General features: G+C 64.2%; 106 protein-coding genes and 2 pseudogenes (2 of these 108 only partly in view). 67 read left to right on the top strand and 41 right to left on the bottom strand.

Going from position 1 to position 115,010, the window contains the following annotated elements:
• Positions 1–916, bottom strand: partial view of a sensor protein FixL gene (gene fixL, locus QA649_RS33055; protein ID WP_283020881.1) — the 5' portion only. Its footprint begins 602 nt before the window's first position; only the first 916 of its 1,518 coding nucleotides appear in the window; its start codon is at positions 914–916; its stop codon lies off the left edge, out of view.
• 207 nt (positions 917–1,123) lie between these two features.
• Between fixL and QA649_RS33050 the strand changes: the two genes are divergently transcribed.
• The 10 genes from QA649_RS33050 (at position 1,124) to ccoS (ending at position 10,760) form a co-directional block, all read left to right on the top strand.
• The gene (locus QA649_RS33050; RefSeq protein ID WP_283020880.1) at positions 1,124–1,957 is read left to right on the top strand and encodes a universal stress protein; all 834 of its coding nucleotides are present in this window, start codon (positions 1,124–1,126) and stop codon (positions 1,955–1,957) included.
• Positions 1,958–1,994: 37 nt separating this feature from the next.
• Positions 1,995–2,420: a CBS domain-containing protein gene (locus QA649_RS33045; RefSeq protein ID WP_283020879.1), complete on the top strand. Its 426-nt coding sequence runs from the start codon at positions 1,995–1,997 to the stop codon at positions 2,418–2,420.
• 348 nt (positions 2,421–2,768) lie between these two features.
• Positions 2,769–4,418 (top strand): cytochrome-c oxidase, cbb3-type subunit I, encoded by a 1,650-nt coding sequence (ccoN, locus tag QA649_RS33040; RefSeq protein ID WP_283020878.1) that lies wholly within the window; start codon positions 2,769–2,771, stop codon positions 4,416–4,418.
• Between the two features lie 12 nt (positions 4,419–4,430).
• Positions 4,431–5,165 carry a cytochrome-c oxidase, cbb3-type subunit II gene (gene ccoO, locus QA649_RS33035; RefSeq protein ID WP_283020877.1) on the top strand — a complete coding sequence of 245 codons (735 nt, stop codon included), beginning with the start codon at positions 4,431–4,433 and terminating at the stop codon, positions 5,163–5,165.
• Between the two features lie 13 nt (positions 5,166–5,178).
• Positions 5,179–5,343: a cbb3-type cytochrome c oxidase subunit 3 gene (locus tag QA649_RS33030; protein ID WP_018646866.1), complete on the top strand. Its 165-nt coding sequence runs from the start codon at positions 5,179–5,181 to the stop codon at positions 5,341–5,343.
• Between the two features lie 6 nt (positions 5,344–5,349).
• The gene (gene ccoP / locus QA649_RS33025; protein WP_283020876.1) at positions 5,350–6,222 is read left to right on the top strand and encodes a cytochrome-c oxidase, cbb3-type subunit III; all 873 of its coding nucleotides are present in this window, start codon (positions 5,350–5,352) and stop codon (positions 6,220–6,222) included.
• 201 nt (positions 6,223–6,423) lie between these two features.
• Entirely contained in the window at positions 6,424–7,890 is a 1,467-nt protein-coding gene (ccoG, locus tag QA649_RS33020) for a cytochrome c oxidase accessory protein CcoG (RefSeq protein ID WP_283020875.1), read from the top strand.
• Between the two features lie 13 nt (positions 7,891–7,903).
• A complete protein-coding gene (locus QA649_RS33015) occupies positions 7,904–8,389 on the top strand; it encodes a FixH family protein (RefSeq protein ID WP_283020874.1) in 486 nt (161 codons plus the stop codon).
• Positions 8,390–8,400: 11 nt separating this feature from the next.
• A complete protein-coding gene (locus tag QA649_RS33010) occupies positions 8,401–10,593 on the top strand; it encodes a cation-translocating P-type ATPase (RefSeq protein ID WP_283020873.1) in 2,193 nt (730 codons plus the stop codon).
• Positions 10,593–10,760, top strand: a complete 168-nt coding sequence (gene ccoS, locus QA649_RS33005) for a cbb3-type cytochrome oxidase assembly protein CcoS (protein WP_014497059.1) — start codon at positions 10,593–10,595, stop codon at positions 10,758–10,760. The genes QA649_RS33010 and ccoS overlap by 1 nt, the downstream gene beginning before the upstream one ends.
• On the opposite strand, the gene QA649_RS33000 is transcribed toward ccoS, so the two are convergent.
• Together QA649_RS33000 and QA649_RS32995 are read right to left on the bottom strand one after the other, a co-directional pair.
• Positions 10,750–11,958 carry an MFS transporter gene (locus QA649_RS33000; protein WP_283020872.1) on the bottom strand — a complete coding sequence of 403 codons (1,209 nt, stop codon included), beginning with the start codon at positions 11,956–11,958 and terminating at the stop codon, positions 10,750–10,752. The two genes, ccoS and QA649_RS33000, sit on opposite strands and share 11 nt — an antisense overlap.
• A gap of 111 nt (positions 11,959–12,069) precedes the next feature.
• Complete coding sequence (locus QA649_RS32995; protein WP_283020871.1) at positions 12,070–12,552, bottom strand: cupin domain-containing protein; 483 nt, start codon at positions 12,550–12,552, stop codon at positions 12,070–12,072.
• A gap of 237 nt (positions 12,553–12,789) precedes the next feature.
• On the opposite strand from QA649_RS32995, the gene QA649_RS32990 reads away from it, so the two are divergent.
• The 3 genes and pseudogenes from QA649_RS32990 (at position 12,790) to QA649_RS32980 (ending at position 15,053) form a co-directional block, all read left to right on the top strand.
• On the top strand, positions 12,790–13,074 hold the full coding sequence (locus QA649_RS32990; RefSeq protein ID WP_283020870.1) for a hypothetical protein: 285 nt from the start codon (positions 12,790–12,792) through the stop codon (positions 13,072–13,074).
• Positions 13,075–13,155: 81 nt separating this feature from the next.
• Entirely contained in the window at positions 13,156–13,872 is a 717-nt protein-coding gene (locus QA649_RS32985; RefSeq protein ID WP_283020869.1) for a peroxiredoxin-like family protein, read from the top strand.
• A gap of 214 nt (positions 13,873–14,086) precedes the next feature.
• Positions 14,087–15,053, top strand: a pseudogene (locus QA649_RS32980) (IS5 family transposase).
• Positions 15,054–15,200: 147 nt separating this feature from the next.
• On the opposite strand, the gene QA649_RS32975 reads toward QA649_RS32980, so the two are convergent.
• On the bottom strand, positions 15,201–16,088 hold the full coding sequence (locus tag QA649_RS32975) for a LysR family transcriptional regulator (protein ID WP_283020868.1): 888 nt from the start codon (positions 16,086–16,088) through the stop codon (positions 15,201–15,203).
• 198 nt (positions 16,089–16,286) lie between these two features.
• On the opposite strand from QA649_RS32975, the gene QA649_RS32970 reads away from it, so the two are divergent.
• A complete protein-coding gene (locus QA649_RS32970) occupies positions 16,287–17,435 on the top strand; it encodes a patatin-like phospholipase family protein (RefSeq protein WP_283020867.1) in 1,149 nt (382 codons plus the stop codon).
• A gap of 93 nt (positions 17,436–17,528) precedes the next feature.
• On the top strand, positions 17,529–18,509 hold the full coding sequence (locus QA649_RS32965) for an oxygenase MpaB family protein (protein ID WP_283020866.1): 981 nt from the start codon (positions 17,529–17,531) through the stop codon (positions 18,507–18,509).
• A gap of 257 nt (positions 18,510–18,766) precedes the next feature.
• Here the strand turns inward: QA649_RS32965 and glgA are convergent, their stop codons facing one another.
• Entirely contained in the window at positions 18,767–20,182 is a 1,416-nt protein-coding gene (gene glgA / locus QA649_RS32960) for a glycogen synthase GlgA (protein WP_283020865.1), read from the bottom strand.
• Between the two features lie 194 nt (positions 20,183–20,376).
• On the opposite strand from glgA, the gene QA649_RS32955 reads away from it, so the two are divergent.
• From QA649_RS32955 to QA649_RS32915, 9 genes are all read left to right on the top strand, one after another.
• A complete protein-coding gene (locus tag QA649_RS32955; protein WP_283020864.1) occupies positions 20,377–21,573 on the top strand; it encodes a CoA transferase in 1,197 nt (398 codons plus the stop codon).
• A 134-nt stretch (positions 21,574–21,707) separates the two neighbouring features.
• Positions 21,708–23,243 carry an ABC transporter substrate-binding protein gene (locus QA649_RS32950; protein ID WP_283020863.1) on the top strand — a complete coding sequence of 512 codons (1,536 nt, stop codon included), beginning with the start codon at positions 21,708–21,710 and terminating at the stop codon, positions 23,241–23,243.
• A 7-nt stretch (positions 23,244–23,250) separates the two neighbouring features.
• Entirely contained in the window at positions 23,251–24,201 is a 951-nt protein-coding gene (locus QA649_RS32945) for an ABC transporter permease (protein WP_283020862.1), read from the top strand.
• Positions 24,188–25,060 carry an ABC transporter permease gene (locus tag QA649_RS32940; protein ID WP_232954736.1) on the top strand — a complete coding sequence of 291 codons (873 nt, stop codon included), beginning with the start codon at positions 24,188–24,190 and terminating at the stop codon, positions 25,058–25,060. The genes QA649_RS32945 and QA649_RS32940 overlap by 14 nt, the downstream gene beginning before the upstream one ends.
• Positions 25,057–26,049 (top strand): ABC transporter ATP-binding protein, encoded by a 993-nt coding sequence (locus tag QA649_RS32935; protein WP_283020861.1) that lies wholly within the window; start codon positions 25,057–25,059, stop codon positions 26,047–26,049. Before QA649_RS32940 ends, QA649_RS32935 begins: the two co-directional genes overlap by 4 nt.
• Entirely contained in the window at positions 26,046–27,017 is a 972-nt protein-coding gene (locus QA649_RS32930) for an oligopeptide/dipeptide ABC transporter ATP-binding protein (protein WP_283020860.1), read from the top strand. Before QA649_RS32935 ends, QA649_RS32930 begins: the two co-directional genes overlap by 4 nt.
• A 77-nt stretch (positions 27,018–27,094) precedes the next feature.
• On the top strand, positions 27,095–28,162 hold the full coding sequence (locus QA649_RS32925; protein ID WP_283020859.1) for an alcohol dehydrogenase: 1,068 nt from the start codon (positions 27,095–27,097) through the stop codon (positions 28,160–28,162).
• Between the two features lie 132 nt (positions 28,163–28,294).
• Complete coding sequence (locus QA649_RS32920) at positions 28,295–29,374, top strand: isocitrate/isopropylmalate dehydrogenase family protein (protein WP_283020858.1); 1,080 nt, start codon at positions 28,295–28,297, stop codon at positions 29,372–29,374.
• 10 nt (positions 29,375–29,384) lie between these two features.
• The gene (locus QA649_RS32915; RefSeq protein ID WP_283020857.1) at positions 29,385–29,801 is read left to right on the top strand and encodes an ASCH domain-containing protein; all 417 of its coding nucleotides are present in this window, start codon (positions 29,385–29,387) and stop codon (positions 29,799–29,801) included.
• 126 nt (positions 29,802–29,927) lie between these two features.
• Here the strand turns inward: QA649_RS32915 and QA649_RS32910 are convergent, their stop codons facing one another.
• The 5 genes from QA649_RS32910 to QA649_RS32890 form a co-directional block, all read right to left on the bottom strand.
• Complete coding sequence (locus QA649_RS32910; RefSeq protein ID WP_283020856.1) at positions 29,928–30,209, bottom strand: hypothetical protein; 282 nt, start codon at positions 30,207–30,209, stop codon at positions 29,928–29,930.
• Positions 30,210–30,384: 175 nt separating this feature from the next.
• On the bottom strand, positions 30,385–31,200 hold the full coding sequence (locus tag QA649_RS32905; RefSeq protein WP_283020855.1) for an enoyl-CoA hydratase: 816 nt from the start codon (positions 31,198–31,200) through the stop codon (positions 30,385–30,387).
• A gap of 120 nt (positions 31,201–31,320) precedes the next feature.
• Positions 31,321–32,670, bottom strand: coding sequence for a L,D-transpeptidase family protein (locus QA649_RS32900; RefSeq protein WP_283020854.1), 1,350 nt, complete (start codon positions 32,668–32,670; stop codon positions 31,321–31,323).
• Positions 32,671–33,072: 402 nt separating this feature from the next.
• On the bottom strand, positions 33,073–33,444 hold the full coding sequence (locus QA649_RS32895) for a helix-turn-helix transcriptional regulator (protein ID WP_020608151.1): 372 nt from the start codon (positions 33,442–33,444) through the stop codon (positions 33,073–33,075).
• 30 nt (positions 33,445–33,474) lie between these two features.
• The gene (locus QA649_RS32890) at positions 33,475–34,521 is read right to left on the bottom strand and encodes a LysR family transcriptional regulator (RefSeq protein ID WP_283020853.1); all 1,047 of its coding nucleotides are present in this window, start codon (positions 34,519–34,521) and stop codon (positions 33,475–33,477) included.
• Positions 34,522–35,005: 484 nt separating this feature from the next.
• On the opposite strand from QA649_RS32890, the gene QA649_RS32885 reads away from it, so the two are divergent.
• Together QA649_RS32885 and QA649_RS32880 are read left to right on the top strand one after the other, a co-directional pair.
• Positions 35,006–35,272, top strand: a complete 267-nt coding sequence (locus tag QA649_RS32885) for a hypothetical protein (protein ID WP_018648227.1) — start codon at positions 35,006–35,008, stop codon at positions 35,270–35,272.
• Positions 35,273–35,475: 203 nt separating this feature from the next.
• A complete protein-coding gene (locus tag QA649_RS32880; protein ID WP_283020852.1) occupies positions 35,476–36,207 on the top strand; it encodes a cytochrome c biogenesis protein CcdA in 732 nt (243 codons plus the stop codon).
• Positions 36,208–36,253: 46 nt separating this feature from the next.
• On the opposite strand, the gene QA649_RS32875 is transcribed toward QA649_RS32880, so the two are convergent.
• From QA649_RS32875 to QA649_RS32850, 6 genes are all read right to left on the bottom strand, one after another.
• Positions 36,254–36,910, bottom strand: a complete 657-nt coding sequence (locus tag QA649_RS32875) for an HAD family hydrolase (protein WP_283020851.1) — start codon at positions 36,908–36,910, stop codon at positions 36,254–36,256.
• A gap of 228 nt (positions 36,911–37,138) precedes the next feature.
• Positions 37,139–38,056, bottom strand: a complete 918-nt coding sequence (locus QA649_RS32870) for an MBL fold metallo-hydrolase (protein WP_283026156.1) — start codon at positions 38,054–38,056, stop codon at positions 37,139–37,141.
• A gap of 90 nt (positions 38,057–38,146) precedes the next feature.
• Positions 38,147–39,352, bottom strand: coding sequence for an NAD(P)/FAD-dependent oxidoreductase (locus tag QA649_RS32865; protein WP_283020850.1), 1,206 nt, complete (start codon positions 39,350–39,352; stop codon positions 38,147–38,149).
• 499 nt (positions 39,353–39,851) lie between these two features.
• Positions 39,852–40,811 carry an AraC family transcriptional regulator gene (locus tag QA649_RS32860; RefSeq protein ID WP_283020849.1) on the bottom strand — a complete coding sequence of 320 codons (960 nt, stop codon included), beginning with the start codon at positions 40,809–40,811 and terminating at the stop codon, positions 39,852–39,854.
• A 303-nt stretch (positions 40,812–41,114) separates the two neighbouring features.
• Entirely contained in the window at positions 41,115–42,572 is a 1,458-nt protein-coding gene (locus QA649_RS32855; protein ID WP_283026155.1) for a sensor histidine kinase, read from the bottom strand.
• Between the two features lie 347 nt (positions 42,573–42,919).
• Positions 42,920–43,261 carry a DUF1236 domain-containing protein gene (locus QA649_RS32850; RefSeq protein WP_018648219.1) on the bottom strand — a complete coding sequence of 114 codons (342 nt, stop codon included), beginning with the start codon at positions 43,259–43,261 and terminating at the stop codon, positions 42,920–42,922.
• 138 nt (positions 43,262–43,399) lie between these two features.
• Here QA649_RS32850 and QA649_RS32845 point away from each other — a divergent pair, with 138 nt between their 5' ends.
• The 4 genes from QA649_RS32845 to QA649_RS32830 all read left to right on the top strand — a co-directional run bounded on the left by QA649_RS32845 (position 43,400) and on the right by QA649_RS32830 (position 46,923).
• Positions 43,400–43,633, top strand: a complete 234-nt coding sequence (locus tag QA649_RS32845; protein WP_283020848.1) for a hypothetical protein — start codon at positions 43,400–43,402, stop codon at positions 43,631–43,633.
• A gap of 375 nt (positions 43,634–44,008) precedes the next feature.
• On the top strand, positions 44,009–45,007 hold the full coding sequence (locus QA649_RS32840; protein ID WP_283020847.1) for a TRAP transporter substrate-binding protein: 999 nt from the start codon (positions 44,009–44,011) through the stop codon (positions 45,005–45,007).
• A gap of 84 nt (positions 45,008–45,091) precedes the next feature.
• On the top strand, positions 45,092–45,607 hold the full coding sequence (locus QA649_RS32835) for a TRAP transporter small permease (RefSeq protein WP_018648216.1): 516 nt from the start codon (positions 45,092–45,094) through the stop codon (positions 45,605–45,607).
• Complete coding sequence (locus QA649_RS32830; RefSeq protein ID WP_283020846.1) at positions 45,604–46,923, top strand: TRAP transporter large permease; 1,320 nt, start codon at positions 45,604–45,606, stop codon at positions 46,921–46,923. Before QA649_RS32835 ends, QA649_RS32830 begins: the two co-directional genes overlap by 4 nt.
• A 52-nt stretch (positions 46,924–46,975) precedes the next feature.
• Here the strand turns inward: QA649_RS32830 and QA649_RS32825 are convergent, their stop codons facing one another.
• On the bottom strand, positions 46,976–48,250 hold the full coding sequence (locus QA649_RS32825) for a serine hydrolase domain-containing protein (RefSeq protein ID WP_283020845.1): 1,275 nt from the start codon (positions 48,248–48,250) through the stop codon (positions 46,976–46,978).
• 162 nt (positions 48,251–48,412) lie between these two features.
• Here QA649_RS32825 and QA649_RS32820 point away from each other — a divergent pair, with 162 nt between their 5' ends.
• A complete protein-coding gene (locus tag QA649_RS32820; protein ID WP_283020844.1) occupies positions 48,413–49,330 on the top strand; it encodes a dioxygenase in 918 nt (305 codons plus the stop codon).
• A 15-nt stretch (positions 49,331–49,345) separates the two neighbouring features.
• On the opposite strand, the gene QA649_RS32815 is transcribed toward QA649_RS32820, so the two are convergent.
• Entirely contained in the window at positions 49,346–51,082 is a 1,737-nt protein-coding gene (locus tag QA649_RS32815) for a bifunctional protein-serine/threonine kinase/phosphatase (RefSeq protein ID WP_283026154.1), read from the bottom strand.
• A 60-nt stretch (positions 51,083–51,142) separates the two neighbouring features.
• Positions 51,143–51,982 (bottom strand): formate/nitrite transporter family protein, encoded by an 840-nt coding sequence (locus QA649_RS32810; protein ID WP_283020843.1) that lies wholly within the window; start codon positions 51,980–51,982, stop codon positions 51,143–51,145.
• 678 nt (positions 51,983–52,660) lie between these two features.
• On the opposite strand from QA649_RS32810, the gene QA649_RS32805 reads away from it, so the two are divergent.
• The 11 genes from QA649_RS32805 to QA649_RS32755 all read left to right on the top strand — a co-directional run bounded on the left by QA649_RS32805 (position 52,661) and on the right by QA649_RS32755 (position 66,484).
• Positions 52,661–53,980 (top strand): CmpA/NrtA family ABC transporter substrate-binding protein, encoded by a 1,320-nt coding sequence (locus QA649_RS32805; protein WP_283020842.1) that lies wholly within the window; start codon positions 52,661–52,663, stop codon positions 53,978–53,980.
• A gap of 61 nt (positions 53,981–54,041) precedes the next feature.
• Entirely contained in the window at positions 54,042–54,938 is an 897-nt protein-coding gene (gene ntrB, locus QA649_RS32800; RefSeq protein ID WP_283020841.1) for a nitrate ABC transporter permease, read from the top strand.
• A 13-nt stretch (positions 54,939–54,951) separates the two neighbouring features.
• Positions 54,952–55,746, top strand: a complete 795-nt coding sequence (locus QA649_RS32795; RefSeq protein WP_283020840.1) for an ABC transporter ATP-binding protein — start codon at positions 54,952–54,954, stop codon at positions 55,744–55,746.
• Positions 55,747–56,085: 339 nt separating this feature from the next.
• Positions 56,086–57,465 (top strand): MFS transporter, encoded by a 1,380-nt coding sequence (locus tag QA649_RS32790; protein ID WP_283020839.1) that lies wholly within the window; start codon positions 56,086–56,088, stop codon positions 57,463–57,465.
• Between the two features lie 121 nt (positions 57,466–57,586).
• Positions 57,587–58,015: a globin family protein gene (locus QA649_RS32785; RefSeq protein ID WP_026312849.1), complete on the top strand. Its 429-nt coding sequence runs from the start codon at positions 57,587–57,589 to the stop codon at positions 58,013–58,015.
• A 10-nt stretch (positions 58,016–58,025) separates the two neighbouring features.
• Positions 58,026–59,243 (top strand): FAD-dependent oxidoreductase, encoded by a 1,218-nt coding sequence (locus tag QA649_RS32780; protein WP_283020838.1) that lies wholly within the window; start codon positions 58,026–58,028, stop codon positions 59,241–59,243.
• 1 nt (position 59,244) lies between these two features.
• Positions 59,245–61,950, top strand: coding sequence for a nitrate reductase (locus tag QA649_RS32775; RefSeq protein ID WP_283020837.1), 2,706 nt, complete (start codon positions 59,245–59,247; stop codon positions 61,948–61,950).
• A gap of 363 nt (positions 61,951–62,313) precedes the next feature.
• Positions 62,314–63,210, top strand: coding sequence for an SMP-30/gluconolactonase/LRE family protein (locus tag QA649_RS32770; protein WP_283026153.1), 897 nt, complete (start codon positions 62,314–62,316; stop codon positions 63,208–63,210).
• A 164-nt stretch (positions 63,211–63,374) separates the two neighbouring features.
• A complete protein-coding gene (locus QA649_RS32765; protein ID WP_283020836.1) occupies positions 63,375–64,214 on the top strand; it encodes an aldo/keto reductase in 840 nt (279 codons plus the stop codon).
• A gap of 188 nt (positions 64,215–64,402) precedes the next feature.
• Positions 64,403–65,344 carry a DMT family transporter gene (locus QA649_RS32760; protein WP_260424310.1) on the top strand — a complete coding sequence of 314 codons (942 nt, stop codon included), beginning with the start codon at positions 64,403–64,405 and terminating at the stop codon, positions 65,342–65,344.
• Between the two features lie 60 nt (positions 65,345–65,404).
• Positions 65,405–66,484, top strand: coding sequence for a zinc-binding dehydrogenase (locus tag QA649_RS32755; RefSeq protein ID WP_283020835.1), 1,080 nt, complete (start codon positions 65,405–65,407; stop codon positions 66,482–66,484).
• A gap of 155 nt (positions 66,485–66,639) precedes the next feature.
• Here the strand turns inward: QA649_RS32755 and ppk2 are convergent, their stop codons facing one another.
• Together ppk2 and QA649_RS32745 are read right to left on the bottom strand one after the other, a co-directional pair.
• Positions 66,640–67,554 carry a polyphosphate kinase 2 gene (gene ppk2, locus QA649_RS32750; protein WP_283020834.1) on the bottom strand — a complete coding sequence of 305 codons (915 nt, stop codon included), beginning with the start codon at positions 67,552–67,554 and terminating at the stop codon, positions 66,640–66,642.
• 87 nt (positions 67,555–67,641) lie between these two features.
• The gene (locus QA649_RS32745; protein ID WP_283020833.1) at positions 67,642–68,103 is read right to left on the bottom strand and encodes an Lrp/AsnC family transcriptional regulator; all 462 of its coding nucleotides are present in this window, start codon (positions 68,101–68,103) and stop codon (positions 67,642–67,644) included.
• Between the two features lie 136 nt (positions 68,104–68,239).
• Here QA649_RS32745 and QA649_RS32740 point away from each other — a divergent pair, with 136 nt between their 5' ends.
• Both QA649_RS32740 and QA649_RS32735 read left to right on the top strand, forming a co-directional pair.
• Complete coding sequence (locus tag QA649_RS32740; RefSeq protein WP_283020832.1) at positions 68,240–70,603, top strand: transketolase; 2,364 nt, start codon at positions 68,240–68,242, stop codon at positions 70,601–70,603.
• 196 nt (positions 70,604–70,799) lie between these two features.
• Entirely contained in the window at positions 70,800–72,230 is a 1,431-nt protein-coding gene (locus QA649_RS32735; RefSeq protein WP_283020831.1) for an aldehyde dehydrogenase family protein, read from the top strand.
• A gap of 353 nt (positions 72,231–72,583) precedes the next feature.
• Here the strand turns inward: QA649_RS32735 and QA649_RS32730 are convergent, their stop codons facing one another.
• A complete protein-coding gene (locus QA649_RS32730) occupies positions 72,584–73,561 on the bottom strand; it encodes an SMP-30/gluconolactonase/LRE family protein (RefSeq protein ID WP_283020830.1) in 978 nt (325 codons plus the stop codon).
• Positions 73,562–73,650: 89 nt separating this feature from the next.
• Between QA649_RS32730 and QA649_RS32725 the strand changes: the two genes are divergently transcribed.
• The 5 genes from QA649_RS32725 to QA649_RS32705 all read left to right on the top strand — a co-directional run bounded on the left by QA649_RS32725 (position 73,651) and on the right by QA649_RS32705 (position 76,720).
• Positions 73,651–74,475: an NAD(P)-dependent oxidoreductase gene (locus QA649_RS32725; RefSeq protein WP_283020829.1), complete on the top strand. Its 825-nt coding sequence runs from the start codon at positions 73,651–73,653 to the stop codon at positions 74,473–74,475.
• A gap of 244 nt (positions 74,476–74,719) precedes the next feature.
• On the top strand, positions 74,720–75,016 hold the full coding sequence (locus QA649_RS32720) for a hypothetical protein (protein ID WP_283020828.1): 297 nt from the start codon (positions 74,720–74,722) through the stop codon (positions 75,014–75,016).
• 194 nt (positions 75,017–75,210) lie between these two features.
• Entirely contained in the window at positions 75,211–75,828 is a 618-nt protein-coding gene (locus QA649_RS32715) for a hypothetical protein (RefSeq protein ID WP_283020827.1), read from the top strand.
• Positions 75,829–76,020: 192 nt separating this feature from the next.
• On the top strand, positions 76,021–76,284 hold the full coding sequence (locus QA649_RS32710) for a GlsB/YeaQ/YmgE family stress response membrane protein (protein WP_283020826.1): 264 nt from the start codon (positions 76,021–76,023) through the stop codon (positions 76,282–76,284).
• Positions 76,285–76,306: 22 nt separating this feature from the next.
• Positions 76,307–76,720 (top strand): hypothetical protein, encoded by a 414-nt coding sequence (locus tag QA649_RS32705; RefSeq protein WP_283020825.1) that lies wholly within the window; start codon positions 76,307–76,309, stop codon positions 76,718–76,720.
• Between the two features lie 17 nt (positions 76,721–76,737).
• On the opposite strand, the gene QA649_RS32700 is transcribed toward QA649_RS32705, so the two are convergent.
• The 4 genes from QA649_RS32700 to QA649_RS32685 all read right to left on the bottom strand — a co-directional run bounded on the left by QA649_RS32700 (position 76,738) and on the right by QA649_RS32685 (position 80,467).
• Complete coding sequence (locus QA649_RS32700) at positions 76,738–77,670, bottom strand: hypothetical protein (RefSeq protein WP_283026152.1); 933 nt, start codon at positions 77,668–77,670, stop codon at positions 76,738–76,740.
• Positions 77,671–77,834: 164 nt separating this feature from the next.
• Positions 77,835–78,398: a hypothetical protein gene (locus QA649_RS32695; RefSeq protein WP_283020824.1), complete on the bottom strand. Its 564-nt coding sequence runs from the start codon at positions 78,396–78,398 to the stop codon at positions 77,835–77,837.
• Between the two features lie 36 nt (positions 78,399–78,434).
• The gene (locus QA649_RS32690) at positions 78,435–79,610 is read right to left on the bottom strand and encodes a TAXI family TRAP transporter solute-binding subunit (protein WP_283020823.1); all 1,176 of its coding nucleotides are present in this window, start codon (positions 79,608–79,610) and stop codon (positions 78,435–78,437) included.
• A gap of 173 nt (positions 79,611–79,783) precedes the next feature.
• Positions 79,784–80,467: a GntR family transcriptional regulator gene (locus QA649_RS32685; protein WP_283020822.1), complete on the bottom strand. Its 684-nt coding sequence runs from the start codon at positions 80,465–80,467 to the stop codon at positions 79,784–79,786.
• Positions 80,468–80,641: 174 nt separating this feature from the next.
• Here QA649_RS32685 and QA649_RS32680 point away from each other — a divergent pair, with 174 nt between their 5' ends.
• The 4 genes from QA649_RS32680 to QA649_RS32665 all read left to right on the top strand — a co-directional run bounded on the left by QA649_RS32680 (position 80,642) and on the right by QA649_RS32665 (position 85,531).
• On the top strand, positions 80,642–82,357 hold the full coding sequence (locus QA649_RS32680) for an IlvD/Edd family dehydratase (protein ID WP_283020821.1): 1,716 nt from the start codon (positions 80,642–80,644) through the stop codon (positions 82,355–82,357).
• Positions 82,358–82,412: 55 nt separating this feature from the next.
• Positions 82,413–83,408 (top strand): TRAP transporter substrate-binding protein, encoded by a 996-nt coding sequence (locus tag QA649_RS32675; protein ID WP_283020820.1) that lies wholly within the window; start codon positions 82,413–82,415, stop codon positions 83,406–83,408.
• A gap of 207 nt (positions 83,409–83,615) precedes the next feature.
• Positions 83,616–84,194, top strand: a complete 579-nt coding sequence (locus QA649_RS32670) for a TRAP transporter small permease (protein ID WP_260385246.1) — start codon at positions 83,616–83,618, stop codon at positions 84,192–84,194.
• Entirely contained in the window at positions 84,191–85,531 is a 1,341-nt protein-coding gene (locus tag QA649_RS32665) for a TRAP transporter large permease (protein ID WP_283020819.1), read from the top strand. Before QA649_RS32670 ends, QA649_RS32665 begins: the two co-directional genes overlap by 4 nt.
• On the opposite strand, the gene QA649_RS32660 is transcribed toward QA649_RS32665, so the two are convergent.
• On the bottom strand, positions 85,491–86,096 hold the full coding sequence (locus QA649_RS32660) for a histidine phosphatase family protein (protein ID WP_283020818.1): 606 nt from the start codon (positions 86,094–86,096) through the stop codon (positions 85,491–85,493). The genes QA649_RS32665 and QA649_RS32660 overlap by 41 nt on opposite strands.
• A complete protein-coding gene (locus QA649_RS32655; RefSeq protein WP_283020817.1) occupies positions 86,093–86,887 on the bottom strand; it encodes an enoyl-CoA hydratase-related protein in 795 nt (264 codons plus the stop codon). Before QA649_RS32655 ends, QA649_RS32660 begins: the two co-directional genes overlap by 4 nt.
• 259 nt (positions 86,888–87,146) lie before the next feature.
• Here QA649_RS32655 and QA649_RS32650 point away from each other — a divergent pair, with 259 nt between their 5' ends.
• Positions 87,147–88,367, top strand: a complete 1,221-nt coding sequence (locus QA649_RS32650; RefSeq protein ID WP_283020816.1) for an FAD-dependent oxidoreductase — start codon at positions 87,147–87,149, stop codon at positions 88,365–88,367.
• On the opposite strand, the gene QA649_RS32645 is transcribed toward QA649_RS32650, so the two are convergent.
• Both QA649_RS32645 and QA649_RS32640 read right to left on the bottom strand, forming a co-directional pair.
• Positions 88,364–89,296: a ribokinase gene (locus QA649_RS32645; RefSeq protein WP_283020815.1), complete on the bottom strand. Its 933-nt coding sequence runs from the start codon at positions 89,294–89,296 to the stop codon at positions 88,364–88,366. The genes QA649_RS32650 and QA649_RS32645 overlap by 4 nt on opposite strands.
• 20 nt (positions 89,297–89,316) lie before the next feature.
• On the bottom strand, positions 89,317–90,210 hold the full coding sequence (locus QA649_RS32640; protein ID WP_283020814.1) for a sugar kinase: 894 nt from the start codon (positions 90,208–90,210) through the stop codon (positions 89,317–89,319).
• Positions 90,211–90,416: 206 nt separating this feature from the next.
• Here QA649_RS32640 and QA649_RS32635 point away from each other — a divergent pair, with 206 nt between their 5' ends.
• The 9 genes from QA649_RS32635 to QA649_RS32595 all read left to right on the top strand — a co-directional run bounded on the left by QA649_RS32635 (position 90,417) and on the right by QA649_RS32595 (position 100,031).
• On the top strand, positions 90,417–91,265 hold the full coding sequence (locus tag QA649_RS32635) for a VOC family protein (RefSeq protein ID WP_283020813.1): 849 nt from the start codon (positions 90,417–90,419) through the stop codon (positions 91,263–91,265).
• Between the two features lie 149 nt (positions 91,266–91,414).
• A complete protein-coding gene (locus QA649_RS32630) occupies positions 91,415–92,122 on the top strand; it encodes a TetR/AcrR family transcriptional regulator (RefSeq protein WP_283020812.1) in 708 nt (235 codons plus the stop codon).
• 359 nt (positions 92,123–92,481) lie between these two features.
• On the top strand, positions 92,482–93,291 hold the full coding sequence (locus QA649_RS32625; RefSeq protein ID WP_283020811.1) for an ABC transporter permease: 810 nt from the start codon (positions 92,482–92,484) through the stop codon (positions 93,289–93,291).
• Between the two features lie 53 nt (positions 93,292–93,344).
• Positions 93,345–94,337: an ABC transporter substrate-binding protein gene (locus QA649_RS32620; protein WP_283020810.1), complete on the top strand. Its 993-nt coding sequence runs from the start codon at positions 93,345–93,347 to the stop codon at positions 94,335–94,337.
• 115 nt (positions 94,338–94,452) lie between these two features.
• Complete coding sequence (locus QA649_RS32615) at positions 94,453–95,298, top strand: ABC transporter ATP-binding protein (protein WP_283020809.1); 846 nt, start codon at positions 94,453–94,455, stop codon at positions 95,296–95,298.
• A gap of 4 nt (positions 95,299–95,302) precedes the next feature.
• The gene (locus QA649_RS32610; protein WP_283020808.1) at positions 95,303–96,700 is read left to right on the top strand and encodes a hypothetical protein; all 1,398 of its coding nucleotides are present in this window, start codon (positions 95,303–95,305) and stop codon (positions 96,698–96,700) included.
• Positions 96,697–97,848 (top strand): Gfo/Idh/MocA family oxidoreductase, encoded by a 1,152-nt coding sequence (locus tag QA649_RS32605; protein WP_283020807.1) that lies wholly within the window; start codon positions 96,697–96,699, stop codon positions 97,846–97,848. The genes QA649_RS32610 and QA649_RS32605 overlap by 4 nt, the downstream gene beginning before the upstream one ends.
• A 129-nt stretch (positions 97,849–97,977) precedes the next feature.
• Positions 97,978–99,168, top strand: coding sequence for a dihydrodipicolinate synthase family protein (locus QA649_RS32600; protein ID WP_283020806.1), 1,191 nt, complete (start codon positions 97,978–97,980; stop codon positions 99,166–99,168).
• Positions 99,168–100,031 (top strand): sugar phosphate isomerase/epimerase family protein, encoded by an 864-nt coding sequence (locus QA649_RS32595; RefSeq protein ID WP_283020805.1) that lies wholly within the window; start codon positions 99,168–99,170, stop codon positions 100,029–100,031. Before QA649_RS32600 ends, QA649_RS32595 begins: the two co-directional genes overlap by 1 nt.
• Before the next feature lie 11 nt (positions 100,032–100,042).
• Here QA649_RS32595 and QA649_RS32590 read toward each other — a convergent pair whose 3' ends face one another.
• The 3 genes from QA649_RS32590 to QA649_RS32580 form a co-directional block, all read right to left on the bottom strand.
• Positions 100,043–101,548, bottom strand: a complete 1,506-nt coding sequence (locus tag QA649_RS32590) for an adenylate/guanylate cyclase domain-containing protein (protein WP_283020804.1) — start codon at positions 101,546–101,548, stop codon at positions 100,043–100,045.
• A 55-nt stretch (positions 101,549–101,603) separates the two neighbouring features.
• Positions 101,604–102,359, bottom strand: a complete 756-nt coding sequence (locus QA649_RS32585; RefSeq protein ID WP_283020803.1) for a hypothetical protein — start codon at positions 102,357–102,359, stop codon at positions 101,604–101,606.
• A 703-nt stretch (positions 102,360–103,062) separates the two neighbouring features.
• The gene (locus QA649_RS32580) at positions 103,063–104,154 is read right to left on the bottom strand and encodes a transporter (RefSeq protein ID WP_283020802.1); all 1,092 of its coding nucleotides are present in this window, start codon (positions 104,152–104,154) and stop codon (positions 103,063–103,065) included.
• 463 nt (positions 104,155–104,617) lie between these two features.
• Between QA649_RS32580 and QA649_RS32575 the strand changes: the two genes are divergently transcribed.
• The 3 genes from QA649_RS32575 to QA649_RS32565 all read left to right on the top strand — a co-directional run bounded on the left by QA649_RS32575 (position 104,618) and on the right by QA649_RS32565 (position 107,747).
• Positions 104,618–105,547, top strand: a complete 930-nt coding sequence (locus tag QA649_RS32575; protein ID WP_283026151.1) for a formylglycine-generating enzyme family protein — start codon at positions 104,618–104,620, stop codon at positions 105,545–105,547.
• A gap of 25 nt (positions 105,548–105,572) precedes the next feature.
• Complete coding sequence (locus QA649_RS32570; protein ID WP_283020801.1) at positions 105,573–107,213, top strand: arylsulfatase; 1,641 nt, start codon at positions 105,573–105,575, stop codon at positions 107,211–107,213.
• Positions 107,214–107,513: 300 nt separating this feature from the next.
• A complete protein-coding gene (locus QA649_RS32565) occupies positions 107,514–107,747 on the top strand; it encodes a hypothetical protein (protein ID WP_283020800.1) in 234 nt (77 codons plus the stop codon).
• Between the two features lie 44 nt (positions 107,748–107,791).
• Here the strand turns inward: QA649_RS32565 and QA649_RS32560 are convergent.
• From QA649_RS32560 to QA649_RS32545, 4 genes and pseudogenes are all read right to left on the bottom strand, one after another.
• A pseudogene (locus QA649_RS32560) lies at positions 107,792–108,004 on the bottom strand (hypothetical protein); the annotation flags it as partial.
• Positions 108,005–108,078: 74 nt separating this feature from the next.
• Positions 108,079–108,300 (bottom strand): hypothetical protein, encoded by a 222-nt coding sequence (locus QA649_RS32555; protein WP_283020799.1) that lies wholly within the window; start codon positions 108,298–108,300, stop codon positions 108,079–108,081.
• 143 nt (positions 108,301–108,443) lie between these two features.
• On the bottom strand, positions 108,444–108,716 hold the full coding sequence (locus QA649_RS32550; RefSeq protein WP_283020798.1) for a hypothetical protein: 273 nt from the start codon (positions 108,714–108,716) through the stop codon (positions 108,444–108,446).
• 40 nt (positions 108,717–108,756) lie between these two features.
• Positions 108,757–110,244 (bottom strand): Spy/CpxP family protein refolding chaperone, encoded by a 1,488-nt coding sequence (locus QA649_RS32545; protein WP_283020797.1) that lies wholly within the window; start codon positions 110,242–110,244, stop codon positions 108,757–108,759.
• Between the two features lie 80 nt (positions 110,245–110,324).
• Here QA649_RS32545 and QA649_RS32540 point away from each other — a divergent pair, with 80 nt between their 5' ends.
• Positions 110,325–110,564: a hypothetical protein gene (locus tag QA649_RS32540; protein WP_283020796.1), complete on the top strand. Its 240-nt coding sequence runs from the start codon at positions 110,325–110,327 to the stop codon at positions 110,562–110,564.
• Positions 110,565–110,824: 260 nt separating this feature from the next.
• On the opposite strand, the gene QA649_RS32535 is transcribed toward QA649_RS32540, so the two are convergent.
• The 4 genes from QA649_RS32535 to QA649_RS32520 all read right to left on the bottom strand — a co-directional run.
• Positions 110,825–112,012 (bottom strand): 6-phosphofructokinase, encoded by a 1,188-nt coding sequence (locus QA649_RS32535; protein ID WP_283020795.1) that lies wholly within the window; start codon positions 112,010–112,012, stop codon positions 110,825–110,827.
• Positions 112,013–112,102: 90 nt separating this feature from the next.
• Positions 112,103–113,248, bottom strand: a complete 1,146-nt coding sequence (locus tag QA649_RS32530) for a fructose-1,6-bisphosphatase (protein WP_283020794.1) — start codon at positions 113,246–113,248, stop codon at positions 112,103–112,105.
• A gap of 262 nt (positions 113,249–113,510) precedes the next feature.
• Positions 113,511–114,725 carry an ornithine--oxo-acid transaminase gene (gene rocD, locus QA649_RS32525; RefSeq protein WP_283020793.1) on the bottom strand — a complete coding sequence of 405 codons (1,215 nt, stop codon included), beginning with the start codon at positions 114,723–114,725 and terminating at the stop codon, positions 113,511–113,513.
• Between the two features lie 227 nt (positions 114,726–114,952).
• On the bottom strand, positions 114,953–115,010 hold the end of the coding sequence (locus QA649_RS32520) for a cytochrome P450 (protein ID WP_283020792.1). Its footprint extends 1,163 nt past the window's final position; only the last 58 of its 1,221 coding nucleotides appear in the window; its start codon lies off the right edge, out of view; its stop codon occupies positions 114,953–114,955.

Below are 115,010 nucleotides of genomic sequence, written 5' to 3'. Positions count from 1 at the left end.
CCTTCATATAGTTGCTGATCGCTGCCAGCGGCTGGTTGAGCTCGTGCGCGAGCGCGGACGCCATCTCGCCCATGGCGCTCAGCCTGGAGACGTGGACCAGCTCGGATTGCAGCTCCTGGAGCCGCGCCTGGGTCTGCTGGTGCTCGGTCAGATCGCGGACGAAGCCGGTGAAATAAGGCTCGCCGCCGGACTGCATCTCGCCGATCGACAGGTGCATCGGGAAGGTGGTGCCGTCGCGGCGCTTGCCGGTCACGATGCGGCCGATGCCGATGATGTGCGGATCGCTGGTAGTGCGGTAGCGCGCAATGTAGCTGTCATGCCGGGAGCGGTCGGGCTCCGGCATCAGGATGCTGACATTCTGGCCGATCGCCTCATGCTCGGACCAGCCGAACAGGCGCTCGGCCGCCGTGCTGAACAGCTGGATGATGCCGTGGCCGTCGATGACGATCATGGCGTCGGGGATGGTGTGGAGGATGGAGCGAAGGTGGGTCTCGCGGGTCCGCAGCGCACTCTCGACCTGCTTCTCCTGGTCGATATCGAGGAAGATGCCGCTGAGATGGCGGGCCAAGCCGGCTTCGTCCCGAATGACGCCGGCGCGGGCGCGAATCCACTGTCCTCCGTTGGAGGCGCCTGCGACCTTGAAGGACACGTCGAAGCCCCCGCCGCGTTCGCTGATGTGCTCGATCGCGCTTTCCACGCGGTCGCGATCCCGGGGCTCGAGCCGCGACAGGAAGAGGTCGTAGCTCGGCGGCTGGTCCTGCGCGATACCAAGCAGGGTCCTGGCGGTGTCCGACCAGTCCAGTTCCCGCGTTGCGAGGTCGAGATCCCAGGTGCCGACGCCGAATCCCTCGATCCGGACCCGGAAATGCTCGCCGCGACCATCGTCCGGCGGATGCGTTACGCGGGTCGGCGACAATCGATGGCTCCCATTCTGGTGCGGCGGGCAGGTGCCGCGAGACATGAGGGCAATTTCGCCCATGGGCCGGCCGGAGGCAAGTTCGGATGTCTGATTCCATTGCGGGATTTCCCGCAAGCTGGCACCCGGCAATTTGATCTACCTCATACTGCCTTGCAGCGGCGAGGCTAGATTTCGCGCCAGTTCACAGCCGTGCGGAGAATCCCGATGACATACGCGACCGTGATGGTCAGCCTGGCGCTCGATCAATCCAACGAGGCGCGTCTTCAGGTTGCGGGCGAGCTCGCCGAGCGATTCGAATCGGCCATCGTGGGGGTTGCCGCGGCGCAGTTTGCGCCGCCGCTCTATTTCACCGACGGCGCCGAGGCCCAGGGGCTGATCGAGGAGGGCGAAGCTTCCGTCAAGCGCCGCCTGGCCGGTCTCGAGGCGCAATTCCGCGCCGCGACGAAGAATCGTGGCCGGCCTGCGGAGTGGCGCAGCGCCCTGGATTTTCCGGCGCGCTTCGTGCCGGCGCAGGCGCGCTGCGCCGACATCGTCGTCAGCGGTGGGCAGAGCCGGGCCTTCTCGGACGCCTTCGCGCTGGCAAGCCCCACGGATCTCGTGATGCAGGCCGGACGTCCGCTTCTCGTCGTGCCCGACCGGGTCAACTGGCTCGATCTGCGCAGCGTGCTGGTGGCGTGGAAGGATACGCCGGAGGCGCGGCGGGCGGTGGCCGACGCGCTGCCGATGCTGCGCAAGGCGAGGGACGTCATCATCGTCGAAATTCCGGAGCAGGGCGACGACCGTTCGCGCGTGATGGCCGGCGTCACCGACGTCGCCGCCTGGCTCGCCCGTCACGGTGTCACCGCGGCCGCGCGCGCCTCGGAGGCCGCGCGGAACGAACCCGCCGCCGTGCAATTGGAGAAGGTCGCCGGCGACGTCGGAGCCGGCCTGATCGTGGCGGGCGCCTACGGGCATTCGAGGTTCCGTGAGCTGGTCCTGGGCGGCGTCACCCGGTATCTGGTCACGCAATCCACGCGTTGCGTGCTGCTGTCGCACTGACGGCCGGTCGGCCATAGCGAGTTGAGGAGGACGCGCCGTGTACAGATTTCTCGAGCAGACCGCCAGTGGCTACATGACGCGCAACGTCAAGACGGTGCAGCGCGACCGCAACATGCTCGAGCTCAGCGAGATGTTCGAGCGCGACGATTTCAACTCCTATCCGGTCGAGGACGACGGACAGGTGGTCGGCATCGTCACCAAGTTCGACATCCTGAAGTGCTTCGCCTTCACCCCAAACCAGATGCTGCCGCGCTATCATGACCTGATGAGCCGCAAGATCGGCGACGTCATGACGCCGGAGTTCATCTATGTCAGCCCCGACACGCGTCTGACGCGCGTGCTCCAGATCATGGTCGAGCACCGCATCCGGAGCATCATCGTGCTCGACAGTGCGCAGAAGCTGGTCGGTATCATCGCCCGCGAGGACGTCATCAAGGCGCTCAAGGCCACGGCGGGGGATTGACGCGACCAAATCGGAATCGGATCCGTGATTTCACGGAGGTTGTCTATTTTTCTTCCCTTCTCCCCTTGCGGGAGAAGGTGGCGCGAAGCGCCGGATGAGGGGTCTGTCTCCCCACAGGCATTGTTCAATGCCGAACCAACCCCTCACCCGAGCGAGCCTGCCGCGCCATCTCGCCGCCCTCTCCCGCAAGGGGAGAGGGCACATCAACGGGCGCTCCGCAGAAATACGGGATCAATCCCCAAAATGCTTGCCCAGAACGCAGAACTCAAACGCCTGTCTTGATTTCAATCAATTCCCCGCGAGGGTGAATGTGGTTTCTGGCTCCGTGTTCTTTCAGAGAGAATCCGCATGAGCCAGCCCTCCATCTCCAAATCCATGACCATCGGTGAAAGCGGCCTGGCTGTCGTGTTCGCAGCCACCGCCTTCCTCTGCGTGATCGCCTCGGCCAAGGCGCTCGACGCGCCCTTCGCCTTCCATGCCGCGCTCAGCGCGGCGGCGAGCCTGGCCGCGGTGTTCGTCATCATCAACCGCTACTTCGAACGCCCGGCGGCGCTGCCGCCGGCGGAGATCAACGGCCGCCCCAACTACAACATGGGGCCGATCAAGTTCAGCTCCTTCATGGCGATGTTCTGGGGCATCGCCGGCTTCCTCGTCGGTCTCATCATCGCCTCGCAACTGGCATGGCCCGCGCTGAACTTCGATCTGCCCTGGATCCAGTTCGGCCGGTTGCGGCCGCTGCACACCTCGGCCGTGATCTTTGCCTTCGGCGGCAACGTGCTGATCGCGACGTCCCTCTACGTCGTGCAGAAGTCCTGCCGCGTTCGTCTCGCCGGCGACCTCGCGCCCTGGTTCGTCGTGATCGGCTACAACTTCTTCATCCTGGTCGCGGGCACGGGCTACCTGCTCGGCGTCACCCAGTCGAAGGAATACGCCGAGCCGGAATGGTACGCGGACCTATGGCTGACCATCGTATGGGTGGTCTATCTGCTCGTCTTCCTCGCGACCATCATCAAGCGCAAGGAGCCGCACATCTTCGTCGCGAACTGGTTCTACCTCGCCTTCATCGTGACGATCGCGGTGCTGCATCTCGGCAACAACCCGGCGCTTCCCGTCTCGGCGTTCGGCTCGAAGTCCTACGTCGCCTGGGGCGGCATCCAGGATGCGATGTTCCAGTGGTGGTACGGCCATAACGCGGTCGGCTTCTTCCTGACCGCCGGCTTCCTCGCCATCATGTACTACTTCATTCCGAAGCGCGCCGACCGGCCGATCTATTCCTATCGCCTGTCGATCATCCACTTCTGGGCGCTGATCTTCCTCTACATCTGGGCAGGTCCCCACCATCTGCACTACACGGCGCTGCCGGACTGGACGCAGACGCTCGGCATGACCTTCTCGATCATGCTGTGGATGCCCTCCTGGGGCGGCATGATCAACGGCCTGATGACGCTGTCGGGCGCCTGGGACAAGCTCCGCACCGACCCCGTGCTGCGCATGCTGGTGGTCTCCGTCGCCTTCTACGGCATGTCGACCTTCGAAGGCCCGATGATGTCGATCAAGGTGGTCAACTCACTCAGCCACTACACCGACTGGACCATCGGCCACGTCCACTCGGGCGCGCTCGGCTGGGTCGGCTTCGTCTCCTTCGGCGCACTGTACTGCCTGGTGCCGTGGGCCTGGAATCGCAAGGGCCTCTACAGCCTGAAGCTCGTCAACTGGCACTTCTGGGTCGCGACCCTCGGCATCGTTCTCTACATCTCGGCGATGTGGGTGTCCGGCATCCTCCAGGGCCTGATGTGGCGCGCCTACACCTCGCTCGGCTTCCTCGAATATTCCTTCATCGAAACCGTCGAAGCGATGCATCCCTTCTACATCATCCGCGCCGCAGGCGGCGGCCTGTTCCTGATCGGCTCGCTGATCATGGCCTACAATCTCTGGATGACGGTTCGCGTCGGCGAACGGGAAGTCCAGATGCCCGTCGCTCTTCAGCCGGCGGAATGAGGAGCTCAAGCAATGTCGTTCTGGACACGCCACCAAATCTTCGAAAAGAACTCGATCATCCTGATCGTCGGCATCCTCCTGGTGATCTCGATCGGCGGTCTCGTCGAGATCACTCCGCTGTTCTACCTCAAGAGCACGATCGAGAAGGTCGACGGCGTGCGGCCCTATACGCCGCTGGAGCTGGCGGGACGCAACGTCTACGTCCGCGAGGGCTGCTATCTCTGCCATTCGCAGATGATCCGTCCCCTGCGTGACGAGGTCGAGCGCTACGGCCACTTCTCGCTCGCCGCTGAGAGCATGTTCGATCACCCGTTCCAGTGGGGCTCGAAGCGCACCGGTCCGGACCTTGCCCGCGTCGGCGCCAAATATTCCGACGACTGGCACGTCACCCACCTGATCAACCCGCGCGCGATCGTGCCGCAGTCGGTGATGCCGGGCTATCCGTTCCTCAGCCAGAACGAGGTGGATCCGGACACGATCGCAGACCACATGCGCACGTTGCGGGCCGTCGGCGTGCCCTACACCGACGAGCAGATCGCGAGCGCGGGCGCCGATCTGAAGGCCCAGGCCGACCCGGACAATGCCGGCTCCGACGCCTTCAGCAAGCGCTACGCCAAGGCCGTGGTGCGCAACTTCGACGGCAAGACCGGCACGCCGACCGAGATGGACGCACTGATCGCGTACCTGCAGATGCTCGGCACGCTGGTCGACTTCAAGATCTACAACGAGAAAGCCAATCTTCGCTGAGAAGGCATCAACGATGAAAGCCATCCTGACAGCCCACAATCTTGCGTCCGAGCTGGTGACGACGATCTGGACGCCGGTGTTCGTCGCGATCTTTCTCGCGATCATCGCCTACGCATTTTGGCCCCGTAACAAGGCCGCGTTCGACGAAGCGGCACGCCTGCCGTTGCGGGAGGAGTGAGAGACCATGACCGATCATAGCGAAGTCGATACCGTCACCGGCAAGTCCACGACCGGACATGAATGGGACGGCATCAAGGAGCTCAACACGCCGCTGCCGCGCTGGTGGGTGATCAGCTTCTACCTCACCATCATCTGGTCGATCGGCTACTGGATCGTCTATCCGGCCTGGCCGCTGATCTCGAGCCATACGACTGGGCTGCTCGGCTACTCGACGCGCGCCAGCCTCGCGGTGGAGCTCGCCAATCTCGAGGCGTTGCGCGGCGAGAAGATGGCGGCGTTGGCGGCGGCGCCGCTCGCCGACATCGAGAAGGACCCGGCCTTGCTGGCGCTCGCCCGCGCCAAGGGCAGGACCGTGTTCGGCGACAATTGCGCGCCGTGCCACGGCTCCGGCGGCGCCGGCGCCAAGGGCTACCCGAACCTGAACGACGACGACTGGCTGTGGGGCGGCACGCTCGACCAGATCATGCAGACCATCCAGTTCGGCGCGCGTTCCGGCCATGCCAAGACGCATGAGGGCCAGATGCTCGCCTTCGGCAAGGACGGCGTGCTGAAGGCCGACGAGATCGTCACGGTTGCCAATTACGTGCGCTCGCTGTCGGGCCTTCCGACCCGCAAAGGCTTTGACGCGGCCAAGGGCGAGAAGATCTTCACTGAAAACTGCGTCGCCTGCCACGGCGACGGCGGCAAGGGCAACCAGGAGCTCGGCGCGCCTGATCTGACCGACAAGATCTGGCTCTATGGCTCGGACGAGGCCGCCCTGATCGAGACCATCAGCCAGGGCCGCGCCGGCGTGATGCCGGCCTGGGAAGGGCGGCTCGATCCCGCCACCATCAAGGCTATGGCGGTTTACGTGCATTCGCTGGGCGGCGGAAAGTAGAACTCGAATGGAGCTCGGCCAACAGCGGGGCTCTCTCCGTTCCCTCCCCCGCAAGGGGGGAGGGAACGCCCCTTCGTTGGCGCGCCCGTCGAGTCTCAAGCCCGACCAGGGCGAACAAAAATGCCCCCGTTTGAGCTGGATCAACTGATGCGGCGGTGTCGCGTCTAGGTTCAATCGCACCTTTTCGAGAAGCTCCAGGCGATGAACAAGACCGTGAATCCGAAAGACCTCACATCGGAAGATGACTATGGGCCGCTCTACGCAGCCCGCAAGAAGGTCTACCCCCAGAGCGTCTCCGGCACGTTTCGCCGGATCAAATGGGGCCTGATGGCGTTCTGCCTCGGCGTCTACTACTTCCTGCCCTTCGTGCGCTGGAATCGGGGCGTCGGCGCGCCCAGCCAGGCGGTGCTGATCGATCTTCCCAACAGCCGCTTCTATTTCTTCTTCATCGAGCTGTGGCCGCAGGAGGTCTACTACTTCACCGGTCTGTTGATCGTCGCCGCGGTGGCGCTGTTCCTGATAAACTCCATCGGCGGCCGCATCTGGTGCGGCTATCTCTGTCAGCAGACGGTCTGGACCGACCTGTTCTATGCCGTCGAGCGCCTGATCGAGGGCGACCGGCGCGAGCGGATGAAGAAGGACGCGTCGAGCGACCCGATGAAGCTCGAGCGCATCTCCGAGATCGTGCTCAAGCATTCGATCTGGCTGCTGATCGCCTGGTGGACCGGCGGCGCCTGGGTGCTCTACTTCAACGACGCGCCGACCCTGGTGAAGGAGCTCGTCACCTTCCAGGGGCCGATGATCGCCTATGTCTGGATCGGCATCCTCACCGCAACGACCTATCTGCTCGCCGGCTACATGCGCGAGCAGGTCTGCACCTATATGTGCCCGTGGCCGCGCATCCAGGCCGCGCTCACCGACGAATGGGCGCTCAACGTCACCTACCGCTACGATCGCGGCGAGAAGCGCACTTCGGTGAAGAAGGCGGCCGAGCTGCGCGCGCTCGGCCAGCAGGTCGGCGACTGTGTCGATTGCTACCAGTGCGTCGCGGTCTGCCCGACCGGCATCGACATCCGCAACGGACCGCAGATGGAATGCATCCAGTGCGGCCTCTGCATCGACGCCTGCGACAACGTGATGGCCAAGATCGGCCGGCCGAAGCGGCTGATCGGCTACGACAACGACATCAACATCCATCGCCGCCAGGAAGGCAAGGCGCCGGTCTACCGCATCGTGCGGCCCCGCACGATCGTCTACAGCGCGATCATCGCCGCGGTCGGCGGCATCATGATCTATACGCTGGCGACGCGCAGCCTGCTCGACGTCAACGTGCTGCACGACCGCAATCCGGTCGCGGTCAAGCTCAGCGACGGCTCGATCCGCAACGCCTATACCGTGCGGCTGTTGAACAAGAGCGGCTACGATCGCGTCATCGCGATCGACGCGGACGGCCCGGCCAATTTGACCGTCCATGTCGTCGGCGTGGATTCCGTGACGCCCGACCGGCCGATGGTCGTGATCCCCCGCGATTCCACCAGCGAGCTCCGGCTGCTCGTCACGGCGCCGGCGGAAAGCAATCCGGAGAAGTCGGTCCCGGTCCGCTTCCACGTCACCGATGTCGGCCTCGGCGAGGTCGCGTCCGCCACCGACAATTTCGTCGCGCCGTAGGAAGGAGACTGCCATGGCATTCAAGCCGCTGACTGGAACCAAGGTGTTCCTGATGCTGGTCGCCTTCTTCGGCCTCGTGATCGGCGTCAACGTCACCATGATGAAGCTCGCCATCGCGACGCTGCCGGGCACGGACGTCGACAGTCCCTATGCAGCGGGCCTGACCTATGACCGCGAGATCTCGGCCGCACAGGACCAGGCCGCGCGAAAATGGCAGGTCAGCGCCCATATCGAGCGCCGCACCGACGGTGGTGCCGCGATCCAGGTCGAGGCGCGTGATGCGAGCGGCCAGCCGCTCGCCGGATTGAAGTTCGGCGGACGCCTGGAGCGGCCGACCGACAAGCGCGCCGATCTCCAGGTCGAGCTCGCGGAAGCCGGCATCGGCGTCTATCGCGGCAATGCCGCGTCCGTCGCGCCGGGGCAGTGGGATCTGGTGATCGAGGGTGAGGCGCGAGGGGCGCGTGTGTTCCTCTCGCGCAACCGCGTGATCCTGAACTGAAGGATCTCGTCATGCAGGTCACGCGCGATTTCTCTCACTATGTTCGCGACGCCGGCGCGGGCCTTCGGCATATCGACCTCGCGGTCGAGGGCGTTCACTGCGCCGGCTGCATGGCCAAGATCGAGCGCGGGCTTTCGGCCATTCCTGACGTCACGCTGGCGCGCGTGAACCTGACCGACCGCCGTGTCGCACTGGAATGGAAGGCGGGCACGCTCGATCCCGGCCGCTTCATCGACCGGCTCGAAGAGCTCGGCTACAAGGCCTATCCGTTCGAGACCGAGAGCGCGGAAGCCGCCGAGGTCGCCGAATCCGGCTTCCTGCTGCGCTGCCTCGGGGTCGCAGCATTCGCCACCATGAACGTGATGATGCTGTCGATCCCGGTATGGTCCGGCAACGTCTCGGACATGCTGCCGGAGCAGCGCGACTTCTTCCACTGGCTGTCGGCCCTGATCGCGCTGCCGGCGGCGGCCTATGCCGGCCAGCCGTTCTTCCGATCGGCCTGGCGCGCGCTGTCGGCGAAGACGACCAACATGGACGTGCCGATCTCGATCGGCGTGATCCTGGCGCTCGGCATGTCCGTGGTCGAGACCATCCACCACGCCGAGCATGCCTATTTCGATGCGGCGATCATGCTGCTGACCTTCCTGCTGGTCGGCCGCTTCCTCGACCAGAACATGCGGCGGCGGACCCGCGCGGTGGCTGGCAATCTCGCCGCGCTGAAGGCGGAGACCGCGGCCAAGTTCGTCGGGCCCGACGAGATCTCGCAGGTGCCGGTGGCCGCGATCCATCCCGGCGACATCGTGCTGCTGCGGCCCGGCGAGCGCTGCGCGGTCGACGGCACCGTGATCGAGGGCCGTTCCGAGATCGACCAGAGCCTGATCACCGGCGAGACGCTCTATGTCACGGCGGAGCAGGGCACGCCGGTCTATGCGGGATCGATGAACATCTCCGGCACGCTGCGGGTGCGGGTCTCGGCGGCCTCCGAGGCGACGCTGCTCGCCGAGATCACGCGGCTGCTCGACAATGCGCTCCAGGCGCGCTCGCGCTACATGCGGCTCGCCGACCGCGCCTCGCGGCTCTACGCGCCGGTGGTGCATGCGACCGCGCTGCTGACCATTCTCGGCTGGGTCCTCGCGGGTGCCTCCTGGCATGATGCGATCGTGACCGGCGTCGCCGTGCTGATCATCACCTGTCCCTGCGCGCTGGGGCTCGCGATCCCGACCGTGCAGACGGTGGCCTCGGGCGCGATGTTCAGGGCGGGTGTGCTGCTCAACGCGGGCGATGCGATCGAGCGGCTGGCGGAAGCCGACCACGTCATCTTCGACAAGACCGGCACGCTGACGCTGCCCGATCTCGAAGTGATGAACGCGGCCGATATCCCCGCCGACATCTTCGAGCTCGCCGGACGCCTGGCGCTGTCGAGCCATCACCCTGTGGCCGCCGCGGTGGCGCAGGCGGCCGGTGCCAGATCGCCCATCATTGGCGCGGTCGAGGAAGCCGGGCAGGGCGTGCGTGCGGTGATCGACGGTGTCGAGATCCGTCTTGGGCGGCCGTCCTTTTGCGGTGCCGAGGGCCTCGTCGGCCTGACCGACGATCTCGATCCCGAAGCCTCCATCGTGGCGTTCAGCAAGGGGACCGCAAAATTCATCCTCTCGGTGCGCCAGGGCCTGCGTCCGGACGCGCAGGCCGTGATCGCGGCGCTGAAGGCGCGTGGCATCGGCATGGAGATCCTCTCTGGCGATCGCGAGCCGGCCGTGACGGCGGCGGCGCATGCCCTGTCCATTCCCGAATGGCGCGCCGGCGTCACGCCGGCCGACAAGATCGCGCGGATCGAGGAACTGAAGCGGCGCGGAGTAAAGGTGCTGATGGTCGGCGACGGCATGAACGATGCGCCCTCGCTGGCGGCAGCCCATGTCTCGATGTCGCCGATCTCGGCCGCGCATCTCAGCCAGGCCACCGCCGATCTCGTCTTCCTCGGCCGGCCGCTGGCCCCCGTGGTCGCCGCCATCGACGCCTCGCGCAAGGCGCTGCATCTGATGCGGCAGAACCTCTGGCTTGCGATCGGCTATAATGTGCTCGCGGTGCCGGTCGCGATCAGCGGCGTCGTGACGCCCCTGATTGCGGCGGCCGCCATGAGCGGGTCGTCGATCCTGGTGATGCTGAACTCGCTGCGCGCGCGCAGCGCCTCGCGGGAGATCGTGTGATGGAGATCCTGGTCATCCTGGTGCCGCTGGCCTTGATGCTCGGTGGCGCCGGTCTCGTCGCCTTCCTCTGGTCGCTGCGCAGCGGCCAGTACGACGATCTCGACGGCGCTGCCTGGCGCGCCATCGCCGACGACGAGCCGCCGCAGGACGCGCCGGTCAAGCGTTAGGCTTCAGGGCGACGGTGAGCACGGCTGCGAGCGCAAGGGCCGCGCCGATGCCCGCGACGCAGGCGTGCCAGCCGAAACTGTCGAACAGCCGTCCCAGCACGGCCGTGCCGACCAGCCCGCCGCCGAAGTAGCACGCAAGATAGGTCCCGCTGGCGATGCCGCGGTTGTCGGTTGCCGCCTGTCCGACGAAGCCGGTCGCGGCGGCCTGCGCGAAGAACGTGCCGACGCCGACCAGAACCATGCCGGCGAGCACTTCGCCCAGATGCGGCGCCAGCATCAAGGGCAGGCCGAGCCCGGCAACGGCGAGCGATAGCCAGATCGTGGCGCGCGTTCCGAACCGCGCGGCAACCTTGCCGGCCAGAAGCGTCGTGACGACCGAGGGCAGGAAGACGAAATAGACGAGGCCCAGATCCATCATGCCGAGCGACAGCGGCGGTCGCACCAGCACGAAATTGACGAATGTGAAGGTGCCGATGAAGGCGAACAGGATGCAGAAGCCGATGCCGAAGGCCGCGCGCAGGTGCGGATTGCGCCAATGCGCGATGGTGGCGGCGAGCGGCGAAGCCGCCGGCATCATCGCATGCATCGGCTTCACGCGTCGAATCGTGAAATACACCAGCACCGCGCCGGCCAGATTGAGCGCCGCAAAGAAGTAGAAATTCCAGGCGAGGCCGAGGCCGTCGGCGACCGCCGCCGAGATCAGCCGGCCGACAAGGTTGCTGGCAACATTGCCGGTGATGTAGGCGGCAAACGCACTGCCGGCGTCCGTGGCGCTGCATTGCTCGCCGAGATAAGCGAGGGTGAGCGCGAAGGCGGAGGCCATGCAAAGCCCCTGCGCGACCCGCAAGGCGGTGAAGACGGCAAGATTGGGCGCCGACGCCAGCAGGCTGGTTGGGATCGCCAGCAGCGTCAGGCTGAGCAGGATGCCGGTGCGCCGGTTGATGTGCGGGCTGAAGAGGCCGACGACGAGGCTGGCTGTCGCCATGCCGAAGGTGCTGGCGTTGACGGCAAAGCCCATTGCTGCGGGAGTGACGCCGTAGTGCCGCGTCAGCGAGGGCAGGATCGCCTGCGTGGCGAAGAGGTCGACGACGGTCAGGAATGCAGTGAGCCCGATCACGAGCGAGCGCAGCACGAGACCAGGCGAGTGCGCCTCCATCGTCATCTCGCCTTGCTTGAAGGGAGCGGAAAGATCGGTCATGGCGTGATTGTCCGTAGGTCTGTCATTCCGGGCTGGTGCGTCAGCACCAGACCCGGAATCTCGAGATTCCGGGTTCGCTTCGCGCCCCGGAATGACGGGGTACCAAAGTCGTTACATGTGATGGTCGTTGGGATCCTTGCGGACGTCGCCGACATAGAGAATGACGGTTTCGTTGCCGAGGTTCTTCCACCAGTGCGAGGTGCCGTAGACTTCGGGGCGGATGTCGCCGGCCTTGTGCACGATCGGATCGACACAGTTGGAGGCGTACTCGACGATCTCGCCCTGCTGCACGAAGATCAGCGCGGGGCGATCGTCATGGCTGTGCCAGGGCACGATGCCGCCAGGCGCGATGGTCAGCTTGCGGAAGCGCAGCTCCCGTCCCTCGATATGGGCCGGCTGCTTGCCGAGATCGATCGCGCCGAGAGTGACGTCGGTGACGCCGACGGGCTTATAGTCGACCATCTGCTGTGCGTTCGGCTTGATCTTGCCGGCGGGACATTCGCCCGCGAGCGCCGGCTGCGCCGCAAATGCCAGTGCACCGAGAACGGCTGCGCCCGACCAGACCAGGCGCGATAACATGTGCTGCTTGAACATGGGAAGTCTCCTCTGTTGGCCGCAACCTCGCTGGTCGCCGGCTATGGAAGGAGCTTCGTCGAGACGGCGTCGATGTTGAAATGCCGGCTTGCTTTCGATGCGATAGCCCTGCGCTATCTTGATGCGCGGCGGCTATCGAACCGATTGGGCAACGGCATTTCCGCTTCCGGGGGATCTGGCGTCCGATGACAGGGCGCCCGATTGGCGGGCGTTCACGTCAATCCGGAGGAGCATCTCATGACGAAAGTGTCAAAAACCCTGATCTTTTCCGCCGCCTTCGCGGTGATCGCCACATCGGCCTTCTCGGAAGCGGCCTGGGATTTGAAGGCCGGCATGGCCTATGTCTATGGCGGGCCTGGCAAGATGTCGGCGATGGCCATGGCCCCGGCCGAGAAGAACCACGAGTCCATGATGAAGAACGCCAAGAAGGTGCCCGCCGACACCGTCTTCTTCATGGACAACGGCACGCTGTATTCCACCTCGGGACGGCTCGATCCCACCGGCAATTTCTACGTGAACTGAACTGGCCCTCGCGCAACGGCCGCCCCTTGCGGGCGGCCGGACCTGGAACCTAAGATCGCCCTTCTAACGCCGGAGTGGAAGATGACGTCTCTCTCACCAGCCGACGCCGATCGACTGAGGCTCGCCTTCCAGCGCTGCCGCGACATGGAGGGGACGCTGAACGAGCAGCTTCGGGCCTATGCGGATGCGAGCCGTAAGGTGTTTCCGGCCTATGGCGAGGCGGCCGACCGGCTGGTGGCGAGACTGAACGGCAACGGCGGCGGCGAGACCGCGCCGCTCCCTGGCGATGCGATGCCGCCATTCATGCTGCCGGATGAAAGTGGAAGTCTGGTCGCGCTGCCTGCTCTCCTGGAGCAAGGCCCCGTCGCGGTGATGTTCTTCCGCGGACACTGGTGCCCATATTGCCGGCTCAATGTCCGCGCCGTGGTGCAGGCGCAGGAGCGCATCAAGGCGATGGGCGCACAGGTCGTCGCGATCATGCCGGAGACGCAAGAATACACGAGGCAGGTCAAGGCCGACTCCGGCGCGCCGTTTCCGATCCTGACCGACCTCGACAACGGCTATGCGCTGTCGCTCAATCTCGCGATCTGGCTCGGCGCCGAGATCCAGAGCCTGCTGTCCTATCAGGATATGGCGAAATTCCACGGCAATGACGGCTGGATGCTGCCGATCCCCGCCGTGTTCGTCGTCGGCCGCGACGGACTGGTGAAGGCTCGCTTCGTCGATCCGGATTTCCGCAAGCGCATGGAGATCGATGACCTGATCGAAGCGCTGGAGCGTGCGAGCCAGGAGAATTGAAGCTGCGCGCAGTGTTCTTTCCCTCTCCCCTTGTGGGAGAGGGTGGCTCGCCGCGTAGCGGCGAGACGGGTGAGGGGTCTCTCTCCACGAGCGAATCCTTTGCGTCGAGTGCGCGGATAGAACCCCTCATCCGGCGCTTCGCGCCACCTTCTCCCACAAGGGGCCTGTTGCGTAATTCGCCAGTTGTGATTCCCTAGGGCAAAGCCTTGAGGGGATGACGATGGCGGTTAAGCGGACGGGACAGCCGAGCTTTGTGGAAGCACTGATGCCGAAGGGGGCCGGCGCCAATGCAGCGCTGGATCGGCTGGCTGGCCTGGTCAAGTGGTACCGGTTCGAGAAGCTGATCGGCCATCTGCGGGATGAAGGGAGCCCCGGTCGTCCAGGCTATCCGGTGCTGGTGCTGTTTCGTGCCGTGCTGTTGCAGTCGCTCTATGGTCTTTCGGAATGCGAACTCGAGGAAGCGTTGGGCGACCGGTTGTCGTTCAAGCGCTTCGTCGGTTTGAGCCTCGAAGCATGCGACGCCCGACCACACGGTTCTGAACCGCTTCCGGAACCAGCTCGTCGAACAAGGGCTGTTGGAGAAGCTGTTTGGCGAGCTGGATCGCCAGCTCGAGAATGCCGGGGTCATCCTCAAGCGCGGCACGATGCTGGATGCGACCTTGATCCAGGCGGTGTCAGCCCCTCCGAAGCAGGATCGTCCCTCAAACGACCCAGATGCCCGGTTTACCAAGCGGCAGGGCAAGGGTGGTTCGACCTTCGGCTACAAGGCTCACATGGGTGTCGACGAGGGATCCGGCCTGATCCGCGCAGTCCTGACCACGCCCGCCAATGTCAACGACACAACGCCGGCCGACGAACTGATCCGTGGCGATGAAGCCGTGGTGTGGGCCGATGCAGCCTACGACACCCATGCCCGACGGGCTCGGCTGAAAGCGGAAGGCAAGAAGCCCCGCATCGCCCGTCGTCCCAACCGACATCACCCGGAGCTACCGCCTCGGCTCAAACGCTACAACCTCCTCATCGCGCGCCGACGAGCCCAGGTCGAGACCACCTTCGCCACTCTCAAACGCCGCATGCGGCTGACCTGCATCCGCTATGTCGGTCTCATGAAGGCAAGCGGGCAGGTCCTGCTTGCCTCCATCGCGTTCAACATGAGGCGCTGGGCCGCGATCGCCGCCTGAGACGCCCGCCAAGGGCACCAAGTACAGATCTCGGCCTGACAATCGGCGTCAACACAGCCCTCTCTCCCTACGTCTCCTGCCTCAAAAGGCAGTAGCGCAACAGGCCCACAAGGGGAGAAGGAAGAGGCGCGGCGATCATCTGCTCTACTACCCCGCGATCTCCCGCCAGTCCGCGCCGCGTAGCATCCGCATCACCGCATTGGCGACGGCCGTTCGCTGCCGGCCGGCGACGCCGTAGAGGCTGACGGTGCGGCGTGCGTCGAGCCCGGCGACTGCCGCGCGTTTGACGCTCTCCGGCACCGGCGAGGTGTGGGGCATCATGGCGATGCCGATATCGGCCTCGACCAGCTCGATCAAATCGCGCTCGCTCGAAATCTCGTGGCCGTGATCGACGTCGATGCCGTGCTCGCGCAGGCTCGCAGAGATACGCCTGGAATGCTCGCAGTAATTCCGGCCGAGCAATTGCTCCGCGCGCAAATCATCCGGCTCGATCGTGTCGTGTCCGGCAAGACGGTGCTTCCTGCTGACGACGAGGTCGAAGTCTTCCGTGAACAGCGGCCAGACGTCGAGCCGGTCCCAGGCTTCGTCGATCTCGGCGGCGATGCCGAGCTCGGCTTCGCCCTTCTTCAGGAATTCGCCGACTTCGCGGCTGGTCCCGCGCAGGAAGCGGAATTCCAGCCGGTTGAACTGCCGCCTGATTTCGTTGAGATGCGGAATAAGTAGCGCCAGGTCGATCGAATGCGTCAGCGCGATGCGCAGCGCGCCGATCTCGCCGCTTCTGAACGATGAGGCGAGCGAGCGCGCGCCGGTGGCGGCGTCATAGCACTGCTTCAAGAGCGGATGCATGCGCTGGCCGAGCTCGGTCAGTTGCGCGGCCGGCCGTTCGCGGCGGAACAGGTCGCCCCCGAGCTCGGCCTCGAGCTGCTTGATCGCGCGCGTCAGCGAGGGTTGCGTCACGTTGCATTCCTCGGCGGCGCGCGTAAAATTCAACAGCTGCGCCACCGCGAGGAAATAGCGGACCTGGTGCATTTCCATGGATCGGCTCCCCAGCTGGATCGGCCGGAATCTAGCCGATCCGGACAGGGAATGACATCCCGGGCTCGATAGCGCCTGCGTATGGTTATGGAAGCCAGCCGGCATTTCCAAAAGGCCCGACAATCGCCGAGAACGGCAGGACGTAACAATGGCCCTACGCCCGACGAATGATAACCATAGGCTCGACAGGAGCGAGACATGAACGGCATGCAGGACAAGGTACAGCGCAAGAGCATGGACCTGCCGGGGCAGGTCGTTCTCGTGCTCCAGGGCGGCGGCGCGCTCGGCTCGTACCAGGCCGGGGTCTATCAGGCCTTGCACGAAGCCGGCATCGAGCCGGACTGGATCATCGGTACCTCGATCGGCGCGATCAATGCGAGCCTCATTGCGGGTAACTCGCCCGAGCACCGGCTCGCGCGCCTGCGGGAGTTCTGGAAGCGGATGGAGCAGCAGCCGGTCTGGGACTGGCGCGCCGCGTTTCCCGGCTTCAACGAGAAGCTGGCCTATTGGTCGACCGTGACCCATGGCATTCCCGGTTTCTTCCGGCCCAATCCGCTGGCGCATGCCGGCGATTCCTATCCGCTGGGCGCCGATCACGCCGGCTTCTATTCGACGACTCCGCTGGAGAAGACGCTGAGCGAGCTGGTCGATTTCGATCTGGCCAATCGCTGCGCGCCGCGCCTGACGGTCGGTGCGGCCCATGTCGGCACCAGCGAGATGCGCTATTTCGACAGCCGTGACGGCGAGCTGACGGTGAAGCATGTGATGGCGTCGGGCGCGCTGCCGCCGGCTTTCCCGGCCGTGCGCATCGACGGCGAGCTCTATTGGGACGGCGGTATCCTCTCGAACACGCCGACGGAGGCGGTGTTCGACGACAATCCACGCCGGGATTCGCTGATCTTCTCGGTGCATCTGTGGAATCCCGTCGGGCCGGAGCCGACCACGATGGCGGAGGTGCTGAACCGGCACAAGGACGTGCAATATTCCAGCCGCATCGCGAGCCAGATCGTGCGGCAGCAGCAGGCTCATCGCCTGCGCCATGTCATCAACCAGCTCGCGGCGCGGCTGCCCGAGAGCGAGCGCAGCGATCCCGCGGTGATGGAGCTGACGAGCTACGGTTGTCCAACCCGCATGCATGTGGTGCGGCTGCTGGCGCCGCAGCTCGAGCACGAGACCCACACCAAGGATATCGACTTCAGTCCGTCGGGGATCACGCGGCGCTGGCATGCCGGCTACGCTCACACGCGATCGGTGCTGGCGCGCAGGCCCTGGATCGGCGAGTTCGATCCGCTCGCCGGCGTGGTGCTGCACGAGCACACGGACGAGATGCCGATTGCGGCGGAGTGAGGGCCCTGTCCGTCATTTGTTTCGGGCCGTGACGATGTCAAGAGCGTGCGGTCTGGGCTATGATCGCGGCGTCTTCGTCGCGAGACTCGCAAAGTGGTCGTTGAGAAAGATCTGGAAGCGGCACTCGATCAGGTCCGCGCTGACGCGGCGGGCCCGGTTGCCGGCGTGTTTGGTCCTGACACGGTGACCTGGCAGATCGACCGGGAAGCCCTGAACTTCCTCGGCGCCGGCCGCGCGCTGCTGCTGCAACTCGCCCATCCCTGGGTCGCCGCCGCGATCGCTGAGCATTCCACAACCTTTGCCGATCCGATCGGTCGCTTCCATCGCACCTTCGACATCGTCTTCGCCATGGTGTTCGGCTCGCTCGACCGTGCCATGCTGTCGTCCCGGCAATTGCACCGGCGCCACGGCATGATCGTCGGCGAGATGCCGGAGACGGTCGGTCCCTTTGCGGCGGGCTCGCGCTATTGCGCCAACGACATTCCATCGCTGCGCTGGGTTCATGCCACACTGGTCGAGACAGCGCTGATGGCGCATGATCTCGTTCTGCCACCGCTCTCGGCGGAGGAGCGCGAGCGTTACTGGGCCGAGAGCCGGACGTTCGGTGCTCTGTTCGGGCTGACGGCGGATGACCTGCCGGCGGATTGGTCCGGCTTCGCCGCTTATACCGCGGCGATGGCGCAATCGGACACGCTGACGGTCAGCACCGCGGCACGCGAGATCGCAACGCAGATCTTCACGGGTGCGCGTCCGTGGTTGCGTCCGCCGCGCTGGTATCGCGCGGTCACGGCGGGGATGTTGCCGGAGCGCTTGCGCGCCGGTTTTGGGTTTGAGCTCGACGAGCGCGACGCCAGATCTGCCGACAATGCGCTGCGATGGATCAGGCGCGTCTATCCGAAACTGCCGCACAGGCTGCGCTACGTCGGCCCGTATCAGGAAGCACAGGCGCGGCTGCGGGGCGAGCTCCAGCCGGACTGGATGACCCGCTGTCTCAACCGCGCCTGGATCGGCCGGCCGCAGATGGACGTGCGCGGCGGGAGGTCGGGTGGTCCATCGTCAGCCCCGTCATCCTGAGGTGCGAGTGGCGCGATGCGAAAGCATCGCGCCGGGAGCCTCGAAGGATGCACGGCCCCGCTGCTGCAGCTGGGCCGTCGCCCTTCGAGGCTCGCCGAAGGGGCGAGCACCTCAGGGTGACGGGGATGGATGGGTGCGCGCTGCTCTCCTCATCGTCATTGCGAGCGCAGCGAAGCAATCCAGAATCCTGCCCGCCGAAAGATTCTGGATTGCTTCGCTTCGCTCGCAATGACGGAGAACGGAGAAGCGCCTCGGCCTCACACCGACGCCAGCTTCCGATACAGCGCGCTGTAGCTGCCGGCCGAGATGCTCCAGGAGAACGATCGTCCCATGGCGCTGCGGCGCATGGTGTCGAGCTGGTCCTGCGCCATGAAGGCCGAGAAGGCGCGGCGGACGCCGCCGAGGAAGGATTCGTGCGAGGGCTTCGAGAACAGGAAGCCGGTCTCGCCGTCGCTGATGGTCTCGGCGAGGCCGCCGGTCTGGTGACCGATCGGCAATGAGCCGAAGCGCTGGGCGTACATCTGGCTGAGGCCGCAGGGCTCGAACCGTGACGGCATCAAGGTGAAGTCGCTGCCGGCAAAGATGCGCCGCGCCTGGGCGTCGTTGAAGCCGATCGCGACCCCGATGGCGTCGGGACGGCGGCGATGGGCGTTGATCAGCGCCTGCTCGAGCGCGGGCTCGCCGGAGCCGGTGACCACGATCTGCCCGCCGGCATCGATGATCTCGTCGGCCGCCGCCAGCACGAGGTCGATGCCCTTCTGGTGCACCAGGCGGGCGACGATGCCGAACATCGGTCCGCGCGACACCGCAAGCCCGAACTGCTTGCGCACGTAATCCGCATTGGCCTTCTTGCCGACCCAGTCGCCGGCGCCGAACTGCTGGGCGAGCTGCGCGCAATAGCGCGGGTCCCAGCTCTCGTCGATGCCGTTGAGGATGCCGGTGAGCTCGGCCGCATCCGAGCGCAGGCGGAGCAGGCCTTCCAGGCCGCAGCCGAATTCGGCCGTGGTGATCTCCCGCGCATAGGTGCCGCTGACGGTGGTGAGGTGCGAAGCGTAGACCAGGCCCGCCTTGAGGAAGGAGACCTGGTCGTAGAACTCGACGCCGTCGATGTGGAAGGAGCTTTCCGGTGCGCCGATCCGTCGCAGCGCCTCCTTCGGGAAGAGGCCCTGATAGGCGAGGTTGTGGATGGTCAGGATCGACGGCAGCCTGGCGCCGCGCCAGGCGAGATAGGCCGGCACCAGGGAAGCCTGCCAATCGTTGGCATGGATCAGGTCCGCTGCCCAATTCTTGTCCAGCTTGCCCATGGCCAGCTCAGCGGCTGCCGAGGCGAAGCGCGCGAAGCGGATGTCGTTGTCGGGCCAGTCGTGCCCGGACTCATCGCCATAGGGATTGCCGGGCCGGTCATAGAGCTGCGAGCACAACAGCACATAGACCGGCAGGCCGTCCTTGGTCGCGGCACGGCCGAGCGAGCAGGCCGGCAGCTCCGCGAACGGCGGGCAGCGGCCGACAATCTGGATATGCGTGAGTTGCTCGATGATGTCGCGATAGCCGGGCAACATGATCCGGATATCGGCGAAGGGGCGTAGCGCTCGGGGCAGGGCGGCGGAAACGGCTCCGAGTCCGCCGACGCGGACGAGGTCGTCCATCTCTGTCGTAACGAACAAGACCCTCAAGAACTGCTGCCCTCATCCGATCCCGTTTGCTGCTATGCAAGAACGGGTCCAGTTGTCCCGGAAATTCTCAAGCCGCGCAAGACGCGCCTGCTCGGTAAAGACTTTCCTACTTAGCCGCCGCCCTCTAGGGTCGCCGCACCAACAAGAGAGAACATCCATGGTTCCCAAGGGAGCCCCAGGGAGACGCGGCACGCATGCAGCTACCAGACAAGCATGAGGGGACGACGACAAAGGCTTTCGCGGGCCTGCGGGTCCTGGATTTTTCGACCACGATCGCCGGTCCCCACTGCGCGCGCATGCTAGCCGACATGGGCGCCGAGGTCATCAAGATCGAGACCGACGGCGGGGAGACGATGCGGACCCGGCCGCCGCTGCGCAAGGGGTGCAGCACCGCGTTCGGCCAGCTCAATGTCGGCAAGAAGAGCCTGGTGCTCGACCTCAAGTCCGACGACGGCAGGGACGCGGTCTACCGGCTGGCCGCGACCGCCGACATCCTGGTCGAGAACTTCCGCCCCGGCGTGATGCACCGGCTGCGGCTCGACTATGACAGGCTGCGTGGGGTCAACGAGAGGCTGATCTACTGCTCGATCTCCGGCTATGGCCAGACCGGCCCCTCGGCCGAGCTGCCGGCCTATGCGCCGGTGATCCATGCCGCCTCCGGGTACGACATGGCGCATCTCGCCTACCAGCCCGGCCGTAACAGGCCCGACTATTGCGGCATCTATCACGCCGACGTCGTCACCGGCACCTACGGTTTTGGTGCGATCGCCTCGGCGCTTTATCAGCGCACCGTGACCGGGCTCGGCCAGCACATCGACGTCTCCATGCTGGAATCGATGCTGACCTTGACCCTGACCGAGTTGCAGAGCACGCAGTTCGCGGTGGCGCCGCCGCCGCGCCCGATGTTCGGACCGACCGAGACGGCCAGCGGCTACGTCATGATCACGGTCGCCAGCGAGAAGACATTCCAGGCCCTGATGGCGGTGATCGGCCGTCCCGAATGGGTCTCCGATCCACGCTTCGCCACCTACGCCCCGCGCCGCGAGAACTGGGCAGCGTTGATGGACGGCGTCGAGGTCTGGTCGCGGCAGCTCTCGACCGATGCATGCCTGCTCGCGCTTGGCGCTGCCGGCGTGCCGGCCTCGGCCTATCGCACCGTGTCAGAGGCGCTGGCCGATCCGCAGCTTGCGCATCGCGGGGCGCTCTCCGAGGTGCGGGACGAGGGCGGCTCGTTTAGGGTGCTCAACCTGCCGTTCCGGATGTCGGGGGCCGACACCACGCCGGCCAAGACGGTGTCCGTGCTCGGCGCGCACACGGACGCATTGCGCGACGAGATCGGCCTTGCCGACAAGGCGCCAATTCCGTCAGGCAAAACGGCCGCGACATCCTGAGCAACGTGACGCCGTGCGCATGCGGCGTTTGATCTCTCGTGTGTTCCTCTTGCCGTGGCGAGCATTTGTCGCCAAGCTCGCTTTCCGAGTCATCAACGATCCGAAACATCGGACGAGGGATCCCGGGAGGAACCATGACGAAGATTGCTGCCGCGGCGCGCAAGCACGTGCCGATTTTCCTTGTTGCGGCATTTGCGCTTGTCTCGCCTGCGCAGGCGCAAAAATCGGGCGGCAGCATCACCGTCGGCCAGGAGCTCGACATTCCCGGGTTCGATCCGCTCAAGGTCGGCGTCTACGACACCTCGACCAACACCGCCGCGGCCGCGATCTTCGACACGCTCACAACACTTGATGAAAAAGGCGAGGTCGCGCCGAAGCTCGCGGTGTCATGGACCCATTCCGACGACTACATGATCTGGACCTTCAAGCTGCGCGAGGGCGTGAAATTCCACGACGGCACGCCGTTCAACGCGCAAGCCTTCAAGGAGAATTTCGACCGGCAGAAGGACCCCGCCAACAAGTGCCGCTGCGCCTTCTACATCACCAACGTCAAGGAGGTGCTGGCGCCGGACGAATACACCGTCGTCTATAAGCTGACCGATCCTTCCGTGAATCTGCCGGCGGTGATCACCATCCAGAGCCAGAACAACGTCATTCACTCGCCGACCGCCTGGAAGACCAAGGGCGACGACTACAATCGCAATCCCGTTGGCACCGGCCCCTACATCCTGAAATCATGGACCGCCGGCGACCGCATGGTGCTGGAGAAGAATCCCAGCTACTGGGACAAGAGCCGTCCCTATCTCGATCGCATCATCCTGAAGCCGCTGCCCGACGCGCAGTCGCGCTTCGCCTCGCTGCAATCGGGTGAGGCCGACATCATCTGGGACGACGAGAACGACGCCGACAACATCATGAAGGCGCAGAAGGACTCCAAGCTGACCGTACACACCTACAAGGGCTCGGGCGCGCAGGTCTACGCCTTCAACACCAAGCTGGCGCCGTTCGACGACGTCCGCGTGCGCCAGGCGCTGGTGATGGCGATCGACCGCCCGAAGATGTCGCAGGCGATCAGCAACGGCCTGAGCCGGCCCGCGACCAATCCTTACGGCGAGGGCTCCTGGGTCAAGTGCAAGGACGACGGCGCGCTGCCGTTCGACGTCGAGAAGGCCAAGGCGTTGCTCAAGGATTACGGCAAGCCGGTCGAGTTCAAGATGCTGGTGAGCGCAACGCCGCGCGGCCGCATGATCGGCCAGGTGCTGCAGCAGTTCTGGAAGCGCGCCGGCGCCAACATGGAGATCGAGCAGGTCGACCAGGCCACGATTCCGTCGCGCGCCTTCACCCGCCAGTTCCAACTGACGCCGTGGCGTATCGTCGACCTCGCCGATCCCGATCCGCAGATGTACGCGAATTTCCGCAGCGGCAGCCCGCTGGCGCTCTCCAGCTTCTCAAATCCCGAGCTCGACAAGCTGCTGGACCACGCGCGCGTCACCGCCGATCTCGGCCAGCGCACGGAAGACTATTGCGCCATCAGCCGCCTGATCAACAAGGAGGCGATCTGGTTCTGGACCTTCCAGAACACGTACTACGCTCTATCGAGCGCGAAGCTGAAAGGCTTTCCGAAGATCTACAACGGCGTGATCGACGTCTCGACCACCTGGCTGGAATGAATGTGCGATGCTGAACTTCGTCGTTCGGCGGCTGCTTGCCATCCTGCCGGTGCTGCTCGCCGTCTCGCTGCTCACCTTCCTGATCGCCTCGCTGCTCCCCGGCGATCTTGCCTTCGTCATCCTCGGCGACCAGGCGACGCCGGAGAATGTCGCGGCGCTGCGCCGTGACATGGGGCTCGACCAGCCGTTGTGGTGGCGCTACCTGAGCTGGCTCGGCCACGTGCTGCAGGGTGATCTCGGCCGCTCGTTCCGCACCGGTCAGACCGTGCTGCAGGCGGTCGCCGAGCGCATTCCGGTCTCGCTTCAGCTGATGCTGATGGCCGAGTTCATCGGGCTGCTGATCGGCGTTCCCGTCGCGATCGCCTGCGCCGCGCGCGCCGGCGGCGCCTTCGACCGCTTCATGACCGGCAGTGCCTTCGCGATGCTGTCGATGCCGTCCTTTCTGATGGCGATCCTCTTGATCTACCTGTTCGCGGTCGAGCTGCACTGGCTGCCGGCGACCGGCTATGTGCCGTTCACCGAGGAGCCGCTGTCCAATTTGCGCTTCTTCGTGCTGCCGGCGCTGACGCTGGCGCTGGCGGAATGGCCTGGAATCATGCGCGTGCTGCGCTCCGACATGATCGCGACCTTGCAGGAGGACTATATCGCGCTTGCCAAGGCCAAGGGGCTCAAGCCATCGCGCATCCTGTTCGTGCATGCGCTCAAGCCTTCGTCGCTGACGCTGGTGACGGTGACCGGCATCAATATCGGCCGCCTGCTCGGGGGCACGCTGATCGTGGAATCGATCTTCGCGCTGCCCGGCATCGGCCGGCTGCTGGTCGGGGCGATCTACACCCGTGACCTCGTCATCCTCCAGGGCGTGGTGCTGCTGGTGGCCTGCGGCTTCGTCATCGTCAATTTCATCGTCGACATGCTCTACGCCGTGCTCGATCCGAGGATCCGCCATGGCCACGCTTGAGCTGTCAATCCAGGACGAGGCCGTATCTGCGCCGGTGCGACGCGGGCGCAAGCTCGGGCTGCTGTTCTGGCTCGCGAGCGGCTGGCTCGCCATCATCCTGACATTGGCGATCCTGGCGCCGGTGCTGCCGCTGCAGAACCCTGTAGACATGGACATGCTGGAGCGCCGCGCCGCGTTTTCGACCGAGCACTGGCTCGGCACCGACGGGCTCGGCCGCGACGAGCTCGCCCGCCTGATTTTTGGCGCGCGCGTTTCGCTGACGGTCGGGCTGATTGCGCCGATGATCGGTCTCGTGTTCGGCGGCGCGCTCGGCCTGCTCGCGGGCTATTTTCGCGGGAGGTTCGAGACGCTGGTGGTCGGCAGCATGGACGTGCTGCTGGCGTTTCCGCCGCTGATCTTCGCGCTCGCCGTGACCGCCTATCTCGGCCAGTCCATTCCCAATCTCACATTGATCCTCGGCGTGCTCGGCATCCCCGCCTTCATGCGCGTGGCGCGCGCGGCGACGCTGACGCTGGCGCGGCGCGAATTCGTGATCGCGGCGGAAGCGCTGGGTGCGAGCCATGCGCGCATCCTCCTGCGCGAGCTGCTACCGAACGTGATCCTGCCGCTGCTGGCCTTCTTCCTGCTCGGCGTCGCCGTCACCATCGTGGTCGAAGGCGCGCTGTCCTTTCTCGGGCTCGGCGTGCCGCCGCCGATGGCAAGCTGGGGCAGCATGATCGGCGAGGGGCGCGAAAGTCTCGATGTCGCGCCACGGCTCGCCTTCCTGCCGGCAGCGGGCCTGTTCCTAACCGTGCTGGCCTTCAACCTCGTCGGCGACACCTTGCGGGCGCTGACGGACCCGCGTCAGGGGGCGCTGTGAGCATGCCGCTCCTGACCATCGAGGACGTCGCGGTCGAGCTGCCGACCCCCCGCGGCAACTTGCGCGCTGTCGATCACGTAGATCTGTCACTGGAGGGTGGGCGCACGCTCGGCATCGTCGGTGAATCCGGCTGCGGCAAGACCATGCTGTCGCGCGCGGTGCTTCAACTGCTGCCGAAGAAGGCCAAGCTGACGGGCCGCGTGATGTTCGACGGCCAAGACCTGGTGCGGCTCGATCGCGAGAGCCTGCGACAATTGCGCGGACGCGACCTCGCGGTGGTGTTCCAGGATCCCATGACCTCGCTCAACCCGGTGCTCACCATCGGCACGCAACTGATGGAGACGATCCAGGAGCATATCGAGCTCGATGCGCCCGCGGCGAAGGCGCGCAGCATCGAGCTGCTGGCCGCCGTTGGCATTCCCGCGCCGGAGCAGCGCCTCGCGCAATATCCGCATCAATGCTCCGGCGGCATGCGCCAGCGCATCGCGATCGCGATCGCTCTGTCCTGCGAGCCGAAGCTCCTGATCGCGGACGAGCCGACCACGGCGCTCGACGTCACCATCCAGGCGCAGATCCTCGACCTGCTCGCGCGCGAGCAGCAGCGCCGTCACATGGCGATGATCATCATCACCCACGATCTCGGCGTCGTCGCCGGCCGCGCCGACGAGGTCGCGGTGATGTATGCGGGCCGGGTGGTGGAGCGCGCGCCGACGCAGGCGCTGTTCAAGCGCATGCACATGCCCTACACCGAGGCGCTGCTGGCGGCGATCCCGAAGCTGGAGACCGCGCCGCACACGCCGCTGCCTGCGATATCCGGCCGTCCGCCCGATCCGACCCGGCCGCTGCAGGGCTGCTCTTTCGCGCCGCGCTGCCGCTATGCCACCGGCCATTGTCGCGAAACCAAGCCCGGGCTGAAGGGCGCGGAGATGCCTGATCATCTCTACGCCTGCTTCCATCCGATCCGGATGGCTGAGGGGATCGGCGCATGATGCAGCTGGCCGTGCGCAACGAGGCGCTTCTCAACGTCGACAATCTCGTCGTCGAGTATGGCCTCGGCAACAAGACGGTTCATGCCGTCTCCGGCGTCAGCCTTCAGGTCGCGCGCGGCGAGACGCTGGGGCTGGTCGGCGAATCCGGCTGCGGCAAGTCGACGCTCGGGCGTGCGGTGCTGCAATTGCGCCGTGCCAAATCCGGCCGTGTGCTGTTCGACGGCGAAGACCTCACGGCAATGGAAGGCGAGGCGCTACGAAAAATGCGCCGGCGGGTGCAGCTGATCTTCCAGGATCCGATCGCCTCGCTCAATCCGCGCCGGCGCATCGGCGACATCGTCGCCGAGCCGCTGATCATCGCCGGCGTCAAGAATGCTGCGGAGCGCAAGCGTAGGGTGCACGAGGTGCTCGCTGCGGTCGGGCTCGATCCTGATCTCGTCGTGGGCCGCCTGCCGCACGAATTTTCCGGCGGCCAGTGCCAGCGCATCTGCATCGCGCGGTCGCTGGTGCTCAACCCCGAGTTCATCGTCTGCGACGAGCCGGTTTCGGCGCTCGACGTCTCCATCCGAGCACAGATCCTCAACCTGCTGGAGGAGATGAAGGCGCGCTTCGGCCTGACGCTGCTGTTCATCGCGCATGACCTTGCGGTGGTCAAAGCCGTCAGCGACCGCGTCGCGGTGATGTATCTCGGCCGGCTCTGCGAGGTCGGCCCCTCCGAGCAATTGTTCGCACGGCCCGCGCATCCCTACACCAGCCTGCTGCTGCAGGCGATCCCGGTGCCCGATCCGGATGTGCGTCCCGCCGAGAGTGTGGCGACCGGCGAGCCGCCATCGCCGATTGCACCGCCGTCCGGCTGCCGCTTCCGCACCCGCTGCCCACGCGCCGATCAGCGATGCAGCGCGGAGATACCGGAGTTGCGCGAGGTCGCCCCCGGCCAGTTCGCCGCTTGCCACCATCCGCTGGCCTGAACTAAGACCGGTTTGTCTCGCCCCGCCCGCCATGGCATGGTGAGGCCGAGAACGACAAGCATGCCGGGAGGATTCCAATGAAGAGTTTCAAGGTTGCCGACTTCAAGGCGCCGCTGCAGGAGTTCGACGAGGCGACGCCGCAGCCCTCGGGCACGCAGGTGCTGATCAAGGTGAAGGCCGCCGGCGTCTGCCACAGCGACCTCCACATCTGGGAAGGCGGCTACGATCTCGGCCACGGCCGCAAGCCGCTGTCGCTGAAGGACCGCGGCATCAACCTGCCGCTGACCATGGGGCACGAGACCGTCGGCGAAGTCCTGGCGTTCGGACCGGACGTGAAGCCGGGCGACCAGGGTGACCTCAAGCTTGGCGACATCGGCCTGGTCTATCCCTGGATCGGCTGCGGCAAATGCGCGACGTGCCTTGGCGGGGACGAGAACATGTGCCTGACGCCGCGCTCGCTCGGCGTCTATTGCGACGGCGGCTATTCCGATCACATGCTGGTGCCGCATCCGCGCTATCTGCTCAATCTGAAAGGCCTCGATCCCGCGTCGGCCGCGCCTTACGCCTGCTCGGGCGTCACCACCTACAGCGCGCTGAAGAAGGTCGAGCAGCACTTCGACACGCCGATCGTGATGTTCGGCGCCGGCGGCCTCGGCCTGATGGCGCTGTCGCTGCTCAAGGCGATGGGCGGCAAGGGCGCGATCATGGTCGACATCGACGCCAGGAAGCGCGAAGCGGCCGAGAAGGCCGGCGCGCTCTCAACCGTCGATCCCAAGGCGCCGGATGCGCTGGAGCAGCTTGCGAAGAAGGCGGGTGGGCCGATCCGCGCCGTGATCGACCTCGTCGGCAACTCCGCCACGACGCAGCTCGGCTTCGACTGTCTGACCAAGGGCGGCAAGCTCATCATCGTCGGCCTGTTCGGTGGCGGCGCGACCTGGGCGCTGCCGCTGATCCCGATCAAGGCGGTGACGATCCAGGGCAGCTATGTCGGAAACCTGCGCGAAACGCAGGAGCTGCTCGATCTCGTCCGCACCAAGAAGGTGCCGCCGATCCCGGTGACGACGGCGCCGCTCGCCAAAGCCAACGACGCGCTGGTGCAATTGCAGCAGGGCGCGGTGGTCGGCCGCACCGTGCTGACGCCGTAATAACTCTCTCCACCGTCATTGCGAGCGCAGCGAAGCAATCCAGAAATCCCGCCGTGGAAACAGTCTGGATTGCTTCGTCGCAAGAGCTCCTCGCAATGACGGGGCCACACCTTTCTTCACGCAGGAACCCCTATGTCCGCAAACAACGCCTTCCACATTGCCGTGCTCGCCGGTGACGGCATCGGTCCCGAAGTCATGGCGCCGGCGCTCGAAGTGCTGCGCAAGGTCGGCGACAAATCCGGCCTCAACTTCCGCTTCACCGAGGCGCCGGCCGGTGCCAACAATTATCTCGCCACCGGCAAGTCGATGCCGGACAGCACGATCAAGCTGTGCGAGGAGGCGGATGCGATCCTGCTCGGCGCCTGCGGCCTGCCGTCGGTGCGCTACCCCGACAATACCGAGATCGCGCCGCAGATCGAGCTGCGCTTCATCTTCGATCTCTATGCCGGCGTGCGGCCGGCGCGCCTCATTCCCGGCGTGCCGAGCCCGATCGTCGGCGCGGACAAGCGCGGCATCGATCTCGTCGTCATCCGCGAGTCGACCGAAGGCCTGTTCGCCTCGATGGGCAAGGGCGTGGTCACCCACGAGGACGCGCGCGAGACCATGGTGATCACGCGCCGGACGTCCGAGCGCCTGTTCGACTTCTCGTTTCGCCTCGCCGAGCGGCGCAAGGCGCGCGGCAAGCCGGGCGCGCTGACCTGCGTCGACAAGGCGAACGTGTTCAAGGCCTTTGCATTCTTCCGCGGCATCTTCGACGAGATCGAGAAGAAGCATCCCGGCGTGAAGACCGACCGGCTCTATGTCGATGCCTGCTCGGCGATGCTGGTCAAGCGTCCCTGGGATTTCGACGTGATGGTGATGGAGAACATGTTCGGCGACATCGTTTCCGACATCACCGCGAGCCTGATCGGCGGTCTCGGGATGGCGCCGTCCGCCGACATTGGCGACAAATATGCGGTGTTCCAGCCCTGCCATGGCACCGCCCCTGACATCATGGGGCAGGGCAAGGCCAACCCCACCGGCATGATCCTGTCGGCCGCGATGATGCTGGACTGGCTCGCCGAGAAGCATGGCGTCGAGAGTGCGGCCGAGGCGGGCGAGCAAATCGAGCGCGCGGTGGACCGGGTCTATGCCGGCGGCATCAAGCCGATGGAGTTCGGCGGCAGCAACGGCACCGCCGACATCACGAAGGCGGTGATTGCCGCACTCTGAAAGGAAGCGGATGAGCGGGCAGGTCCCCGAACGCTATCGACACCTCCGGACGTTTGCTTTCGGCGACAGTCCCGGGCTCGCGGACGAATTGCTCGATCTCGTCGTCAGGGGCATCAAGACCGCAACCTGCAGCACGGAAGACGAGCCGAACACATCTACGCCCGGAGAGCGCTGGGTCGTGCTCGATGGACGGGGAGAGCCGCGCTGTGTCATCGAAAGCACCGAGATCACATATCGGCGCTTCCATGAAGTCGACGCCGCCTTTGCCTATGACGAGGGCGAAGGCGATCGAAGCCTGGCCTATTGGCGCAGCGCTCATCGCACCTATTTCGGCCGGCTCGGACGATTCGGCGAAGACATGATGCTCATGTGCGAGCGCTTTCGCCTGATCGAGGTGTTTGGGGAGCTGCCGCCCGCGGAACGATAGCTGACTTTAGCTCGGCGATGATCGCCTTCCTCGTTTCCAGACGCGCGTGTTGGCTATCCGGATCGAGCGCTGGCTTCGGCTGATCAAACGCCTCCGACGAAAAGGGGCCTTGCGGCCCCCTTCAATCTACCAGCGGTGCCAGTGGCGGTGGCCCCAGCCCCACGGGCGCGGCCCGTAAAACCGGCGCGGGCCGCCGTAATAGCCATAGGCGCCATAGTAGTTCGGGCGCCAGAAGCAGCGGCCCCAGGGGTTACAGACCCAACGCACCTGATCGACGTCGGCAGCCGGGCCTTTTGCAATCTGGTCCGCCTGCGGAATGCCGTTCGGCATTGCCGCAAGGGCCGGTCCCGAAGCGAGCGCCATACCGCCCACGGCAGCCAGGCCAAGAACAGCAAGTTTGAGTTTCATCGCAGTCTCCCTCGTTGGTTCCGGGAGAACTAGCGACAGATCAATTGGTTGCTACCGCAACGCAGGCGGGAGAGGAATTTAATCTTCCTGAACGTTGGTTCACCTCGCTCTGCTTCGTCGCAAGAGCTCCTCGCAATGACGGCGGTGAGAGAGGCGTGTTTGCAACGACAGCCGTTCACTTCCCTTGAAACTTCGGCTTGCGCTTCTCCATGAAGGCCTGCCGGCCCTCGCGGAAATCCGCCGAGTCCATGCATGCGGTGCCGATCGCCTTGATCGCGTCCATGTCGCGTGCGCTCTCGTCCTTCAAGACCTGCGCGATGGTGATCTTGGCGGCCTTGATCGCGAGCGGGGCGTTCTGCGAGATCGTCTCGGCAATCGCCATGGTCTCACCCCAGAGCTGGTCCTCCGGGAACACGCGCTCGACGAGGCCGATGCGCAGCGCCTCGGCGGAATCGATGCGCATGCCCGTGTACATCAGAAGCCGCGCCCAGGACGGGCCGACCAGCGACACCAGGTGCTTCAAGCCGTCATAGCCATAGGCGATGCCGAGCCGGGCCGCGGGGATGCCGAACTGGCTGTCCCGCGAGGCGATGCGGATGTCGGCGAGCATCGCGACCTGCATGCCGCCGCCGAGGCAAAAGCCCTGGATGCAGGCGATGGTCGGCTTCGGATAGTCGGCGAGCAGCGCGCGCTGGGCGACGCTGCGCCTGGCATATTCCTCGGACGCCGCGGCGTTGTGACGGGTTTTTTCGAACTGGCTGATGTCGGCCCCCGAGACGAACGCCTTGCCGCCGGAACCGCGCAGGATCACGACCCGCACGGTATCGTCATCGCGCAAGGCCGTCAGCGCTTCGCCAAAGCCCTCCCACATCTCCAGCGACATCGCGTTGCGCTTGTCGGGATTGTTGAACGTGATCACGCCGACGCCGTCGCCGGCGTGCTGGAGGATCTTGCCGTCGGCGTAGGATTTTTCGTTGGAGATGTCAGGCATCGCGCGCTCGCGTGTTGTTGGCGAGGCGCAATGTGCGGCCGGGCCGAGGCCGGGGTCAACCGCGGCAGGGGACGCGGCTTTGCATCGGCCCGTGCCGCGATTGCATGGCGCGAGAAGCGCCTATTGCGTCACATGCATGTGCGCGGTCAGCGGATGGCCGGCGGCCTTGCCGAAGAACGCCGCCTCTTCGGCCGTCGCCTCCAGCAGCTGCTCGTCCTGGCTATAGACGTCGTTGCGGAACTGGATGGTCTGGTCCTTGGTCATCCACGCCGTGAGATAGATCCAGGCCACCGGCACCTTCTTCGCCATGGCGACCTCGAGATGCTGACCGCTGGCGATCTCCGCGTCGATCGCGGCGCGGCTCCATTTCGGCTGGTCCTTGAGCAGCCAGGCGGCGAGATCGCGCACATTGTCGACGCGCGAGCAGCCGTGGGAATCGAAGCGGTAGTCGTCGCTGAACAAGTTGCGCTGGTTGGTGTCGTGCATGTAGACCGAATAGGAATTCGGCATGTCGATCTTGACCGCGCCGAGCGCGTTGAAGGTGCCGTTGCGCTGGCGCACCGTGAAGTTCGGCGTGCGCGTGCCCGACCAGTCGACCGAATGCGGATCGATCGGATTGTCGTGGGCGTCGAGCACTTCCATGTGCATGCGCGACAGATAAGTCGGGTCCTTGCGCATATGCGCCGAGATCTCGGTCTTGGCGATCGAGGCCGGCACCGTCCAGGTCGGATTGAGGACGACGCTGGTGATCTGGGCCGTCAGCGTCGGCGAGGGCTTTTCGGTCTTGCCGACGATGACGCGATAGCGCCGCACCACGACGTCGTTCTCGACCGCTTCGGCAAAGGCGGCGGGAATGTTGACCACGACATAGCGCTGGCCGAAGCTGAAATTCATGTTCTCGAGCCGCTCGAGCGAGGCCTCGAGCTGGCGGATGCGCTTCTGCACGGAGACGTTCATCGCCGCGAGCGTGCGCGGCGTCACCGTGCCGGTCGGCGCGAGGCCGTGACGTGCCTGGAAGCGCTTCACCGCGTCGGCGAGATCCTGGTCGAAGGCGCCGCTGGTCTTGTCGGCGGAAAGATCGCCGGAGAGGATCAGCCGCTTGCGCAGGAGATCGTCGCTCGCGCCCTGGACGCCAAGCGCGAATTTGGCATCCGCGGGGATCGTCGGCCAGCCGCCGCGTACGGCGAGTGCGGAATAGCTGAACGCGGCCTCCTTGATGCGCTGGGCGGAGCCTTCGTCATAGGTCGGCTCGTGCGTCAGCGCGAGCGCCTCGGCCGAGCGGCTTTCGGGCGTCGAGGCGGGCGTCGTTGCGGTTTTCGGCGCAGCTGCGTGGGCCGGATTGGCCGCAGCCGGCACAGTCCCGGCCGTTGCAGGCTTGGGCGTGGCCTGTCCGACGGTCTCGGTTTGTGCCAGCGCAGAGGCGCTGGCGAGCACGCCGACGGCAACGATCATCGCATGGCGTTTCGACATGTGTCCCATCTTCCCCAAGAGAGCGAGGCCCGGACGGGCGCTCGCATTGGCAATGTTCGGCCGCCGCGCTGCGTACGCCGATTCGCGAAATCGGCGGAAAATTAGGGCGCCGGTGTTGAGGTCCCATTAAGCGCGGCAGTCGAAAGCTCCACGCGTCCGCTCGCGGAGTCTCTCGATTGGGTCGCGGCAAGTGCGGAATGGGTTCGCCAAAACCGCGATGAGGGAGGGAAAAGGGCAAGAAAAAGGGCGGTCAGGCCGCCCCGAAATACGAAGGCCGCGCGCGGATGGCGCACGCCAGATCTGGTTCAGAAGATCTGATCCAGCCGATCTCGTCCAATCCGGCCGCGCCCCCGCGACGCGGCGGATTGAACGTTGGCCGTCAAGGCCAGACCGTCGATCGGCTCAGCTTTCGTTGGCCGCGATCGATTCCATCAGCGAGACGAGCTGACGCTGCACCGTCTGGTCCTTGATCTTGCTGTAGGCGCGCAGCAGGCGGAGGCTGAAAGCCGAATCGAGGAAGAGCAGGCTTTCGACTTCGCGCGCCTTGTTGTCGCCGTCATAGAAGAAGGTCACGGGCACGTCGAGGGCGGATGCGATCTGCTGCAGGCGGGCTGCGCCGACGCGATTGACGCCCTTCTCGTACTTCTGGACCTGCTGGAAGCTCACGCCGAGCTTTTCGCCAAGCTCGGCCTGCGAGATCTTCATCTCGACGCGCCGCAGACGGATCCGCTTGCCAAGCTCAATGTCCGGCTTGCCGGCACTGCGCTGCTTCATTCTTTTCGCCGCTGTTTTCATAGTCGTTTCTCACCGTTCTTCGGTTGAAAATCCCCCGAAGAGCTGGGTCAGGGGTTCGCCCATATACGAGTCCTTGAATTCATGCGGGTGCACGAACTCTTCCTTAAACCACGGGAAGCGAGCTGGATTGAAAGCCTCGATCAGCCAGTCAATCATGTGCCGAACGCGCGGGATGCGGCCGCTACCGGGATGGTAGGACAACCAGATATCCAGCGGTCGGTTCAATTCGACCTCCAGTGGAATCAACTTCCCGCCAAGCGCAATGGCGTAACTCGGGAATACGCCGATTCCGGCGCCATTCGCGACTGCCCAGTAATTGGCGCTTGAGACGTTCGTCTTCATGACCAGAAGGTCACGTTCCTGAACGCCCGGGAAGAAGCTCTCAAAAGTCTCCTTGGCGGCGAGCTGGTCGGCGAACTGCAGCACCAGGCGGTGCTTGATCAATTCATGGGCCGAGCGCGGCGTGCCGTGTTTCTCGAGGTATTTCTCCGAAGCCCAGAACATCAGATGCATGCGGCCGAGCCGCACCAGCTTGACGTCGAGCGCAGAAGGCCGGGACAGGTGGATGGCGACGTCGGCCTCGTGTCGCGAGACGTCGGCCGAGCGCATGGCGCAATGCAGGTCGACCAGGATCTTCGGATAGGTCTGCTGGAATTCGACCAGGCGCGGGGCGAGCCAGAACGTGCCGAGCCCCTCGGTGACTGCGACGCGGACCTCGCCGGACAGAGCATTGCCGGTCGAATCACTGGTGCGCAACACGTCGAACGCGGCTGCTTCCATCCGCTCGACGGCGGAGACGACGAGCGCGCCCTCGTCCGTCAGATGCGTGCCATGGACGTCGCGCGTGAACAGAGTGGTGCCGGTCTGGCGCTCGAAATCGTCAATGCGGCGGCGGACAGCGTTGATCGACAACGACAGCCGTTCGGCTGCCGAGCGAAAACTTCCGCAACGGACGACTTCCAGGAAGATGCGCGCCGCATCCCAATCGGAGAGGCCGCTGAGATTTGCTTTTAGGCGTTCCTCTGGAGGAACGCCCCTTTCCGCCAAGGAGTGCATACAAGTCCCTTCAGGCGGCTAAACTGGCAGAATCTGGCGCAAACCACAACCACGGCGGGTTGCGGGGTGACGAGTTTTGAACGTCATCCTTACTGCCTCGCGGCTGGTATCATGGTGCGGCCACGGGCTGGGAATCGGGCAGACGATCGCCTGAATTGAGGGGTGTCGCGTGAGTTCCGTTGCGAGCCTTCAGATGGCTGCGGGATTGTCGGCGCTGTCCGCAATGGACATCCTTGCGCAAGTGGCGCTTTCAACCCCCTGCATGGATCAATCACAACGCAACAGGCGTTCTCTCCCCGGCTGCCTCGACGATGGCCGACGTTGCGGCGGGCCGATGTTCGTCGGAACCGCGAAATCAACGCAGAAACACATTGAAATCATGTTCAGAGGCGTCGCGGCCTCGTGTTATCCTTGGTCTCCCATGGGGGCCAAAGGGGTCGTCGCAAATACGTCTCGCAGGCCGAATTAACGGAAAGAACGCCCGGTGTCGCATTCAGACGAACAGTTGCAGTCGGTGCTGGAGACGCTCGAGGAGTGCCGCAGGGCGCTCAACGAGATGAATAGTCGCGAGTCGGCCGAGCTGCTGTCGATTGTCATCCTCGACGTGCGGATGAAACTCAAAGGAATTGACAGCGCCGATCTCAAGGCGCTGTGCGACGAAATGCTGCGGAACGCCGGAAGCGAACCGCCGCCCTCTTCCAAGCAGACGCAGGACCAGCCCCGGCGTCCGCTGCTCCGCGTGGTGAAGTAGCCGCGCCGCCTGGTCTCGCTTTTTGGCGAGGTTTGTGCGCGTCCCGATGCCGCATCTGTGATCACGGACGGCATCGGGAGGAGCCTTGGTTTTGTGCGCCTCTGTTGCGCATTCTCCGGCATCGGCTACACCAGAGCCGGTGCTCCGGGCCGCGCGCGTTTCCCGCGTGCCGCACCGGCGCCTGAGATGGCTCCGACTGCATCATGCAAAATGTTTCGATCCCGGCGGCGCTGATTGCCGGCCTCGTCAGCTTCCTCTCCCCTTGCGTCCTGCCGCTGGTTCCGCCCTACCTGATCTATCTCACGGGCGCGACGATCGAGCATGTCGAGAGCGAGGAGCCGGCCTCGACCTCCAAGCGCGCGATCATGATGTCGGCACTGCTGTTCGTGCTCGGCTTCTCCACTGTGTTTGTGGCGCTCGGCGCCAGCGCCTCGCTGATCGGCGGGCTGATCCGGGCCTGGTCGGCCGAGCTGTCGATCCTCGCCGGCATCGTCATCATCATCATGGGCCTGCACTTCCTCGGCCTGACGCGCATCGGCCTGTTGATGCGCGAGGGCCGGCTGCCGATCCCGAAACCCGTCGGACTCTGGGGCGCCTACATCATGGGCCTCGCCTTCGCCTTCGGCTGGACGCCCTGCATCGGGCCGATTCTGGCTGCGATCCTCTCGATCGCCGCGGCCGAAGCCACGGTGGCGAAGGGCGCGGGGCTGCTCGCGGTCTATTCGGCGGGCCTCGGCATTCCGTTCCTGATCGCCGCGCTGATGATCGAGCAGTTCTCCACGCTGTTCGCGCGCATGAAGGGCCAGCTCGTCAATGTCGAGCGCGCCATGGGCGTGTTGATGGTGATCACCGGCATCGGCTTCCTCACCGGCGCGGTCTCCAATGTGAGCATCTGGCTGCTCGAGACGTTCCCGGCGCTGCAGACGATCGGGTAGGGCTGTGCCATGGCGGCCTCCGAGAGGAGGCTTGGGAGTGCTGCGATCATTCCATGCGCAGCAAAGCCGGAAGGTCGCTCATTCGATGACAGAGGTCGTCACAGACCTCCGCTAGCTCTCGCTCAGCTCCCGAATCTCCTCCGGTAAAGCCGAGGACTCTCATTCCTGCGGTCTTTGCCGCGCGGACTCCGGACAACGAGTCCTCAACAACGACGCAACGTGAGGGGGGAACGCCCAACGTACGTGCGGCATGCAGGAACAGGCCGGGGTCCGGCTTCCACGAACCAACCTCATACGCACTGAAGATGCGGCCTTCGAAGTGCTCCAGCAGTTTGGTCAATCCGAGTGCATGTGTCAGCTTCGACATGGGGCCGTTGGATGCTACGCAAACCGGAACGTCGATTTCGGCCAATGCCGCATGGATTCCTTCGATGGGCTTCAGTTCGGCATCAAACGCCAGCGCGGTCGCCCGTCGAACGTCGTCGATGAAACTGTCTCGGACGCGGCGGCCTAGCCGCTGCTCGATTTGGCGCACGCATTCGGCCATCTTGACCCCGCGGAAAGAACGTATGGCGTCTTCGACGCTGATCGATATGCCTTCCTCGGATGCCGTTTGAACCAGCACGGTCAGTGCAATGATCTCGCTATCGACCAGGACGCCGTCCGAATCGAAAATGACAAGTTCGGGACTTGCAGAGGTCATTCTTGCGAGGCTCCAAGCACATCGTTCACCGGAATGTCTCGCTATATCCGGGACGATGGACGGAGGCCATACTGGCTGTCTGGAATCGTCGCAGGGCAGGGTCCGTGAGGATCCGAGGCAGGTCCTTGGATGTGTCGCGGATGCCGAGCGCCTCAGTGATTTGAATCAGGGCGCGCACTCACGAAGGTCATGAGCACGCGCCCCGGTTTGGCCTCGCCTGACCAGCCGTCAGTAATCCCAGAACACCGGCACCCAGCGGAAGGCGTCGCCATCAACCGCCACGCGGCCCACCGACGGGAACGGCAAATGCGTGGCCACCAGCATCTCGCCGGTCTCGGCAAGCTCGCGCAGCAGACGGACACGAACGCGCGCCGCCTCCTCGGGGTCGTGCTCGAAGCCGTTGTGCCAGTCGGGTTGTTCGAACCCGACCGCGAACACGGCATCGCCCGCGAAGGTCAATGCGTCGCCGCCGGACGCTACGCGAACCACGCTGTGTCCGGGGGTGTGACCGCCGGTCCGACGCGCGATGACGCCGGGCGCGATCTCCTGCGTTTCATCGAATGTCCGCAGCTGACTGCCGTACTCCTTCACGAACCGCTTGGCGGTGGCCCGAAGCGCGTCCGGGAAGCCTTGCGGCATGTTGGTATGGGAGAAATCGGGTGCCTCCCAGAACTTGACCTCGGCGGCCGCGACGTGGATGCGCAGGTCCTTGCGCAGCCGCTGCTTCACGCCGTCGACGAGCAGCCCGCCGATATGGTCCATGTGCAAATGGGTCAGCACCAGATCGGTCACGGCCGAAAGATCGATGCCGGCGGCCTCCAGTCGCTTGATCAACTGCCCGGCTCGCGGCAGGTGCAAGTTCGGGTCGGAGCCGAGGCCGGCGTCGATCAGGATGGTCTTGTCGCCGCTGCGCACCATGACCGCATTCAGCGCCCAGTCGAACGCGTCCTGCGGCAGGAACATGTCGTGCAGCCAGGCCGCCCGCTCGGCCGGGCTAGCGTTGTGCGCCAGCATCGTGGTCGGCAACGGCAGCACGCCGTCGCTGACCACCAGCACGTCGATCTCGCCGACCTTCAGCGCGTAGCGTGACGGAACGAGCTCTTCGGGGCCCGATGCCTGGGGATATGAGGTGTTGTGCAGGTTCATGTTCGTCTCCTGTTTCATGGAAGGCTTCTGGCTGGTCCTGGTTGAGCGGGCCGCGCAGCCAGGACGCGCGGCCGCCGTCACTTCGTGCGTCTAGAGAGCAGTCACACGCTCCGGATCGGCCGAAGCGAGCGCGGCGGCACGCTCGGCTTTCGGCGGATAGATCCAGACGGTGTTGATCTCGTGCTTGGTCTTCTTGGCGACGTCGCCGACCATCTCGACCTTGCGCTCCCAGCCGCGCGTGAACAGCGCGCCGGCTTCGCCGAGGTCGAGGCAGGTGACGTAGGCCTTCTGGTGGTACGGCCTCGTCGGAACGCCGAGCAGCTCGGCGGCGGCATTGTTGCCGGCAAAGGCGCCCATGCGCGTGGCATGCTGGCACGACATCAGCGCGTAATTGCCCTCGTCGTCGCAGGCGGCGCGGGCGGCATCGCCGGTGGCGAAGACGCCGGCAACACCAGGCACGCGCAGATCGCGATCCACCAGAAGCCGGCCAAAATTGTCGCGCTCGGCCGGAATCTGTGCCGTCAATGGAGCGGCGCGGATGCCGGCGGCCCAGACCACCGTCTCGGTCTCGATATGCTCGCCGGTCGAGAGCGTCACACCGGATTTGTCGAGCGAGGCGACGCAGGCCCCGAGCCGGGTCTCAACGCCGAGCTTGCGCAGGGCGTCCGCGATGAGCGGACGGGGGCCTTCACCCATATCCGGAGCGATCGCGCCGTTGCGCTCGACGATGATCACGCGTGTCTTCGAATCCTTGCCGAGGATCTTGCGCAGGCGCGCGGGCAGCTCGGTTGCGGCTTCGATGCCCGTAAAGCCGCCGCCGGCGACGACGACCGTGTCGCGCCCGTTCACGGCCGGCCGGTCGGCAAGCCCGTGCAGATGCTTGTCCAGCGCGATGGCGTCATCGAGCGAATCGACGCTGAACCCGTGCTCGGCGAGGCCGGGAATGTCGGGCCGGAACAGGCGGCTGCCGGTCGCGATCACCAGACGGTCGTAGGACAGGGTCCTGCGCGGACCCTTGGGAGACGTGATCTGCACCGTCCGCGCTTCGGTGTTCACGGTCTCGGCGCTGCCCTGGATGTAGTTGACGTCGATCGCCTGGAGGACGTCGAGCAGCGGCGCCGTCAGCGTTTCCGGCTTCGGCTCGTAGAGCCGCGGGCGGACCACCAGCGTCGGCTCGGGTGCGATCAGCGCGATCTCGAGATCGCCGGGGGATGCGCCCTGGATGTCGCGCAGACGGGCGGCGGAGAGGGCGGCATACATGCCGGCAAAGCCGGCGCCGATGATGAGCAGTCGCATGTGGTTCACTCCTGAGTTCGGTGGTCGGGACAGACGTGCGTCGTCGCTGCCGCCCAAGGTCGGCGGAGCCTGCTGCGATCGGCGATGACGCGAAGAGGTGAAGCGGAGGCCGGTTGCCCGTTACGGCGCGGTACAAGCTGGCAGGGACGACAGCAGCGCGGGGCTTCCACAGGCCGCCTGGCAGCTTCTCGGGCTCGATGGCCAGCCGCGCAGGGCGGCCGGCACCGCTGGTTTCCTCGGCCAATCATGATTGATCAGGATTGACGCCAGGGGACTGGCGCTCTGTGCCGGCGCCTCCTCGGCTGTCGGCGAGGTGAGACGCACGGTCAGCGAGAGCCCGTACAGGAGCGCCGTTGCGGTGGCTTTGCGGCGCGGTGCAATTGCAAGGCGTTTCCAGTCCATTGTTCGTCTCCGTCCGCGTGGTCCGTTCCTGAGATATCTAGCGAACCAGATACTCGACCGCCCCAGAGCGATTGCCGTCGCTGTCGCGGGATTGCTGCTAACGCGTCCGTCTGCGCCAATCGCTCGGCGTTTCACCCGTCAGCTTCTTGAATGCGGCGGCGAAGGCGGTCTGCGTGGAATAGCCGAGCGCTGCGGCGATCGAGACGACCGGTTCGTCGGTCTCCCGCAGCATGTTCATGGCCTGCTCGAGCCGGTGCTGGCGCAGCCAGGCATGCGGCGAGAGTCCGGTGCTCTCCTTGAAGGAGCGGCAGAAATGGAAACGCGACAGACCGGCGTCGGAGGCCAGCGCCGAGAGCGACACATCCGCATCGCTGTCCGAGCGAAGGCGCTCGATGGACCGACGCAGGACCGTTGGCGAGAGGCCGCCGATGATCGGCTGCGGCGCGGCCGGCACGCCGGCATGGGCCGCGAGCACGCGCGTGGCGAGGAGATCGGTCAGCTGCTGCCTGAACAGCGTGTCGAGCGTGGCGCTGCCTTCGAGCGAGTCGGCTGCGCTCAGCAGCAGGCGGGACGTGATGGCGTCGGGATGCCCGGTTCTTTCCAGGAGGTCGCCGGGGCTCGCCGTGCCGGCTTCATCGGCGATACGCAGCAGCGTTCGCTGCGGAAGATAGAGCTGAACGACATGCATCGAACGGTGAATGTCCCATCGCGAGGTCGATCCGGCCGGAATGATCGTGACGACGCCGGGTCGCGCCGTGCTGATCGCAGCCGATTTTCCGCTGCGCCGCTCCAGTGCCTGTGAGCCGGCGGGATAGGTCATGATGACGTGATCGGCCATGGGTTCGACTACGTCGTGCAGCGGCTCGTGCTTCCAATAGGCAATCGTGCCGCTCTGGGAATCGGAGGCCATGCGAAGTGGCTTCGTCTTGAGCACGCGCGCCATCTCCGCATCGGCAGCGCGCAGCTGGGACGTCTCGCCATCGTCAGGCTGTGTGCCGGGTGGGGGTGGCAAGCCCTTGGGCGAGGGATTGCGCATGAGTGCGGTGCTCCCAATCATTGTGCGGCTCCTCCTGATCGTCTCAGGCTGCACATCAGCCGTCCGTATTTGTACGGGTCGGTGCGCGTTCTATGCGGGTGACGGAACAGCGTCTTTCCTGAAGCGGTCGTGCTTTGTCCGATCCTGCTCAGGGCAGGCGCGCGTTTTCGCAAACGCACGCCGGGCGGCGTCGAGCTGTCGCGGTGTTGAACGGAGATCGCGCGAGAGACGGTTAGATGCCGTCGAAATGGCTTGTGAAAGAGCGGCAAGCCGTCAAAGGGCGAGCTAACGAGCAGGTCGGCACCGCTGCTCGATGGTCCCTGTTCAGCGCGTCTCGTCCAGCATGCAAGTCACCGTGCAGACGACGCCGCGCGGAAGGAAGTCGACGGTTGCCTCGCCGCCGAGCTGGTCGCGGGCGCTGCGCTCGATCAGGCGCGAGCCGAAGCCGCGCCGCACCGGCGCGGTCACCGGCGGTCCGCCGATCTCGGTCCAGATCAGGCGCAGCCGCGGCTTCGGTGTATCGGCGATGACCTCCCAGTCGAGCGTCACCCGGCCGGTCTCGTTCGACAGCGCGCCGTATTTCGCCGCATTGGTGGCGATCTCGTGCACGATCATCGACAGCACCACCGCAAGCCGCGGCGACAGCGGCACCGTAGGGCCGGCCATCCGGATGCGGTCGGCGTTGCTCAGCAGGAACGGTTGAAGCGCACGGGCGATCACCTCCCTCAGCTCCGAGCCCACCCATTTCTCCTGGCTGAGCAGATTATGCGCCTGGGCGAGCGCGCCGAGCCGTCCCTCGAACTTGGCCCGCTCGTCACGACTGGCACTGCGGAAGGTCTGCACCGCGATCGCCTGCATCAAGGCCAGCGTGTTCTTGACGCGGTGGTTGAGCTCCTCGATCAGGAGATTGTGCAGCATCTCGCCGCGCGCGATCGTGGTTGCCATCCGCACCGCGAAGGTGAGGCCGATCAGCAGCAAGATGCCGCCGATCAGGCCGGTGATCGCAATGTTGCGCCAGAGCGGGGCGATCAACGAGCTTTCGGGGACGCCCGCGGCCACCGTCCATCCGGTGAGCCGAGATCGGGTGTAGGCGGAGGCGAGCGCGACGCCGTCGAGCGAGACCGACGACAGCGTTGCCTCGGGAGCGCGAAACATTTCCTCGTACAGCGAAGGCGATGCGCGCTTGCCGAAGTTTTCAGCGGGATTAGGCACGCGGGCGAATACCGTGCCTGTGGTGTCGAGCAGGGACACTGTCCACTTCTGGTCGGGCCGCTGCTTCTCGACCAGCTCCTGGAAGATGCCGATCGGCGGGCTGAAGCAGAGGTCATAGATCACCTCGCCGTTCCGGAACACCGGCACCTCGACGGTCAACACCTGACGCCCATTGATCGCGCCGGTGAACAGGTCGGAATATTGCGGCGTTCTGGTCGCGAACACGTTCTCGACGATGGCGAGATTGCCACGCAGCGGCAGGCTCGCGGTGTCCTCCGTCGTCGAGGAGAACAGCAATCGGCCCTTGCGGTCGGAGATCAGCAACAGGCCGCCCTTGCCGTACTGGTCGAGGAAGCCGAGCGCGATGCGGCGAAAGTTCTGGAAGTCGTCGTTGCGCAGCGAGTTCGTCAGCGCCAGCACCTGCAAGCTGCCGGTCATCCGCTGCACCTCGGAATCCAGCACGAGGCGCATGCTGCGGACGTTCTCCAGCACGCGGCGGGTCGCGTCGCTGCGGTCCTGCTTGTAATGGTAGAAGGCGATGCCGACCGCGAAGACGATCATCGGCAACATCGTTCCCGCGACCAGGAGAGCGAGCCGGACCGGCAGGGTGAGCTTTGACAAACGCGCTTGTCCCGCTTCCGGCGCGGCGGCGCCGGCTTATGATTTTGGCGAGAACCATACGGGCAGGACTGGCAGGGCGCTACGATTTTCGCTTGTGACGAGCGGTCCGGAAGGATTTTGCAGCGCAGTGCGGGGAGCCCTGCGCCTCAGCTCATGCTGATCGCGGTCAGCAGCAGACACACGACGTAGATGGCCGCCAGACTGAGCCCGGCGATCCGCGCCTCTCGATGCGGTTTCATGCGGTCAACTCCGGCTGGCGGCCGCCTTCGCGGCGGCCGCTCGTCCGTCAGTCCTGATCAATCGATTTCCTGAACGACGGTCCGCGTGCCCGGATCCACCAGCATCACGCGTTCGCCGGAATAGACGTAGCGATATTTGGTGAGGGACGGGCCCCAATCGGCCGGAACCGCTTCGAGCTCGACCTCGCTCGGCACCGTTGCGCCGACGATGATCTTCTCCTTCGTCGTAACCGGACGCACCCGGTGCTCGGTGACGTAGGATTTGATCTTGGTGCGGTATTGCGGCTCGATCTGAACGACCGCGGCGTGACCGGTTCCGGTCGTGGTCACGGTGGATTGCGCGAATGCGCCGGTCGAAATCAGAACGGCCGCGGCGGATAACAGGAACAGCTTCTTCATCTTGTCCTCCTCACAAGCATAAGCGCCGCAACAACCTTTCGCCGCGCGCGACGTTCCCCGAGGATAGGAACAAAATACCATTTTTTCCCGTTTCTGAATCGACCGGACCGAAATCCGGCAATTGGAGGAGGAGACAAGATGATGCTGAAGATGGCGACTGCAGCACTGATGGTTGCTGCGTTTTCCCTGCCGGCGTTCGCGGCCGACGAGTTCTACGTGGTCCAGGACGTCAAGACCAAGAAGTGCACCATCGTCGACAAGAAGCCGACCGACGCGTCCATGACCGTCGTCAGCCCGTCGGGCATGGTCTACAAGACGCGCACAGAGGCTGAGAGCGGCATGAAGACCGTCAAGGTCTGCACATCCAATTAAGGAGCATGTGATGCCAGTATTCATTCTCTGGGCCGTGCCGGCGATCATTGTGATCGGCGGCGGCATCTATCTGATTGGTCATATGCACTAGGTCGGCCGTGGAAGACGCGCGGGTCTGTGCGTGCAGCGCACAGGTCCGCCGTCTTGTTTCCGCCGGGAGCGGGGAGGCCGCTCACGCGGCGTGCCGCCGACAGGAACGCGAGTTGCAGTGCAGCAGGTCGCGCAGGCGCAAGTCCTGCGACGAAGAGTACCTCCAGCGCGCGCGAAATGACTTCCGTCCCGCCGGGGTTTTTCATACGCTTCCCCTCGCAAGCCGCATACCGGCTGCACGCACGGCCCGGCGACAGGGCCGGAGCATCAAAGGGAGGGGAGACGATGAAGCGACGATCATTTCTCGGTGGTATCGGTGCAACCACTGCGGCAGCCGCGATCGGCATGCCGTCGATCCTCAGGGCGCAGGCGCCGATCGCGCTGAACGGTGCGGTGCAGTTCAACGACGACCATGCCTTCAACCGGGCATTGATCCGGTTCGAGGAGCTGGTGAAGAAATACTACGGCAAGCCCGTCAATTTCACCTTGCACAAGAACTCCTCGCTCGGCCTCGAGAAGCAGTATTTCGAGTACATGTCGCAGGGCAAGGCGGTCGATTACGGCATCGTCTCGCCGGCTCACATGTCGACCTTCGCCAAGGCGGCTCCGTTCATCGATGCGCCCTTCGTGTTCAAGGGCATCGAGCACATGAACAAGGTCGTCGAAGCCAATATCCTGGCACCGATCGCCGACGAGGTCGCGGCGAAAGCCGAGGTCGTTCTGATCGGTTATTCAGGCGGCGGCATCCGCAACATCTTCGCCAACAAGCCGCTCAAGAATCTCGCCGATCTCAAGGGTCTCAAGGTTCGCGTGCAGGGCGCACCGATCTGGTCGAAGACCTTTGCGGCTGTCGGCATGAGCCCGACCGTGATCGCCTATAACGAAATCTACAATGCGATCCAGAACGGCGTGATATCGGCCGGCGAGAACGAGGCGGCGGGCGTCGAGGCGATGAAGTTCTACGAGGTGGCCCCGCATCTCAGCCTCACCCAGCATGCCGTCTCGATCCGGCCGATCTGCTTCTCGGTGAAGACGCTGAAGACGTTGCCGAAGGATTTGCAGGACGCGATCATGAAGGCCGGCAAGGAGGCCGGCGACTACGGCCGTCAGCTCGAGTCGAGCGAGGAGGTCGTCAAGCTCGACACGCTCGAGAAGGCCGGCAAGCTCAAGCGCGTTCCCTTCGAGGAGCGGGAGGCCATGAAGAAGCTCGCCGATCCCGTGATGGCCACCTACGCCAAGGAGATTGGCGCGGAGGGCATTTTCGAGAAGATCAACGTCGCCTGAGCTCGTTGCATCCGCCGACGGCACCTCCGGGCAAGCCCCGCTTCTTGCCCGGCCGTGGCGGATGCGCTGCCGCTGGGAGTCCCAATGTCTGACATGCCCGTCCCGTCCACACCGTCGCTGTGGCGCCGCGTCACGGCGGCCTATGCGAAACTATTGGAAATCCTGCTCGCGGCCTGCGTCGGCATTCTCGTCGTCCCCGTGACGCTGCAGATCATCTCGCGCTACACGCCCTTCATTCCGTCCTACATCTGGACGGAGGAAATGGCGCGCTTCCTGTTCGTCTGGACGATCATGATCGGCGCCATGGTCGGTGTGCGGGAAGCGCAGCATTTCGAGGTCGACGTGTGGCCGGACCTGTCGCGCCGGTCGGAGGCTGCGGTGCGGATCCTCGCGCGGCTCGGGGTGCTGGCGCTGGCGCTGGTGTTCGTGTTCGCCGGCCTGGAGTTCACCCGCTTTGCCTGGAACAGAACGTCCGAGCTGGCCGATCTGCCGCTCTGGCTGATTCACGTCGCCTGGCCGGTGACCGGCGCGACGTGGATCGTCTTTGCCGGCGAACAGATCGTCGATGAAATGCGCATTCTGGTCGGGGCACGGCGATGAGCGGCAATGTACTCTCTGCCGGACAGGCTGCGATGGTGCTGTTCGGGGTTTTCATTGGCCTGCTCATCGTGCGCGTGCCGGTCGCCTTCGCACTCGGTCTTGCCTGCGTGCCGATCCTGCTGATCGAGCCGCGTCTGTCGCTGATGACGCTCGCGCAGGAAACCTTCAATGCGTACAATTCATTCATCCTGCTGGCGGTACCGTTCTTCCTGCTGACGGCGAACCTGATGAGCATCGGCGGCATCACCGATCGCCTGGTGGCGCTGTCGCGCTCAATGGTCGGGCACTGGCCGGGATCGCTGGCGCAGATCAATGTCGTGCTGTCGGTGTTCTTTGCCGGCATCTCGGGCTCGTCGACCGCCGACGCGGCGAGCCAGTCAAAGATCTTCATCGATGCGCAGACCAAGGAGGGCTACGACCTCTCGTTTTCCATCGCCATCACGGCGGTGTCGGCGGTTCTGGCGGTGATCATCCCGCCGTCGATCCTCATGATCGTGTGGGGCGGGCTGATCTCGACCTCGATTGCGGCGATGTATCTGGCCGGCATCGTGCCGGGTCTGCTGATCGCGGGCGCGCAGATGGCGACGGTGCACATCTATGCGGTGCGCCGCGGCTACCCGACCTATCCGAAGGCGACCTGGGTCGAGATGCGATGCGCCATCTGGCGGTCGATACCGGCCATGATGACGCCGTTCATCATCGTCGGCGGCATTCTGCTCGGCTGGTTCACCGCAACCGAGTCCGCCTGCGTCGCGGTGCTCTATTCCGTGGCGCTCTCGGCGTTCTTCTACCGCGAGACGGGTCCGCGCGAATTGTACAAGGCCTTTCTCGACACCGGGCGTCTTGCCGGCGTCGCGCTGTTCTGTGTCGGCACCGCAAGCGCGTTCGGCTGGCTGCTCGCCTATTACAGGATCCCGCAGGAGCTGCTGGCCAACGTCTCGGCATGGGGCATGGGCCCCGTCGCGGCCGGCTTCTTCATCTGCTTCTGCTTTCTGGTGGTGGGCTGCTTCCTCGACGCCATCCCGGCCATCATCATCGTCGGCACCGTGCTGGAGCCGCTGGCGAAGTCGGTCGACCTGCATCCGGTCCAGTTCGCGATCATATCGATCGTCTCGCTGGCCTTCGGACTGGTGACGCCCCCTTACGGTCTATGCCTGATGATCGCCTGCTCGGTCGCCGGCGTGCGGCTGCGCTATGCGCTGAAGGACACCGCGATCATGCTGGTTCCGATGCTGCTCGTGCTGGCGGCACTTATCGTCTGGCCGAGCGTGTCGCTGTTCCTGCCGCGCCTGATCGTGCCGGAGATGCTGAAATGAGCGTCCGATCGTGCGATCCCGCGGCTGCCGGCCGCGGGATCAGTTCAATGGGTTACAGATTGCTCTCGGTGATCGCGGCGTAGACCATGCTGCGCAGCTCGCGGCGGAGCGGATAGGCGCTCGACGGCAGAACCTGCGTCATGAAGATCGTGATCAGCTCCTCGGCCGGATCGATCCAGAACGAGGTCGTGGCCGCGCCGCCCCAATTGTATTCGCCGGGGCTGCCGGCGATCAGCGTCTCGGCCGGGCGCATGGTCACGGCGAAGCCGAGGCCGAAGCCGATGCCGTTATAGGTGGCTTCCGAGAACAGCGAACGCGACACTTCCGGTAGCGCGCGGCCGCCCGGAATGTGGTTGGTCGTCATCAGCGCCAGCGTCTTCGGCCCGATCAGCCTGACGCCGCCGAGCTCGCCGCCGTTGAGCAGCGCGCGGCAGAAGGTGAGATAGTCGGCGGCCGTCGAGCACAATCCGCCGCCGCCGGAGATGAAGGAGGGCGGTGACAGAAACGAGCTCGTCGTCGGATCGTCCTGAAGCGTCAACCCCTCGCGGCGCTGGCCGGCATGGAAGGTCATGCCGCCGCCCGGGTCCGCCGAATAGCAGGCCGCGAAGCGGTGCGCCTTGGAGGCCGGCACGTGGAAATCGGTGTCGGTCATGCCGAGCGGATCGAGAATGCGTGTCTTGAGGAACTGCTCGAACGGCACGCCTGAGATCTTGCCGATGAGGTAGCCGATCACGTCGGTCGCGACCGAATAGTTCCAGGATTCGCCCGGCGAGAACTCCAGCGGGATCTTTGCGAGGCTATCGATCATGGTCTGCAGCGTGCCTGACTTCTCGACCTCGCCGAGTTTCTCGGCGCGATAGGCGGCATCGACATTGGAACGCTGCTGGAAGCCGTAGGTGAGGCCGGAGGTGTGGCGCAAGAGGTCGACGATCAGCATCGGCCGGGACGGCGGCCGGGTCAGGAAGGAAGGCGCGGTGCCGGCGACGAACACGCCGAGATCCTTCCACTCCGGAATGTACTTGGCGACGGGCTCGTCGATCGCGACGAGGCCTTCCTCGACCAGCATCATGAAGGCGACGCTGGTGAGGGGCTTGGTCATGGAATAGATGCGGTAGATGGTGTCGTCTTTCACCGGCACCTTGCGCTCGACATCGGCAAGGCCCTGCACCGAGCTGTGGGCGATCTTGCCGCGGCGATAGACCAGGAGCTGCGTGCCCGGGAAACGGCCGGCATCGATGTACCGCTTCTTCAGATGCGCATCGACGCGGTCGAGCGCGGCCTTGGACATGCCGACGGATTCGGGCGAGGCGGGGGTGGGGGCGAGCATCAGTTCCTCCGGGCAGTTTCTCAAGAAGGTGATAGCCAAATGGCGGCCCCATTCCAAGCCAGTCGCGCTTAACGCGGGGCCGCCGACTGGTGTAGAGTCCAGCCTGGAACACCTCCAGGGAGCCCGCCCGGGCCAACGAAAAAACGCGAGGGCAAACGCACCATGACCCAGTTCAACGAGACCGAACTCACCGAAGCCGTCGTCAGAAGCTTCGACCAGACGCCTGATACGCGGGCAAAATTCCTGCTCCAGGAATTGGTGAAGTCGCTGCACGATTACGTGAGCAAGACCGGTCTCACCTTCGAGGAATGGGAATACGCCATCGGTTTCCTGACCCGAACCGGGCAGAAATGCACCGACACCCGCCAGGAATTCATCCTGCTGTCCGACGTGCTCGGCGTCTCCATGCTGGTCGACGCCGTCAACCACAGGGACCGCGAGGGCGCCACCCAAACGACGGTGCTCGGGCCGTTCTATGTCGGCGAGCACAAGGTGACCGCGCATGGCACCGACATCTCGCCGAACAATCTCACGGGCGAGCGGATGTTCGTGCAGAGCCGCGTCACCGATCTCAAGGGCAAGCCGCTCGCAGGCGTTCCCGTCGATGTCTGGCATGCCGACGACGACGGCTTCTACGATTCACAGAAGGCGAACTATGACGAGGTCGGCGCCTCCGCGCGGGCGCGCTTCATCACCGATCATGACGGCCGCTTCTTCTTCCGCACCATTTTGCCGTGCAGCTATCCGATCCCGACCGATGGCCCTGTCGGCGAGATGATCGTGCAGACCAAGCGCCATCCGATGCGGCCGGCGCATGTGCACTTCCTGGTCAACGCCAAGGGCCACGAGCCGCTGATCACCCACGTCTTCATGGATGGCGACAAATATCTGGATTCCGACGTGGTGTTCGGTGTCAAGGACGACCTCGTCGCCAAGGTCGAGCCGCGCAACGATCCCACGATGCCCGACGGCACCAGGGCGAACGGGAAGTGGCATCTGATGAGCTACGAATTCCACCTCAAGCCCGGCGGCGGCATGGCGCCGAAGCCGCTGGGGACGAAGGCGGCGGAGCCGGCGTGATCCGACCTTGTCCCGCTATCGCAGCCGGAGCACTGCGAGCAACGCGATGACGGCGCAGGCCAGGATCGCCGTGGTCAGCTTCCAGAACAGCAGCGGATTGCGCTCCAGAAGTGGCGTGGTCCGCGTCGCGAGATAGGCCGGATTGGGATTTCTAAGCTCGAAGACGAACTCGGAGAGGTCTTCGTGGCGCTTGTAGGGATCGGGATGCAGCGCCTTCCTGAGCGCGCCGTCGATCCAGCCGGGGATGCCGCGCTCGGCATCGACCGCAGGGCGGTATCGCAGTTTCCATGCGTCCGATCGTCCGCGGATCTTGGCAAGCTGAGCACCATAGGGCAGATGTCCGGTGAGCATCTGGTAGCAGATGGCGGCCAGCGAGAACATGTCGGACCGGGGCGAGCCGCCCTCGCCGAGGAAATATTCCGGCGCCGTGTATTGGACCGTGCCGAGAATTTCCGCGTCGGCCGATCTCGGCGCAGCTTCAGCGACGCCCGCGACCCTGACCGATCCGAAGTCGATGATCTTTGCGGTGCCGGTCTTGTCGATCAGGACATTATCGGGCCTGAGATCCTGGTGCAGCATCTCCATGCGATGGAAGGCGCGAAGCCCGGTGGCGATCTGCTCGATGATCCTGCGCACGGTCTCCAGATCGGGACGGGGGTTGTCGAGCATCCACTGCCGCAGCGTCTGGCCCTCGACGAACTCGGTCGCGACGTAAAGATAGTTGCGCCGCGTCGATCTCGATCGCGGCTTGAGCACGTACGGACTGTCGATCCGCCGCGCGATCCATTCCTCCATCAGGAAACGTTTCAGATAGGCCTGGTTGTCGCGCAGGTCGATCGACGGAATCTTGAGCGCGACCGTTTCCTCGGTCTCCGCATCGACGGCGAGATAGATGTGGCTGCGGCTGCTGCCGTGGATCTCCCGGATGATCCGGTAGCCATCGAACATCGCCCGCGGCTCCAGCAGAGGCGGCAGCGGTAGCGCCGTGGTCTGGTCGAAGACGCCGGATTCCTCCTCCGGCACCGCATCGATGCGCAGGATCTGGACGGTGATGTTGTCGTCGCTGCCGCGGCGATAGGCCTCCTCGACGATCGCTTTTGCAGCGCCGTCGAGCTCGGCCGCATGCTCGTTGATCGCGCTCGTGACGAAACGCGGCTCGACGAATTCGTACGCACCGTCCGTTGCCAGCAGGAAGGTGTCGCCCGCCTGGACCTCGACCGTCTGGTAGTCGATCTCGAGCTGCGGATTGATGCCGAGCGCGCGGCCGAGATAGGTCTGCTCCGACGACACGATGATGCGATGATCGTCGGTCAGCTGCTCCAGCGCCTTGCCGGCGACGCGGTAGATACGGCAGTCGCCGACATGGAAGATGTGCGCGGTGGCCGCCTTGATGACCATGGCGCTGAGGGTGCAGACATAGCCCTTGTCGCGGTCATAGGCATATTGGCTCTTGCGCGTCTGCGCATGCAGCCAGGAATTGGTCGCTTCCAGCATGCGGCGGGCGGAGGTCTTCACCGTCCAGGATTCCGACGTGCAGTAGTAATCCATCAGGAAGCTCTTGACCGCCGACTCGCTGGCGATCTGGCTCACGCTGCTGCTGGAGATGCCGTCGGCGAGAACCGCCGCGATGCCCTTCAGGCTGAGCAGCGGCTCTTCCGGAATCAGGACGCCGTGGAAATCCTGGTTGACGGGCTTGCGACCCCTGTCGGAGTGCTGGCCGATCGAAATCAGGAGTCCGCGGGTCATCGTCATCACCGGCAAGGGGGAGCCTCACCCTGATCGGGCGAGGCTCCCCTGTCGAGACGTATTCGATCAGGCCGCGACGCGGGGCTTCGCAGTCTTGTCGGCCTGGCGCTTCGGCAGGGTCATGACGTGCGTGGCGTAGAGGGTCATGCCGGTGAAGGCGAGGCCGCCGACGAGGTTGCCGAGCACGGTCGGGATCTCGTTCCAGATCAGATAGTCCATGATCGAGAACTTCGCGTGCAGCATCAGGCCCGACGGGAACAGGAACATGTTCACGACGGAATGCTCGAACACCATGTAGAAGAAGACCAGGATCGGCATCCACATCGCGATGACCTTGCCGGGGACCGAGGTCGAGATCATGGCGCCGACGACGCCGGTCGAGACCATCCAGTTGCAGAGCATGCCGCGCATGAACAGCGTCGCCATGCCGGCCGCGCCGTGCGCGGCGTAGCCCAGCGTTCGGCCCTCGCCGATGTTGCCGATCGCCGCCCCGACCTTGTCAGGGGCCTGGGTGAAGCCGAAGGTCGTGACGAAGGCCATCATGAAGGCCACGGTGAACGCGCCGGCGAAGTTGCCGACGAAGACGAGGCCCCAGTTGCGCAGCACGCCCCCAAGGGTGACGCCCGGGCGCTTGTCGATCAAGGCGAGCGGCGAGAGCACGAACACGCCGGTGAGCAGGTCGAAGCCCAGCAGATAGAGCATGACGAAGCCGACCGGAAACAGCAGCGCGCCAACCAGGGGCTGGCCCGTGTTCACGTTGATGGTGACGGCGAACCAGGCGGCGAGGGCAAGGATGGCGCCGGCCATATAGGCCCGGATGATGGTATCCCGGGTGGACATGAAGATCTTGGACTCGCCTGCATCCACCATCTTGGTGACGAATTCCGAAGGCGCGAGATACGACATCAATGGTTCCTTTTGCTTCGTAAGTGAGATCGACACGCCCCACTCAGAGGACGCGGCTGAACGTCTTGGCCGTGCGGACGGTTCTGCCGCGCACGAGGGCTGTGGAATGTCTGGAAGCTTTGGGAATCGCGTCACGAGGACTGAGCCGGAAGGGCCGCGAAGCAGACGAGCTTCCAAATGCAGCCGCCAGAGGCTGCAACAATGCGGCAAGCCGCAGTCTTCGTTGACGTCCATAAAGAAGCAAGTTGCGTGCCGCCGAGAGGCGCAAGAAAAGTAGCGTTATATCAAGCTGATACGTCACTCGCCGAATTTGGCCCGAGGTGCTTGGCAGCCTCCCGCTTAAGCGACTGCACAAGCTTTGTGCGCCGCACAAGAATTGAGCAGTGCGCAAATTTCGCAAGCGGGGTCAGCCTGCGACAGTCTGGCGCGGACCATATAACTTACTAAAACTATTGGTGTTTTGGCGGTGCCGAGCTTGGCATGAAGCTTGAATAGTTCCATGCCGACGCCATTGAAGCCGTCCCGCGAGACTTCTCATCCGATTTGCTGACGCCACCAGACGGGGGTCTCCCCCGTCGTGCGTTCGCATGCGCCAAAGACGGCGCCGCCGGACGGACGGGCTGCTCGTGTGCACTGACGCCATCAAATTCTGCAACGATGCAAAGGACGACACTACACATGACCAAGCGCATTCGCCGGCCCTTCGAGACTGGCCTCAGCCGCCGTCAATTGTTGAAAGCCGCCGGCTCCACTGCTGCCCTTCTCGCCGCCGCCAAACTCAATTTCCCCGCCGGCGCCTTCGCGCAGGATTCAGGCCCCGAGGTCAAGGGTGCCAAGCTCGGCTTCATCGCACTGAGCGACGCCGGCCCGCTCTTTGTCGCCAAGGACAAGGGCCTGTTCGCCAAATACGGCATGCCCGACACCGACGTGCAGAAGCAGGCGTCCTGGGGCACCACGCGCGACAATCTCGTGCTCGGCTCCGAAGGCAACGGCATCGACGGCGCGCACATCCTCACCCCGATGCCGTACCTGATCTCGGCGGGCAAGGTAACGCAGAACAACCAGCCGACGCCGATGTACATCCTGGCGCGGCTCAATCTCGACAGCCAGTGCATCTCGGTCGCCAACGAATATGCCGACCTCAAGCTCGGCGTCGACGCTGCGCCATTCAAGGCGGCGCTGGAGAAGAAGAAGGCCTCCGGCAAGGCGGTGAAAGCCGCGATGACCTTCCCCGGCGGCACGCACGATCTCTGGATCCGCTACTGGCTCGCGGCCGGCGGCATCGACCCCGACAAGGACATCGAGACCATCGTTGTGCCGCCGCCGCAGATGGTGGCGAACATGAAGGTCGGCACCATGGACTGCTTCTGCGTCGGCGAGCCCTGGAACCTGCAACTGATCCATCAGAAGATCGGCTACACCGCGGTCAACACCGGCGAGCTCTGGAACAAGCATCCCGAAAAATCCTTCGGCATGCGCGCGGCCTTCGTCGACAAATATCCGAAGGCTGCCAAGGCACTGCTGATGGCCGTGATGGAAGCCCAGCAGTGGTCGGACAAGGCCGAGAACAAGGCCGAGCTTGCCGCCATCATGGGCAAGCGGCAGTGGATGAACTGCCCGGTCGAGGACGTGCTCGACCGGACCGCGGGCAAGTTCGACTACGGCATCCCCGACAAGGTTGTCGAGAATTCGCCGCACATCATGAAGTACTGGCGTGATCACGCCTCCTATCCGTTCCAGAGCCACGATCTGTGGTTCCTCACCGAGGACATCCGCTGGGGCAAGTATGAGGCGAATTTCGACACCAAGGCGCTGATCGCCAAGGTCAACCGCGAGGACATGTGGCGCGATGCGGCCAAGACGCTCGGCGTCGCGGCCGCGGACATTCCCACCTCCACTTCGCGCGGCAAGGAGACCTTCTTCGACGGCAAGGTGTTCGATCCCGAAAATCCGGCTGCGTATCTGAAGTCGCTCGCGATCAAGCGGGTCGAAGTCTGATGGAGCCTCGCGGCCGCCCTTGGGCGGCCGCATCCTCTTTTGCAGCCGGAGAGATATTGCGATGAATATGCCTGCCACGAAGATTGAGGTTGAGACCGCGACGCCCGCGGCTGTTGCCGCACCCGTCGTCGCGATGACGCCGAAGCGCCCGCCGCGCAGTGAGGCCTACGCACGGATGGCAAGGGAAACCGCGGTGCGCGTCATCCCGCCGCTGGTCGTGCTCGCGCTGCTGACGCTGGTGTGGGAGCTGGTTTGCCGGAGAGCCGGCTCGGCGCTGCCGCCGCCGTCAAAGGTCTTCAAGGACACCAAGGAGCTGATCGTCGATCCGTTCTTCGACCATGGCGGCATCGACAAGGGTCTGTTCTGGCATCTTTCCGCCAGTCTCCAGCGCGTCGCTCTCGGCTATTCGCTCTCGGCGATCGCCGGCATCGCGCTCGGCGTGCTGGTCGGGCAGTCGGTCTGGGCGATGCGCGGGCTCGATCCGCTGTTCCAGGTGCTGCGCACCATTCCGCCGCTCGCCTGGCTGCCGCTCTCGCTCGCGGCGTTCCGCGACGGCCAGCCCTCGGCCATCTTCGTCATCTTCATCACCTCGATCTGGCCGATCATCATCAACACCGCGGTCGGCATCCGCAACATCCCGCAGGACTATCGCAACGTCGCCGCGGTGGTGCAGCTCAACCCGCTCGAATTCTTCTCCAAGATCATGATCCCGGCGGCCGCACCCTACATCTTCACGGGCCTGCGCATCGGCATCGGCCTGTCCTGGCTCGCGATCGTCGCGGCGGAAATGCTGATCGGCGGCGTCGGCATCGGCTTCTTCATCTGGGACGCCTGGAACTCCTCGCATATCAGCGAGATCATCCTGGCGCTGTTCTATGTCGGCATCGTCGGCTTCGTGCTGGACCGCCTGATCGCGGGCCTCGGCAAGATCGTCACCCGCGGCACCGCGACAAGCTAAGGGGAAGGGACACATGACCGCCTATCTGAAGCTCGACCACATCGACAAGATTTTCACCCGCGGCGCTGCAAAGACCGAGGTGCTGAAGGACATCAACCTGACCATCGAGAAAGGCCAGTACGTCTCGATCATCGGTCATTCCGGCTGCGGTAAGTCGACCCTGCTCAACATCATCGCCGGGCTCACGACCGCCACCACCGGCGGCGTGCTGCTGGAGAACCGCGAGGTCAACTCGCCGGGGCCCGATCGTGCGGTGGTGTTCCAGAACCACAGCCTGCTGCCGTGGCTCACGGTCTACGAGAACGTCAGGCTCGGCGTCGACAAGGTGTTCGCCAGGACCAAGACGAGGGCCGAGCGCGACGCCTGGGTGATGCACAATCTCAACCTGGTGCAGATGGCCCATGCCAGGGACAAGCGTCCTAGCGAAATCTCCGGCGGCATGAAGCAGCGCGTGGGCATCGCGCGGGCGCTGGCGATGGAGCCGAAGGTGCTGCTGCTGGATGAGCCGTTCGGCGCGCTCGATGCGCTGACCCGCGCGCATCTGCAGGACTCGGTGATGGCGCTGCATCAGAAGCTCGGCAACACGATCCTGATGATCACTCACGACGTCGACGAGGCCGTGCTGTTGTCCGACCGCATCGTGATGATGACGAACGGGCCGAGCGCGCGCATCGGCGAGGTGCTGGAGGTGCCGCTGGCACGGCCGCGCAAGCGGCTCGAGCTCGCGACCAACACCACGTATCTGAAGTGCCGGCAGCGCGTGCTCGAATTCCTCTACGAGCGTCATCGCTTCGTTGAGGCCGCGTAGACCAAAGTTTAGCGCGCGAAGCGTCCGCGCCTAAATAATCGACATCAAGCTCAATCCTTGTGCGCCGCACAAGGATTGAGCGAATCGCAAATTTAGCGAGCGAAAAAGCCCTGCAAAAATTTCGGGCAATACGAATAACGTGCTGAAATCCCTGTATTTCCAGCATGCGCGCAACTGGCACGGAAATTGAAGTGTACTTGCGTGACGCCAACGACGACGTCCCTCAACATCATCAATCAGCATCGTGAACTCGCCACCGGGGTGAAGCCTCGGCGCGCGCCTCCGTGGCCGGAGGCTGAGCCTGCAACGACGCAGCGGTGAGCCTGGAAGGGATAATGTATGACCAAGAATTCGACGTGGATTTCTGACTGGCGCCCCGAAGATGAGGCGTTCTGGAATGCGGGCGGCAAGACCATCGCCCGGCGTAACCTGATCTGGTCGATCGTCGCCGAGCATATCGGCTTCTCGGTGTGGCTGATCTGGAGCATCGTCACCACCAAGCTGCCGCAGGCAGGCTTCCACTACACCACCGACCAGCTGTTTCAGCTCGTCGCGGTGCCGGGCCTGATCGGCGCCTTCATGCGCTTTCCTTATACATTCGCGGTCACGACCTTCGGCGGCCGCAACTGGACCATCTTCAGCGCGGCGATCCTGTTCATCCCGACGCTGTCACTTGCTTATTTCGTCAGCCAGCCCGACACGCCGTTCTGGCTGATGCTGCTGGTTGCCTCGACCGCGGGTCTCGGTGGCGGCAACTTCGCCTCCAGCATGACCAACATCTCCTTCTTCTTCCCCGACCGGATGAAGGGATGGGCGCTCGGTCTGAATGCGGCCGGCGGCAATATCGGCGTCTCCAGCGTGCAGCTCCTGACCCCGATCCTGATGACGCTCGCAGTCATCAACCTGTTCCAGGCAAGCCCGGTCGACGGCATCTTCCTGCAGAATGCCGGCCTGATGTGGGTGCTGCCGATCGCTATCGCGGTGTTCGGCGCAGTGTTCTTCATGAACAACCTGACCTCGGCCAAGTCGTCGGTGAAGAACCAGCTCGCGATCGTCAAGCGCAAGCACACCTGGATCATGGCGTACCTCTATATCGGCACGTTCGGATCCTTCATCGGTTATTCGGCTGCGTTTCCGCTGCTGATCAAGACCCAGTTCCCGCAAGTCACGATTGCGATCGCGTTCCTCGGGCCGCTGGTCGGTTCGCTGTCGCGTCCGCTTGGCGGCTTGCTTGCCGACAAGATCGGCGGCTCGATCATCACGTTCTGGAATTTCATCGTGATGGCAGGCGCCACGGTCGGCGTGCTCTACTTCGTCGGGCAGAAGGATTTCATCGGCTTCCTATCGATGTTCCTGATCCTGTTCGTGACGACGGGCATCGGCAACGGCTCGACCTACCGCATGATCCCCTCGATCTTCCGCGAGCAGAACCTGTTCAGGGTGCGCGGCAAGGGCGATGCGGCGCGCGCAGCCGCGCTGAAGACGGCGAGCATCGAGAGCGGCGCGGCGGTCGGCTTCATCGGCGCGATCGGTGCCGTCGGCGGCTATCTGATCCCGACCGGTTTCGGCAAGTCGATCGCCATGACCGGTGGTCCGCAGCTCGCGCTCGCGATCTATCTCGCCTTCTATGCCTCCTGCCTCGCTCTGACCTGGTGGTTCTATCTGCGTCGCAGCCCGCAGGGCGAAGGCGCAGGAAGCCTTGCCGAAGCACGGGTCTGAACTTGGTACGAATCTCGCTTCTCCCCGTACGCGGGGAGAAGACTCTCTGATGACGTTTGACCCATGAACCTTGTCCGCAACGGCGCGGACAAAGGCAGACCGAAACAGACAGGAGAACATCATGACGCCCGAACAGATTACCCTCATTCAGCAGAGCTTCGCCAAGGTCGCTCCGATCTCGGAGCAGGCCGCGGTGCTGTTCTACGACCGCCTGTTCGAGGTGGCGCCACCGGTGCGCGCGATGTTTCCCGAAGACATGACCGAGCAGCGCAAGAAGCTGATGGGCATGCTCGCCGCCGTGGTCGGCGGCCTGTCGAACCTCGAGACGATTCTTCCCGCGGCCTCGGCGCTCGCCAAGCGTCATGTCGCCTATGGCGCCAAGGCCGAGCACTATCCCGTGGTCGGTGCGACCTTGCTGTGGACCCTCGAGAAGGGTCTTGGCGAAGCCTGGACGCCCGAACTCGCTGCCGCCTGGACCGACGCCTACGGCGTGCTGTCCGGCTACATGATGTCCGAGGCCTACGGCGCACAGGCGCAGGCCGCCGAATAGGAGATGCCTTGTGAGTGAACCGCTGGTCATCGTCGGTAACGGTATGGCGGCCGCGCGGCTTGTCGATGAACTCGCCAAGACCGCACTCGGCCGCTACGCGGTTGCCGTCATCGGCGATGAGCCGCGGCTCGCATACAATCGCGTGCTGCTCTCCTCCGTGCTGGCCGGTGAAACCGGCTCGCACGAGATCGAGCTCAGGCCGGCCGACTGGTGGCGCCATCGCGGCGTCACGGTGCGCTACGGCTATCGCGTCACCGAGATCGACACCGGCCGCCGCGAGCTCAAGATCGCGGGCGAAGAGAGCATGGAATATTCCAAGCTCGTGCTTGCGACCGGCTCGACGCCGTTGCGGCTCAACGTGCCGGGCGCCGATCTCGCCGGCGTGCACACGTTTCGCGATACGCGCGACGTCGACCTGCTGCTGACGCTGGCCGCGGCGAAGAAGCGCGTCGTCGTGGTCGGCGGCGGCCTGCTCGGCCTGGAAGCCGCCTATGGCCTCGCCAAGGCCGGGGCGCCGGTGACGCTGCTGCATCTGATGGACCGGCTGATGGAGCGTCAGCTCGATGCGCCCGCGGCCGACCTGCTCAAGACTCTGGTCGAGCGCAAGGGCATCCGCGTCCTGCTCAATGCCAGCACGAAGTGCATCCATGGTGACGGCGACGTCGAAGCCGTCGAGCTTGCCGACGGCAGCCGCATCGAAGCTGATGCGGTGATCTTCGCCGCCGGCATCAAGCCGAACGTCGCGCTGGCGAAAGAGGCGGGGATCGCGGTCAATCGCGGCGTCGTCGTCAACGATGTGATGCAGACCTCCTCGTCCGACATTTTCGCGCTCGGCGAATGCGCCGAGCATCGCGGCACCTGCTATGGCCTGGTCGAACCCGCTTATGAGCAGGCGCGCGTGCTGGCGCGGCATCTCGCCGGCCGGTCCGCCGCCTATCAGGGCAGCGTGGTCTCGACCAACCTCAAGGTCTCCGGCGTCAGCGTGTTCTCTGCCGGCGACTTCATGGGCGGGGAGGGCAGCGAGAGCCTTGTGCTGTCCGACCGCAGGCGCGGCACCTATAAGAAACTCGTGATCGCCGACGGCCGGCTCACCGGCGCCGTTCTGATCGGCGATACCGTCGATGCGCTCTGGTATCTCGAGCTGATCCGCAATCGCGACAAGGTCGCGGCGATCCGCACCGACATGATGTTCGGCCGTGCGCTCGCGTTGCCTTCGAAAGCGGCTTGATATGACGGCGATCGACCCGAACCTCCGCACCACGAAAACGACCTGCCCCTATTGCGGCGTCGGTTGCGGCGTGCTGGCAACGCCGGACGGCAAGGGCGGTGCGGCAATCGCGGGCGATCCTGACCATCCCGCCAATTTCGGCCGGCTGTGCTCGAAGGGTTCGGCGCTCGGCGAGACCGTCGGGCTCGAGAGCCGGCTGCTCTATCCGATGATCCGCTGCAAGGGCGTGCTGGAGCGTGTCGCCTGGAGCGATGCGCTCGATCATGTTGCCCATCGCATGCAGCACATCGTGGCCCGCGATGGCGCCGATGCGGTCGCGTTCTATCTCTCCGGCCAGCTCCTCACCGAGGACTATTACGTCGCCAACAAGCTGATGAAGGGCTTTGTCGGCACGGCGAACGTCGACACCAATTCGCGGCTCTGCATGTCGTCCTCGGTCGCCGGCCATCGCCGCGCCTTCGGCGCCGACACGGTGCCCGGCTGTTACGAGGATCTCGATCAGGCCGATCTGCTGGTCTTCGTCGGCTCGAACGCAGCCTGGTGCCATCCGGTGCTGTTCCAGCGCATGCTGAAGAACCGCGGGGAGCGCGGCGCGCGCATGATCGTGATCGATCCGCGCCGCACCGACACCGCGAGCGACGTCGATCTGTTCCTCGGCCTCAAGCCCGGCACCGACACCGCGCTGTTCTCCGGCCTGTTCGTCCATCTCGCCGACAATGGCGCGCTGGACCAGGACTACATCGCTGAGAATACCAGCGGTTTCGACGACGCGCTCGCGCGCGCGCGCAACATCGCCGGCAGCGTCGCTGCGACCGCGCTTGCTACCGGCCTCTCCGAGCAGGACGTCGCCACCTTCTTCAAGATGTTCCGCGACACCGAAAAGGTCGTCACGCTCTACTCGCAAGGGGTGAACCAGTCGGCGCAGGGCACCGACAAGGTCAATGCGATCCTGAACTGCCATCTCGCGACGGGCCGCATCGGCAAGCCCGGTGCCTCGCCGTTCTCGCTCACCGGCCAGCCCAACGCGATGGGCGGTCGCGAGGTCGGCGGCCTCGCCAATATGCTCGCCGCGCATATGGGCTTCACACCGCCCGACATCGACCGTGTCAGGCGGTTCTGGAAGGCGCCGCGCATCGCCACACATGAGGGCCTGAAGGCGGTGCAGCTGTTCGAGGCGATCAACCGCGGCGAGATCAAGGCGCTCTGGGTGATGGGCACCAACCCCGCGGTGTCGCTGCCCGATGCCGACTTCGTGCGCGAGGCGCTGAAGAAGCTCGAATTGTTCGTGGTGTCCGAGAACGTGCTCTCCAACGACACCGTCGAGGCCGGCCCGCATGTGCTGTTGCCTGCGCTCGCCTGGGGCGAGAAGTCAGGCACCGTGACCAATTCAGAACGGCGCATCTCGCGCCAGCGCTCGTTCCTGCCGGCGCCGGGCGAGGCGCGCCCCGATTGGTGGATTTTGAGCGAGACCGCAAAGCGCCTCGGCTTCGGCGACAGTTTTAATTACAAGTCCGCGGCCGACATTTTCCGCGAGCATGCCGCCCTCTCCGCTTTCGAGAACGACGGCAGCCGCGACTTCGACATCGGCGCGCTGACCACCCTATCGGACGAAGCCTTCGACGCGTTGAAGCCGGTGCAGTGGCCGTCGCGCGAAGGCGCTTCGCCGGGCGAGCGCTTCTTCGCGGACGGCGGCTTCTTCACCAATGACCGCAAGGGCCGCTTCATTGCGCCGGAGGTGCCCACGCTGCGCGGCGAGACCGGTCCGTCGCGCCCCCTTAGGCTCAACACCGGGCGCATCCGCGACCAGTGGCACACCATGACGCGCACCGGCCTCAGCCAGCGGCTGGGTGCGCATCTGCCCGAGCCGTTCGTCGAGATTCATCCCGATGACGCCGGCAAATACGGCATCGCCCACGACGGCTATGCCCGCATCACCACCGATTACGGCCAGTGCATCCTGAAAGCCGTCGTCAGCGAGGGACAGCAGCGCGGGACCCTGTTCGTGCCGATCCACTGGAGCGCGATGAATGCCTCGCACGGCCGCGTCGGCGCGCTGGTGCAGTCTTTCACCGATCCGTTCTCGGGCCAGCCGGAATCGAAGGCGACGCCGGCCGCGGTCGCGCCCTACGAATACGTCTTCCGCGGCTTCGCGCTGTCGCGCAAGCCGCTCGACCTGCCGCAGAACCTGTTGTGGACCCGCGTCACGGTGGCTGGCGGCTTCGGCTATCTCTTTGCCGACAACGCGGACCTCTCCCGCTGGCCAGCCTGGCTCGAGAGCGTTGCCGGCGAGGACGTTGCTGAATATCGCGACTTCGGCGGCGGCGTTTTCCGCGCGGCTTCGTTCGCTGGAGATCGAATCGAGACCTGCCTGTTCGTCGGACCCGCGCATGACGCCGGCGATTGGGAGGTGGTGAAGAGCCTGTTCGTCGCCGATCAGGTCACCGACGATCAGCGCCGCATGCTGCTGTCCGGCAAGTCCAGCGAGGGCGCCGCTTCGACCGGCCCGATCGTCTGCGCCTGCTTCGGCGTCGGCCGCGGCACCATCTGCGACACCATCGCTGGCGGTGCACGGACGGCAGCGGAGATCGGTGCCAAGCTGAAGGCCGGCACCAATTGCGGTTCCTGCATCCCCGAGCTGAAGCGCTTGATCGCGACGACGGAAGTCGCGCCGGCGAAGCAGGCAAAGGTCGCGAGCGCGGCGGGGTAGGCCCGTCTCTTCCATCGTCATTGCGAGCGTAGCGAAGCAATCCAGAGACTTTCCGCGGCGGGATTCTGGATTGCTTCGCTGCGCTCGCAATGACTGTGTTGATGCAGGCGTGCCGAAACCATGGTCTCGTGCCCCGGACGCAGCGCAGCGTCCCTTCGACGGTGCGCTGCAGAGCCGGGCCCATCCAACAGCAGAGTGTTTGGCTTTTCTGGGTCCCGGCTCTGCGCAGCAGCGTTTCACGCTGCAGCGCGTCCGGGACACGAGAGAGGTGGGGACGCAGCCATGCCCTCCGCCCAATCGACGCGACATCGATTGTCGCCTATGCTGCCGTGCGCTCACCCTCAACAATCAAAAAAAACAATGATGTACCTGGAAACGCCGCCGCGCCTGATCGAGACCAGGCTGTTCTCCGCGATGCCCGACAAATTCCGCCGCAAAGGCGAGCGGACCGATTGGGCTGACGCCAATCGCCCGGGCGTGCCGACGGACTCCTTCATCGAAGGCCCGTCGTTCGACAGGGACGGCAATCTCTATATCGTCGACATTCCCTTCGGCCGCATCTTCCGTATCGCACCGGACGGCGAATGGTCGCTGGCGATCGAATATGAGGGCTGGCCGAACGGACTCAAGATCGCAGCCGACGGCCGTATCCTGGTCGCCGACTACATGCATGGCATCATGGAGCTCGATGCGAAGGCCGGGCGCATCAAGCCGATCCTGACCGCGCGCAATTCGGAATCGTTCCGCGGCTGCAACGACCTGCATCTCGCCTCCAATGGCGACATCTATTTCACCGATCAGGGCCAGACCGGCCTGCACGATCCGAGCGGCCGGGTCTATCGTCTCGCACCAAATGGACGGCTCGACTGCCTGCTCGACACCGGCATCAGCCCGAACGGTCTCGTGCTCGATCCCACGGAGACGGTGCTGTTCGTCGCCATGACGCGCGACAACGCGGTGTGGCGGCTGCCGTTCATGAAGGACGGCAGCGTGTCGAAAGTCGGCCGCTTCTGCTCGCTGTTCGGCACCAGCGGGCCCGACGGCATGACCATGGATGCGAAGGGTCGCCTGTTCGTCGGCCATGCGTCCCTCGGACATGTTTTCGCGTTCGCGCCGAACGGGGAGCTGATCGCGCGGATCAAGTCGTGCGCAGGGCCGAACTGCACCAATCTCGCCATCGGTGGCGAAAACAGGGATCGACTCTATATCACGGAGTCTGCGACCGGCAGCGTGCTGGTGGCGGATATCGGCGGATTGTAGTTTCTTCGCCTCTCCCCGCTTGCGGGGAGAGGCCGACGCACGCAGTGCGGCGGGTGAGGGGGACTCTCAGCGAGTCCAACTGCCGGCGAATTTGCGGAAGCAGCCCCTCACCCCGACCCTCTCCCCGTAAGAATCGGGAGAGGGAGAGCAATATCGGAGAGAACATGAACACAAAACCCTTCGGCAAAACCAACGCCAACGTCTCCGTCATCGGGCAGGGCACCTGGTATCTCGACCATGGCGACCGCAAGCGCGCGATCGCCGCGCTTCAGCGTGGGCTCGATCTCGGCATGACCCACATCGACACCGCCGAGATGTATGGCGATGCCGAGCTCGTCATTGCGGATGCGATCGCGGGCCGCCGCGATGAAGTCTTCCTCGTCTCGAAGGTGCTGCCGAGCAACGCCTCGCGCCGTGGAACCATCACGGCGTGCGAGCGCTCGCTGAAGCGGCTGAAGACCGATCGGCTCGACTGCTATCTCCTGCACTGGCGTGGCTCCTATCCGCTGCAAGACACCGTTGCCGCGTTCGAGGAACTCGTGAAGGCCGGCAAGATCAAATCCTGGGGCGTCTCCAATTTCGATGCCGACGATCTCGACGAGATTCTCGCTGTCTCGGGCGAAGGGCGCATCGCCTGCAATCAGGTGCTCTATCATCTGAAGGAACGCGCGATCGAGCATGCGGTGATTCCGTGGTGCAAGCAGCATGGCGTCGCCGTCGTCGCCTATTCACCGTTCGGTCACGATGATTTCCCGGCCAGCAACAGCAAAGGCGGCGCCGTGCTCGCGCGCATCGCGGAGGCGCGACGCGCGACGCCGCGTCAGGTCGCGTTGAGCTTCCTCACCCGTGCGACTACGGTATCCGCGATCCCGAAGGCCTCATCCGCGGAACATGCTGCCGAGAATGCGGCGGCCGGTAATCTCGTGCTGACGAAAGAGGAGATTTCGGCGCTCGATGCGGCGTTTCCACGCGGTCCGAAGCCGCGCAGTCTGCCCATGCTGTAGTGCACAAACGCCCATTATTAATGGAGTATTGACGCGCGCGGCGATCAGCGCATATCGGCATCCTGTTTTCGGAAGTTGTGAAAGCGGCGCATTTGTCGTTTTTTACAAGCGCACTCGATTCGCATTTTTCCCGAGTTCCAGCCGTGACCCCGCCGCCAGCCGCAGCCGCAAGGCTCGATAGTATTTCCGTGCCCATGCCCGAGAAGAAGCATGTCGGCCGCCGCGCACCCGCGCGCGTCGATCATCCCTTCAAGGGCATCGCGCTGATCCTGCTCTCGACGGTATTTCTCGGCTGCTCCGACACCGCCGCGAAATATCTGTCGACCAGCCTGCCCTCGATCGAGATCACCTGGATCCGCTTTCTCACCTTCGCGCTGATCTTCACGCCGGTGATGCTGCGGTCCTCGCCGTATTACGCGATGCGCACCGATCGTCTCGGATTGCACGTGATGCGAGGCGCGGTGCTGCTCGGCTCCTCGCTGTTCTTCATCACGGGCCTCGGCTTCCTCCCGATCGCGGAGGCGTCGGCCACCGGCTTCGTCGCGCCGCTGTTCGTCACTGCGCTCTCGATCGTCTTCCTCGGCGAGAAGGTCGGCATGCGCCGCTGGTTCGCCACCGCGCTCGGCCTCGTCGGCGTGCTGATCATCCTGCGCCCGGGCACCAGCGCGTTTCATCCGGCGGCATTCTTCCCGGTCGTCTCGGCGGCCTGCTGGGCCGGCACGCTGATCTTGACGCGGATGATGAGCGGCCGTGAGGCCGTCGTCACCACCATGGCCTATTCCTCGCTGACCGGTCTTGCGATCCTCACCGCAATCGTGCCGTTCGTCTGGGTGACGCCGTCCTGGACCGCGATCGCGCTCGGCATCTTCATCGGCGTCGCCTCGACCGCGGGCCAGTGGATCGTCGTGCTGGCCTATCGCTACGGCGATGCCTCGGTGCTGGCGCCGTTCTCCTACTCGCAATTGTTGTGGGTCAGCATTCTCGGCTTCTTCATCTTCGGCGAGGTGCCGAGCATCTGGACCATCGTCGGTGCGGCCTTCATCGTCGCCAGCGGTCTCTACATCGCCCATCGCGAGCGCGTCCGCCGCGCCCAGCTCCTGGTGCTGGAAGAGCGTTCCCCGAACGCCTGACGCAATATCGCGCCCGCCGCTTCGTGCTATCAACGGCTCCAACAACACGGGAGGAGCCGGATGCGCGCCGCGATTTTCAGGGATGGTGAGATTGTCGTCGGCCAGATGGCGGATCCGAAGCCCGGTCCCGGCCAGGTTCTGGTCAGGACGCTCGCCTGCGGCATCTGCGGCTCCGACCTACATGCCCGCCAGCACGCTCCCCGCATGGTTGAGATGGCGAAGAAGACCGGACGCACGCCGATGGATTTGTCGCGCGATGTCGTGTTTGGTCACGAGTTCTGCTGCGAGATCGTCGATTACGGCCCGGGCACTGAACGTCGGCTCAAGCCGGGGACGCATGTCTGCTCGCTGCCCGCGCTGCTGACGCCGGAGGGCATCAAGGGCATCGGCTATTCCAACGAATTCGTCGGCGGCTATGCGGAAGCGATGCTGCTGAGCGAGCCGTTGTTGCTCGAGGTGCCCAATGGTCTCGCGCCGGAACACGCCGCGCTCACCGAGCCGCTGGCGGTCGGCGTTCACGCGGTGGCGAAGGCCAACATTCGCGGCGGCGAGGTGCCGCTGGTGATCGGCTGCGGCCCGGTCGGGCTCGCGGTGATCGCGGCGCTGAAGATCAGGGGCCTGCATCCGATCGTTGCCGCCGACTATTCGCCGGCGCGGCGCGCGCTCGCGGCAAAGCTCGGCGCCGACATCGTCGTCGATCCCAGGGTATCGCAGCCCTATACGACCTGGGCCGAGCATGCGCAGATGTCGGACGCGGAGAAGGCGGCGCGGCCGCCGTTCCAGGCCATGCTGCCGGCGCTCAAGCCCGCGATCATCTTCGAATGCGTCGGCGTGCCCGGCCTGTTGCAGCAGGTGTTCGAAGGCGCTCCGCGCGATGCGCGCATCGTCGTGGTCGGCGTCTGCATGGAGACCGACAGAAATGAGCCCATGCTCGGCATCATGAAGGAGCTGAACGTCCAGTACGTGCTCGGCTACACGCCGGATGAATTCGCAGCCTCACTGCGTCTGATCGCGGAAGGGCAGGTGGATGCCGCGGCCATGGTGACGGCGGAGGTCGGTATCGACGGTGTCGCAAAGGCGTTTGCCGATCTCGCCAATCCCGAGGCCCACACCAAGATCATCGTGCAGCCGTGGCGATAGCCGCTTGGTAGGTGCCGTAGGGTGGGCAAAGGCGCAAAGCGCCGTGCCCACCATGCGTCCGCGTTCGTAGTGGGAATGGTGGGCACGCTACGCTTTGCCCACCCTACGAGACCGGAGTTTGCGGCCATCCATGCAGGCCGAGTTCGTTCGCCCCCTCAATACTTCGCCGGCACGTACATCTCCGGCGGGACCGGGCCGCGGTGGTAGTCGGGGTTGCGCACGCGCGCCGGCAGCACCACCGGGACGCGCGCGACCTCCTGGTAGGGGATCTGGGTCAGGAGATGCGAGATGCAGTTGAGCCGGGCGCGCTTCTTGTCGACGGCATCGACGATCCACCACGGCGAGTCCGGCAGGTGCGTGTACTCCAGCATCGTCTCCTTGGCCTTGGTATAGGCCTCCCAGCGGCTGCGCGCCTCGACGTCCATTGGGCTCAGCTTCCACTGCTTGAGCGGATCCTTGATTCGCATGGTGAAGCGGAACTGCTGCTCGTCGTCGGTGATCGAGAACCAGTACTTGACCAGGATGATGCCGGAGCGGATCAGCATCCGCTCGAACTCCGGCACCGTCTTGAAGAACTCCTGGTACTCCTGCTCCGAGCAGAAGCCCATCACGCGCTCGACGCCGGCGCGGTTGTACCAGCTGCGGTCGAACAGCACGATCTCGCCGCCCGCCGGCAGGTGCGACACGTAGCGCTGGAAATACCATTGCGTGCGCTCGCGCTCGCTCGGCGCGGGCAGCGCGGCGACGCGGCAGATGCGCGGATTGAGGCGCTGGGTGATGCGCTTGATGACGCCGCCCTTGCCGGCGGAATCGCGGCCCTCGAACAGCACCACGACCTTTTTCTTCTCGCTCTGCACCCAGTCCTGGAGCTTGACCAGCTCGCCCTGAAGCCGCAGCAGCTCCCGGAAATAGAGCCTGCGATCGACCGTCGGGTTCAGCACATCCGTCTCGTCCAGAAGCTCGTCGAGACGGGCGTCGTCCAGCTCCATCTCCAGTTCCTCGTCGAGATCGTCGGCCATCTCCTGGATGATGCGCTCGCGCTTGGCGGTCTGGGCGGTGCGGTCTGTCATGGGTCCTGCTCTCGGCTTGGATACGAGTGGTCAACGACCATCAGCAGGGTTTGTTGCACCCATGTGACAGCGGTAGCTGGTGGACCGTCACACTGGCAGCGCGATCGAATATTTCACCTGGCTCAGTGCAAAGCTGGACTCGATGGAGGCGATGCCATCGAGCCGGGTCAGCTTGGTCTTCAGGAAGGTCTCGTATGAGGCGAGGTCGGCCGCCACCACGCGCAGCAGATAGTCACGGTTGCCGGTCATCAGGTAACATTCCAGCACCTCGTCCCATTTCGAGATGGCGCGGGCAAAGCGGTTGAGGTCCTCCTCCTTCTGCCGCGCCAGCTTGATCGAGATGAACACGCTGACGTGGAGGCCGAGCGCCTTCTGGTCGACGGTTGCCACATAGCGCGAGATGACGCCGCGCTCCTCCAGCAGCTTGACCCGGCGATGACAGGGCGAGACCGAAAGCCCGACCTTGTCGGCGAGCTCCTGCATGGTCAAACGGCTGTCGTTCTGGAGGTAGCTGAGGATCTTGCGGTCGATGGTGTCGAGCTCGGGCATTGGGATGGAACCTGTTTTCGGCGGGCTATGTTGGTAAAATATCCCAATATTTGGAGGTATGGCGCGAAAAATTGAGAAGTTTGGCGCCAGCCGCAGGCGTATCATCGTCAGAACCTGTTTCCGGGAGCGCATTGCCATGCCCGTCGATTCCGCCCGCCTCGACACGTTGACCGCTCTCAGCCGCAAGGCGCTGTGGCTGTCGTCCTGGACCATCCACCACGCCAATCACATCCGCCCCAATGCGGACGGTCTCAAGGTCGGGGGACACCAGGCCTCGTCCGCCTCGCTCGCGACCATCATGTCGGCGCTGTATTTCCATGTGCTGCGGCCCGAGGACCGCGTCGCGGTGAAGCCGCATGCGAGCCCGGTGTTCCACGCCATCCAGTATCTGTTCGGCCGGCAGAGCCGCGAGAAGCTCGAGAACTTTCGCGGCTTCAAGGGCGCGCAGTCCTATCCCTCGCGCACCAAGGACGTCGATGACGTCGATTTCTCGACCGGCTCGGTCGGCCTCGGCGTCGCGCAGACGCTGTTCGCTTCGCTGGTGCAAGACTACGTCAAGGCGCATGGCTGGATGAAGGACCGCCGCGAAGGGCGGATGATTGCCCTCGTCGGCGATGCCGAGATGGACGAGGGCAACATTTTCGAGGCCCTGGCAGAAGGGTGGAAGCACGGCCTGCGCAACACCTGGTGGGTGGTCGACTATAACCGCCAGTCGCTCGATGCCGTCGTGCGCGAAGGGCTGTGGGAAAAGTTCGAGACCATGTTCCGCAATTTCGGCTGGGACGTCGTCATCGTGAAATACGGCCGGCTGATGCGCGAGGCCTTTGCCGAGCCCGGCGGCGAGGCGCTGAAGCGCTGGATCGACAATTGCCCGAACGCGCTCTACGCGGCGCTGTGCTTCCAGGGCGGTGCGGCCTTCAGAAAACATCTGCACGACGAGATCGGCGATCAAGGGCCGATCACCAAGCTGATCGACAAGCGCAGCGACGAGGAGCTGCTGGCGCTGATGTCGAATCTCGGCGGTCACGACATGGAGAGCATGCTGGAGGCGTTCGAATCCATCGATCACGACCGCCCGGTCTGCTTCATCGCCTACACCATCAAGGGCGTCGGCCTACCGTTCCAGGGACACAAGGACAACCACGCCGGCCTGATGACGGTCGCGCAGATGGAGAAATATCGCGACAGCCAGAACATCCGTCCCGGGCACGAATGGGACAAGTACGAGGGGCTCGCGCAATCCGCCGCCGAACTGGATGCCTTCCTTGCAAACGTGCCGTTCAACCAGGACGGCCGCCGGCTGACCGCGCCTGTCATCGAGGTGCCCGCGCAGCTCAGCTTCAAGCCGTCGCCGCAGATGTCGACCCAGCAGGGTTTTGGCCTCGTGCTGAACGAGATCGCCCGCGGCGATAGCGAGCTGGCAAAACGTATCGTCACGACCTCGCCTGATGTCACCGTCTCGACCAATCTCGGTCCCTGGGTGAATCGCCGCGGACTGTTCGCGCGCGCCGAGAAGGCGGACTTATTCCGCAGCGAGAAAATTCCCTCGACCTACAACTGGGACGCCTCGCCCAAGGGCCAGCATCTCGAGCTCGGCATTGCCGAGATGAACCTGTTCATCATGCTCTCCGCGCTCGGCCTGTCGCACCAGATCAACGGCGCGCGGCTGTTGCCGGTCGGCACGCTCTACGACCCCTTCATCGAGCGCGGCCTCGATGCGCTGAACTATGCCTGCTATCAGGATGCGCGCTTCATGGTCGCGGCGACGCCCTCAGGCATCACGCTTGCACCGGAAGGCGGCGCGCACCAGTCGATTGCGACGCCCCTGATCGGCATGGCGCAGGACGGGCTCGCCTCGTTTGAGCCGGCCTTCGTCGACGAGCTCGCCGTGATCATGGGCTGGGGCTTCGACCACATGCAGCGCAATCCGGGCGAGGGCGGTTCCGTTTACCTGCGCCTCTCCACGCGCAGCATCGAGCAGGCGCAGCGGATCGTGACGGGCGAGCTTGCGCAGGGCATCACCGACGGCGCCTATTGGCTGCGCAAGCCCGGCCCGAATGCCGAGGTCGTGATCGCCTATACCGGCGCGGTCGCGCCGGAGGCGATCGAGGCGACCGGCTTCATCGGCGAAAGCCGCCGCGACGTCGGCCTGCTCGCGATCACGTCGGCCGACCGCCTCCATGCGGGCTGGACCGCCGCACGGAAATTGCGGCGCGACCGGCGCGGCGTGCAGCACCTCAGCCACATCGAAAAACTGCTGGCGCCGCTGCCGCGCGACTGCGGCATCGTGACCGTGATCGACGGCCATCCCTCCGCGCTCGGCTGGCTCGGCAGCGTCCGCGGCCATCGCGTCGAGGCACTCGGCGTCGAGCAGTTCGGCCAGACCGGCAGCATCGCGGACCTTTATCGCCACTACGGCATCGATGCGAATGCGATCATCGATGCGGCCGAAAGCCTCACCACCGGCGCGCCGGTGCTGCATCGGAAGATGGCGGTGTAGTCGGGGTAACCGGCCGCATGGGCACGCCCCGCCGTTGTCGACGTTCATGGCCATCTTGCCTCGTTCCCGCCATCGGCTCATATAACCTCCGTCCGCCGCAACGCTGGCCCCGCATATGGCGGGTTCAATTGCCGGCGCTTTCGTGCAAGGATGCCTGCCGAAACGCCCCCTCCAAGCCCCCAAGAAGAGGTTAACGATGGTCAATCGCATGCAATTCTACATCGACGGCGCCTGGGTCGATCCCGCCGTCAAGAAGTCCACCGCCGTGGTCAATCCCGCGACGGAAGAGGCGATGTACGAGGTTGCGCTCGGCTCCAAGGCCGATGTCGACAAGGCCGTTGCCGCCGCCAAGCGCGCCTTCGCAACGTTCTCCCAGACCAGCCGCGAGGAGCGCGTCGCGCTGCTCTCGAAAGTCATCGAGGTCTACAAGGGCCGTCTCAAGGAGATCGGTGCCGCCGTCTCCGACGAGATGGGCGCCCCGTTGCCGATGGCGGAGAAGCTGCAGGCCGGTGCCGGCCTCGGCCATCTCATGACCACGCTCGACGTGCTCAAGAACTATCATTTCGAGGAGCCGATCGGCACCGCCATGGTGCTGCGCGAGCCGGTCGGCGTGGTCGGCATGATCACGCCCTGGAACTGGCCGCTCAACCAGATCGCCTGCAAGGTCGCGCCCGCGCTCGCGGCCGGCTGCACCATGATCCTGAAGCCCTCGGAGTTCACGCCGACCTCGGCGCTGATCTTCGCGGAAATCCTGCATGAAGCCGGCGTGCCGAAGGGCGTGTTCAACCTCGTCAACGGCCTCGGCCCCGAGGTCGGCGCCGCCATGAGCGAGCACCCCGATATCGACATGATCTCCTTCACCGGCTCGACCCGCGCCGGCATCGATGTGGCCAAGCGCGCCGCGCCGACCGTGAAGCGCGTCAGCCAGGAGCTCGGCGGCAAGTCGCCGAACGTCATCCTCGACGGCGCCGACCTCACGAAGGCGGTGACCGGCGGCGTGATGCACATGTTCAACAACTCCGGCCAGTCCTGCAACGCGCCCTCGCGCATGATCGTGCCGGCCTCGAAGATGAAGGAGGTCGCCGCGATCGCGAAGGCGGTCGCCGACAAGACCAAGGCCGGTGATCCCCGCGGCGAAGGCACCACCATCGGCCCGGTCGTCAACCGCGGCCAGTGGGACAAGATCCAGGCGCTGATCAAGAAGGGCATCGACGAGGGCGCAACCCTCGTTGCCGGCGGCCCGGGCCTGCCCGAGGGCGTCAACAAGGGCTTCTATGTCCGTCCGACCATCTTCGCCGACGTCACGCCCGAGATGACGATCGCGCGCGAAGAGATCTTCGGACCGGTGCTGACCATCCTCGGCGCCAAGGACGAAGCCGAAGCCGTGCAGATCGCCAACGACACGCCGTACGGTCTTGCCGGTTACGTCTCGGGCGCGACCGTCGAGGACGCCAAGCGCGTCGGCCGCCAGATCCGCGCCGGCAACGTCAACCTCCAGGGCGTGCCCAACGACCGCACCGCGCCGTTCGGCGGCTACAAGCAGTCGGGCAACGGCCGCGAGTGGGGCAAGTACGGCCTCGAGGATTTCCTCGAAGTGAAGGCCGTGGCCGGCTTCAACGCGGCGTAAGCTCTATCGCGTGAACAAAAATGACGCCGGAGCGGGCAACCGCTCCGGCGTTCTTATTTTCCGTCATTGCGAGCGAAGCGAAGCAATCCAGACTGTCTCCGCGGTGGGATTCTGGATTGCTTCGCTTCGCTCGCAATGACGGAGGAGAGACCTCGTAGGGTGGGCAAAGGAGCGTAGCGACGTGCCCACCACCTCGCGACGAGCAAGAAATGGTGGGCACGCTTTCGCTTTGCCCACCCTACGAGACCGTGCTCACGGCGGGAAAAGAATCGTACCCCGCATGGAGCGAAGCGAAATGCGGGGACACTTTCCCGGATGACGCTGTGCTCCACCCGGGCTACGGGAAAGCAGCGCTATCCCCCCAACGCCCCCTGCGTGTTCACATACAGCGCGTAGATCGACTGGCTCGCCGCCATGAACAGGCGGTTGCGCTTGACGCCGCCGAAGCAGAGATTGGCGCAGCGCTCCGGCAGCGCGATGCGGCCGATCATGACGCCGTCGGGCGCGAACACCACGACGCCGTCGAGCTCGGGATCGCCCATGCCCCAGCCGCACCAGAGATTGCCGTCGATGTCGCAGCGCATGCCGTCCGGCGTGCCCGGACCTGCATCGATGTGGACGCGCTTGTTCGAAATCGTGGTGCCCTCGGGCGAAACGTCATAGGCGAGGATTTTTCGGTTCGGCACGCCGCGGGATTCCACGACGTACAGAATCTTCTCGTCCGGCGAGAAGCACAGCCCGTTCGGCCCGAGCACGCCTTCGGCGACGATGGTTGCCTTGCCGGTCTCCGGATCGAGCCGGTAGACGTTCGGCTCGATCTCGGGCTCGGCCTTGTAGCCCTCGTAATTGCCGAGCAGGCCGAAGGTCGGATCGGTGAACCAGATTGAGCCGTCCGATTTAACAACGACATCGTTCGGCGAGTTCAACCGCTTGCCGTTGAATTGATCCATCAACACGGTGATGCTGCCGTCATATTCGGTGCGCACCATCCGCCGCCCGCCATGCTCGCAGGTGATCAGCCGGCCCTGGCGATCCCTGGTGTTGCCATTGGCGAAATTGGAAGGTTTGCGGAAGACGCTGACCGCGCCGGTCTCCTCCTCCCATTTGATGATGCGCTGGTTCGGGATGTCGCTGCAGAGCAGATAGCGCCCGTCGCCGAACCACACCGGACCCTCGGCCCAGCGCAGCCCGGTCGCCAGCCGCTCCACCGCCGACAGTTTCAGCCAGTATTTTTCGAAGCGTGGGTCCAATGCCCTGATCGCAGGATCGGGATAGTAGCTCGCCGGCTGCCAGCCTGGCCGCTCCTGGGGGTGGGACGATGCCTCATTCATGTCGGTTCTCTCGTTTCGTTCCCTCTGGACAATGCTGCTATCATTAGAGACACGTGACCGCAAATCGATCACCAACGGCGAGGGACAACATGCCGCGTATTTTGATGACGGGAGCTTCGGGCGGAATCGGCACGAGCCTGCGAAAACTGCTGCCGCCGATCTACCCGGATCTCCTGCTCTCCGACATCAAGCCGCCGGCCGATCTCGGCGCGAACGAGAAGTTCAAGGCGGCAGACCTCGCCGATCTCGCGCAATGCGAGGCGATCTGCGAGGGGGTCGACGGCATCATCCATTTCGGCGGCTATTCGGTTGAAGGTACCTGGGATCAGATCCTCCAGGCCAACATCATCGGCGGCTACAATCTGTTCGAGGCCGCCTACCGCAAGGGCGTCAAGCGCGTGGTGTTCGCCTCGTCGAACCACGCCGTCGGCTTCTATCCGCGTCACCACAAGATCGGCACCGACGTCACCCCGCGCCCCGACGGGCGCTACGGCGTCAGCAAGGTGTTCGGCGAAGCGGTCGGCGCGCTCTATGCCGACAAGCACGGGCTGAAGGTGACTTGCCTGCGCATCGGCAATTTCGGCGACATGCCGCTGGACCAGCGCCGGCTCGCGATCTGGCTCAAGCCCGACGACCTCGTGCAGCTTTGCCGCATCGGGCTCGAGCATCCCGACATCCATTTCGAGGTCTTCTACGGCGCCTCCCTCAACGAGCGCGCCTGGTGGGACAACCACCGCGCCTACGAGTTCGGCTATCGTCCCACCGGTCGCGCCGAGGATTTCCGCGAGCACGCGATGGCCGAGCAGGCCAAGCTGAAGCCGGATCCGGTCGGCGATTATTTCCAGGGCGGTACGTTCTGCAGCATGGAGTTCGACGCCGACCCATGCCGCATCATCGATTGGAAGAAGCGCTGAGGCTTGACGCGAACGCAGGTGCGCCCTCCCGGCTCGGCTTGCGGGGTCGGGAGAGGGGCACGATCGCGATGACGGCGGAGGTTTTGAACGGCCCCTTGCGTCTAACGTCTGTATTCACACCGTAGAGTTCCGGATTTCCGTTTTCGGAAATAGGCGTTCTATTGTCGGAACACGTGAAGCGTTTCTTCTATGCATTGCGTCGCGGAAGTGACCGCCTTTTCATTCTAGCGATTGTGGAAGCAAGATGCGCAAGATGGTTCTCTCAGGGGCCGCGGTGTTGACCGTCGTCCTCGTCGCGGCAGTATCCTGGCCCACGCCGCGCCCGGACGTGGAGCGTTTCGGGGACAGTGTCTACGAAACGATCTGGTTCTGGCGCATCCCGGCGTACGCCCACAATTCAGCCTGGAGCGTGCGCTGGATCTGGAACGATCCGCTGCGCGCACAGGCAAGATGCTGCCGGGCCACGCCGCAGCCGATCTCCGAACCGGGCCCGCAGGTTCCTCCGGCCAATCAGGCGATCGCGCGCCTGGCAGGCAGGTAAAACGGCCGCGTGGTTTCTGGTTGAAGTGCTGCATCACGCGCTGTGCCAGCTGGACGCACATGGTTCCGCAGATAGCTCGCATTTCTCTCAAATAAGTTCCTTGCTTTAAGCTTAACCAGAAACCTAATCCTCGATTTACAGCTGCAATCTACAGTTTACCTTGTTCTTGAATCGGTCATTCAAGGACAACAGCAATGCGCCGCTTAGCGCTCAACCCATGTCTCGTGATTGTTCTGGCGGCATCGGGTTTCAGCGCGTACGCCGACGAGAAGAAGGCCGACAGCGGCAGCTCGGCGTCACTCGCTCCGCGTACGAAGATCGAATGCTCGCTCAAGCGCAAGCCTGGTGAACCCCTCGATCCCCCGTCAACGGCCGCGATCCCCGTTCCCGAATCCTTCGTTGCCAGCGAGTATTTCAGGGAGGACATTACGCCGACCGCGCGCGTCAAGATTTCGTGGCTCGGCGCGACCTTCGCGCGCCGGTTCGCCGTCAAGGTCGAAACCACGGACGACGCATCTCTGCAGACTCATGTCTTGAACAATCCTGCAAATGCCGCGCAGATCGTCGATGAGCTGGGCGCTCGCGCCGAGAGCAAGCTTGCCGATGTCTGGTGTCTCCTGCAGCTGCAGGCCAACGGCGAAAGCGGGGCGCTGCAGACCAGCGCCGCTCCGAACCTCTTCTTTGTCCGTGACGGCACGGGCGATCTCGGCGTGGTTGACGCCCTGTGGGGTGGCGCGGGCTGGGAAATTGGGGCCAGTCCCATCAGAAACCCGCGGGCATGGACTCCCGGCACGCGCGTTTTCTCTCACTGAGACCACCTGACCCTTGCCCGGCCCCGCGGGGCTCGTTGAGCGCCTTCGCATAAGAAAGGGAGGACTGCAGCTTTCGGCTCGGCCGCTTCTGCCCATTGATCTAGATCAACGTCATTTCGGGGATCGTCTGGCCCATCAATCACGCATTCCTTCAGACGTTGATGTGCGAATTGACCGAATGGAGCGATGGACATGGGCATCCTTTGGACGATCATCATCGGATTTCTCGTCGGACTGGTCGCGAAGTTCATCATGCCCGGCGACAAGTCCGAGCCCAAGGGGTTCATCTTGACGACGGTCCTGGGAATTATCGGCGCCTTCGTTGCGACCTGGCTCGGTCAGGCCGTGGGATGGTACCGGTTCGGTGAGGGCGCCGGCTTCATCGGAAGCGTGGTCGGTGCCATCATCCTTCTGTTTCTGTACGGCCTCGTCATGGGTCGTCAGGGACGCGCCTGATCGAGCACATGATCGGCTGAGCATGAACATCAGGCTGCCAGCTGTCGCACTGCTCGCGATGATCGTGCCAGGGCCGGCGCAGGCCGCAACCCTCAGCGAGGCCGAAGCGACGTTCCTCGACCAGCTCGTCACCGCATCCGCGGTGCTGGAGCAGCGATGCTCCGGCTACGAGGTCGATGGCTCGGGCAGCGTTCAACTCGGCGCCCGGCTTCTCGGCAGCCCCGATGCGGCGATGGCGATGATCGACGCCTATGCTGCGGCCATCAAGGCCTTTGATGGCGAGAGCTATGATCCCGGAAAATTCCGCCCCGAGGTGGCCGAGGCCGCCAGAAGAACATTCCGGCAGGTTCGGACGGACTTGATCAGGAACCCGACACGGGCCTGCGCCGATCATGGCGACACCAGCGTGGCGCGCGGCCTGCTGAGACGGTACTGAACGGATTTTGCGCGACATCAGCCGCGGGCGATGTCCTGACTTATCTTTTGCAGCCGCGTGAAGGCGGCCCACGCTTTTGGATAGTCGGCGTCCTTGGAATCGATCGTGAGCAGCGCGCGGCAGGCCTCGTTGATCTCTTCCGGCGAAGGACGCGTCGAGATGTTGGCCGATGACTCCGCCTGCTTCCAGCGGTCCTCGATGTCTTTCGCCAGGGCCAGTGCCTCGGACGGAGTTCGTTTCCGGGTGGATCGCGCCAATGCGTGATCCGGAGGGAATGTGGGCCAGGCGGCCGGAGGCCGATCGGCCCGCCACTCACTCTCCTTCTCCTTGGCGACCCCACGGGCCGCGGGCGGATTTGACCCCTGTCCATTTGCAGCATCAGGCGGAACGGTCTTGGCGGCGAGCTCGCGGACCTGCTGCTCCATCGTGCCGCCGGATGATCCGCCCGCTGAAGCGGCAGGCTTCGTCAGGCCGGGGGCAACCGACGTCTGCACGTCGGGGGCGACCTTCTGAACGGTTTTGACGACCGCCGCCACGCCGGGTGACACACCCGGCCGCTGCTGCGCGACCTTGTCCTCCTCCGTGGGGCACGGTCTGTATCCCGAACGCTGATGCGTGATCCGTCCGTCGTCGTCGATGCGGGCAAAATCAATGGCCACGGTGTAGACGAAAGCGACATCGATGAACTGGCCGGACTTGTCCCTCGCCTTGACGCCGCCGCAAACATACCTCGCCGCGCCGGCCTCAACCGAATGCAATGCGCTGAATTTGGCCGAGTCCGGATCGATCAGCGCATGTTTGACGGCTGCGCGCGCTTTCGAATGTTCCGAGGAGAACGTGCTGAGCAGGACATCCGGGTCGAGGAAAGCGGGTTGGTAGTACCACACATACTCCGCGGCGAAGAATGCTCCGCCGAAGGCCACTGCGATCAGGAAACCAGGTACATTCATGGGACTGTTCCGGGAAATGGAACCCGGCATGGTTGTTATGTATTCCTGAAACCATTTGAGATAGAGTCCTCTAACAACCGGTTAATCGGTTGAGTGATTGCGCGGCATCTACCAGAAGATTATCGGCTGTCCTGACACTGACGTGATCGCATTCCTGTCGTACGTCATTTTGCAACGCGCGCTTCCTGCTTCTTGGTCACATGCCAGAGCACCACATGGTAATGCGGCATATCCACGCCGGGGTGACCCGGGTTGAAGTAGAGGCTGACGTGGTCAACTGGTCCTGCTGACCCGGCCGCCTCCAATGTCTTGTGATCGTCGATGTCCTTGTTCGGGATCATGTACACGGTTGCGACCAGACGGTCCCTGCGATCGAAGCTCAAGAACGGCCCCAGTGGCAAAGTGTCGGGCTTGACGAAGATGATGCCGAGGCCTGGAAAGAACTTCGGGAAGTTCACGAGATCGCTGACCCGCTTGTATCCGTTTTTTTCCGCGACCTCCCGCTGATTTGGCGGCGGCCGAACGACTTCGTGCTTTCTGTGCGCCTTGCTCTTTCGGTGAGGGGCTGCCCTGGTTTGCTTGACCTCATCGGCCGGTGGCGCGGCGGCCGGGGGGAGCAGCTGTGGCGCTTGTGGCCAGAAGGGAGCAAATTGGGCGGAGGGGCGCCTCACATCGGCGATCAAGGCGAGCAAAGCAACCAGGGCTGCCGTCACCACGGCTTTGCGCATCGACAACTCCCGAGCTTTGTGTTTGCCAAAGTTTGCTCACTTGGCCGGATTGCGTTCTCTCCAGCGCAGGAAATCCCGGAACAATTCTTCGTGGTCGGGTAGATCGGCGGTTGGCTTTCCCTCGAGGAACCGGCCGAACGCCTTGCGAAGCGCGGCTTCGCCTCCCGATTGCTGCTGGAGCCAGCGCTCTGCCGGTTGGAATCGTCGCCATCCGGGGAGCTGCGCGGCCAGGTTTACCTCGCGCCATTTAGGGTGATGGGCGTCGCCCAGAAATTCGGGAAAGCGCGTGAACAATGTCTGGACGAAGAATTCCAGCAACCGAAACCGCTCGTTGCCCCTCGGCCAGTTGTAGGCGAAGAGAGCTGATTTGATCGCAATCGTGTCGACGCTCGCCTCGGCGGCGATCAAATTCGGGTAGTCCTTGTGGCGGAGCGTCGATGGCAGATAATCTTGTTGCAGCAGCTCCTTGAAGTAGGGGATCGGCAGGATGTGAATACGATCGAGTTGTGAGACCTGCGTCAGGACGCTGACCGGTTTTCCCGAGACCAGCAGAGCGGCGGAGAGATCTCCCTTCCTGAGACCATCCAGCGCGGCCTCCGGTCCCAGGCTCGACTCGATGATCTTGACGCCCAGATGGTTCAACACTTCCCGGCCGAGAATGGCGCCGGCACTGCCCTCGTCCCCAAGATTGACCCTCTTTCCCGACAGCTCCGCCAGGCTTCTGATGTCCGCCCGCGCGAGAAGATGGAACTCCTCGATATGGAGCGGAACAATGTAGGTCAGCCTGTCAGAAATATCCCCGAAGGTCTTTGTCTCCCGGAGCCGGTCGACCAGGACGACGGGCGCGATCGCCACGTCGGCACCCGCAAGGGTGAGCACATCAAGGACGTTGCGGACACCGCCGTTTCCCACGATTGGCAGGACCCGCAATGCGACCTGGCCACGAGGACCGGTCTCCTGGCCGCCGGCGAGCGTGGTCGCAATGTCCTGAGCGATCGCGAATTCAGTGCATTGCGGCGATCCGGTTACGAATCCCACCGTATACGGGTCCGCAGATCGTCCTGTTTCCTTCTTGGGGGTGTCTTCCTTTCTCGGAGACACCTTCGTGGATTCGCTCGGAGAAGCAGGCGGCCGCTTTTGCGCCAAAGAATCCTGGACCTGTCCGCCGAGCCAGGCCGCTGCAATTAATGCGATGAACAAACCGGTCCGCATCGCTCCGCAGACCCTCATTGTTCAACCCGCTCGGACAGTCTCCCTTGGGGTGACATGCTCCGAGAAACCGCCACCTACCGCGTCTGAAGCAAGACCGAGGCCAGTGCTTGGCCTTCCAACGCGCCCGGGGCAGCGGCGTTCCGTGATGGATGCCTGCAGCAGAAGTTCGCCGACTAGCGCGCGGCCTCGCCGGCAATCCGCGCCAGATAATCCGACTTGCTGAACTGCATGTGATCGACGCAGAGCTGCGCCAGCGCCCAGCTGTCGCGGCCTTTGAGCAGCTCGATCATCAGCTCGTGCTGGCGGCGCGATTGCGCGAGACCCTCGCGGTCGGCGAGGTTTTTTGCGCGCATCGGCAGCGTCAGGTTCATGTAGTCCTGGAGCGAACGCACCAGATAGGGATTGCCGCAGGCCGAGAACAGCGCGAGGTGGAAGGCGTCGTTGGCCTCGTGGATGCCGCGCAAATCCTGCACGTCGGCCCTGGCGCAATATTGCCGTTGCAGCGCGCTCAGCTCGTCGATCAGGCCTTGCGGTGCGGGCAGGGGGATCATCAGCGCGGCCTGCCGCGTCAGCATCTCTCTGACCTCGTAGATCTGCCGCACCTCCTCGGCCGAGTAGAACCGCACGGTGGCGCCGACATTCTTCTCACGGCGGACGATGCCGCGCCGCTCCGCGTCCACCAGCGCCTGCCGCACGAAGTGTCTGGAGGTGCCGTAGCGCGACATCAACGCGTCCTCGGTGAGGCGCGCGCCGGGCGCGAGGCGGCCGAAGATGATGTCTTCCTCCAGCCGCGCGACCACGTCGTCCGGATCGTCGCGCCGGACCGTCATGGCGTCTGCGGTGCGTATGTCGGACATGCCCTCAGCCTCCCGGCCTCGAGCCGGTCCCGACTGTGGAGCAGGGAAGGCGAGGATTGTCAATAATCTGGTCGTTTGGCGGTGCCGCGGTCCGGAAAATGGCAATGCTGGCGCCTGTCTTATTGACAATCAGGGGGCAGGCTGTACGACAATGGCAACTTCAGGAGTGGCATGATGACGAGTGGTTTGCGCAAGGGTCTGACGAGCTACGGCGATGCCGGCTTTTCGCTGTTCCTGCGCAAGGCGTTCATCAAGGCCATGGGCTATTCCGACGACGCGCTGGAGCGTCCGATCGTCGGCATCACCAACACCTATAGCGACTACAATCCCTGCCACGGCAACGTCCCGCAGATCATCGAAGCCGCCAAGCGCGGCGTGATGCTGTCGGGCGCGATGCCGTTCGTATTCCCGACCATCTCGATCGCCGAGAGCTTTGCGCATCCGACCTCGATGTATCTGCGCAATCTGATGGCGATGGACACCGAGGAGATGATCCGGGCCCAGCCGATGGATGCGGTGATCGTGATCGGCGGCTGCGACAAGACGCTGCCGGCGCAGGTCATGGCGGCGATCAGCGCCGATCTGCCGACCGTGGTCATTCCCGTCGGTCCCATGGTGGTCGGCCATCACAAGGGCGAGGTGCTGGGCGCCTGCACCGACTGCCGCCGGCTCTGGGGCAAGTATCGCGCCGGGGAGATGGACGATGCTGAGATCGAGGCGGTGAACGGACGCCTCGCGCCATCCGTCGGCACCTGCATGGTGATGGGCACGGCCTCGACCATGGCTTGCATGATCGAAGCCATGGGCCTGTCGCTGCCGATGAGCGCGACGATTCCCGCGCCGCATGCCGAACGCTTCCGCCTCGCCGAGGCCAGCGGCCGCGTTGCCGCCGAGATGGCCAAGACCAAGGGCCCGAAGCCGAGCGAATTTCTGACGCCGGCATCTTTCAAGAACGCACAGGTCGTGCTCCAGGCGATCGGCGGCTCGACCAACGGCCTGATCCATCTGACCGCGATGGCGCATCGCTCGCCGCACCGGCTCGACCTCGAAGCGTTCGATCAGATCGGCCGCGAGGTGCCAGTGCTGGTCGACCTCAAGCCGTCAGGCGAGCACTACATGGAGCATTTCCATCACGCAGGCGGCGTGCCGAAATTGCTGGCGCAGCTCGGCGATCTCATCGATCTCGACGCGAAGACCATCACCGGCCAGTCGCTGCGCGACGTCGTCGCGAATGCCGAGGACGTACCCGGCCAGGACGCGATCCGTCCGCGCGACAATCCGATCAAGAAGGAAGGCGGCCTCGCCATCCTCCATGGCAATCTCGCCCCGCGCGGTGCGGTCATCAAGCAATCGGCCGCGAGCCCAAAACTGTTGCAGCACACCGGGCGCGCGGTCGTGTTCGAATCCGTCGAGGACATGACCTTGCGGGTCGACGATCCCGATCTCGACGTCACTGCCGACGACGTGCTGGTGCTGCGCAATGCCGGCCCGAAAGGCGCGCCGGGCATGCCCGAGGCAGGCTACCTGCCGATCCCGAAGAAGCTCGCGCGCGGCGGCACCAAGGACATGGTGCGCATTTCCGACGCGCGCATGAGCGGCACCGCCTTCGGCACCATCGTGCTGCACATCACCCCGGAATCCGCTGTTGGCGGGCCTCTGGCGCTGGTGAAAAACGGCGACATGATCAGCCTCGATGTTGCCAGGCGCAGCATCGAGCTGCTGGTCGACGCCGCCGAGCTGGAGCGTCGGCGCACCGCCTTGAAGCCAGCCGCTGCACCCGAAGATGCGCGGCGCGGCTACGCCTGGCTGTTCAACGAGACTATCATGCAGGCCGACGAGGGCTGCGATTTCGACTTCATGCAGAGGACTGGGAAGACCGAGAAGGGCTGATAGCAAGCGAGCGCTCAGACCGCACAAGCGGCGGGCGACAAAACAGGGGGAAACGATGATTGCACGATCCATGTGTGGGTTGGCGGCCGTGGTCGCCATGCTGTTCGTTACCGAAGCGGGGGCACAGGAGGTGAAGCACTATCGCTTCGCCTATGACCAACCGCGCAACACCGGCTATTCCATCGCGGGTGACCTCTTCGCCGACAAGCTCAAGGAATTGAGCAAGGGCACCATGATCATCGACCAGTATCCCGGCGCACAGCTCGGGCAGGAGCCGCAGGTGCTCCAGCTCGTGAAGGCCGGCGACGTCGAATTCGCCATCATCTCCTCCGCCAACACCGCGACGATCTCGCCACAGGCCGGCGTGATGTCGCTGCACTTCCTGTTCCGCGACGAGAACCACGTCATCAAGGGCCTCGCCGACCCGCGCGTGTTCGAGGCGCTGAAAACCATGATCGACGAGACCACGCAGGGCCTGCACGTGATCGCGACCGGCTCGCAGGGCGTGCGCCACATGTACTCCAAGAAGGAGATCCACAATGTCGGCGACGTCAAAAGCCTGAAGGTCCGCGTGCAGGCGACCGCGACCGAGGACACCATGTTCCCGGCCTACGGCGCCCAGACCGTGCACATGCCGTTCGGCAGCGTCTACACCAGCTTGCAGACCGGCGTGGTCGACGTCGCCGAGAACAGCATCAACGTCTACCTCGTCAACAAGCATTACGAGGTCGCGCCTGTCCTCAATATCACCGAGCACGAAGCCAACAACGCGCTGGTGTTCATCTCCGACAAGCTCTGGCAGAGTCTCTCCGCCGAACAGAAGGGCTGGGTGCAGGCCGCCGCCAACGAGATCAGCACCAAGGAGCCTGCAAAGGCATTCGAGCTGGAGCGTACGGCGGCCGACAAGCTTAAGAAGATGGGCGTGAAGATCGTCGACAACGTCGACAAGAAGACCTTCACGGTGATCGCCGATCCCTATCTCGACAAGCTCGCCAAGGATCTCGGCCCGCACGCCGAGAAGATCAAGAATCTGATCCGGTCGATTAATTGAGTCGACGGCATTCGGTGCGCTCCCTCTCCCGCTTGCGGGAGAGGGTAGGGGAGAGGGGGCTTCCGCAGAGAGACTCCCAATGACGAGAGAGCCCTCACCCGGCGCTCCGCGCCGACCTCTCCCCGCAAGCGGGAGAGGTTCAATCAACCCGCAGCCGCCGTTCAACTTGACATCATCCCGCTACAGGCGGTGACGACGAGGACGTAAATGGCCATCGCCGACAAACTGCTGGTTCAACGCCAACGCCACCTGAAATGGCGCGCGCTCGATTGGCTCGAGCTTGCGCTGATGATCCTCTGCGGCGTGCTGTGCTTCGGCTTCTCGTTGTCGGTGACCGCCGACATCGTCACCCGCACCATCGGCCATCCCTGGCTGTGGCTCCAGGAAGTCACCTCGACGCTGTTCATCTACGCGATCTTCGTCGGCACGGCGGCGGCGACCCGGCGCAACGACCACCTCTATCTCACCGCGATCTCCGAGGCGATGCACGGAACGCCGCGGCTGATCGTCGAGGTGATCATCCGCCTCGTCGTGCTCGGCGTTGCCTTCTGCCTGATCTGGTACGGCTATCAGAACTATCTGCGCGGCTTCGGCAGCTTCCGTCTGCCCTCGGGCACGCCGATCGCTTCGCTCTACGCGATCATCCCGCTCTCGGGCGTGCTGATCGGCCTGTTCACCATCGAGCAGCTCGTCAACGGCCTGCGCAACGGCTTTGACCACCCCGAGCCGCCCGAGGAAGATGCCGCGCCAGGTCTCACCGAGGCACAGATGAGGGCGCAGCCGTGAGCGCACCTGTCGTCCTGGCATTGATGTCGATCTGCTTCCTGTCGTTCGGCTATCTCGGCGTGCCCGTGCCGTTCTCGCTGATGGCCGGCGTCTTCATCGGCGCGATCCTGTCCGACGTCTCGCTGGCCGCCATCATCCAGAAGATTTTTGACGGCGTCGATTCCGAGGCGCTGCTGGCCATTCCGTTCTTCCTCTTGGTCGGCGAGCTCATGAGCTCGGCCAACGTGGTGGTACGAATAGCCAACCTGTCGGTGTCGCTGGTCGGGCATATCAGGGGCGGGCTGTCGCAGGTCGTGGTCGTCTTCAGCATGTTCTTCTCGGAAATGTCCGGCTCGACCACCGCCGACGTCGCCGTGATGAGCCGCGCGCTGGGCGGCCCGATGAAGCGGGAAGGCTATGAACCCGCCTTCATCGCCGCGATCATCGCCTCCGCCTCGACCATCGCGGCCCTGGTACCGCCGAGCATCACGGCGGTGGTCTACGGCGCCGTCGGCAACGTCTCGATCGCCGGCCTGTTCATGGCGGGCGTGGTGCCCGGGCTGATGATCGGTTTCGGATTGATGATCTATTGCTATTTCTTCGGCCCCTCCGGCCTGCGCAAGCCGCGTGCGCCGCTGCGGCAGGTGGTGTTCGCCGCAGGCGATGCGGCCCTGCCACTGATGATCCCGGTGATCCTGCTAGGGGGCATCCTGACCGGCTGGTTCACGCCGACGGAAGCGGGCGTCGTTGCCGTGGTCTGGATCATTCTGGTCGTCATCCCCGCGCTCAACCGTGGCCACTTCAGGAAAATCCCGTACGATTTCTGCCTCGCGGGCCTGATCTTCTCGCTGCCGCTGATCACGATCGGCGCGGCCAACGCCTTCGGCTGGATGCTCGCCTATTTGCGCGGCGCGACCTATATCGCCGAGTGGATCACGTCCATTGCCGGCAACGATCCGCATCTGATCATGCTGCTGATGGTGCTGCTGTTCACCGTGGTCGGCGACTTCATCGAGCCGGTGCCGACCATCATCATCTTCATGCCGCTGGTCAACGCGCTGACGGAGGCCGGCGACATCAACGCCGTGCACATGGGCGTGGTGCTGATCGCAACGCTCGCGTTCGGCCTGATCACGCCGCCTTACGGGCTGGTGCTGTTGATGGCCTCGAAATTCGTCGGCATCAGCTTCGCCAAGGCGCTACGTGCGGCACTGCCGATCTACGTGGTGTTCCTGGCGACGATCGCGTTCGCGATCTATTTCCCGAGCGTCGTGCTATGGTTGCCGCGGCAGGTGCTCCCCGAGTCGGTCGGCTGCTTCAAGTCGCCGGCGGGGACGGGCTATATCTGTCCGCAATAGCGACCTGCTCGACACGCCATTGCGCCTGCTCGCGCACGTAACGGAACGGCGTGCCATGGCTGTTCTTGAAGTAGCTGCCGCACAGCGCCTTCGCCATGCCCTGCATCACCGCGTCGTGGCAGACGAACAGGAGTTCGTCGCCGGGATGACGGTCGAGCCAGGCGGAGACGCAAGCCAGCGACCGTACGGTCATGGCGTCCCAGCGCTCGCCGTCGGCGGGCAGGATCGAGACGAGGCCCGTCGCCGATTTGACGCCGTGCTTGATCATGAGGTCGCGGACGGGCAGGCCCTCGAAGCTGCCGAAATCGAACTCGATGATGCCGTCGTCGACCGCGAGCGGCACCGCGATCGCGTCCGCGATGATCTCGGCCGTTCGCGCCGCGCGCACCAGCGGGCTTGCGACGATGCGGCTGATGCCGGCCCCGCGCAGCATCTCCACGGCCTCGTGCGCCTGCCGCAGGCCGTCCTCGTTCAGCGGATTGTCGGTCCGGCCCTGGAACAGCCCCTTGCGATTCCAGTCGGTCGCTCCGTGACGGAGGCCGTAGAAGGTGCGTGCGGGCGTCACTTCGACTTGCTCGTGAACTTCTTCACGGCGGTGCGAAACGCTTCCGTGTTCATCGCCATGATGATCTTGTGCTCCTCGGCATCCAGTTGCTGCTTCACCGGCGTGGTGGCGGCCGCATAGACCAGCGACTTGGTGCCGCCGATCGCCGCCGGTGGATTCTGCGCGAGGCGCTCGGCGAGCTGGCGCGTGGCCGCCTTCAGCTCGGTCGCGGGAACGGTCTTGGCGACGAGGCCCCATTCATGGGCCTGCTGCGCGGTAAAATTGTCCTCGGCGAGGAAGATCTGCAGCGCGCGCCGGGAGCCGACCGTGCTGACGATCCCGACCGTGGAGCCGCCATCCGGCGACACGCCGATCTTGGCATAGGCCGGCGTGAACTTGGCGTCGTCGGCAGCGATGCAGAGGTCGGTGACGAAAGCGAGCCCCATGCCGGCGCCGGCGGCCGAGCCGTGCACGCTCGACAGCGAGATTTTTGGCATGCGGCGGATGATCTCGATGAAGGCGTGGTAGTGCTTCAGCAACTCGCCGACGACCGGCGTCACGGTGTTGGCCTCGGCCGCCGCGCCAATCGTCTGCAGATCGCCGCCGGCCGAAAAGGCACGGCCTTCGCCTTCGAGGACCACGACCCTGATGTCGTCGGCTCCCTCGATATAGGCCGCGAGCTGTTCGAGCTTCTGCGCAATGGCCAGATTGATCGAGTTGAACGCGGCGGGGCGGTTGAGCGTGATGGTTGCGATCGGGCCGTCGATCCGCAGCAGGGCGGGATCGTCGGGCTTTGAGACGGGAGCTGGCATCTGATGAAATCCCCGGCAAGAGGTGGTTGGTGCAACTAAATCGCAGAAGGCGAGGGGAGACAATCCCTGGGCGCCAGTCCCCCGGCCGCCAGTGCCTCGCGCGCGGCACTCTTGCGCAGGACGGAATGATAGGTTCAAATAGGGCCGCCTTCGTTTAGGGACGGACACGAGCGCCGGCTCCTCCTAGGCTAGCCAAGCCATATTTAGCGAGAGGAGACGACATGGGTAACGCTCGTGTCTTGCGGAAATGGGCTGTCCAATGACGGATGGTCCGGTGATCATTGTCGGTGCCGGCCATGGCGGCTACCAGGTGGCGGCATCCCTGCGCCAGGCGGGCTTTTCCGAGCGCATCTGCCTGATCAATGACGAGGCGCATCTGCCCTATCAGCGGCCGCCTTTGTCCAAGGGCTACATCAAGGGTTCGGCTGGGCCGGAGAGCCTCATGTTCCGGCCGGAAAAATTCTACCAGGACCAGAAGATCGAGCTGATCGCGGGACGCGCCGTGTCGATCGACCGCGCCGCGCACAAGGTGCTTCTGGCTTCCGGCGAGACGCTGCCTTACGCCCACCTCGTGCTGGCCACCGGCGCGCGCAACCGGCTGCTCGATCTCCCCAATGCCAATCTGCCTGACGTGAAATATCTGCGCATCCTCGACGACAGTGAGGCGCTGCGGGCGATCATGCCGTCGAAGAAGCGCGCCGTGATCATCGGCGCCGGCTTCATCGGGCTCGAATTCGCCGCCACGGCGCGGATCAAGGGCCTTGAGGTCGACGTGCTCGAGCTCGCCCCGCGCGTGATGGCGCGCGCGGTGACGGCTGAGGTCTCGGAATATTTCCAGGAACGCCATCGCGAGGCCGGCGTCCGCATCCATCTTGGTGTGCAGGCGACCTCCATCGAGGCTGAGGGTGGCAAGATCACCGGCGTGTCCTTGAGCGACGGCCGGCATCTGCCGGCCGACCTCGTCGTGGTCGGCGTCGGCGTGCTGCCGAATATCGAGCTTGCGGCCGAGGCGGGGCTACCGGTCGCCGCCGGCATCATCGTCGACGAATATCTGTCGACGGCTGATCCCGATATCTCGGCGATCGGCGATTGCGCGCTGTTCGCAAGCCCCCGCTTCGGCGGATCGCTGCGGCTGGAATCGGTGCAGAACGCCACCGACCATGCCCGCTGTCTCGCCGCGCGCCTGACCGGCGACAAGAAGGCGTACGACAGCCATCCCTGGTTCTGGAGCGACCAGGGCGACGACAAGCTCCAGATCGCCGGCCTCACCACCGGCTACGACCGCGTCGTGCTGCGCGGCGATCCCGCCAGGAAGGCGTTTTCCGCGTTCTGCTATCACGGCGACAGGCTGCTTGGCATCGAATCCATCAACCGTGCCGGCGATCACATGTTCGGCCGCCGGCTGCAGGCCATGGACCGCTCCATCACGCCGGAACAGGCCGCGGACGAGAGCTTCGATTTGAAGGGCGCGCTGGCCTAGGTCGAGCTCGGCCGTTCCGCGTGCAGCGCCGCCGATACTTCAGCAATCGTCGGCATTGAAGGGCCGGCGCCCATGCGTTGCACGCTGATCGATGCGGCTACGTTGGCGTAGCCCAGTGCACTCTGGATCGGCTGTCCGTCAGCGAGCAGCGCCGCGACTGCGCCGACGAAGCAATCGCCTGCGCCGGTCGTGTCCACAGCCGTGACGGCTCGCCCCGAGATATGGTGCGGTCTGCCGGCAATGAGCGCCAACACGCCACGCTTACCCAACGTGACACAAATGATTTGATCCGCATCGGTCTGGACTCGCCGAGAGGCGTCTGTGATGCGGTCGTACGGATCGCTATCGGACAGCTCAGTGCCGGCCAACAGACCGAGTTCGGTCTCGTTGAGGACGAGTACGTCCACGAGGCCCAACAAATCGCGGCTTACGTTCATTGCCGGTGCTGGATTGAGCACCGTCGTCGCCCCAGCGGCACGCGCCCGCTGGAAGAACGCGGCAATCGTCGGCAGCGGAATCTCGAACTGGCTGACGGCGACATCGCCCTTCGCCAGCGGCACAGCCGCAACATCATCCGCGCTGACCAGCGCATTGCTGCCGGGAATGACGACGATGGTGTTGTCGGACGCCGCGACCGTGATGATCGCCGTGCCGGTGTGCGTCTCCGGCGTCTCCTTGATCGAGCCGGGATCGATCCCCTGCGCGGTCAGGAACGTCCTCAGCTCGGCCCCGAACGCATCCGTGCCCAGCCGACCGATCAGCGTGGTCTTCGCGCCGAGCCTGGACGCCGCGACCGCCTGGTTCGCACCCTTGCCGCCGGGGAAATACAGCACCTGCCAGCCGGCGACGGTCTCGCCGACCCTGGGGTGGCGATCGGCCGTCGCCACCACATCCATGTTGATGCTGCCGGCGACGAAGACACGTCCCATGATATGCCCTTACAAAATCCCTAGACCCTGACCTCGAACTCGTGCCTGACCTTGGCGATGTCGACGAGCGTCGGCAGACCCGCCTCGTTGCCGAGGCGCTGGATCTTGAAGGTGGAGGCGGCGCGCGCAAAGTCGAAATGCTCGCGCCAGCTTTTGCCGGGATGGGCGAGGTAGGAATAGACATAGGCGCCGTGGAACACGTCGCCGGCGCCGTTGGTGTCGATCACGCGCTCACGCGGGATCGGCATCGCCGGCATGGTCTCGACCGCACCGGTCTCGTTGTACCAGAGCAGGCCCTTCTCACCCATGGTGACGCCGCCGATCTTGCAGCCGCGGCTCTTCAGGTAATCCAGCATCTTCTCCGGCGTCAGGTCCATCTGCTCGCACAAGCGTTCGGCGACGATGGCAACGTCGATGAATTCCAAGAGCTCATGCGTGTTGGTGCGCAAGCCCCCGCCGTCGAGCGAGGTCAGGATGCCGGCCTCGCGGCAGACCTTGGCATAGTGGATCGCCGCATCGGGCTGGTGCCCGTCGACATGCAGCGCGCGGCAGCCGCCGAGATTGAGCATCGGGAAGGGGTGAATGTGGTGGTCGTCACGGCAGCGGACGATGGCGCGCTTGCCGTCCTTGGGCATGATGAAGGACAGCGAAGACTGGTTCACCTTCCGCGCATGCAGCGAGATCGCGTATTTCGCGCACATGTCCTGGAACATGCGTCCCAGCCAGTCATTGGCCGCGGTGGCGATGAGATCCGGCACGATGCCGAGCTTGGCGCAGCAGAACGCCGCCGTCACCGCATTGCCGCCGAAGGAAACCGCGTAATCCGAGGCCACGTGCTTTTCGTCGCCGGTCGGCATGTGGTCGGTGATGAAGACGACGTCGATATAGGTCTGTCCGATAAAGAGAGCCTGCATTGGTTGTCCGTGATGCGCTGAGTGGTCCCGACCGGCTACTTACCTTAGCACCGCTTCGGCGGGAGCCAAAATATTCGCAAAGTCATGGCGATAGGCGCTTGAGGTCGGCCTGGGGGCGGAATACGACCGTGGCTGGGCGAGCTGCCCGGGCAGAGCCAACGACGCCGCAGCCGTTTCGGTTCCGGCCCGTTTGCGGAGGAGGGAACATGATCAGCGGCCTCGATCACATCGTCGTTCTGGTCAGGGATATCGGTGCGGCCAGGGCGGCCTATCAGACGCTGCTCGCCCGCGCGCCGGCCTGGCAGAACTCGGGCGAGGGCGCCGACCGGGTGCTGTTCACGCTCGAGAACATGACGATAGAGCTGATGGCGCCGAGCGGCTTCAGCGTCACCGCCGACCGCATGCGCGCGCTGCTGGACGACCAGGAGGGCGTGCTCGCCAGCCTGTGCTTTCGTGTCGCGGACATCGGCAAGATGCATCGCCGGCTGGAGCGGGTGGCGCTCAAGCCCGATCCGGTCGCCGAGGTCGAGAGCAGCGATGCCGCGACCGACGCTGTTCTGCACTGGAAGCGCACCCGCGCCGCCACGGAGCTGACGCGCGGCGTGCGCATGTTCTTCCTCGAGCTTGCCGGGGAGCGGCCGAAATCGGTCGCGACCGACATCGCGCCGATCGACGGGCTCGACCATGTCGTCATCACCACGGAGGATTCCGAGCGCGCCGCCGCGCTCTATGGCGCGCGGCTCGGGCTCGACCTCGCGCTCGACCGCTCGCACCAGGATTGGGGCCAGCTGATGTTCTTCCGCTGCGGCGACCTCATCGTCGAGGTGGTGCGCCGGCCTGTCGCGGGCGGCGATGCCGCGCATGACCGGCTCTGGGGCCTGAGCTGGCGCGTCGCCGACATCGACGCCACCCGCGCCCGCCTGATCGCGGCCGGCCTCGACGTCACCGAAGTCCGCAACGGCCGCAAGCCGGGCACGCGGATCATGACGGTGCGCAACGGGACGTGCGGGATCCAGACGGTGCTGCTGGAGCGGTCGCCGAAGCCGGTGGAGTGAGGCGGTCTCTCCACCCGTCATTGCGAGCGAAGCGAAGCAATCCAGAATCCCTCCGCGGTGGCAGTCTGGATTGCTTCGTCGCAAGGGCTCCTCGCAATGACGGCTTCCTCATGCTACACGCTGATCTGGATCACCAGCGAGCACCCGGTTTGGCAAAGGCAAAGCGAACTCTGAAATGGCAGCGCGACCCCGAGGGGATGCGGCTGCGCATTCTCGAAGCCGCCAAGCAGGAGTTTTCCGCCCACGGGCTCGCCGGCGCGCGCGTCGACCGCATCGCGGCCAAGGCCGGCGCCAACAAGCGCATGCTGTACTACCACGTCGGCAACAAGGACGAGCTGTATCTGGCGGTGCTCGAAGGCGCCTATGACAAGATCCGCAGCGAGGAGCGCGGGCTCGATCTCGAGCATCTCGATCCGCCCGAAGCGATCCGCCGCCTGATCGAGTTCACCTGGAATTACTTCCTGCGTAATCCCGAGTTCCTGTCGCTGCTGCAGACCGAGAACCTCGCGCGCGCAAAGCACCTGAAGAAATCGACCAAGGTCAAGTCGATGCACTCGCCCTTCGTCGAGATGATCCGCACCGTGGTGCGGCGCGGCGTCGATAGCGGCGACTTCCAGGTCGCGGTCGACCCGGTGCAGCTCTACATCTCCATTGCCGCGCTCAGCTTCTTCTATCTCTCCAACTCGGCGACCCTCAGCGTGATCTTCGGCCGCGACCTGCTGGACAAGAAGGCCAAGGACGAGCGGCTCGCCCACATGGCCGGCCTCGTGCTCGCTGCACTGACGGGACGTTCGGCGGAGCTGTTCGAGATCGCGAAGGCACCGAAATCGCGCGCCGCGGTGGCGCAGACGGTGTAGTCCGTAGCCCGGATGGACCGCAGCGCAATCCGGGGCCCCTGTCGCTGGTGGCACCGACCCCGGATTACGCTTCGCTCCACCCGGGCTACGAGGCAATGACCTCGCACCTTGCTCCGTCATTGCGAGCGCAGCGAAGCAATCCAGAATCTTTCCGCAGCGGCAGTCTGGATTGCTTCGCTGCGCTCGCAATGACGAGGTGGCGGCAGCGGGGGCCAAATCGTGCTTTCGTGCCCCCGACGCAGCGCCGCCGCCACAAACGCCCGGAACCCGCCACAAATCGCCACAGGGAGACCCCTAGACAGTATTTATCCAACGGGTTAATTTCTCCGCACAACGAAGAAGACTGCCGGGAGTGAAAATTGGCCGAGCCGAAGCCACAGGGTGCGATCTCCAAGTTGCTGAATGCGGCGTGGGTTCGGCCGTTCTTGTTCCTCGTCTTCATCGTCGTCGCCTGGGATCTCGCGATCCGCCTGTTCAGGATTCCCGCCTACCAGATCCCGTCGCCGGGCGATGTTCTCGCCGTGCTGCGCACCGAATGGCCGGAACTGCTGCGCCAGTCCTGGCCGACCACCTATGCGACCGTCTGCGGCTTCCTGCTGTCGGCGCTGTTCGGCATTCCCGTCGCCATGCTGATCGCGGGCTCGAAGACGGTGGAGAGCTATGTCTATCCGCTGCTGGTGTTCTCCCAATCCGTGCCGAAGATCGCGATCGCGCCACTGTTCGTGGTGTGGTTCGGCTTCGGCATCATTCCGAAGGTGATCTCGGCGTTTCTGCTCGGCTTCTTCCCGGTGGTCGTCTCCGCCGTGCAGGGTTTCAAGTCGGTCGACCCCGACATGGTTGATCTCGCCCGTGCCATGCAGGGCAGCCGCCTGCAGGTGTTCCGTGCGGTGAATCTGCCGCATGCGCTGCCGGCGATCTTCTCAGGTCTCAAAGTGTCGGTGACGCTCGCCGTGGTCGGCGCCGTCGTCGGCGAGTTCGTCGGCTCCAATTCCGGCATCGGCTATGTGATGCAGCGCTCGATCGGCACCTTTGACCTGCCGACGATGTTCGCGGCCCTCGTGATCCTGGCGCTGCTCGGCGTGATCCTGTTCTGGATCGTGGACCGGATCGAGAATCTGGTCATTCCCTGGCATGTCAGCCAGCGCGAGGACGTGATTTTCGCCTCTTAAACTCAAGCAACGGCCATTAACGGCCGAAACATAACGACAAAGGGAGAGTGACGATGAAGCGGTGGATTGGAGCTGCATCTTTGGCGCTGATGGCGTTCGCGGTGTCGCCGGCGCAGGCAGCCGACAAGGTCGTGCTGATGCTGAACTGGTACGTCTATGGCGAGCACGCGCCGTTCTATTACGGCAAGGCCAAGGGCATCTATGCCGCCGAAGGCATCGACCTCGAGATCCAGGAGGGCCGTGGCTCGGCTGCGACCACGCAGGCCGTTGCCGCCAAGACCGCGGACTTCGGCTACGTCGACGTCCCCACCATGATGCGCGCTGCCATCAAGGGCGCGCCGGTGGTTGCGACCGGCGTGCTGCTGCAGACCTCACCGATGTCCGCGATGGGCTTCGTCGACAAGAACATCAGGAAACCTGAGGACATCAAGGGCAAGACGGTGGCGATCACGCCGGCGGACTCCATGACCCAGATCTGGCCGCTGTTCCTGAAGAAGACCGGCCTGAAGGAGAGCGACTTCCAGACGGTTGCGGGCGACGGCCAGACCAAGCTCAACGCCGTGATCAACGGCCAGGCCGATCTCTTGCTCGGCTACGTCATGGACCAGTCGATGAAGATCAAGGACGCCACCGGCAAGGACGTCTATCCGATCAAGTTCGCCGACTACGGCATCAACATGGTTTCCTCGGGCATCATCGCCAACGCCGATTACGTGAAGGCCAATGCCGATCTCGTCCGCCGCTTCATGTCGGCGACCACCAAGGCGGTCGAGGCCGCCGAGAAGGAGCCGAAGGCCGCGGCGCAGGCGATCCTCGATGCCAACCCCAAGGGCGGCAAGATCGACACGCTGACGCAGGGCTTTGAGCTGACCATCCCGCTGTACCGGACCGCGGAGACCAAGACCAAGCGGCCGTTCCAGGTCACCGACCAGAACATGACCGAGACCGTCAATCTGCTGGTCGAATATGGCGGGCTCGACGCCAAGGCCAAGGACAACCCGAAGGCCTTCTACACCAACGACTATCTGCCGAAGAGCGGCTCGTGAGCCAAATACCGTCATTCCGGGGCGATGCGTAGCATCGAACCCGGAATCTCGAGATTCCGGGTTCGCCCTTTGGGCGCCCCGGAATGACGGTTCATAATCGCCGAGTGGACTTGAGATGACTGCAGCAATGAAGGTGGTAGGTGAGATGCAGCCGGCCGCGCATCTGAGATTGGTGAGCGACCGGGCCGGCGATGCGTCGGGCATCAACTTGTCCGGCGTGTCGAAGACCTACAGGACGCGCGACGGCGACGTGCCGTCGCTGCGGCCGCTCGATTTCCACATCAATGACGGCGAGTTCTTCGTCGTGGTCGGCCCTTCCGGCTGCGGCAAGTCCACGCTGCTCAAGCTGATCTCGGGCCTGTTGCCGCCGACCACGGGAGAGATCCTGGTCGAGGGCGAAAAGGTGACGACGCCGCACGGCAATGTCGGCATCGTGTTCCAGAACGCCCTGCTGCTGCCATGGCGCAACATCCTCAACAACGTGATGCTGCCGATCGACATGAAGCGGCTGCCGCGGCAGGAATATCTCGATCGCGCCAAGTCACTGTTGAAGCTGGTCGGCCTCGAAGGGTTCGAGAAGAAGCTGCCCTGGCAGCTCTCCGGCGGCATGCAGCAGCGAGCCTCGATCTGCCGTGCTCTGGTGCACGACCCGAAGATCATGCTGATGGACGAGCCGTTCGGTGCGCTCGATGCGCTGACGCGCGAGCGCATGAATGTCGAGCTGATGCGGATTCAGCGCGAGACCAAGAAAACGGTGCTGCTGATCACGCATTCGATTCCGGAGGCGGTGTTCCTCGCCGACCGCGTGCTTGTCATGACCGAGCGGCCTGGCGCGGTCGCTGCGATCTACGACGTGCCGCTCCCGCGTCCGCGCTCGCTCGATGTGATGGCCGATCCCGTCTTCACCGAGCTCGTGCAACGCATCCGCAAACATTTCTTCTCGCAAGGTTCGCTGGACTAAGACCATGGCGCCGCGCCTGAAGCTCCGAGACATCGCCTTTTTCGAGCGCCCCGTGCAGTTCGCGCGGCCGTTCCGCTTCGGCGCGATCACGATCAACGCGACGCCGCAGCTGTTCGTGCGGGTCGAGATCGAGGTCGAGGGCAGGGGCGTTGCGGTCGGCGCCAGCGCCGAGCTGCTGGTACCGAAATGGTTCGACAAGCGGCCGGAGCTGTCGCCGGCGCAGACGGTCGATGGCCTGCGACGGTCGCTGGAGATCGCGCGCGGACTTTATCTTGCGCGGACTGGATTCCAGACGGCGTTCGATCTGCATGCCTCGTGCGTCGGAGCCCAGATCGCGACGTGCGCGAAAAAGAACATTCCGGCACTTGCCGCGGCTTATGGTCCCGCAGAGATCGACAAGGCGATCCTCGATGCGCTCTTGCGCGGCGTTGAAGCCAATTTCTTCGACGGCATGGCGGGCAACATCGCCGGCATCGATGCGCGACTTTCGCCGGATCTGAAGGACGCGGATCTCACGACGTTTCTCGCCGGCCGAAAACCGCTGCCGCGTATGGCGATCAGGCATACCGTTGGCCTCGACGACACCGTCGAAGGTAAGGGCGGTGTTGCCGATCCACATGAGAACGCCGGTGCAAGCTATTTCAAGCTGAAGCTGTCGGGCGATCCCGCAGCCGATGCGACGCGGCTGGCGCGGATCGGCAAGGAGCTCGACACGCTCGGGCGCGCCTACAAGGTGACGCTCGACGCCAACGAGCAGTATGCTGATCTCGATGCGCTGCAGGCGCTGATGGATCGGCTCGACCGGGATTCGGCGCTGCGCCCGATCGCCTCTCACCTGCTCTACCTCGAACAGCCGATGCCGCGCGACATTACGCGGCAATCGCCACTAGGTTCGCTGGCTGCGCGTGGCTTCATCATCGACGAGGCAGACGATTCCTACGATGCTTTCCCCGCAGCGCGGGCGCTCGGCTATCGCGGCATTTCCTCAAAGTCCTGCAAAGGGCTCTACAAATCCATCGTCAACGCAACGCGCGCGGCGAAGTGGAGCGCGGGCGGCGAAACCTTCTTCGTGACCGGCGAGGACCTGACCTGCCAGGCTGGCCTTGCCGTGCAGCAGGATCTCGCGCTCGGTGCCTTCATTGGCGTCACCCACGCCGAGCGCAACGGCCACCACTACGTCGACGGCTTTGGCGAGACGCCCGCCGCCGAAGCTGCGGCCTTCGCGGCCGCGCATCCCGATCTCTACGCCGATGCCGGGCAGGGCATCCGCCTCAAGATTCACAACGGCGATCTCCTGACGGGATCGCTCAACACAGTGGGCTTTGCGACGTCGGTCCATCCGGACTGGTCGGCGCTCCGCCCGCTCGAACAGCCAAGATCACTTCAGGAGCAATCGGCATGACCACCCAACGCCTCGGCCTCATCATGAACGGCGTCACCGGCCGCATGGGGCTCAACCAGCATCTGATCCGTTCGATCGTCGCGATCCGCGACCAGGGCGGCGTCCGCCTCAAGAACGGCGACCGCGTGATGCCCGATCCGATCCTGGTCGGCCGCAGCGCCGAGAAGGTCGAGGCGCTGGCGAAGCGTTACAACATCACGCGCTGGACCACCGATCTCGACGCCGCGCTCGCCGACAAGAACGACACCATGTTCTTCGACGCAGCGACCACGCAGGCCCGTCCCGGCCTGCTGACCCAGGCCATCAACGCCGGCAAGCACGTCTATTGCGAGAAGCCGATCGCGACGAATTTCGAGGAAGCCATCGAGGTCGTGAAGCTCGCCAATGCCAAGGGCGTCAAGCACGGCACGGTGCAGGACAAGCTGTTCCTGCCCGGCCTGAAGAAGATCGCGTTCCTGCGCGATTCCGGCTTCTTCGGCCGCATCCTCTCGGTGCGCGGCGAGTTCGGCTATTGGGTGTTCGAAGGCGGCTGGCAGGAGGCGCAGCGGCCGTCCTGGAACTACCGCGACGAGGACGGCGGCGGCATCATCCTCGATATGGTCTGCCACTGGCGCTACGTGCTCGATAATCTCTTCGGTAATGTCCAGAGCGTGGTCTGCATTGGCAATACCGACATTCCCGAGCGCTTCGACGAGCAGGGCAAGACCTACAAGGCGACCGCGGACGATTCCGCCTACGCGACCTTCCAGCTCGATGGCGGCGTCATCGCCCACATCAACATGTCCTGGGTCACGCGCGTCTATCGCGACGACCTCGTCACCTTCCAGGTCGACGGCACGCTCGGCTCGGCGGTTGCGGGCCTTTCCGACTGCATGATCCAGGCGCGGCAGGCGACACCCCGTCCGGTGTGGAACCCCGACGAGAAGCGGCTGCACGATTTCTACGGGGACTGGCAGAAGCTGCCCGACAACGTTACCTACGACAACGGCTTCAAGGAGCAGTGGGAGATGTTCATCCGCCACGTCTACGAGGATGCGCCCTACAAGTTCACCCTGCTCGAAGGCGCCAAGGGCGTGCAGCTCGCCGAATGCGCGCTGAAGAGCTGGAAGGAGCGGCGCTGGATCGACGTCGCTCCGATCAAGGTCTGAGGTCGAGAGAGTCAAAATGTCAGTTGAGCCGTCATTGCGAGGAGCGAAGCGACGAAGCAATCCAGACCTTCCGTGCGGAGACATTCTGGATTGCTTCGCTTCGCTCGCAATGACGGGGAGAGGTCTGAAATGAACAAGCCCGTCCAGCCGATGTCATCCCTATCGCTCAAGCTGCCCAAGGCCGATCGCTCGATCGAGACCTATCGCCTTGCGGCCTCGCGCACGTTCGCCGCAAAGCTCGAGGGACCGCTGAACCGCATCGCCTTCTCAGCCGTGCATACCGTGGCCGATCCCTTTGCCGACAACGACCCCTGGCTGTCGGTCGCCGTCGACTGGGACAAGACCATCGCCTTCCGCGAGCACGTCTGGGACCTCGGCCTCGGCGTTGCCGAAGCCATGGACACCGCGCAGCGCGGCATGGGGCTGGACTGGCCGACTTCGCTCGAGCTGATCACGCGTTCGGTCGGCGCCGCCAAGCGCCGCAACGCGCTGGTGTTCTCCGGAGCCGGCACCGACCATCTCGCGGTCGAGGATGCCAGGACCATCGACGACGTCATCCGTGCCTATGAGGAGCAGATATCGGCGATCGAGAAGATCGGCGGTCGCATCATCCTGATGGCCTCGCGCGCCCTGGCCAAGCTTGGCCGCAACGCTGACGATTACGCAAAAGTCTATGACCGCGTGCTGTCGCAAGTCCGCGAGCCCGTGATCATCCACTGGCTCGGCGACATGTTCGATCCGGCGCTGACGGGCTATTGGGGCACGAAGGATCTCGACAAGGCGATGGACACCGCGGTCGCGATCATCAACGGCAACGCCGCCAAGGTCGACGGCGTCAAGGTGTCGCTGCTCGACAAGCAGCGCGAGATCGACATGCGCCGGCGCCTCGACAAGCGCATCAAGATGTACACCGGCGACGACTTCAATTATGCGGAGCTGATCGCCGGCGATAGCCAAGGTTTTTCGCACGCGCTGCTCGGTATCTTCGATGCCATCGCGCCTGCGGCGTCCTACGCGCTGTCGCGGCTGGCTGCCGGTGACGAGGCCGGCTTCCATGACGTGCTGGGGCCGACGGTACCGCTCTCGCGCCACATCTTCAAAGCGCCGACGCGGTTCTACAAGACCGGCGTCGTGTTCATGGCATATCTGAACGGCCACCAGGATCATTTCACCATGGTCGGCGGTCAGGAGAGCACGCGCTCCACGTTGCATCTGGCCGAGCTGTTCCGTCTCGCCGACAAGGCCGGCCTGCTCGCCGACCCCGAACTCGCGACGCAGCGGATGAAGACCGTGCTCGCCACCCACGGTATCGAATCCTGATGCGCGATTTTTCGTCCGACCACCGCTGGCTGTCGCTGAACACGGCGACCGTCCGCAAGCAGGGTGATCTCGTCGAGATCATCGACGCCTGCGCGAAGCACGGCATTCGCGCCATCGATCCCTGGCGCGACCAGGTCGCCGCCGTCGGCCTCGACCGCGCCGCGCGCGCCGTGCGCGACGCTGGCCTCGATCTGTCAGGCTATTGCCGCGGCGGCATGTTCACCTCGGACGCATCGCGCCGGGGCGAAGTGCGCGATGACAACCGGCGCTGTGTCGACGAGGCCAAGGCGCTGGGCGCGCCCTGCATCGTTCTCGTCGTCGGCGGGCTGCCGCAATATTCGCGGCCGGGCAGCGGGGCCTCGAAAGATATCGCGGGAGCGCGCGGACAGGTCGAGGAAGCCCTCGCCGAGATGCTCGACTACGCCAAACAGGCCAACTTGCCTCTGGCTATCGAGCCGCTGCATCCGGCTTACGCCGCCGACCGTGCCTGCGTGAACACCACAAAGCAGGCGCTCGACATCTGCGACCGGCTAGACCCCGGCCGCAGCGGCATGCTCGGCGTTGCGCTCGACGTCTATCACATCTGGTGGGATCCGGAGCTGATGGGCCAGATCGCGCGCGCCGGCAAGGATCGCCTGCTCGCGTTCCATGTCTGCGACTGGCTGGTGCCGACCAAGGACATCCTCAACGACCGCGGCATGATGGGCGACGGCGTCATCGACATCAAATCGGTGCGTCAAGCGGTCGAAGCGCAGGGCTTTGCCGGCTATTCGGAGATCGAGATCTTCTCCAATGACTGGTGGGGCAAGCCGATGGACGAAGTGCTTCGCACCTGCATCGCGCGGCACAGGACAGTGGTGTAGAGTTACCAGGTTCACGTCTGCGTCGGCGGGATTGTCATGCGATGGACTTCCATCTTTTGACCGATGCCCTTCAGGTTCTCGTAGTTGCGCGACACCGGGCGTGAATTGACGATATCACCGACGCCAGGCGCCTCCATCGCGGTTGCACTGATGCAAACTTCGTTGACATCGGCGAGACCTTGCACGCGTGCGGCGATATTCACGTCCTGTCCGAAGAAGTCGATCCGGTCGTTGAGCGTCACCGCAATCGCCCGACCCTTATGGACACCGACCTTGAGGCCCAGCGGCCGTGAAGCGGTCCGGTTGAATCGCGACAATTCTTCGATCATCTCGACTGAGGCGCAAACGGCGTCCTGGGGACGCTCGAACCCGGCCATGACTGCATCGCCGATCGTCTTGATAATGGTGCCGGATCGTTCCCGGATGATTCTGTTCAAGATCTCGAAGTGCTGACGAACCAGGAAATACGCGTTCACGTCACCGACGCTTTCATACAGCGGGGTCGACTGCTTCAGATCGGTGAACAGGAAAGTCATGTCCGAGACCTTGATGCTCTCGCCCTCATCCACCAGCTGCGCCTTGTACAGTTCGCGGAAGCTCGGGGTGAGCAGCAACCGCTTGCCGGAAAGAAACGGTTCATATTCGACCCGATGGGGCTGGAAACCGAAGGGGTACTGGACGAACCAGAAGCGGCCGCGATCGCCAGAGCGGTTCTCGATCCGGATGGTGTGCTTGCCTGGGCTGAGATCGGCCGTCTGCCGGAACGAAAACCGTCCGTCGCCGAGGACGATGTCTCGCGGTGCCGTGGCCCGGTCCGGTAGCAGAAAGCGACCCGACTCGAGCTGGACCAGCGTCTCTTGCGGCTCTGCCGGCGCCCCGTTCGCGAAGAACACCAGAAGGAGTTTGTGGCTCAAATCCAGCACCTCGAAGCGGCCAGTCGTGACCTCGAAGTCGAAGCTGCGGTGCTCATGCGCCTCGATATCGGCGAATCCCCGTGAGAGCGCGGCAACGAGCTGCTGGTGCGTCATTCCGTGCGGAGCGATGAAGCCTTTGGAAAAGTTGTAGCGCAGGTAAAAATCCTCGACGGACAGCCTTTCGGGATGGCGGAATATGATGTCGCGGACGCCGCTCGAGACCGTAAATGCGACCTGAATGTAGTCGTCCAGCGCCACATCGTTGATCGCGTTGCAGAACGCGCACTGAAAGCGTGGATGGACCTGGTCGAGTTCGCGGAAGCTGCCGGCGACCTGCGGGCAGTAGGCGCAGATCAGCAGCCAGTCCATGTCGAACAGGCCCACCTTGGCAGCGTGCACGAACAGCCCGATCGCGTCCGCCTCGGACATGCCGACGGCGCGGGCGTATTGGATGGGATTGACGCGAAGAAGATCATAGTCGTCGGCGGTCCGGATGAAGCGCTCGAGCTCCGGCAGAACATTCGGTGCCCAGCTTCTTGCCGCTCCGAGCGCGGCGAGACGCTGGCTCAGGAGACTCTCGTTGACTGGAGACGGGACATTCATCTCACGCTCCCCACCTGATGGGCTGACTACGCTGTTGCTGCGCACACTTGGAAGTTCAGCGATCGGTAAGTGCTACGGCCTCCTGTTCCGCGGCAGGGGCGGCCTCATTGCTCCGCACAAATACAAAACGGGATGCCACGGAGATCTGTGCGTCGGGGCTGCCATCCTGGCCGATGAGAATTAGTCCCGCTCCGCCATTGGCTACATTCAAGATGACGGGGGCACCCTTCCACGTTCTGATAGGCTCCATTCCGATGATGAGAAATTCACCGATCGGCTGGTTAAAATATTGAAGCCTCAGCTGTGGCCCGACTTCTGCCGCCGCAAGTCCGAAACCCAGCTGCTTGGCGCGCGCATAAATGTCCGCCAGCGACGCAGTATCGGTCTGAAAGCCGAGTTCGGCTGCCGACACCGCAAAAAGCTCTACGTTTGTTTTCGCGCGGCGAAGGGTAAAGGTCGGTCGTGCGAGAATTTCGCCAGCCGAGTTTCCGATGCCGCAACCTACCGCATCCAATGCGTTACTGAGGGCAAAGAGATTTGCAAACGTCCCGATTGTGATCGTCTTCCACACCGGGACTTCGACGGCGGATTTGATCGGGATTTGCGGCCTGTCGGCTGACGGGGCTTTCTTGAACCTTAGCTGGTTCTGCAGGACGTCTCGCGCCGTGCATTGAGCGCCGGCTTCGCTGGCAAACAGGAGAGTGCAAGCGGTACAGAGCAGCGCGACAATATGAATTACACAGCGGTGCCATCCTGGCGAATGACACCGTATGGTATGGCAACTGACTTTCTTGCCAGCTGTAAGGTCCATAACGGACCTCTCTTGCGCTAGTGCAGCGCCAAAAAATCAAACTGTCACTTCACAATGGTCGGGCCGGTTCACGGCAGAAAAGCCGTCGTTCGCGCAGCTTATAGAGTTTGGTCCCGGTAATCCCGAAAAGGTTCAGCGGCGACGGCGCCGGATGGCGAGCGCATATAGGTCAGCGAGGGTGCACGTCTTGCGAAGCGGCCAGCTCGTGCGGGTCAGCGAGCTGGTGGGAGTACCACCAATGATGGGGTGGACTGCCGTCAGCTTTCAGGCAGAATATCATCATCCCGATGCCGCAGCCTCGCCACAGTCTGTGCCAGATCGGATGTGGTAATCAGTGGCATCAACGATCGGCAGGCACGGCGGATGTACCCATTGCCTGTTGATCTTGAATGGCCCCGACGTGCAAACGTCGGGGCCATTGCCGTGCTTGTGATGATAGTCGAATTGGCGGCGAAGAGCCGAATTCTCGCAATTTGTCCGCTTCGCGAATTTGTCGAAGCGGAGGACTGGTCGCATAGTCAATGACATGCCGGAGCTATCGCCGCCTCGAGTGAGGTCGCGAGAAGCTCTACAGCCATTCCGCAAAACTGAACGGATCGAGACTTAGTGCTTCCCGCACGCCTGCGGAGTAGCTGATTGCGTTGCTACCGCCACGCCGGATTTATCCTTCAGCACGGCACCGGTGGCAGCGTCACCGCTACTGCTATTTCGTGAATCTGGGCCTTGTGGATGTCGGCGGCGTTGGTGCCGCGGGCTGAAGATTGAACGTCAGCCAGACGTTCCAGCCTGCTGGCCGATTTTCATTGGCGAACTCGCCGTAGCCCTTCAGGTTCAGATATCCCTGCATGTCTCCGACCGGGAAAATGTAGCCGACCTGCGGGCCGACACCGGCCACGCGCGACCGGAAGCAGCCGACGCGATCGCCGGAGCCACTGTCGCAGCCGAGCTGCTGATAGAGGTAACCGACGAGGCCGACCTGCCACTGCTTGGTCAGGAATTGCGATGCGCCCCAGTCGAGGTGCATGTCAACGCCGCTTTGATATTGGGTCGAAGGGTTGACGAAGTTGTAGGTGAATCCCAGCACCGTCGAAAATTCATGCCCGGTCTTTGGATCGAAGTAGGTGTAGCCGCCGCCCGCGTCGATCGCCCAGTGCCCGATCCCCAAATTCGCCAGGCGGTTCGACTGGTAAGCGCCGGCCGGAAGATCGGCGGTAATGTACGTCATGTAATTGTTGACACCTGCATTCCAGCGCAGCGCGAACTGCGGGATCAGGTCGCCGAATGCAATGAGCGAGCTGTCGATGCTGTCAAACCGGGAGAAGGGCAAGGTGGCGCCGCCCGGTCCCGCCAATGTCCCAACGAGCGATCCCGCCAGCGACGTGGAGTTGGAGCCGTAGGTCGCCAACAGGCTGGCAGAGGCCTGACCGCCCAGCACGGGCGTTGCAAAGGTGTAAGTCCCGGCGACAAGTCCAAGATCCACATTCGCATTGACGCTCGCGTTGACGTTGGCCGTCAGATTCGCCGGAAAGCGACCAAGCGTGATTTCGCGCGACCGCGCCACGTCGCCGCCGGCGGAAACAGAGGTGTGATAATAAACCGTGGTCACCGACCAGCCCGGCGCCTGCTGGGGCACGGCCGCGAGGCTGCCAAAAAAGCCGGGTATCCAGAAGCTGATGCCATTTTCATCGGCGCGAGCCGCCTGGGTGGACAGCACCAGCAGAGCGGCAAGCGCCCCAACACTCAAATGCCACTGCGAAAAAAATCTGCGTGCCAAATCCGGTTTAAAGTACCGCATCGCCGATCCCCCGACTCTTGCGACCCACCATTGCTCCGGCGGGGTAGAAACTCAGAAAGAATAAGCTGACGCCGCCGTTCGTCTACGCGAATTCGGCATACTTGAGTTCAGCCGGACATTTATTGAAAGGCTGTGTCCATGACGCCACAACCCTGGCACTTTTCGCATAGCCATCTGGCCTCTCGACAAGGAAGAGGCGACCTCTCTCGATTGATCTAGATCAATAAAAGAAGGTTGTGCCGCTGCGAACGTGCGACCGCTCCAGATGTTCGATTGGTCATGTTGGCTGACTAAGATGTTAAGCCGCGCTCGTCCCCGGCAGAATCGACGATAGGAAGCTGCCGAGAGATTTTTTGCGAGTGCCCTTCGCAATTTTTTAAAACTCATTCGCTGGGAGCAGCGCATGCACGACGTTGGCGTTGCGGCAGGCGTACCTTTGTCGGATGAGCCCAGCCAAGGGGGCATGAACTGGATTCCGGGCGGCACGTTCCGCATGGGCTCCGATAGGCACTACGCCGAAGAGGCACCCGTCCATCGCGTCTCGGTGAGCGGCTTTTGGATGGACCGAACGCCGGTCACCAATCGCGATTTTCGCAAGTTCGTCAACGCTACAGGCTACGTGACGTCGGCGGAGACGCCGCCTGACGCAAAGGACTATCCGGGCGCGCTGCCGCACATGCTCAAGGCAGGCTCGCTGGTTTTCACGCCACCGAAGCGTCCGATCGATTTGCGCGACTGGTCGCAATGGTGGAATTTCAAATTTGGCGCCAACTGGTGCCGGCCATACGGCCCCCGCAGTTCGATCAGCGGCCTCGACGATCATCCCGTGGTCCACATTGCCTATCGCGATGCTGAGGCCTACGCGACATGGGCTGGCAAGGACTTGCCGACCGAAGCCGAATGGGAGTTTGCCGGGCGCGGCGGACTCGACGGAGCCGAGTTCGCCTGGGGCGACGAGCTCATGCCCGGCGGCAAGCCAATGGCGAATACCTGGCAAGGCGCATTTCCGTACGAAAATCTTAGCAGGGATGGTCACGCGCGGACCTCGCCGGTGATGGCGTTCCCGCCGAATGGCTACGGCCTCCATGACATGATCGGTAACGTCTGGGAGTGGACCACGGATTGGTGGTCCACCAGACATGAGCCCGATGCGGCCAAGGCGTGCTGCATTCCGCACAATCCACGCGGCGGGCGTGAGCAAGACAGCCATGATCCGTCTCTGCCCAGGATCAAGATTCCACGCAAGGTTCTCAAAGGCGGCTCGCATCTCTGCGCGCCGAACTACTGCCGTCGCTATCGCCCGGCTGCGCGTCATGCGGAAGCGGTGGATACGTCCACGAGCCACGTTGGCTTTCGATGCATCATAAGGAAGGGAGCAAATGATGAGCGATGAGAAGAAGGACGACAAGGCGCGCGATATGAACCGCCGCAATGTTCTGCTCGCGACGACAAGCATTGCCGCCGCGTCCGCATTGGGCGCCGCCGCATCGGTTGAAACGGCACTGGCCCAGGCGCAGCAGGCACCGAGCGGACAGCGGCCCAATATCGTCGTCATCATGGGGGACGATATCGGCATCTGGAATATCGGTGCTTACCATCGTGGCATGATGGCCGGCCGGACGCCGAACCTCGACAAGCTCGCGGCCGAAGGAATGCTGTTTACCGATTACTATGCTGAGGCAAGCTGCACCGCCGGCCGCGCCGCCTTCATCACCGGCGAGTTGCCGATCCGCACCGGCATGACGACGGTTGGCCAGGCCGGCGCGCCAACCGGGATTCCGGCGGAGGCGGTGACGATCGCCCATGTGCTCAAGTCAATGGGCTACGCCACCGGCCAGTTCGGCAAGAACCACCTGGGCGACAAGAACGAGTTTCTGCCGACCGTGCACGGTTTCGACGAGTTCTTCGGCTATCTGTACCACCTCGACGCCATGGAAGACCCCGCGCACCCCGGCTACCCGCAAGAGCTGCTGAACGTGGTCGGTCCGCGCAACATGGTTCACTCCTGGGCGACCGACAGCGACGATGCAACCGTCGACCCGCGTTGGGGCAAGGTCGGCAAGCAGAGGATCGAGGATGCCGGCACGCTCTATCCCAAGCGCATGGAGACGGTGGACGACGAAATTCGCGACTTTTCTTTCAAATTCATCGAAAAGGCCAAGGCCGACAACAAGCCATTCTTCCTCTGGCTCAACCCGACGCGCATGCACATCGTCACTCACCTGTCGCAGAAGTATGAGGCGATGCGCAACTCGAAGAACGGCTGGACCATTCATGAAGCCGGCATGGCGCAGCTCGACGATATCGTCGGCGAGGTGATGAAGAAGCTCAAGGACATGGGTGTCGACGACAACACCATCGTCGTCTTCACCACCGACAACGGCACCGAGGTTTTCACGTGGCCAGATGGCGGACAGACGCCGTTTGCGCAATCAAAGGGCACGGTCATGGAAGGCGGTTATCGTGCACCGGCCATGATTCGCTGGCCAGGCCGGGTGCCGGCGGGCAAGGTCGAGAACGGCATCATGTCGGGGCTAGACTGGTTCCCGACGCTGGTGGCGGCCGCAGGAAATCCGAACATTGCCGAGGAGCTGAAGAAGGGCAAGCAGGTTGGCGACCGCACTTACAAGGTCTATCTCGACGGCTACAACCAGATGGACATGATCACCGGCAAGGGGCCGTCGAACAGGCATGAGATCTGGTATTTTGGCGAGAGCACGCTAGGTGCCATACGCATCGACGACTACAAGTACCGCTTCATCGACCAGCCCGCGGGTTGGCTGGGTGAAAAGGGCAAGGTCGATGTGCCTTACATTACCAATCTGCGCCTCGATCCGTTCGAGCGAACGGGTTGGCCGGAAAATGGCACCAAGAACGGTGCGCAGCATTACTTCGGTTGGTTCCAGTACGAATTTTGGCGCTTCGTGTTCATACAGCAGAAAGTGGAGGAGCTGGCCAAGACAGCCATCGAATTCCCGCCGATGCAGAGGGGAGCGAGCTTCAATCTCGAAGCCGTAAAAGCCCAGATCGAGGCGGCGAGGCATGCCGTGGCAAGGTGAAAAGACCGCGAATGGCGGGGCGGTCTTAGGCCGCCCCGCGCAGCACCGGGGGAAGTGTCTCTTCCTGGCCCATCGCGATTTGCTGCGGTTGCACAGGGGGGGCGGTGTCGAGGCGAACCGGACATCGACGATGCGTGCGCGCGCGCCCTAGCGTTGCGATGACTGTTCGGTGAAAAGTCAGACGATTGCGCTATCATCGATTCACCGTCAAACACCGGGCTATCACTCGTCAATTCGATCTGCGAAGCTGTGGCAACACAAATGCGCTTGCAAGCAAGCAAGCGCGAAGGGAGGTTCGCAGTGGATAAGGTGCGACGCTTGCGTGCGATGAGCTCTCTGTGCCGCCAACAGGCCGCGTACAACAGCATGAACAAATGGAAGCTGCTGGCAGAAGCAGAATACTGGGATCATCTGGCCGAGCTTGCGTTGTCTTCTCACTTCCAACAATGCAACGCCATTGGCCCGAATGAGGTAGAGCAGCCTCAAGCGATCACAAACACGAATGATGTTGGGCCGAAGTCGATTTCCGCGTGAGGTGAGACACGAGGCTGTCGTTTGCGTGACGTGCCCCTGCACTCTCACGGAGAATGTGCGGCAGGGACATGCATGGTCTCGTCGAGCCTTGAAGCAGGACAACTAAGGCGTGGCTCTTTAGCGCCGAACCATAGTCTGATCGAAGCGAGTTGGACGAAGGCGGGATGATTGGCGGCAAGCTTGTCATAACGCGTCGCTACCCGACGACATTGCTTGATCCTGTTGAAGAACCGTCCAACTCGATTGCGGGCGCGATAGAAGTCGGGGCCAAAACAGTAGCGCTTCTGACCAAGTCAGACATTGGCGCGAACTCCTGTCTCGCATTCTGCGTTTAGGACCACGGCGGCTCTTCGCCCGCTGCGACTGCCTCGTGGTTGATCGTGACACCCGCCGAACGCAATCCAGCCAGCAATACAGTTCTTACAGAGGCAGGATCAAATCCAATATCCCTGGCGTTTGGTGGATGGGCCTCGCTTTCCTTCAATCGGAGCGCCAAATGCAATTGCTCGCAAAGGTGCCGAACGACGAGATTGACTTGATCGTCAGTCATCATTGTCTTCTCCTGCTATCCCAACCCTCCGCTCATCGTTGCGGGGCCGGCCCGTCTGGCACACCGGAAATGACCAAGCAGCGATTGGAGCGACGCTTTGACCTTTCGGACATTGAGTCCGATCAGTACAATGCGGATGAGCTTGACTAGTGCCGTTCGGCTTCGGCTTCTTGTTCCAACGGCGAGATGCGTACCCGTAGCGCGTCGAACGTCTCTTCGGCTGCCTCGCTAAACGACGGATCCTCAGGATTGGACATAGCCGAAGCGATCTTCGTCCAATCTTGAGGCTCGAGAGCCTTCACGGCAGCGGGAAAGAAATCGCGATCTTCCATCGTGATATGGCGTCGCTCGAGCTCGATGAAATCGTGAACGATGGCATGCACATCTTGCCGAAAGGAGTTCGCGGCCCGCAAGAACATTGTCAATCTCATGAGCTGCAGCGAGAACGCGACGCCGTCCTCACGGCCCTGCGACCTGCTGCAGCGTGTTGAAGCGCGCCTTCTGCTCGCTGCTCAGCGTGGCATAGAACTCGTCCAGCGCAGGCTCGACCAGCTTGGCGGCCGTGAGCATCGCCTCGAGCCGGCGCTGCATCGCCTCCAGTCGTCCGACCGGTGTCAGCGCTACATCGTTCGGGCAGGCCGCCTGCAGGCCTTCGACGCCCTTGGCTGTCGCTTCGCTGAGGCGGTCGAGCGCCTCCTTCTGCTTGCCGGCAGGGTGGAGCACGGCCTCGATCCTCTGGATCGGTAACTGGGTCAGGCCGGATTTCGGATCGCCACAGCCCTCGGCGTTGGCTTGCTGCTGCGGCGAGCGCTCGCCGACGTTGGGACCGAGCGCGTTGAAGCGGGCCTGTTGTTCGTCATTGAGCGAGTTGTAGAAATTCTCCAGTGCCGGCCGCACGATCTTGACGGCTTCCAGCGTCGCGTTGACGCGATTCATCATCGCGCGCAGGCGGCCGGGTGGAGTCAGTGCATAGGTCTCCGCGCAGGAGTCCTTGAACACACCGGCAGCGTTGGCCGCCGCGGTCTTCAGCTCGTCGAGCAGTGCGCGTTGCTCCGGTGTCGGCTGCACTGCTTTCGTGATGTCGGCCAGCGGCCAGGCGGTCACTCCCTTGTCCGGCGCGCCGCACAATTGCTGGAGCGTTTGCGGGCTCACGCTGGCGCGCGGACGGGCGCGACCGCCGCCGCCCGCTTGCGGGTAGTCATATGGGTTGATGCTGGCGTAGGCGGAATAAGCGCCGCCACCACCCCAGAACACGGTGTCGACGAAGTCGTCATAGGCGTACGCCCAATAGCCGGGCTCGTAGGCATAGGACCAGAACGTGTAGTCGAAAATGTCGGAATAGGCATAAGGCCAGAACACGGGTCCAAGCCAGGCCACGAACACCGCGGGATGGCGGTGTCGCCAGGCCTGCCGGGGAGCCCAGCCGCTCTGGCGGGTGGTGAGCGCCGCCTGGGCTTGTTGCGCAGGGGTCTGTTCGCGGAAGCGCTCGGCAAACCGCCCGCGCTGGGCGGCCTGCACAGCGGCTGCGGCCGCGGCTGTAGTCGCTGCCGCCCGTCCGGCCGGAGCCTGGAGGCCAAGCCGCTGCTGGCGCGCCAGGTCGCTTTGCTGAGCGCGCTGCTCGCGCTGAAGCAGGCGGTTCTGCGTCTGGAGCGTCCGTTGCTGCTCGCGCAACGCCCGCGCGCCTTCCGGTTTCTGCGACTGGACTTGCTGCACGCGCTGCTGCAAACGATCGATGCGGGTCTGACGCTCCGTGGTCTGGCGCGACAGCATCTCGCGCTGCCGCTGCTGCACCATCTCCTGGCGCTGCTGGACTTGCTGCTGGCGCCGTTGCGCGCGCTGTTCGATCTGATCCCGCCGCGACAGCCGCTCGCTCGCGGCCGGCGGTCCGCTGGGCCGCGAGGGGGCGGCCGACGGAGCGGCGATGTGCGGCGTCGGCCGGGGGACCATGGCCGGGCGTTGCGGTGCTGCCGGCGCCCGATGGAATTCAGGCCGCGGCGCCGCCACGTGCGGGGCCGCCCGCGGTTGCGGTGCAGCGAAATGTGGGGCGGGGCGCGGTGGCGGTGAGGCAATATGCGGCGCAGGATGTGGCGCCATGGCCGGTCGCTGCGGCATGGCCGGCGGATGGAATGCCGGTGCGGCGGGACGTGCCATGGCTGGCGGCGCCGCCGGACGGGCCATGGCCGGTGGTGCTGCTGGCCGTGCTGCCGGCGCTGCGGCTGGACCGCCCCTGCCATGTCCCTGGCCGGGTCCTTGCGCGAACGTACTGACGCTCGCCGTCAGCATCGAGGCACCAACTAAAACAGCCGTCAGGCAAACGCCACGCGGAAGCATGATGATCGCTCCCAGCTCGTAATCGCCCACGACGTTCAACGCACAGCTGGCGGAATCGTTCGTTGTCGGCCACGGCCGGCATTGCGATCTTCCGACGCAGGCAGCCTCAGGAGAAATCCTGCGTCAGGGTGGTGGCGAGCGCCCGGTCGATTTCAAGCGGCTGTCCAGCTTGAGCCAATTGCGGGCGGCCGGGGCGCTAGGACGCGCGGTTGAGAAAGATCGGCAGCCCCTGCTTGTTGGCGTAGATGGGGCGGTAGCGCTCCGTGTTGTAGCTGCTCGCAACGTCCAATTTGCGCGGACCGAGCTTGGCGTCAGGGATGGGCACGAGGTCGTAGCGGCCCTCGACCAGCGCCGACATGAGGCCGGTCTTGCTTTCCAGCATGGCATCGTAGGCCATGTTACCGAAAGTCAGGGCCACAAGCTTGTCGATGAAGTCCGGATCGCCCGATCGCAAATCGTAGGTGAGATCGGAGGTGATTGTCTCCTCGCCGGTGCGCTGCTTGATCTCGTCGGCAAGCGATTCCGCCACGTTGGCCTTCTTGCGGTGACCGTAGGCGTCAGGCTCGCCGTATTGCCGCAGCTTGTAGCCTTCCCACTGAGCTCCCTCGCTGAGCACGATCAGCGCGTAGTTGCTCGGATTGGCGCGCTTGTCCTCGATGAGCAACTGGATCAGCTTGTCGAGGTCGACCTTATACTCCGGTATGACGCATCGTATCGAGGTCGCATACGCGGTGTAGAGTGCCGTAAATCCGGCATCGCGGCCAAAGACGCGGAAAATGCCAATTCGCTCATGCGAGCCGACGGTGGTGCGCTGCCGCTGGATGGCATCGCTGGCGCGGGTGATCGCGGTCGAGAAGCCGATGCAGTACTCGGTGTTGCGGACGTCATTATCCATCGTCTTCGGGATGGCGATGATCTTGACGCCGAGTTCGTTGAGCTTGGCCGCATAACTGAGCGTGTCGTCGCCGCCGATGGCGATCAGGTGTTCGATGCCAAGTCCCGAAAGGTTAGCGAGCACCCGGCTGGTGAGGTCCCACGTCTTTGTCGCGATGCCGCCGTTGGTGCTCAGCGAGACCGGAACATCACTGCCGACGAGATGATCGGGCAGCTTTTGTATTTTGGAGGGATTGACGCGGCTCGAGTGCAGCACGGTGCCGCCACGCCGGTCGATGGTTCGAGTGTTTTCACGGTTCAGCGGGATGACGTAGTGGGACCTGCTGTTTGGGTCGTCGAGGTTCAGGTGCGTGAGGGCCTCCCAACCACGGCGCAGACCGACAACCTCGATGTCGTCCTCACTGCCGCGATAAGTCACGCTCTTGATGACTGCATTGAGGCCGGGGACGTCGCCGCCCCCCGTGAGAATGCCGATGCGTTTCTTGGCCATATCCACCTCCCGGATCGGCATGTCGTCATAGCGCCTGCATCTGTCGATTGAACGGTGAACGTCGCTCCAGTTTCTGATTGGAGGCGGTCGCTACTCGGCCGCTTCCGGCTTGCGGTCGTCGCGCAGTCGAAAACGCTTCAGCAGTCCGGACACGGTGTCGCGGAAGCCGCCATATTCCAGTTCGGAATAGGGTAGCATGGCGGCGCCAGACCAGCCTTGGCTGCGCATCTCGATGGCCTTGCGCTGGGCGCGCCGGCGGACCTCATCCCATGCCGGGTTGTCGAAGAAATCGATGTAGGACTCGGCAAAGCGGCCTTCCCTGTCGATCGAAAAGCCGACGCAAGAAACGATCGGTAGGCAGTACATGCCGGTAACGGGCGTGTTGAGTGGCACCGGCATGAGGGGCATTACATGCGAGCCGCGTGCATCGCCGCCCACGAAGTGCGCTTTGGCGAACGGCGAGATTATTTCCTCCGGAGCTGGGAAAATCCCCTGGTTCCTGATGATGGCGACTGGATCATCCTTGCCGGTGTACTTGCCTGCGATCGCATGGAGGCGCTGTGCCGAAACGGCCGCGACGACCTCGCCATGGGTTCGAGAAATGATGCGATCGATGCCGAAGCGCTCGTTGTCGCGAAGCAGGGCGGCAATGTAGTAGCTGTCGGCGGGTGCGTCGAGCTCGAGGAGGCTGTCGCCGGCTGTGTTGTCCATGTCGATGACGTGGAAACGGAATCCCTTGATCATTGGAGGCAGCATCAGCCCAGCGCAATACATGGGGTCGGCAAAGGCGAGATAGAGCGGCAGGTTGTAGGCGCCGGGGCCGCATTTGTCGGCCGCGAACACCATGAAGGACTCCGCGCGTCGCACGCCGGAGAGGCTGTGGTCGAAGCTGAGCTCGGCGACGCCTGGGCCGGCGCCGCGAATGTTCCCGGAAGGCGCTTCGGCGAGAAGATCCTGGCCAGCGCCATAGAGCCCGGAGGTTTTCGCGACCGAGGTGGCCGCGAGGAACGTCTTCCAGGCGAGTTGATGCACCTCGGAGCTTCCTTCGCCCCGTGTGTGCGTCATGATGATCGCAATGTCGTCGCCGGTGTGGCAGATGAAACCGTCGATCAGCAGACCATTGCAGATCGCCTTGGCAACCTCGCCCTCGACAGCCGCGATCATGCGTGAAGACGGTTTCGTATGCCCGCCAACGGAGCCAACGTCAGCTTTGATGACTGATATGGTGAGTCTCATGAGCATGTCTCCGATCCGCGCAGCTCAGCACCTCCGGCTCGGCGCTTGCTGCGCCGGGCACGGCGCTGCTCATTCGCGGACCAAAACGTCCATCGCTCCGATAAGTTCCACGCATCCCGTTCATCCCGTTGCCGGGATCAAGCGGAGTTTTGCCTTAGGACCATGCGTCACTATTTGCTACGCTGCACGAGTCCGGTTCTGGCCGGGCCGCTAACTCGTCGTTGGGCACGGCCGGCATTGCGATCTTCCGACGCAGGCAGCCTCAGGAGAAATCCTGCGTCAGGGTGGTGGCGAGCCGCTCCAGCGCCCAGTCGACCTGGTCGCTGGTGATCACCAGCGGCGGAGCGATGCGGATCGTTTGCTCATGGGTATCCTTGGCGAGGATGCCCTTGCCTTGAAGCGCCTCGCAGTAGCGGCGGGCGCGGCCGGCTTCGGGATGCAACTCGACCGCCAGCATCAGGCCGCGCCCGCGCACCTCGCGGATCGTGTTGGCACGAATGTCCTTCAAGCCGTCCAGAAAGCGCGCGCCTTGCCTCGCCGCGTTCTCGATCATGCCTTCCTCGACAAGGACCCGCATCGCCGCGCGCGCCACGGCGCAGGCAAGCGGGTTGCCGCCGAAGGTCGAACCGTGCTGCCCGGGTCGCAAAGTCCCGAGCACGTCGTTGTTCGAGAGCACGGCCGACACCGGATAGAAGCCGCCGGACAGGGCCTTGCCGAGCAGCGTCACGTCCGCCTCGATCCCCTCGTGCTGTTCGGCGAGCAGCTTGCCGGTGCGGCCGAGCCCGGTCTGGATCTCGTCGAGCACCAGCATCACGTTGTTGGCGGTGCAGAGCTCCCGTACCTTCGTGAAATAGCCGGCGGGAGGAATGACGACACCGGCTTCGCCCTGGATCGGCTCGACCAGGAAGGCGACCGTGTTCGGGGTGATGGCCTGCTCCAGCGCCGCGGCGTCGCCGAACGGGATGATCTTGAAGCCCGGCGCGAACGGCCCGAAGTGTCCATGTGTCTCGGGGTCGGTCGAAAAGCCGACGATGCCCAGCGTGCGTCCGTGGAAATTATTGGCGCAGACGATGATCTCGGCCTGGCCGTCCGGCACACCCTTCACCTCATAGCCCCATTTGCGGACCGACTTGATCGCGCTTTCGACTGCCTCCGCGCCGCTGTTCATCGGCAGCACCTTGTGGGAACCGGTGAGCGCCGCGATCTCCTCGTAGAACAGGGCGAGCTGGTCGTTGTGAAAGGCGCGCGAGGTGAGCGTCAGCCTGTGCGCCTGTTCGACCATCGCCGCCAGGATCTTGGGGTGGCAGTGGCCCTGGCTGACCGCCGAATAGGCCGAGAGGCAATCGAGATAGCGGTTGCCTTCGGTATCCCAGACCCAGACACCTTCGCCGCGCGACAGGACGACCCCGATCGGCGCGTAATTTTGGGCCCCAAAGCGTGCTTCCGTTGCGATGAAATCAATGTCCGACGAGCTCATCTGTCGTCACTCCATTGCTGCGCGCGGGGGCGTCAACCGACTGCACCGGCGACCTTCAGCTTGATTTGGGGATCAGCCCGGCACCTTGGAAGCCTTCCTGCGCCAATGGCGCGGCGCGGCCCGATTTGCCCGAAACGTCAGATGGTTCTGTGGAATCACATGGTGTCGTTCGCCGATCCGGCTTCTACTGTGCATGGGGTTGTTTTCGACATTTTTATTTTTGGCCCTCAGCCAAGCGCGCACGGCACGCTCAAAAAGCCGCGGAACCGCACCCGTCCGCCCCGC

The sequence above is a fragment of the Bradyrhizobium sp. CB1717 genome (genome assembly GCF_029714325.1).
In the GTDB taxonomy this organism is placed as follows: Bacteria; Pseudomonadota; Alphaproteobacteria; order Rhizobiales; family Xanthobacteraceae; genus Bradyrhizobium.
The sequence above is the reverse complement of the archived record's forward strand: the minus strand, read 5'-3'. Positions and strand labels throughout refer to the sequence as shown.

Coding starts and splice junctions, on each gene's coding strand:
- QA649_RS33050 (WP_283020880.1), top strand. CDS start 1,124: ATGACATACGCGACCGTGATGGTCAGCCTGGCGCTCGATCAATCCAAC.
- ccoN (WP_283020878.1), top strand. CDS start 2,769: ATGAGCCAGCCCTCCATCTCCAAATCCATGACCATCGGTGAAAGCGGC.
- ccoO (WP_283020877.1), top strand. CDS start 4,431: ATGTCGTTCTGGACACGCCACCAAATCTTCGAAAAGAACTCGATCATC.
- QA649_RS33030 (WP_018646866.1), top strand. CDS start 5,179: ATGAAAGCCATCCTGACAGCCCACAATCTTGCGTCCGAGCTGGTGACG.
- ccoP (WP_283020876.1), top strand. CDS start 5,350: ATGACCGATCATAGCGAAGTCGATACCGTCACCGGCAAGTCCACGACC.
- ccoG (WP_283020875.1), top strand. CDS start 6,424: ATGAACAAGACCGTGAATCCGAAAGACCTCACATCGGAAGATGACTAT.
- QA649_RS33015 (WP_283020874.1), top strand. CDS start 7,904: ATGGCATTCAAGCCGCTGACTGGAACCAAGGTGTTCCTGATGCTGGTC.
- QA649_RS33010 (WP_283020873.1), top strand. CDS start 8,401: ATGCAGGTCACGCGCGATTTCTCTCACTATGTTCGCGACGCCGGCGCG.
- ccoS (WP_014497059.1), top strand. CDS start 10,593: ATGGAGATCCTGGTCATCCTGGTGCCGCTGGCCTTGATGCTCGGTGGC.
- QA649_RS33000 (WP_283020872.1), bottom strand. CDS start 11,958: ATGACCGATCTTTCCGCTCCCTTCAAGCAAGGCGAGATGACGATGGAG.
- QA649_RS32995 (WP_283020871.1), bottom strand. CDS start 12,552: ATGTTCAAGCAGCACATGTTATCGCGCCTGGTCTGGTCGGGCGCAGCC.
- QA649_RS32990 (WP_283020870.1), top strand. CDS start 12,790: ATGACGAAAGTGTCAAAAACCCTGATCTTTTCCGCCGCCTTCGCGGTG.
- QA649_RS32985 (WP_283020869.1), top strand. CDS start 13,156: ATGACGTCTCTCTCACCAGCCGACGCCGATCGACTGAGGCTCGCCTTC.
- QA649_RS32975 (WP_283020868.1), bottom strand. CDS start 16,088: ATGGAAATGCACCAGGTCCGCTATTTCCTCGCGGTGGCGCAGCTGTTG.
- QA649_RS32970 (WP_283020867.1), top strand. CDS start 16,287: ATGAACGGCATGCAGGACAAGGTACAGCGCAAGAGCATGGACCTGCCG.
- QA649_RS32955 (WP_283020864.1), top strand. CDS start 20,377: ATGCAGCTACCAGACAAGCATGAGGGGACGACGACAAAGGCTTTCGCG.
- QA649_RS32950 (WP_283020863.1), top strand. CDS start 21,708: ATGACGAAGATTGCTGCCGCGGCGCGCAAGCACGTGCCGATTTTCCTT.
- QA649_RS32945 (WP_283020862.1), top strand. CDS start 23,251: ATGCTGAACTTCGTCGTTCGGCGGCTGCTTGCCATCCTGCCGGTGCTG.
- QA649_RS32940 (WP_232954736.1), top strand. CDS start 24,188: ATGGCCACGCTTGAGCTGTCAATCCAGGACGAGGCCGTATCTGCGCCG.
- QA649_RS32930 (WP_283020860.1), top strand. CDS start 26,046: ATGATGCAGCTGGCCGTGCGCAACGAGGCGCTTCTCAACGTCGACAAT.
- QA649_RS32925 (WP_283020859.1), top strand. CDS start 27,095: ATGAAGAGTTTCAAGGTTGCCGACTTCAAGGCGCCGCTGCAGGAGTTC.
- QA649_RS32920 (WP_283020858.1), top strand. CDS start 28,295: ATGTCCGCAAACAACGCCTTCCACATTGCCGTGCTCGCCGGTGACGGC.
- QA649_RS32915 (WP_283020857.1), top strand. CDS start 29,385: ATGAGCGGGCAGGTCCCCGAACGCTATCGACACCTCCGGACGTTTGCT.
- QA649_RS32910 (WP_283020856.1), bottom strand. CDS start 30,209: ATGAAACTCAAACTTGCTGTTCTTGGCCTGGCTGCCGTGGGCGGTATG.
- QA649_RS32905 (WP_283020855.1), bottom strand. CDS start 31,200: ATGCCTGACATCTCCAACGAAAAATCCTACGCCGACGGCAAGATCCTC.
- QA649_RS32900 (WP_283020854.1), bottom strand. CDS start 32,670: ATGTCGAAACGCCATGCGATGATCGTTGCCGTCGGCGTGCTCGCCAGC.
- QA649_RS32895 (WP_020608151.1), bottom strand. CDS start 33,444: ATGAAGCAGCGCAGTGCCGGCAAGCCGGACATTGAGCTTGGCAAGCGG.
- QA649_RS32890 (WP_283020853.1), bottom strand. CDS start 34,521: ATGCACTCCTTGGCGGAAAGGGGCGTTCCTCCAGAGGAACGCCTAAAA.
- QA649_RS32880 (WP_283020852.1), top strand. CDS start 35,476: ATGCAAAATGTTTCGATCCCGGCGGCGCTGATTGCCGGCCTCGTCAGC.
- QA649_RS32875 (WP_283020851.1), bottom strand. CDS start 36,910: ATGACCTCTGCAAGTCCCGAACTTGTCATTTTCGATTCGGACGGCGTC.
- QA649_RS32870 (WP_283026156.1), bottom strand. CDS start 38,056: ATGAACCTGCACAACACCTCATATCCCCAGGCATCGGGCCCCGAAGAG.
- QA649_RS32865 (WP_283020850.1), bottom strand. CDS start 39,352: ATGCGACTGCTCATCATCGGCGCCGGCTTTGCCGGCATGTATGCCGCC.
- QA649_RS32860 (WP_283020849.1), bottom strand. CDS start 40,811: ATGATTGGGAGCACCGCACTCATGCGCAATCCCTCGCCCAAGGGCTTG.
- QA649_RS32855 (WP_283026155.1), bottom strand. CDS start 42,572: ATGTTGCCGATGATCGTCTTCGCGGTCGGCATCGCCTTCTACCATTAC.
- QA649_RS32850 (WP_018648219.1), bottom strand. CDS start 43,261: ATGAAGAAGCTGTTCCTGTTATCCGCCGCGGCCGTTCTGATTTCGACC.
- QA649_RS32845 (WP_283020848.1), top strand. CDS start 43,400: ATGATGCTGAAGATGGCGACTGCAGCACTGATGGTTGCTGCGTTTTCC.
- QA649_RS32840 (WP_283020847.1), top strand. CDS start 44,009: ATGAAGCGACGATCATTTCTCGGTGGTATCGGTGCAACCACTGCGGCA.
- QA649_RS32835 (WP_018648216.1), top strand. CDS start 45,092: ATGTCTGACATGCCCGTCCCGTCCACACCGTCGCTGTGGCGCCGCGTC.
- QA649_RS32830 (WP_283020846.1), top strand. CDS start 45,604: ATGAGCGGCAATGTACTCTCTGCCGGACAGGCTGCGATGGTGCTGTTC.
- QA649_RS32825 (WP_283020845.1), bottom strand. CDS start 48,250: ATGCTCGCCCCCACCCCCGCCTCGCCCGAATCCGTCGGCATGTCCAAG.
- QA649_RS32820 (WP_283020844.1), top strand. CDS start 48,413: ATGACCCAGTTCAACGAGACCGAACTCACCGAAGCCGTCGTCAGAAGC.
- QA649_RS32815 (WP_283026154.1), bottom strand. CDS start 51,082: ATGACGATGACCCGCGGACTCCTGATTTCGATCGGCCAGCACTCCGAC.
- QA649_RS32810 (WP_283020843.1), bottom strand. CDS start 51,982: ATGTCGTATCTCGCGCCTTCGGAATTCGTCACCAAGATGGTGGATGCA.
- QA649_RS32805 (WP_283020842.1), top strand. CDS start 52,661: ATGACCAAGCGCATTCGCCGGCCCTTCGAGACTGGCCTCAGCCGCCGT.
- ntrB (WP_283020841.1), top strand. CDS start 54,042: ATGAATATGCCTGCCACGAAGATTGAGGTTGAGACCGCGACGCCCGCG.
- QA649_RS32795 (WP_283020840.1), top strand. CDS start 54,952: ATGACCGCCTATCTGAAGCTCGACCACATCGACAAGATTTTCACCCGC.
- QA649_RS32790 (WP_283020839.1), top strand. CDS start 56,086: ATGACCAAGAATTCGACGTGGATTTCTGACTGGCGCCCCGAAGATGAG.
- QA649_RS32785 (WP_026312849.1), top strand. CDS start 57,587: ATGACGCCCGAACAGATTACCCTCATTCAGCAGAGCTTCGCCAAGGTC.
- QA649_RS32775 (WP_283020837.1), top strand. CDS start 59,245: ATGACGGCGATCGACCCGAACCTCCGCACCACGAAAACGACCTGCCCC.
- QA649_RS32770 (WP_283026153.1), top strand. CDS start 62,314: ATGTACCTGGAAACGCCGCCGCGCCTGATCGAGACCAGGCTGTTCTCC.
- QA649_RS32765 (WP_283020836.1), top strand. CDS start 63,375: ATGAACACAAAACCCTTCGGCAAAACCAACGCCAACGTCTCCGTCATC.
- QA649_RS32755 (WP_283020835.1), top strand. CDS start 65,405: ATGCGCGCCGCGATTTTCAGGGATGGTGAGATTGTCGTCGGCCAGATG.
- ppk2 (WP_283020834.1), bottom strand. CDS start 67,554: ATGACAGACCGCACCGCCCAGACCGCCAAGCGCGAGCGCATCATCCAG.
- QA649_RS32745 (WP_283020833.1), bottom strand. CDS start 68,103: ATGCCCGAGCTCGACACCATCGACCGCAAGATCCTCAGCTACCTCCAG.
- QA649_RS32740 (WP_283020832.1), top strand. CDS start 68,240: ATGCCCGTCGATTCCGCCCGCCTCGACACGTTGACCGCTCTCAGCCGC.
- QA649_RS32735 (WP_283020831.1), top strand. CDS start 70,800: ATGGTCAATCGCATGCAATTCTACATCGACGGCGCCTGGGTCGATCCC.
- QA649_RS32730 (WP_283020830.1), bottom strand. CDS start 73,561: ATGAATGAGGCATCGTCCCACCCCCAGGAGCGGCCAGGCTGGCAGCCG.
- QA649_RS32725 (WP_283020829.1), top strand. CDS start 73,651: ATGCCGCGTATTTTGATGACGGGAGCTTCGGGCGGAATCGGCACGAGC.
- QA649_RS32720 (WP_283020828.1), top strand. CDS start 74,720: ATGCGCAAGATGGTTCTCTCAGGGGCCGCGGTGTTGACCGTCGTCCTC.
- QA649_RS32715 (WP_283020827.1), top strand. CDS start 75,211: ATGCGCCGCTTAGCGCTCAACCCATGTCTCGTGATTGTTCTGGCGGCA.
- QA649_RS32710 (WP_283020826.1), top strand. CDS start 76,021: ATGGGCATCCTTTGGACGATCATCATCGGATTTCTCGTCGGACTGGTC.
- QA649_RS32705 (WP_283020825.1), top strand. CDS start 76,307: ATGAACATCAGGCTGCCAGCTGTCGCACTGCTCGCGATGATCGTGCCA.
- QA649_RS32700 (WP_283026152.1), bottom strand. CDS start 77,670: ATGAATGTACCTGGTTTCCTGATCGCAGTGGCCTTCGGCGGAGCATTC.
- QA649_RS32695 (WP_283020824.1), bottom strand. CDS start 78,398: ATGCGCAAAGCCGTGGTGACGGCAGCCCTGGTTGCTTTGCTCGCCTTG.
- QA649_RS32690 (WP_283020823.1), bottom strand. CDS start 79,610: ATGCGGACCGGTTTGTTCATCGCATTAATTGCAGCGGCCTGGCTCGGC.
- QA649_RS32685 (WP_283020822.1), bottom strand. CDS start 80,467: ATGTCCGACATACGCACCGCAGACGCCATGACGGTCCGGCGCGACGAT.
- QA649_RS32680 (WP_283020821.1), top strand. CDS start 80,642: ATGACGAGTGGTTTGCGCAAGGGTCTGACGAGCTACGGCGATGCCGGC.
- QA649_RS32675 (WP_283020820.1), top strand. CDS start 82,413: ATGATTGCACGATCCATGTGTGGGTTGGCGGCCGTGGTCGCCATGCTG.
- QA649_RS32670 (WP_260385246.1), top strand. CDS start 83,616: ATGGCCATCGCCGACAAACTGCTGGTTCAACGCCAACGCCACCTGAAA.
- QA649_RS32655 (WP_283020817.1), bottom strand. CDS start 86,887: ATGCCAGCTCCCGTCTCAAAGCCCGACGATCCCGCCCTGCTGCGGATC.
- QA649_RS32650 (WP_283020816.1), top strand. CDS start 87,147: ATGACGGATGGTCCGGTGATCATTGTCGGTGCCGGCCATGGCGGCTAC.
- QA649_RS32645 (WP_283020815.1), bottom strand. CDS start 89,296: ATGGGACGTGTCTTCGTCGCCGGCAGCATCAACATGGATGTGGTGGCG.
- QA649_RS32640 (WP_283020814.1), bottom strand. CDS start 90,210: ATGCAGGCTCTCTTTATCGGACAGACCTATATCGACGTCGTCTTCATC.
- QA649_RS32635 (WP_283020813.1), top strand. CDS start 90,417: ATGATCAGCGGCCTCGATCACATCGTCGTTCTGGTCAGGGATATCGGT.
- QA649_RS32620 (WP_283020810.1), top strand. CDS start 93,345: ATGAAGCGGTGGATTGGAGCTGCATCTTTGGCGCTGATGGCGTTCGCG.
- QA649_RS32615 (WP_283020809.1), top strand. CDS start 94,453: ATGACTGCAGCAATGAAGGTGGTAGGTGAGATGCAGCCGGCCGCGCAT.
- QA649_RS32610 (WP_283020808.1), top strand. CDS start 95,303: ATGGCGCCGCGCCTGAAGCTCCGAGACATCGCCTTTTTCGAGCGCCCC.
- QA649_RS32605 (WP_283020807.1), top strand. CDS start 96,697: ATGACCACCCAACGCCTCGGCCTCATCATGAACGGCGTCACCGGCCGC.
- QA649_RS32600 (WP_283020806.1), top strand. CDS start 97,978: ATGAACAAGCCCGTCCAGCCGATGTCATCCCTATCGCTCAAGCTGCCC.
- QA649_RS32595 (WP_283020805.1), top strand. CDS start 99,168: ATGCGCGATTTTTCGTCCGACCACCGCTGGCTGTCGCTGAACACGGCG.
- QA649_RS32590 (WP_283020804.1), bottom strand. CDS start 101,548: ATGAATGTCCCGTCTCCAGTCAACGAGAGTCTCCTGAGCCAGCGTCTC.
- QA649_RS32585 (WP_283020803.1), bottom strand. CDS start 102,359: ATGGACCTTACAGCTGGCAAGAAAGTCAGTTGCCATACCATACGGTGT.
- QA649_RS32580 (WP_283020802.1), bottom strand. CDS start 104,154: ATGCGGTACTTTAAACCGGATTTGGCACGCAGATTTTTTTCGCAGTGG.
- QA649_RS32575 (WP_283026151.1), top strand. CDS start 104,618: ATGAACTGGATTCCGGGCGGCACGTTCCGCATGGGCTCCGATAGGCAC.
- QA649_RS32570 (WP_283020801.1), top strand. CDS start 105,573: ATGAACCGCCGCAATGTTCTGCTCGCGACGACAAGCATTGCCGCCGCG.
- QA649_RS32555 (WP_283020799.1), bottom strand. CDS start 108,300: ATGATGACTGACGATCAAGTCAATCTCGTCGTTCGGCACCTTTGCGAG.
- QA649_RS32550 (WP_283020798.1), bottom strand. CDS start 108,716: ATGTTCTTGCGGGCCGCGAACTCCTTTCGGCAAGATGTGCATGCCATC.
- QA649_RS32545 (WP_283020797.1), bottom strand. CDS start 110,244: ATGGTCCCCCGGCCGACGCCGCACATCGCCGCTCCGTCGGCCGCCCCC.
- QA649_RS32535 (WP_283020795.1), bottom strand. CDS start 112,012: ATGGCCAAGAAACGCATCGGCATTCTCACGGGGGGCGGCGACGTCCCC.
- QA649_RS32530 (WP_283020794.1), bottom strand. CDS start 113,248: ATGAGACTCACCATATCAGTCATCAAAGCTGACGTTGGCTCCGTTGGC.
- rocD (WP_283020793.1), bottom strand. CDS start 114,725: ATGAGCTCGTCGGACATTGATTTCATCGCAACGGAAGCACGCTTTGGG.